Annotated in this window: 114 protein-coding genes, 4 tRNA genes and 4 pseudogenes (2 of these 122 running past the window's edge); 49 read left to right on the top strand and 73 right to left on the bottom strand. The window is 41.7% G+C overall.

The features are described from left to right. The 10 genes from NG55_RS11620 to NG55_RS11575 all read left to right on the top strand — a co-directional run. Nucleotides 1-1,409, top strand: the 3' portion of a protein-coding gene (locus tag NG55_RS11620; RefSeq protein ID WP_065343319.1) for a TonB-dependent receptor domain-containing protein. Its footprint begins 796 nt before the window's first position; 1,409 of the gene's 2,205 nt are visible here — the last part of the coding sequence; its start codon lies off the left edge, out of view; its stop codon occupies nt 1,407-1,409. Nucleotides 1,410-1,854: 445 nt separating this feature from the next. After that, the gene (locus NG55_RS11615; protein ID WP_065343318.1) at nt 1,855-4,143 is read left to right on the top strand and encodes a catecholate siderophore receptor Fiu; all 2,289 of its coding nucleotides are present in this window, start codon (nt 1,855-1,857) and stop codon (nt 4,141-4,143) included. Nucleotides 4,144-4,240: 97 nt separating this feature from the next. After that, complete coding sequence (locus NG55_RS11610; protein WP_065343317.1) at nt 4,241-4,924, top strand: Fe2+-dependent dioxygenase; 684 nt, start codon at nt 4,241-4,243, stop codon at nt 4,922-4,924. After that, complete coding sequence (locus NG55_RS11605; protein ID WP_141669899.1) at nt 4,924-6,015, top strand: alpha-hydroxy acid oxidase; 1,092 nt, start codon at nt 4,924-4,926, stop codon at nt 6,013-6,015. The genes NG55_RS11610 and NG55_RS11605 overlap by 1 nt, the downstream gene beginning before the upstream one ends. Nucleotides 6,016-6,342: 327 nt before the next feature. Continuing rightward, nucleotides 6,343-8,637 carry a TonB-dependent receptor gene (locus NG55_RS11600; protein ID WP_065343315.1) on the top strand — a complete coding sequence of 765 codons (2,295 nt, stop codon included), beginning with the start codon at nt 6,343-6,345 and terminating at the stop codon, nt 8,635-8,637. A 105-nt stretch (nt 8,638-8,742) separates the two neighbouring features. Further along, nucleotides 8,743-9,426, top strand: coding sequence for a Fe2+-dependent dioxygenase (locus NG55_RS11595; protein ID WP_023271299.1), 684 nt, complete (start codon nt 8,743-8,745; stop codon nt 9,424-9,426). A gap of 458 nt (nt 9,427-9,884) precedes the next feature. Beyond that, nucleotides 9,885-11,582: a 2-isopropylmalate synthase gene (gene leuA / locus NG55_RS11590; protein WP_065343314.1), complete on the top strand. Its 1,698-nt coding sequence runs from the start codon at nt 9,885-9,887 to the stop codon at nt 11,580-11,582. 126 nt (nt 11,583-11,708) lie between these two features. Next, complete coding sequence (gene metX / locus NG55_RS11585) at nt 11,709-12,869, top strand: homoserine O-succinyltransferase MetX (protein WP_065343313.1); 1,161 nt, start codon at nt 11,709-11,711, stop codon at nt 12,867-12,869. After that, nucleotides 12,869-13,462: a methionine biosynthesis protein MetW gene (gene metW / locus NG55_RS11580; RefSeq protein ID WP_016651551.1), complete on the top strand. Its 594-nt coding sequence runs from the start codon at nt 12,869-12,871 to the stop codon at nt 13,460-13,462. The genes metX and metW overlap by 1 nt, the downstream gene beginning before the upstream one ends. Further along, entirely contained in the window at nt 13,459-14,046 is a 588-nt protein-coding gene (locus tag NG55_RS11575; protein ID WP_004657807.1) for a tetratricopeptide repeat protein, read from the top strand. Before metW ends, NG55_RS11575 begins: the two co-directional genes overlap by 4 nt. 110 nt (nt 14,047-14,156) lie before the next feature. Here NG55_RS11575 and NG55_RS11570 read toward each other — a convergent pair whose 3' ends face one another. The 5 genes and pseudogenes from NG55_RS11570 to NG55_RS11550 all read right to left on the bottom strand — a co-directional run bounded on the left by NG55_RS11570 (nt 14,157) and on the right by NG55_RS11550 (nt 17,439). Further along, nucleotides 14,157-14,525: a hypothetical protein gene (locus tag NG55_RS11570; RefSeq protein ID WP_228704181.1), complete on the bottom strand. Its 369-nt coding sequence runs from the start codon at nt 14,523-14,525 to the stop codon at nt 14,157-14,159. A 151-nt stretch (nt 14,526-14,676) separates the two neighbouring features. After that, entirely contained in the window at nt 14,677-14,895 is a 219-nt protein-coding gene (locus NG55_RS11565) for a hypothetical protein (RefSeq protein WP_065343312.1), read from the bottom strand. A 241-nt stretch (nt 14,896-15,136) separates the two neighbouring features. Further along, nucleotides 15,137-15,565 (bottom strand): hypothetical protein, encoded by a 429-nt coding sequence (locus tag NG55_RS11560; protein ID WP_065343311.1) that lies wholly within the window; start codon nt 15,563-15,565, stop codon nt 15,137-15,139. 1,153 nt (nt 15,566-16,718) lie between these two features. After that, nucleotides 16,719-16,992 (bottom strand): annotated as a pseudogene (locus tag NG55_RS21280) (PAAR domain-containing protein); the annotation flags it as partial. Between the two features lie 3 nt (nt 16,993-16,995). Then, nucleotides 16,996-17,439 (bottom strand): PAAR domain-containing protein, encoded by a 444-nt coding sequence (locus NG55_RS11550; protein WP_065343310.1) that lies wholly within the window; start codon nt 17,437-17,439, stop codon nt 16,996-16,998. Nucleotides 17,440-17,573: 134 nt separating this feature from the next. On the opposite strand from NG55_RS11550, the gene rdgB reads away from it, so the two are divergent. Further along, entirely contained in the window at nt 17,574-18,197 is a 624-nt protein-coding gene (gene rdgB / locus NG55_RS11545; protein WP_065343309.1) for an RdgB/HAM1 family non-canonical purine NTP pyrophosphatase, read from the top strand. 17 nt (nt 18,198-18,214) lie between these two features. On the opposite strand, the gene NG55_RS11540 is transcribed toward rdgB, so the two are convergent. After that, the gene (locus NG55_RS11540; protein WP_065343308.1) at nt 18,215-19,102 is read right to left on the bottom strand and encodes an AEC family transporter; all 888 of its coding nucleotides are present in this window, start codon (nt 19,100-19,102) and stop codon (nt 18,215-18,217) included. A gap of 152 nt (nt 19,103-19,254) precedes the next feature. On the opposite strand from NG55_RS11540, the gene tatA reads away from it, so the two are divergent. The 4 genes from tatA to NG55_RS11520 all read left to right on the top strand — a co-directional run bounded on the left by tatA (nt 19,255) and on the right by NG55_RS11520 (nt 22,853). Next, nucleotides 19,255-19,470, top strand: coding sequence for a Sec-independent protein translocase subunit TatA (gene tatA / locus NG55_RS11535; protein WP_004678519.1), 216 nt, complete (start codon nt 19,255-19,257; stop codon nt 19,468-19,470). A gap of 12 nt (nt 19,471-19,482) precedes the next feature. After that, the gene (tatB, locus tag NG55_RS11530) at nt 19,483-19,923 is read left to right on the top strand and encodes a Sec-independent protein translocase protein TatB (protein WP_065343307.1); all 441 of its coding nucleotides are present in this window, start codon (nt 19,483-19,485) and stop codon (nt 19,921-19,923) included. Next, entirely contained in the window at nt 19,920-20,684 is a 765-nt protein-coding gene (tatC, locus tag NG55_RS11525) for a twin-arginine translocase subunit TatC (protein WP_023271292.1), read from the top strand. The genes tatB and tatC overlap by 4 nt, the downstream gene beginning before the upstream one ends. A 183-nt stretch (nt 20,685-20,867) precedes the next feature. Next, nucleotides 20,868-22,853, top strand: a complete 1,986-nt coding sequence (locus NG55_RS11520; RefSeq protein WP_065343306.1) for a PhoX family protein — start codon at nt 20,868-20,870, stop codon at nt 22,851-22,853. Nucleotides 22,854-23,085: 232 nt separating this feature from the next. Here the strand turns inward: NG55_RS11520 and NG55_RS11515 are convergent, their stop codons facing one another. The 4 genes from NG55_RS11515 to NG55_RS11500 all read right to left on the bottom strand — a co-directional run bounded on the left by NG55_RS11515 (nt 23,086) and on the right by NG55_RS11500 (nt 28,008). Next, nucleotides 23,086-23,736 carry a hypothetical protein gene (locus tag NG55_RS11515; RefSeq protein WP_065343305.1) on the bottom strand — a complete coding sequence of 217 codons (651 nt, stop codon included), beginning with the start codon at nt 23,734-23,736 and terminating at the stop codon, nt 23,086-23,088. 198 nt (nt 23,737-23,934) lie between these two features. Next, entirely contained in the window at nt 23,935-25,470 is a 1,536-nt protein-coding gene (locus NG55_RS11510; RefSeq protein WP_065343304.1) for an alkaline phosphatase, read from the bottom strand. Nucleotides 25,471-25,490: 20 nt separating this feature from the next. Then, nucleotides 25,491-27,083, bottom strand: coding sequence for an alkaline phosphatase (locus tag NG55_RS11505; protein ID WP_065343303.1), 1,593 nt, complete (start codon nt 27,081-27,083; stop codon nt 25,491-25,493). A 142-nt stretch (nt 27,084-27,225) separates the two neighbouring features. Beyond that, nucleotides 27,226-28,008: an NRDE family protein gene (locus NG55_RS11500; RefSeq protein ID WP_065343302.1), complete on the bottom strand. Its 783-nt coding sequence runs from the start codon at nt 28,006-28,008 to the stop codon at nt 27,226-27,228. 110 nt (nt 28,009-28,118) lie between these two features. On the opposite strand from NG55_RS11500, the gene lgt reads away from it, so the two are divergent. Further along, nucleotides 28,119-28,931: a prolipoprotein diacylglyceryl transferase gene (lgt, locus tag NG55_RS11495; protein ID WP_016541531.1), complete on the top strand. Its 813-nt coding sequence runs from the start codon at nt 28,119-28,121 to the stop codon at nt 28,929-28,931. Nucleotides 28,932-29,036: 105 nt separating this feature from the next. Then, entirely contained in the window at nt 29,037-29,411 is a 375-nt protein-coding gene (locus NG55_RS11490) for a hypothetical protein (RefSeq protein WP_065343301.1), read from the top strand. Here the strand turns inward: NG55_RS11490 and wrbA are convergent. Further along, complete coding sequence (gene wrbA, locus NG55_RS11485; protein ID WP_065343300.1) at nt 29,408-30,007, bottom strand: NAD(P)H:quinone oxidoreductase; 600 nt, start codon at nt 30,005-30,007, stop codon at nt 29,408-29,410. The two genes, NG55_RS11490 and wrbA, sit on opposite strands and share 4 nt — an antisense overlap. Before the next feature lie 113 nt (nt 30,008-30,120). Between wrbA and NG55_RS11480 the strand changes: the two genes are divergently transcribed. Next, nucleotides 30,121-31,371 (top strand): YihY family inner membrane protein, encoded by a 1,251-nt coding sequence (locus tag NG55_RS11480; protein ID WP_016541534.1) that lies wholly within the window; start codon nt 30,121-30,123, stop codon nt 31,369-31,371. A gap of 28 nt (nt 31,372-31,399) precedes the next feature. On the opposite strand, the gene NG55_RS11475 is transcribed toward NG55_RS11480, so the two are convergent. Then, nucleotides 31,400-32,305 (bottom strand): DMT family transporter, encoded by a 906-nt coding sequence (locus tag NG55_RS11475; protein ID WP_065343299.1) that lies wholly within the window; start codon nt 32,303-32,305, stop codon nt 31,400-31,402. Nucleotides 32,306-32,412: 107 nt separating this feature from the next. Here NG55_RS11475 and NG55_RS11470 point away from each other — a divergent pair, with 107 nt between their 5' ends. Next, nucleotides 32,413-33,213, top strand: coding sequence for an AraC family transcriptional regulator (locus tag NG55_RS11470; protein WP_065343298.1), 801 nt, complete (start codon nt 32,413-32,415; stop codon nt 33,211-33,213). Nucleotides 33,214-33,320: 107 nt separating this feature from the next. On the opposite strand, the gene NG55_RS11465 is transcribed toward NG55_RS11470, so the two are convergent. Together NG55_RS11465 and NG55_RS11460 are read right to left on the bottom strand one after the other, a co-directional pair. After that, a complete protein-coding gene (locus NG55_RS11465) occupies nt 33,321-33,962 on the bottom strand; it encodes a fumarylacetoacetate hydrolase family protein (protein ID WP_065343297.1) in 642 nt (213 codons plus the stop codon). Nucleotides 33,963-33,995: 33 nt separating this feature from the next. After that, entirely contained in the window at nt 33,996-34,493 is a 498-nt protein-coding gene (locus tag NG55_RS11460; RefSeq protein WP_023271287.1) for a YcxB family protein, read from the bottom strand. 168 nt (nt 34,494-34,661) lie between these two features. Here NG55_RS11460 and NG55_RS11455 point away from each other — a divergent pair, with 168 nt between their 5' ends. After that, a complete protein-coding gene (locus NG55_RS11455; RefSeq protein ID WP_081408997.1) occupies nt 34,662-35,444 on the top strand; it encodes a hypothetical protein in 783 nt (260 codons plus the stop codon). A 156-nt stretch (nt 35,445-35,600) separates the two neighbouring features. After that, entirely contained in the window at nt 35,601-36,899 is a 1,299-nt protein-coding gene (locus tag NG55_RS11450) for an SRPBCC family protein (RefSeq protein WP_065343296.1), read from the top strand. A gap of 42 nt (nt 36,900-36,941) precedes the next feature. On the opposite strand, the gene NG55_RS11445 is transcribed toward NG55_RS11450, so the two are convergent. Beyond that, a tRNA-Arg gene (locus NG55_RS11445) sits at nt 36,942-37,018 on the bottom strand. Between the two features lie 692 nt (nt 37,019-37,710). On the opposite strand from NG55_RS11445, the gene NG55_RS21005 reads away from it, so the two are divergent. Beyond that, on the top strand, nt 37,711-40,110 hold the full coding sequence (locus NG55_RS21005; protein WP_228704179.1) for a hypothetical protein: 2,400 nt from the start codon (nt 37,711-37,713) through the stop codon (nt 40,108-40,110). Then, complete coding sequence (locus NG55_RS21275; RefSeq protein ID WP_228704178.1) at nt 40,083-40,937, top strand: hypothetical protein; 855 nt, start codon at nt 40,083-40,085, stop codon at nt 40,935-40,937. Before NG55_RS21005 ends, NG55_RS21275 begins: the two co-directional genes overlap by 28 nt. Before the next feature lie 240 nt (nt 40,938-41,177). On the opposite strand, the pseudogene NG55_RS11435 reads toward NG55_RS21275, so the two are convergent. Further along, nucleotides 41,178-41,411: pseudogene (locus tag NG55_RS11435) on the bottom strand (transposase); the annotation flags it as partial. Between the two features lie 108 nt (nt 41,412-41,519). Beyond that, nucleotides 41,520-43,217 (bottom strand): ATP-binding cassette domain-containing protein, encoded by a 1,698-nt coding sequence (locus NG55_RS11430; protein WP_065343294.1) that lies wholly within the window; start codon nt 43,215-43,217, stop codon nt 41,520-41,522. 384 nt (nt 43,218-43,601) lie between these two features. Here NG55_RS11430 and NG55_RS21375 point away from each other — a divergent pair, with 384 nt between their 5' ends. The 4 genes from NG55_RS21375 to NG55_RS11415 all read left to right on the top strand — a co-directional run bounded on the left by NG55_RS21375 (nt 43,602) and on the right by NG55_RS11415 (nt 46,737). Then, nucleotides 43,602-43,736: a hypothetical protein gene (locus NG55_RS21375; RefSeq protein WP_267284001.1), complete on the top strand. Its 135-nt coding sequence runs from the start codon at nt 43,602-43,604 to the stop codon at nt 43,734-43,736. Between the two features lie 93 nt (nt 43,737-43,829). Continuing rightward, nucleotides 43,830-45,191, top strand: a complete 1,362-nt coding sequence (locus NG55_RS11425) for an asparagine synthase-related protein (RefSeq protein WP_141669897.1) — start codon at nt 43,830-43,832, stop codon at nt 45,189-45,191. A 13-nt stretch (nt 45,192-45,204) separates the two neighbouring features. Then, nucleotides 45,205-45,861, top strand: a complete 657-nt coding sequence (locus NG55_RS11420; RefSeq protein WP_171257959.1) for a lasso peptide biosynthesis B2 protein — start codon at nt 45,205-45,207, stop codon at nt 45,859-45,861. Between the two features lie 462 nt (nt 45,862-46,323). After that, nucleotides 46,324-46,737, top strand: coding sequence for a hypothetical protein (locus NG55_RS11415; protein WP_228704177.1), 414 nt, complete (start codon nt 46,324-46,326; stop codon nt 46,735-46,737). 47 nt (nt 46,738-46,784) lie between these two features. On the opposite strand, the gene NG55_RS11410 is transcribed toward NG55_RS11415, so the two are convergent. The 3 genes from NG55_RS11410 to NG55_RS11400 form a co-directional block, all read right to left on the bottom strand. Then, nucleotides 46,785-46,861, bottom strand: a tRNA-Arg gene (locus NG55_RS11410). Between the two features lie 45 nt (nt 46,862-46,906). Beyond that, a tRNA-Arg gene (locus NG55_RS11405) sits at nt 46,907-46,983 on the bottom strand. 11 nt (nt 46,984-46,994) lie between these two features. Beyond that, nucleotides 46,995-47,084: transfer RNA gene (locus NG55_RS11400), tRNA-Ser, on the bottom strand. Between the two features lie 260 nt (nt 47,085-47,344). Here NG55_RS11400 and rnr point away from each other — a divergent pair. The 5 genes from rnr to NG55_RS11375 all read left to right on the top strand — a co-directional run bounded on the left by rnr (nt 47,345) and on the right by NG55_RS11375 (nt 53,525). Further along, nucleotides 47,345-49,780 (top strand): ribonuclease R, encoded by a 2,436-nt coding sequence (gene rnr, locus NG55_RS11395; RefSeq protein WP_065343291.1) that lies wholly within the window; start codon nt 47,345-47,347, stop codon nt 49,778-49,780. Between the two features lie 45 nt (nt 49,781-49,825). Next, nucleotides 49,826-50,683 (top strand): VanW family protein, encoded by an 858-nt coding sequence (locus tag NG55_RS11390; RefSeq protein ID WP_065343290.1) that lies wholly within the window; start codon nt 49,826-49,828, stop codon nt 50,681-50,683. Between the two features lie 91 nt (nt 50,684-50,774). Next, the gene (locus tag NG55_RS11385) at nt 50,775-52,814 is read left to right on the top strand and encodes a M3 family metallopeptidase (protein ID WP_065343351.1); all 2,040 of its coding nucleotides are present in this window, start codon (nt 50,775-50,777) and stop codon (nt 52,812-52,814) included. Nucleotides 52,815-52,852: 38 nt separating this feature from the next. Next, entirely contained in the window at nt 52,853-53,059 is a 207-nt protein-coding gene (locus NG55_RS11380) for a YheV family putative metal-binding protein (RefSeq protein ID WP_016542854.1), read from the top strand. 10 nt (nt 53,060-53,069) lie between these two features. After that, on the top strand, nt 53,070-53,525 hold the full coding sequence (locus NG55_RS11375; protein WP_065343289.1) for a hypothetical protein: 456 nt from the start codon (nt 53,070-53,072) through the stop codon (nt 53,523-53,525). A gap of 47 nt (nt 53,526-53,572) precedes the next feature. On the opposite strand, the gene NG55_RS11370 is transcribed toward NG55_RS11375, so the two are convergent. Next, nucleotides 53,573-54,487 (bottom strand): DMT family transporter, encoded by a 915-nt coding sequence (locus NG55_RS11370; protein WP_065343288.1) that lies wholly within the window; start codon nt 54,485-54,487, stop codon nt 53,573-53,575. Nucleotides 54,488-54,604: 117 nt separating this feature from the next. Here NG55_RS11370 and NG55_RS11365 point away from each other — a divergent pair, with 117 nt between their 5' ends. From NG55_RS11365 to NG55_RS11355, 3 genes are all read left to right on the top strand, one after another. After that, on the top strand, nt 54,605-55,384 hold the full coding sequence (locus NG55_RS11365; protein WP_065343287.1) for an AraC family transcriptional regulator: 780 nt from the start codon (nt 54,605-54,607) through the stop codon (nt 55,382-55,384). A 91-nt stretch (nt 55,385-55,475) separates the two neighbouring features. Further along, on the top strand, nt 55,476-56,363 hold the full coding sequence (locus tag NG55_RS11360) for a DMT family transporter (RefSeq protein ID WP_016542850.1): 888 nt from the start codon (nt 55,476-55,478) through the stop codon (nt 56,361-56,363). 58 nt (nt 56,364-56,421) lie between these two features. Next, nucleotides 56,422-57,177: a YegJ family protein gene (locus NG55_RS11355; protein ID WP_016660142.1), complete on the top strand. Its 756-nt coding sequence runs from the start codon at nt 56,422-56,424 to the stop codon at nt 57,175-57,177. Nucleotides 57,178-57,257: 80 nt separating this feature from the next. On the opposite strand, the gene NG55_RS11350 is transcribed toward NG55_RS11355, so the two are convergent. The 7 genes from NG55_RS11350 to NG55_RS11320 form a co-directional block, all read right to left on the bottom strand. Further along, nucleotides 57,258-59,462: a TRAP transporter large permease subunit gene (locus NG55_RS11350; protein WP_016542848.1), complete on the bottom strand. Its 2,205-nt coding sequence runs from the start codon at nt 59,460-59,462 to the stop codon at nt 57,258-57,260. Nucleotides 59,463-59,952: 490 nt separating this feature from the next. Continuing rightward, nucleotides 59,953-62,163 (bottom strand): TRAP transporter large permease subunit, encoded by a 2,211-nt coding sequence (locus NG55_RS11345; protein ID WP_065343286.1) that lies wholly within the window; start codon nt 62,161-62,163, stop codon nt 59,953-59,955. Nucleotides 62,164-62,308: 145 nt separating this feature from the next. Beyond that, the gene (gene rrtA / locus NG55_RS11340; protein ID WP_016542846.1) at nt 62,309-62,887 is read right to left on the bottom strand and encodes a rhombosortase; all 579 of its coding nucleotides are present in this window, start codon (nt 62,885-62,887) and stop codon (nt 62,309-62,311) included. A 76-nt stretch (nt 62,888-62,963) separates the two neighbouring features. Beyond that, nucleotides 62,964-64,079 carry a hypothetical protein gene (locus tag NG55_RS11335; protein ID WP_065343285.1) on the bottom strand — a complete coding sequence of 372 codons (1,116 nt, stop codon included), beginning with the start codon at nt 64,077-64,079 and terminating at the stop codon, nt 62,964-62,966. 359 nt (nt 64,080-64,438) lie between these two features. Then, the gene (locus NG55_RS11330) at nt 64,439-64,645 is read right to left on the bottom strand and encodes a hypothetical protein (protein WP_016660141.1); all 207 of its coding nucleotides are present in this window, start codon (nt 64,643-64,645) and stop codon (nt 64,439-64,441) included. Between the two features lie 207 nt (nt 64,646-64,852). Then, nucleotides 64,853-65,242 carry a hypothetical protein gene (locus NG55_RS11325; protein WP_065343284.1) on the bottom strand — a complete coding sequence of 130 codons (390 nt, stop codon included), beginning with the start codon at nt 65,240-65,242 and terminating at the stop codon, nt 64,853-64,855. Next, nucleotides 65,235-65,492, bottom strand: a complete 258-nt coding sequence (locus NG55_RS11320) for an FAD assembly factor SdhE (protein ID WP_065343283.1) — start codon at nt 65,490-65,492, stop codon at nt 65,235-65,237. The genes NG55_RS11325 and NG55_RS11320 overlap by 8 nt, the downstream gene beginning before the upstream one ends. Before the next feature lie 188 nt (nt 65,493-65,680). Here NG55_RS11320 and NG55_RS11315 point away from each other — a divergent pair, with 188 nt between their 5' ends. Next, nucleotides 65,681-66,853, top strand: a complete 1,173-nt coding sequence (locus tag NG55_RS11315; protein ID WP_016542843.1) for an acyl-CoA dehydrogenase family protein — start codon at nt 65,681-65,683, stop codon at nt 66,851-66,853. 50 nt (nt 66,854-66,903) lie between these two features. Here NG55_RS11315 and NG55_RS11310 read toward each other — a convergent pair whose 3' ends face one another. The 32 genes and pseudogenes from NG55_RS11310 to NG55_RS11160 all read right to left on the bottom strand — a co-directional run bounded on the left by NG55_RS11310 (nt 66,904) and on the right by NG55_RS11160 (nt 84,472). Beyond that, complete coding sequence (locus NG55_RS11310) at nt 66,904-67,398, bottom strand: DUF2059 domain-containing protein (protein ID WP_065343282.1); 495 nt, start codon at nt 67,396-67,398, stop codon at nt 66,904-66,906. Between the two features lie 124 nt (nt 67,399-67,522). Further along, nucleotides 67,523-69,013 (bottom strand): flavin-containing monooxygenase, encoded by a 1,491-nt coding sequence (locus tag NG55_RS11305; RefSeq protein WP_016542841.1) that lies wholly within the window; start codon nt 69,011-69,013, stop codon nt 67,523-67,525. A gap of 254 nt (nt 69,014-69,267) precedes the next feature. After that, nucleotides 69,268-69,765 (bottom strand): GNAT family N-acetyltransferase, encoded by a 498-nt coding sequence (locus NG55_RS11300; protein ID WP_016542840.1) that lies wholly within the window; start codon nt 69,763-69,765, stop codon nt 69,268-69,270. Between the two features lie 194 nt (nt 69,766-69,959). Further along, nucleotides 69,960-70,325 carry a 50S ribosomal protein L17 gene (gene rplQ / locus NG55_RS11295; protein ID WP_004641032.1) on the bottom strand — a complete coding sequence of 122 codons (366 nt, stop codon included), beginning with the start codon at nt 70,323-70,325 and terminating at the stop codon, nt 69,960-69,962. A gap of 18 nt (nt 70,326-70,343) precedes the next feature. Continuing rightward, the gene (locus tag NG55_RS11290; RefSeq protein ID WP_004657700.1) at nt 70,344-71,351 is read right to left on the bottom strand and encodes a DNA-directed RNA polymerase subunit alpha; all 1,008 of its coding nucleotides are present in this window, start codon (nt 71,349-71,351) and stop codon (nt 70,344-70,346) included. Nucleotides 71,352-71,369: 18 nt separating this feature from the next. Beyond that, nucleotides 71,370-71,996 (bottom strand): 30S ribosomal protein S4, encoded by a 627-nt coding sequence (rpsD, locus tag NG55_RS11285; protein ID WP_004657698.1) that lies wholly within the window; start codon nt 71,994-71,996, stop codon nt 71,370-71,372. A gap of 12 nt (nt 71,997-72,008) precedes the next feature. Further along, on the bottom strand, nt 72,009-72,395 hold the full coding sequence (gene rpsK / locus NG55_RS11280; RefSeq protein ID WP_004281491.1) for a 30S ribosomal protein S11: 387 nt from the start codon (nt 72,393-72,395) through the stop codon (nt 72,009-72,011). A 19-nt stretch (nt 72,396-72,414) separates the two neighbouring features. Next, nucleotides 72,415-72,771, bottom strand: coding sequence for a 30S ribosomal protein S13 (rpsM, locus tag NG55_RS11275; protein ID WP_004657696.1), 357 nt, complete (start codon nt 72,769-72,771; stop codon nt 72,415-72,417). A gap of 107 nt (nt 72,772-72,878) precedes the next feature. Beyond that, on the bottom strand, nt 72,879-72,995 hold the full coding sequence (gene rpmJ, locus NG55_RS20595; protein ID WP_000867907.1) for a 50S ribosomal protein L36: 117 nt from the start codon (nt 72,993-72,995) through the stop codon (nt 72,879-72,881). Between the two features lie 21 nt (nt 72,996-73,016). Continuing rightward, entirely contained in the window at nt 73,017-74,336 is a 1,320-nt protein-coding gene (secY, locus tag NG55_RS11270; RefSeq protein ID WP_171061115.1) for a preprotein translocase subunit SecY, read from the bottom strand. Nucleotides 74,337-74,381: 45 nt separating this feature from the next. Beyond that, a complete protein-coding gene (gene rplO, locus NG55_RS11265) occupies nt 74,382-74,822 on the bottom strand; it encodes a 50S ribosomal protein L15 (protein WP_016542839.1) in 441 nt (146 codons plus the stop codon). A 3-nt stretch (nt 74,823-74,825) separates the two neighbouring features. Continuing rightward, nucleotides 74,826-75,002 (bottom strand): 50S ribosomal protein L30, encoded by a 177-nt coding sequence (rpmD, locus tag NG55_RS11260; RefSeq protein WP_003653652.1) that lies wholly within the window; start codon nt 75,000-75,002, stop codon nt 74,826-74,828. Between the two features lie 6 nt (nt 75,003-75,008). Beyond that, complete coding sequence (gene rpsE / locus NG55_RS11255; RefSeq protein ID WP_004657688.1) at nt 75,009-75,506, bottom strand: 30S ribosomal protein S5; 498 nt, start codon at nt 75,504-75,506, stop codon at nt 75,009-75,011. Between the two features lie 2 nt (nt 75,507-75,508). Beyond that, complete coding sequence (gene rplR / locus NG55_RS11250) at nt 75,509-75,859, bottom strand: 50S ribosomal protein L18 (RefSeq protein ID WP_004641044.1); 351 nt, start codon at nt 75,857-75,859, stop codon at nt 75,509-75,511. Nucleotides 75,860-75,873: 14 nt separating this feature from the next. Further along, nucleotides 75,874-76,407: a 50S ribosomal protein L6 gene (rplF, locus tag NG55_RS11245; protein WP_016542838.1), complete on the bottom strand. Its 534-nt coding sequence runs from the start codon at nt 76,405-76,407 to the stop codon at nt 75,874-75,876. A 13-nt stretch (nt 76,408-76,420) separates the two neighbouring features. Then, nucleotides 76,421-76,816: a 30S ribosomal protein S8 gene (rpsH, locus tag NG55_RS11240; RefSeq protein WP_004775883.1), complete on the bottom strand. Its 396-nt coding sequence runs from the start codon at nt 76,814-76,816 to the stop codon at nt 76,421-76,423. Nucleotides 76,817-76,827: 11 nt separating this feature from the next. Next, the gene (gene rpsN / locus NG55_RS11235) at nt 76,828-77,133 is read right to left on the bottom strand and encodes a 30S ribosomal protein S14 (RefSeq protein ID WP_004641050.1); all 306 of its coding nucleotides are present in this window, start codon (nt 77,131-77,133) and stop codon (nt 76,828-76,830) included. A gap of 9 nt (nt 77,134-77,142) precedes the next feature. Further along, complete coding sequence (rplE, locus tag NG55_RS11230; RefSeq protein WP_004657683.1) at nt 77,143-77,679, bottom strand: 50S ribosomal protein L5; 537 nt, start codon at nt 77,677-77,679, stop codon at nt 77,143-77,145. A 15-nt stretch (nt 77,680-77,694) separates the two neighbouring features. Next, nucleotides 77,695-78,012 carry a 50S ribosomal protein L24 gene (rplX, locus tag NG55_RS11225; RefSeq protein ID WP_004804115.1) on the bottom strand — a complete coding sequence of 106 codons (318 nt, stop codon included), beginning with the start codon at nt 78,010-78,012 and terminating at the stop codon, nt 77,695-77,697. Between the two features lie 9 nt (nt 78,013-78,021). Next, nucleotides 78,022-78,390 (bottom strand): 50S ribosomal protein L14, encoded by a 369-nt coding sequence (rplN, locus tag NG55_RS11220; RefSeq protein WP_004657680.1) that lies wholly within the window; start codon nt 78,388-78,390, stop codon nt 78,022-78,024. 92 nt (nt 78,391-78,482) lie between these two features. Beyond that, on the bottom strand, nt 78,483-78,740 hold the full coding sequence (gene rpsQ / locus NG55_RS11215; protein WP_004657679.1) for a 30S ribosomal protein S17: 258 nt from the start codon (nt 78,738-78,740) through the stop codon (nt 78,483-78,485). After that, nucleotides 78,737-78,934: a 50S ribosomal protein L29 gene (gene rpmC / locus NG55_RS11210; protein WP_000849927.1), complete on the bottom strand. Its 198-nt coding sequence runs from the start codon at nt 78,932-78,934 to the stop codon at nt 78,737-78,739. The genes rpsQ and rpmC overlap by 4 nt, the downstream gene beginning before the upstream one ends. Further along, nucleotides 78,934-79,347 carry a 50S ribosomal protein L16 gene (gene rplP, locus NG55_RS11205; RefSeq protein ID WP_004657678.1) on the bottom strand — a complete coding sequence of 138 codons (414 nt, stop codon included), beginning with the start codon at nt 79,345-79,347 and terminating at the stop codon, nt 78,934-78,936. The genes rpmC and rplP overlap by 1 nt, the downstream gene beginning before the upstream one ends. After that, a pseudogene (gene rpsC, locus NG55_RS11200) lies at nt 79,287-80,103 on the bottom strand (30S ribosomal protein S3). Before rpsC ends, rplP begins: the two are co-directional and overlap by 61 nt. Nucleotide 80,104: 1 nt before the next feature. Continuing rightward, the gene (rplV, locus tag NG55_RS11195; RefSeq protein WP_004657676.1) at nt 80,105-80,434 is read right to left on the bottom strand and encodes a 50S ribosomal protein L22; all 330 of its coding nucleotides are present in this window, start codon (nt 80,432-80,434) and stop codon (nt 80,105-80,107) included. 11 nt (nt 80,435-80,445) lie between these two features. Continuing rightward, nucleotides 80,446-80,721 (bottom strand): 30S ribosomal protein S19, encoded by a 276-nt coding sequence (gene rpsS, locus NG55_RS11190; protein WP_004641066.1) that lies wholly within the window; start codon nt 80,719-80,721, stop codon nt 80,446-80,448. A gap of 13 nt (nt 80,722-80,734) precedes the next feature. Next, a complete protein-coding gene (gene rplB, locus NG55_RS11185; RefSeq protein ID WP_004657675.1) occupies nt 80,735-81,559 on the bottom strand; it encodes a 50S ribosomal protein L2 in 825 nt (274 codons plus the stop codon). An 11-nt stretch (nt 81,560-81,570) separates the two neighbouring features. Then, entirely contained in the window at nt 81,571-81,891 is a 321-nt protein-coding gene (gene rplW, locus NG55_RS11180; RefSeq protein WP_004641070.1) for a 50S ribosomal protein L23, read from the bottom strand. Then, on the bottom strand, nt 81,888-82,490 hold the full coding sequence (gene rplD / locus NG55_RS11175) for a 50S ribosomal protein L4 (RefSeq protein ID WP_004804113.1): 603 nt from the start codon (nt 82,488-82,490) through the stop codon (nt 81,888-81,890). The genes rplW and rplD overlap by 4 nt, the downstream gene beginning before the upstream one ends. A gap of 11 nt (nt 82,491-82,501) precedes the next feature. After that, a complete protein-coding gene (gene rplC / locus NG55_RS11170) occupies nt 82,502-83,140 on the bottom strand; it encodes a 50S ribosomal protein L3 (RefSeq protein ID WP_004657674.1) in 639 nt (212 codons plus the stop codon). A gap of 63 nt (nt 83,141-83,203) precedes the next feature. After that, nucleotides 83,204-83,515, bottom strand: coding sequence for a 30S ribosomal protein S10 (rpsJ, locus tag NG55_RS11165; protein ID WP_000070912.1), 312 nt, complete (start codon nt 83,513-83,515; stop codon nt 83,204-83,206). A gap of 228 nt (nt 83,516-83,743) precedes the next feature. Further along, entirely contained in the window at nt 83,744-84,472 is a 729-nt protein-coding gene (locus NG55_RS11160) for a type 1 glutamine amidotransferase (protein WP_016542834.1), read from the bottom strand. 167 nt (nt 84,473-84,639) lie between these two features. On the opposite strand from NG55_RS11160, the gene NG55_RS11155 reads away from it, so the two are divergent. From NG55_RS11155 to NG55_RS11130, 6 genes are all read left to right on the top strand, one after another. Further along, the gene (locus NG55_RS11155; protein WP_065343281.1) at nt 84,640-85,833 is read left to right on the top strand and encodes a PLP-dependent transferase; all 1,194 of its coding nucleotides are present in this window, start codon (nt 84,640-84,642) and stop codon (nt 85,831-85,833) included. A 19-nt stretch (nt 85,834-85,852) separates the two neighbouring features. After that, nucleotides 85,853-87,400: a helicase HerA-like domain-containing protein gene (locus tag NG55_RS11150; RefSeq protein WP_023271268.1), complete on the top strand. Its 1,548-nt coding sequence runs from the start codon at nt 85,853-85,855 to the stop codon at nt 87,398-87,400. 144 nt (nt 87,401-87,544) lie between these two features. After that, a complete protein-coding gene (hmpA, locus tag NG55_RS11145) occupies nt 87,545-88,756 on the top strand; it encodes an NO-inducible flavohemoprotein (protein ID WP_065343280.1) in 1,212 nt (403 codons plus the stop codon). Nucleotides 88,757-88,835: 79 nt separating this feature from the next. Further along, nucleotides 88,836-89,288: an RrF2 family transcriptional regulator gene (locus NG55_RS11140; protein WP_016542830.1), complete on the top strand. Its 453-nt coding sequence runs from the start codon at nt 88,836-88,838 to the stop codon at nt 89,286-89,288. Nucleotides 89,289-89,372: 84 nt separating this feature from the next. Further along, a complete protein-coding gene (yihA, locus tag NG55_RS11135) occupies nt 89,373-90,149 on the top strand; it encodes a ribosome biogenesis GTP-binding protein YihA/YsxC (RefSeq protein WP_023271266.1) in 777 nt (258 codons plus the stop codon). Between the two features lie 129 nt (nt 90,150-90,278). Next, entirely contained in the window at nt 90,279-91,223 is a 945-nt protein-coding gene (locus tag NG55_RS11130) for a metal-dependent hydrolase (protein ID WP_023271265.1), read from the top strand. Between the two features lie 53 nt (nt 91,224-91,276). Here NG55_RS11130 and NG55_RS11125 read toward each other — a convergent pair whose 3' ends face one another. Then, complete coding sequence (locus tag NG55_RS11125; RefSeq protein WP_065343279.1) at nt 91,277-92,518, bottom strand: dicarboxylate/amino acid:cation symporter; 1,242 nt, start codon at nt 92,516-92,518, stop codon at nt 91,277-91,279. A gap of 127 nt (nt 92,519-92,645) precedes the next feature. Further along, entirely contained in the window at nt 92,646-93,518 is an 873-nt protein-coding gene (locus tag NG55_RS11120; RefSeq protein ID WP_016660138.1) for an acyl-CoA thioesterase, read from the bottom strand. Between the two features lie 277 nt (nt 93,519-93,795). On the opposite strand from NG55_RS11120, the gene plsB reads away from it, so the two are divergent. Continuing rightward, nucleotides 93,796-96,342 (top strand): glycerol-3-phosphate 1-O-acyltransferase PlsB, encoded by a 2,547-nt coding sequence (plsB, locus tag NG55_RS11115; RefSeq protein WP_065343278.1) that lies wholly within the window; start codon nt 93,796-93,798, stop codon nt 96,340-96,342. 40 nt (nt 96,343-96,382) lie between these two features. Here the strand turns inward: plsB and NG55_RS11110 are convergent, their stop codons facing one another. After that, entirely contained in the window at nt 96,383-97,360 is a 978-nt protein-coding gene (locus NG55_RS11110; protein WP_023271262.1) for a putative solute-binding protein, read from the bottom strand. 126 nt (nt 97,361-97,486) lie between these two features. After that, nucleotides 97,487-98,305 (bottom strand): NAD-dependent epimerase/dehydratase family protein, encoded by an 819-nt coding sequence (locus tag NG55_RS11105; protein WP_065343277.1) that lies wholly within the window; start codon nt 98,303-98,305, stop codon nt 97,487-97,489. A gap of 182 nt (nt 98,306-98,487) precedes the next feature. Here NG55_RS11105 and NG55_RS11100 point away from each other — a divergent pair, with 182 nt between their 5' ends. Both NG55_RS11100 and NG55_RS11095 read left to right on the top strand, forming a co-directional pair. After that, a complete protein-coding gene (locus NG55_RS11100; RefSeq protein ID WP_065343276.1) occupies nt 98,488-99,459 on the top strand; it encodes a formylglycine-generating enzyme family protein in 972 nt (323 codons plus the stop codon). Between the two features lie 155 nt (nt 99,460-99,614). Further along, a complete protein-coding gene (locus NG55_RS11095; RefSeq protein ID WP_171257958.1) occupies nt 99,615-100,592 on the top strand; it encodes a formylglycine-generating enzyme family protein in 978 nt (325 codons plus the stop codon). A gap of 57 nt (nt 100,593-100,649) precedes the next feature. Here NG55_RS11095 and NG55_RS11090 read toward each other — a convergent pair whose 3' ends face one another. The 4 genes and pseudogenes from NG55_RS11090 to NG55_RS21000 form a co-directional block, all read right to left on the bottom strand. Beyond that, the gene (locus tag NG55_RS11090; RefSeq protein WP_065343274.1) at nt 100,650-103,592 is read right to left on the bottom strand and encodes a hypothetical protein; all 2,943 of its coding nucleotides are present in this window, start codon (nt 103,590-103,592) and stop codon (nt 100,650-100,652) included. Nucleotides 103,593-103,598: 6 nt separating this feature from the next. Further along, a complete protein-coding gene (locus NG55_RS11085; protein WP_065343273.1) occupies nt 103,599-106,376 on the bottom strand; it encodes a type VI secretion system Vgr family protein in 2,778 nt (925 codons plus the stop codon). Nucleotides 106,377-106,438: 62 nt separating this feature from the next. Then, on the bottom strand, nt 106,439-108,076 hold the full coding sequence (locus tag NG55_RS11080) for a hypothetical protein (protein ID WP_065343272.1): 1,638 nt from the start codon (nt 108,074-108,076) through the stop codon (nt 106,439-106,441). Nucleotides 108,077-108,432: 356 nt separating this feature from the next. Next, nucleotides 108,433-108,528: pseudogene (locus tag NG55_RS21000) on the bottom strand (SDR family NAD(P)-dependent oxidoreductase); the annotation flags it as partial. An 18-nt stretch (nt 108,529-108,546) separates the two neighbouring features. Between NG55_RS21000 and recG the strand changes: the two are divergent. Both recG and NG55_RS11070 read left to right on the top strand, forming a co-directional pair. Continuing rightward, nucleotides 108,547-110,592 carry an ATP-dependent DNA helicase RecG gene (gene recG / locus NG55_RS11075; protein ID WP_065343271.1) on the top strand — a complete coding sequence of 682 codons (2,046 nt, stop codon included), beginning with the start codon at nt 108,547-108,549 and terminating at the stop codon, nt 110,590-110,592. Next, entirely contained in the window at nt 110,585-111,268 is a 684-nt protein-coding gene (locus NG55_RS11070; protein ID WP_065343270.1) for a ComF family protein, read from the top strand. Before recG ends, NG55_RS11070 begins: the two co-directional genes overlap by 8 nt. Here NG55_RS11070 and NG55_RS11065 read toward each other — a convergent pair. Both NG55_RS11065 and NG55_RS11060 read right to left on the bottom strand, forming a co-directional pair. Further along, a complete protein-coding gene (locus NG55_RS11065; RefSeq protein WP_065343269.1) occupies nt 111,222-111,617 on the bottom strand; it encodes an NUDIX hydrolase in 396 nt (131 codons plus the stop codon). The two genes, NG55_RS11070 and NG55_RS11065, sit on opposite strands and share 47 nt — an antisense overlap. Nucleotides 111,618-111,627: 10 nt before the next feature. Next, on the bottom strand, nt 111,628-112,212 hold the full coding sequence (locus tag NG55_RS11060; RefSeq protein ID WP_065343268.1) for an LOG family protein: 585 nt from the start codon (nt 112,210-112,212) through the stop codon (nt 111,628-111,630). A gap of 172 nt (nt 112,213-112,384) precedes the next feature. Between NG55_RS11060 and NG55_RS11055 the strand changes: the two genes are divergently transcribed. Together NG55_RS11055 and NG55_RS11050 are read left to right on the top strand one after the other, a co-directional pair. Continuing rightward, complete coding sequence (locus tag NG55_RS11055) at nt 112,385-113,398, top strand: magnesium and cobalt transport protein CorA (RefSeq protein WP_004657647.1); 1,014 nt, start codon at nt 112,385-112,387, stop codon at nt 113,396-113,398. Then, nucleotides 113,389-113,934, top strand: coding sequence for a hypothetical protein (locus NG55_RS11050; protein ID WP_065343267.1), 546 nt, complete (start codon nt 113,389-113,391; stop codon nt 113,932-113,934). The genes NG55_RS11055 and NG55_RS11050 overlap by 10 nt, the downstream gene beginning before the upstream one ends. Nucleotides 113,935-113,988: 54 nt before the next feature. Here the strand turns inward: NG55_RS11050 and NG55_RS11045 are convergent, their stop codons facing one another. The 3 genes in view from NG55_RS11045 to mlaD are tightly spaced (at most 19 nt apart) and all read right to left on the bottom strand, a layout consistent with a single transcriptional unit that may run on beyond the window. Then, the gene (locus NG55_RS11045) at nt 113,989-114,276 is read right to left on the bottom strand and encodes an STAS domain-containing protein (RefSeq protein ID WP_023271257.1); all 288 of its coding nucleotides are present in this window, start codon (nt 114,274-114,276) and stop codon (nt 113,989-113,991) included. 9 nt (nt 114,277-114,285) lie between these two features. Then, nucleotides 114,286-114,918: an MlaC/ttg2D family ABC transporter substrate-binding protein gene (locus NG55_RS11040; protein ID WP_016542816.1), complete on the bottom strand. Its 633-nt coding sequence runs from the start codon at nt 114,916-114,918 to the stop codon at nt 114,286-114,288. 19 nt (nt 114,919-114,937) lie between these two features. Further along, nucleotides 114,938-115,343, bottom strand: the 3' portion of a protein-coding gene (gene mlaD / locus NG55_RS11035; RefSeq protein WP_023271256.1) for an outer membrane lipid asymmetry maintenance protein MlaD. It continues 269 nt past the right edge of the window; only the last 406 of its 675 coding nucleotides appear in the window; its start codon lies beyond the right edge, outside the window; it ends in the stop codon at nt 114,938-114,940.

Raw genomic sequence — 115,343 nt, 5'->3', positions numbered from 1 at the left:
ACTCCAGCCAAACCTATAAAAATGATGATAATCGTTTAGGTACAGAAGACTGGACTACAATACCGCGAGGTGCTTCAAGACTTGCTGCTACAGGCTATAAAGATAAATTAGAATTTAAACGTGACCAAATAGCCATTGGTCATGACGGTGATTATAATTTTGGTCAGTGGTCATCTTATATTAGTAAAACGAAAACAGAGACTATCGGACGTACTGTTCCATTTAGAACCTTTCCAAATAATGCCTCAGAAGGTGCTGATCGTAAACTAGAGAATACCGATTTCGTCGCTGACTCACATGTTGTGATGCCAATTGCAGATCATAAACTCACTGTTGGTGCTGAATATAAAGAAGCTAAAATTGCAGATGATATTGCAGGCATTGGCGCGACATTCAAGAAAGACTCGTTCTCTATCTATGCAGAAGATGAATGGCGTATTCTCGACAACCTCGGTTTTACCCTTGGAGGTCGTTATGAAGATCACTCGGGTTTTGGTGGTCAATTTAGTCCACGCGCCTACTTAGTTTGGAATGCAAATGACGAACTTACATTTAAAGGTGGCGTGAGCACAGGTTATAAAGCCCCTTCAGCAAAAGATCTTCACAATGGCATTATCAGTATTAGTGGGCAAGGTACATCTTTTAACATTGGCTCACCGAACCTAAAACCTGAAGAGTCAACCAACTATGAACTTGGCTTCAATTATAACAATGGTAATCTCGATCTGACCACCACAGCATTCTTTAATAAAATTAAGAATCTGATTACTGACGGGCCTGAATTACTAAACTGTTTTTATGGAGAAACCCCAAACCGTCCTGGTTGTGTAAGTTATGGATCACATATCACCCAACAAGATACTTTTGCACAAAAAATTAATGCAGACGAAGCCGAAACCAAAGGTGTTGAACTCAGCTTAAAATACAGCATTATTCCTGAATGGGATATCAAAGCGGCATATACCTATATGGAAACCGAAATTACCAAAGGTAAGAATAAAGGTTCATATCTGAGCAACGTCCCTAAAAATGCATTTAATATGACCTCAACTTGGCATATTAACGATGCATTTGATCTATGGTTACAACATGAGTATAAATCTGAGCGTAAACGCTACGACAGCGTACAAACTACAGGTGATGCCGCTATTATTTACAATGCAACCAACAACAAGTTAAAGGGTTATAACTTATTCAACCTAGGCGCAAGCTATAGTGTGAATGATCAATTACGCTTTAATGGAGCAGTGAATAATTTGCTCGACAAAGACTTCACCAGCAATGGTTCATATACTGATTCAAACGGAAATCCAGCCTCTTATTATGACTATATGATGATTGGCTCAGGAATGTCGGGCACTTATCTTGCAGGTCGTAACTTCTGGTTATCAGTGTCGTATGACTTCTAATTGAATATTGATTAAGCTTCAAAAAAACCTGCATATGCAGGTTTTTTTATACGCCCCCAAAATAACAATGAACTCAAAAGTTCCTTTAAAACTTTTCCAAGAACATAATTTTGATATACCTTCTCTATACAGCACAATTTTTTATAAAAACTTATGTAAAATCAAATATATCAATAGATTAAATATAACCATCACTACATTATCATTTCGTCCAATTATTAATCAAAAATACCAATCTCATTAAATATCAATATATTTCAATAAATTAAATATATACAGCTCTTTATACAATATTAAAAGCTATTGATAACGATAATAATTATCAATAGACTTCACACAAATTGTTACATAGCTTAACAATTCATTCGCTTTTACTTCTTTTTTGTAAAAGTTTTATAAGGTTGAAAGTTCTGTCATTCACACTTCAATTTCAGGGGTTCTCTCAATGGCAAAAATCAAAAGTCGTAAACATCTTCGTGCTACACCTTTAGTTGCGCTTGCAGCAAGTCTTCCTTTAGCAGCGCATGCCGCCCCTAAAGAAGAAAGTGTGGCAAAGCTTCCAACAATCGAAGTGAATGCAGAAAACACCTATAAAGTAGATGCAGTAAGCTCTCCAAAATATACACAACCATTACTCGATACACCTCAAACTGTACAAGTCATCAAAAAAGAACTGTTACAGGAACAAGGTGCTGCATCATTAATGGAGGCACTACGCAATACCCCAGGTATCACCCTACAAATGGGTGAGAATGGTAATACCAGCGCAGGTGACACCTTCCAAATGCGTGGCTTCTCTACCCAGACATCGACCTATGTCGATGGTATTCGTGATTTGGGTGCGGTTAGCCGTGATGTATTTAACTTAGAACAAATTGAAGTTGTAAAAGGCCCTTCTGGCTCTGAAGCAGGTCGTGGTGCAGCATCAGGTTATATCAACTTAGTCACAAAGTTACCGAAAGCTGAAAGTAGCCGTGAAGTTTCCGCACGTTATAATACCGCTGAAAATGCACGCTTAACTGCAGACATCAATCAAGCCATTAACGAAAGCACGGCTGTTCGTTTAAATGTCATGGGGCAAGACGGCGGCGTTGAAGGACGAGATGTTTTAGAAAATAATGGCTGGGCAATTGCTCCCTCGATTGCTTTCGGTCTCAATACAGATACGCGTTTCTATCTCTATTCTCAGCATGTTCGCCAAAATAATATTCCTGATGGTGGTATTCCTACAGTCGGAATGAAAGGCTTCTACAATGCTGATGCAAAGTTAAATAGTGCAAAAGAAGTTGATCGCTCAAATTACTATGGCAGTGTCAACGACTATGAAGACATTAGCTCAGATATGGTCACTGCTAAAATTGAGAGTGATTTTGGCGATAAAATCAGATTTACCAATACCTCGCGTTATGGTAAGTCACAAATGAATCGTGCCTTAACTGGTATTAATGGCCTAAGCCGAACAATCCCAAATACCACCCCTGCACAGCAATCAGATAATCCAAATGACTGGACTGTTTCCCGTTCGCATCAAGGGGTCGATCAAGAAAATAAAATTCTTGCCAATACCTCATCACTCAACCTAAATTTTAAAACTGGTGTTATAGAGCATGATTTGGTTGCTGGCTTAGAATTCTTACAAGAACAGCAAATTTCACGCACCTTATCAACTCAGGCACCAGGACAAATTCCTGCTCCATCAACAAAACCGGCAAACCTATACAATCCAAATCATTATGATGTTATGCCTAAACTTGTTTATACAGGTGCATATACGGATGGTGAAACCAATACAGCCGCAGCTTATTTATTTGACACGATTAAATTATTAAACAACCGCTTGCAATTTAATGGTGGCGTCCGTGTAGATTACTATCATACAGACTATGAAGCACTAACAGTTGCAACCAACTCATCGACTGGCGTTGTAACAAAAACACCAACAGATTTAAAAGCACATGACACTCTAGTGAGCTGGAAATTGGGCAGCTTATTTAAACCAACAGAAAACAGTAGCGTTTATGCCTCTTATGCTAAATCGCTTACACCTCCTGGCAGTGCTAATTTTGGTTTATCTGCAGCTACTTCAGGTACTCAAGCTGCCAATAATTCACGTTCAAAACCACAAGAAACTCACCACTATGAAGTAGGTGCAAAATGGGATGTGTTAAAAAATAAATTGGCATTAACTGGTGCAGTCTATCGCACAGAAAACGAAAACCAGTTTACGCAAGACCCAATTACCAAAGAATCAATTCAAGAAGGTAAAACACAAGTTAATGGTGTTGAGCTAGGAGTCGTGGGTCAAATTACCGATGCATGGAACATTTCTGCGGGCGTTGCCCACATGAAAGTAAAGCAAAAGGAGCAAATTAGCTTCAATGATGCTGGAGATAAAACCGTAACCGACTCTGTGCGCTGGTCACCTGAATGGACTGCTTCATTATGGACCACTTATGACATTGCTGGCTTTAAAGTAGGTCTTGGTACACGTTATGTAGATGAACAAAAACGTGTCATTACCGACAGCACTGCGCCAGCCAATATGCCAAAAGTCCCATCTTATGTGGTCTTTGATGCCATGGCAGGTTATAGCTTTAACAAGAATGCATCGCTTAATCTCAATGTCTACAACTTGGCAGATAAGGACTACATCAGCGCATTGAACAATGGTGGTAGCCGTTTTGTGCTCGGTCAACCTCGTTCAGCAGCGTTAACGTTCAACTATAAGTTCTAAATAATTCAATCAAATTTGAAGATTGAATAGATGAACTCAGCCTGTCAGAAAAGCTATACTTTTTCGACAGGCTGTACTTTTTTGAAAGGTTTTAAATATGATGTTGCACATCCCTGAGCTGCTCAGTAAACAACAAGTGTTAGAACTACGCCAACAAATGCAGTCAAACTCAGCATGGGTCAATGGCGCTCAAAGTGCTGGGGTGCAAGCGCAGAAAACTAAACAGAATTTACAAATTGACGTACAAAGTGATGTGTATCAACCCCTAAGTCAGTTTGTTCTAAATGCTTTACAACACAATTTACTGTTACGTTCAGCGGCCCTGCCCCAACATATTTTATCGCCAATGTTTAATTGCTATCAAAATCAGGGCAATTATGGCAACCACGTCGATAGTGCTGTTCAGGCTTCTGCACAAACAGGACAAATGATTCGCACCGATGTTTCCATTACGGTTTTTTTATCTGAACCCGATGAATACCAAGGGGGTGAACTGATTGTTGAGGATACCTATGGCAGCCACGAAGTGAAACTGGATGCCGGTGATGCGATTTTATATCCGTCAACAAGTCTGCATCGCGTTGAACCCGTCACTCAAGGCAGTCGAATTGCTGCTTTCACTTGGATTCAAAGTATGGTGAAAGATGACTGGCAACGAACCATGCTGTTTAATTTAGATATGACTATTCTAAAACTAAGACAACAGCTTGGCGACACCGAGGAAGTGGTTGCCTTAACCAGTCATTATCACAACCTATTAAGACAATGGGGAGTCTTCTGATGTCAGCTCTTCCCCCATTGACCACAATCCCAGCGCATCTACAAACCGTAGCGGATTATGAACAACAAGCTTCGCAACATTTGGCAGAAGCAACTTGGCATTATTTACAAGGCGGTGCCATGCATGAACTGAGCGTGCAAGAGAATCAGCTTCAATTTCAAGATGTTCATCTTGTTCCACGTCATTTAAATGATTTTTCACAGGGCAATACTCAGCTCAACTTATTTGGCATGGATTACCCTCATCCAATTTTTCTTGCCCCCATTGGGCATCAGGCACTTTTCCACCCTCAAGCTGAACACGCCACAGCACTCGCAGCCGAATTGATGCAAAGTAACTTTGTCCTGAGTACGCTGACTAATACCAATATGAGGGATCTGAATAAAGAAAATCCTTACAAATGGTTTCAACTGTATTGGCAAGGTGATCGAGAACAATCTTTAGCATTAATTCAGCTTGCAGAACAACACAATTACAAAGCAATCGTCCTTACAATCGACGCACCACATACAGGCATCCGTGATCGAGAGCGTAAAACCTTCTTTCAACTTCCCAATGAGATGCCACATCCACATGCACTGACCAATGTAGAAATTGGTAATTTGGCTGCAGACGAACACCCTATTTTTCAAGGTCTCATGAAAAAGGCACCCAAATGGGAAGATATTGAGTGGTTGATTAAAAATACCAAACTGCCCGTAATCCTCAAAGGTGTATTGCACCCTGCCGATGCCAAGAAAGCGGTCAAATACGGTATTTCAGGTTTAATTATCTCTAATCATGGAGGTCGAGTACTGGATACCACGATTTCGCCATTAATTGCGCTGCAAAAAATCAGAGCCGTTGTTCCTGCCAATTATCCTCTACTTTTAGATGGTGGAATTCGTCGTGGTGCAGATGTGTTTAAAGCAATCGCGCTTGGGGCATCCGCGGTACTGATTGGCCGTCCTTATATCTATGGCTTAGCGACTGCTGGGGCCTTAGGTGTGGCGCATGTGCTTAAAATCATCAAGGAAGAATTCGAAATCACTATGGCATTGATGGGAACACCCTGTTTAAACGACATCAATCAAGACTATATTTATCAATGATCAAATTTTTAATTATTTTGACTTTAACAAATTGATATTCAGAAACTTTCAACATTTCGAAGACAAATCATATAAATAAAACTTCAGTAAAATGATAAAAACCATAACATCAAAATTTATAGTTAATATTTAAAACACAATCGTTTTTATAGATTAAGTAAAAAAATCAACAAATTAACAACAATATTAAACAATAAGGGTCAGAAATTTATTAAACTTTCCATTGTAATAATTAGAAACAATTGAAAAAACCAATTCTAAACAAATGAATATAAAAATAAGAATGATTATTCTTTGCATAAATTTTTACACTCTTAGGCGTGCCCCATGTCTTTTATTAAATCACGGAAGAAGCTCGTTTCTTCTGCAATTGCATCATCACTTTCAGTCATTGCAGTACCAGCGATTGCTCAGGATCAGGCAGTTCAACTTCCAACCATTCATGCGCATGCTGCTCAAGAAGAGTCTTTAAAAGTAGATCAATCTGCAAATGCAAAATTTGTTGCTCCACTGAAAGACACGCCAAAATCAGTTTCAATTCTGTCGCAAAAATTAATTAAAGATACCAACTCAAATACCTTGCTTGAAGCACTTCGTTATGAACCAGGGATCACTTTAGGTGCCGGTGAAGGTGGTACACCATTTACGGATATGCCTTATATTCGCGGTTATAGCGGCCAATCTTCTATTTATGTAGACGGCGTCCGTAACACCACTTCACAAAGCCGCGACATGTTTGCGATTGAACAAGTTGAAGTCATTAAAGGCTCTTCTTCTACCCTCGGTGGTGGCGGTAGTGTGGGTGGTAGTATCAACCTCGTGCCTAAAGTGGCGCATCAAGGTGATGTCTATCAGGGCAGTATCCAAGGCGGTACCGATAACTATCGCCATATCCAACTTGATGCCAATAAAGATTTTGGCAATGGTGTTGCAGGTCGTGTCGTAGTGATGGGACATGAAAATGAAAAACCAGGCCAACACAATGGTGCAGAGTTTGCCCGTGCAGGTCTCGCATCAAGCCTTGCTTTTGGTCTAGATACAGCAACTCGTGGCACATTAAGTTATTACTACCTGCGTAGCAATGACGAACCAGATGCAGGAATTCCATTCAATAATCCAACCCGCGCCCCTGCTGGTGTGACGCTTAATCCAGGTGATGGCCGCCCTGTGAGTGTCAAAGCTGGGACTTACTATGGTTGGAAAGATCGTGATTTTGACAAACGTGAAAACCATATTGGTACATTTAAGTTAGAACATGATTTTAATGAAAATCTAACTGTGTCAAACGTGGCAACTTACAACAAGTCAAAGTCAGACTATGTGTATACCAATGCTGATGACTCAAATGGGAATATTTACCGTGGTACAGTTGCACGTCGTGCTTTAAGCCGTATCTTGGATACCGATGCTTATAGCGACCAGTTGTCTTTAAGAGGTAAATTCAATACTGGTGCATTCAAACATTCATTTAATGTGGGTACTGAGTGGAGCTATCAAAATACTGACCAAGGTATGCATACGTTTACCAATGCTGCGGGTCAAACCACATCAACTATTTTGGCATCTAATGTCAGTGGTTGTAATTCAACTGCTGCAATGGCAAACGGTTGGTGTACCAGTTTAAATAACCCTGGTAATGGTCTGTTTAACGACACAATGGGAAGTATCAAAGGGCAATCAACTACACGTAGCCGTACTGCTTCTGTATACGCCTTGGATAGCATTGAATTTAATCCACAGTGGTTACTTAACTTAGGTGTACGTTGGGATAAATTTGAAACCGAGAAGAAATACAATAAAGACGTCTACGGTGCAACTGGTGGAGCTTATAACTCAACCATTACCATTCCGAAAGGAACAAAATACGAAAGCGATTCAGATTTCTTCACTTACCAAGCAGGTTTAGTGTTTAAGCCAACTGAAGCAGGTAGCATCTATGCAAGTTATGCAACCTCTGCAAACCCAGTGGGTGTTTTAGCTGAAGGCGATAGCAGCGATAACGCTTTAGGTACAACGGATATTGTGAATAACCTGAAACCTGAAGAAGCACGTACTTTTGAAATCGGAACCAAATGGGACTTGTTCAATGACCGTGCAAATTTAACGGCGGCAATTTTCCGTACTGAAAAGCAAAATACACGTATTCAAATTGATCCGACAACCACAACCAATGCTGGTGAAAGTAAAGTGGATGGATTTGAAGTCAGCTTAAACGGCAAAGTTACCAACAAATGGGATATCTCTGCGGGCTATAGCTACTTAGACAGTGAAATCACTAAAGCAGCCTATAATGCTGTTGCTCAAGAAGGGAAACCACTGCCATTCGTTGCCAAAAACAGCGCAACGTTGTGGTCAACTTATCGCGTTTTACCGAACTTAACTTTAGGCGCTGGCGCAGAATATCGTGATCAAGTTTTTGTAAACACTACTGCACCAAAATATTTACCGACTTATACCATCTATAACGCGATGGCAAAATATGATGTAAATAAAAACGTGAATGTTCAGCTCAATGTAAACAACATTGGTGATAAACGTTACTTCACCAGCGCACATGCAGCACATTATGCCTTTGAAGGTAATGGTCGTAATGCTGTCTTGGCGATTAACTTTAAATACTAAGTCAATATCCATAAAATATTTATGGAATTAAACTCAGTTCGTATAAAATAGCCTCGACATGAGGCTATTTTTACATATGAAGCAAATACTCAAAAGGTGTCCACAGTGATTCATCATATTCCCAATGTATTAACGAAAGAACAAGTTGCAGAATTCCGTCGCTTGATGGCAGATGCAAATTGGGTGGGTGGAAAAATCACTGCAGGAACTCTTTCCGCTTCCGTGAAAAAAAACCAGCAACTCTCAGAACAAGATCCACTCACTCATGCACTTAGTGATATCGTGATTAAAGCGATTTGGCAAAATCCATTATTCCAAGCTGCTGCATTACCACATAAAATCATCCCGCCATTATTTAATCGTTACGATGAATCTGAAAATTTTGGCTTTCATGTCGACAACTCGATTCGCCTGATTCGAGGAACTTCTGAGCAAATTCGTACCGACCTCTCCTGTACCTTATTCTTAAGTGAACCAGAAGAATATGAGGGTGGTGAATTGGTGATTGAAGACACTTATGGCTATCATGAGATTAAACTTCCTGCTGGTGATGTGGTGCTTTACCCATCAACCAGTTTGCATGAAGTCAGCAGCATTAGTACTGGAAGCCGTTTCGCGTCATTCTTTTGGGTACAAAGCCTGATTCGAGATGACAGTAAACGCCATTTGCTATTCACTTTAGATGAAAGTATCCGTGCATTACGTACAGCTCATGGCGATGCCTATCCAGAAGTGATGAAACTCACCAATATTTACCATAACCTGATTCGCATGTGGTCTGAGCTCTAAATCGTACACTTTTCACATTAAAGAGATAAAATTAATTTTTTTATCTCCAATTAATAAAATTGTGGGAATTTTTTCTCACCAAATATAAAATAGCGCAAAAATTAGGGAAATATTTTCCATTCATTCAAATTAAAATGTTTTATAGACCTTTGCAGTCGTCTGTATTTTCGCCTAGACTGAGTATCGTTAGATGATTAATATAACTGCAAAATTAAATACCCCATATGAATGGTAGATGATGAAAACAAATCGCGGCTTTACCCACCCGTCTCATACAAAACATCTCGCTGCTCTTCTTCTGATGCTGCGCCTCGCGCGCGTATAAATTTTTTCGCCTACATTTTTAGGCGCTCGATCCCCGAATTCGCTTTAAATTAATTCTTATAGACACCATATATATCTGTAGCACGTTGCTTTTAATTTGACTCAGCAACCATGCTACGACAAGGAGTTATCTCATGATGTTGGCTGACCCAAGCAAAAAATACCGCCGTATGTACCAGCGAGTGGATTTACCAGATCGCCAATGGCCGAACAATGAAATCAATCAAGCGCCGATTTGGATGAGTACCGACCTTCGTGACGGTAACCAAGCGATTTTTGAACCGATGGATATGGATCAAAAATTAAAAATGTTCCACATGTTGGTTAAAATTGGCTTCAAACATATTGAAATTGGTTTCCCTTCTGCCTCTCAAATTGACTTCGACTTTACTCGTAAATTGATCGAAGAGGATTTGATTCCTGAAGATGTTTATATCGAGGTTTTGGTTCAAGCACGCGATCACTTGATTGAACGTACTTTTGAAGCATTAATCGGTGCAGAACGTGCCATTGTGCATATCTATAATTCAAACTCTCCAACTTTCCGCCAGAAAGTATTAAATGTCGATGCCAATGGCTCAAAACAACTTGCCATGAATGCGGCAAGCAAAGTCAAAGAATATGCAGCGCAATACCCTGCAACAGACTGGATTTTCCAGTACAGCCCAGAATGTTTCTCTGCAACTGAATTAGAAGTGGCCAAAGAGGTCTGTGATGCGGTCACTGAAATCTGGGAAGCGTCAGCGACCAATAAAGTGATCTTGAACTTGCCTGCAACTGTGGAAGTATCTACGCCGAATGTCTATGCCGATCAAATCGAATGGATGCACCGTAACTTAGCACGTCGTGATGGCGTGATTATCTCTGTGCATTGTCATAATGACCGTGGTTGTGGTATCGCTGCCTCTGAATTGGCGATTATGGCGGGTGCTGACCGTGTTGAAGGTTGTGTATTTGGTAATGGTGAACGTACGGGTAATGTGGACGTTGCTGCGATTGCCTTGAACATGTACACCCAAGGTGTTGCACCAAACTTGGACTTCTCAAATATCAATGAAATCATTGCAACAGTTGAAGAATGTACAGGTTTACCAGTTCATCCTCGTCATCCATATGCAGGTGATTTAGTCTTTACTGCATTCTCTGGTTCACACCAAGATGCGATTAAAAAAGGCTTCGAATTCCAGAAAAACGAAGAAATATGGGATATGCCATACTTGCCAATCGATCCGAAAGACTTAGGCCGTGACTACGATGCAGTGATTCGTGTCAATAGCCAATCAGGTAAAGGTGGTATCGCATACTTATTGGAATCAAACTACAACGTTGCCTTGCCACGTCGTGTTCAAATCGAATTCAGTCAGATCGTACAACAACATACCGATGAAAATGGTACAGAAATCAGTGCACATGAAATCTGGAGCTTATTTGAAAATACCTATGTGCATGTGAAGAATAGCCATTATCAAACCAAGCATTATCAATTGTCAGATATCAATGGTACACAAATCATTGAATTAGATATTGAAATTGACGGTGAAATTCAACGTCTCCGTGGTGAAGGAAATGGCCCAATTTCAGCCATGTTGAATGCCTTACAGTTACCAATTGATGTGGTGAACTATGAAGAGCGCAGTATCAGTTCAGGTGCCAATGCCAAAGCACTTGCTTTGATTGAGCTTCAAGTGAAGGGCACAGGTAAGAGCGCATTTGGTGCGGGTGTACATGACAACATCGTGACCTCATCCATTGAAGCCATTATTGCATGTACCAATCGTTTAATTGAACAAGGGGTATTAACCACCGATCAAGTGGCTGCTGCAGCCGTTTAGATAGGTGAAATATCACATAATCGTCAGTAAAGCTGAGTTGTAATATCAGAAAAAATGACTTTTGAAAGGATACCTGAATTGGTATCCTTTTATTATTAATGATTTATTATAGGGCGAATCATTCCAGTGTCTTTTCCATCGGATTCAGTGGGCGTAGTCACACCACAAAAGTTTCAGTTTGAACAACCCTTAGAACTTGAATGTGGCCGCGTATTGCCGCGTTTTGATTTAATGGTTGAAACCTATGGAACACTCAATGCAGATCAATCCAATGCCATTCTGATTTGCCATGCGCTGTCAGGACATCACCATGCGGCAGGCTATCATCATGAAGATGATAAGAAAGCTGGCTGGTGGGACAGCTGTATTGGCCCAGGAAAAGCCATTGATACCAATCACTTCTTTGTTGTTTCCTTAAATAATATCGGTGGATGCAGTGGTTCAACTGGCCCTACTTCACCGAATCCTGAAAATGAAAATCGTCCCTATGGTCCAGACTTTCCACTCGTTACCGTTCGTGACTGGGTGAAAACCCAAGCCATGTTGTCTGACCGTTTAGGCGTTAAAGTTTGGTATTCTGTCATTGGTGGCTCACTGGGCGGCATGCAAGCCTTACAATGGTCTTTGGATTATCCAGACCGATTACAAAAATGCGCCATCATCGCCAGTGCACCAAAATTATCAGCCCAAAATATTGCCTTTAACGAAGTCGCGCGCCAATCAATTCTTTCTGATCCTGATTTCCATCATGGTCGTTATCTGGAAAATGACAGTTATCCAAAACGCGGCTTGATTTTGGCGCGTATGGTCGGTCATATCACCTACTTGTCTGAAGAAGCCATGAAACAGAAATTTGGTCGCGATTTAAAATCGGGAAAATTTATGTATGGTTTTGATGTCGAATTCCAAGTGGAAAGCTATTTACGTTACCAAGGCGAACAATTTAGCCGCAATTTCGATGCAAATACTTACTTGATTATGACCAAGGCCTTGGATTATTTTGACCCTTCGCGTGAATATGAACATTCTTTGACGAAGGCCATGAGTCAACCGAAGTGCCAATTTTTGGTGATTTCATTTACCACAGACTGGCGTTTTAGCCCAAGTCGTTCTCAGGAACTGGTGGATGCTTTGATTGATAATCATAAGCCTGTCAGCTACTTAGATATTGATGCTGAACAAGGCCATGACTCGTTCTTATTCCCTATTCCACTGTATGTAAAAACGCTACGCGCATTTTTAGGTGGAGAACAACAGTTGCAATCGACATCGCAGGAGCAGCACTAATGCGTATAGATCAACGACTCGCCGAAAAATGGATTAACCCGAACTCTAGCGTGTTAGACTTAGGTTGTGGTGATGGTGAATTGCTGGCTCATATGAGCAAACAGCACAATATTCGTGCCTATGGGCTAGAAATTGATCAAGAAAAGATTGCAATTGCCATCAGTCGGGGGTTAAATATTATCCAACAGGACTTAAACCTAGGTTTAAGCCGTTTTGCCGACCAGTCTTTTGACTCTGTGGTCATGGCACAAGCTTTGCAAGCTGTAGATGCACCCGATGTATTACTTCGTGATATGGTGCGTGTCGGCAAACAGGCCATTATTACTTTTCCAAACTTTGCGCATTGGAAGACACGTTCTTTTCTTGCCTTGAAAGGGAAAATGCCTGTTTCGGAAGCTTTACCCTATATGTGGTATAACACCCCGAATATTCATTTATGTACTTTCCGTGACTTTGAAGCCTTATGTGCTGAGAATCGGATTAAAATTATTAATCGACTTGCCGTTAATGGTGACCAACAAGGTAGTATGCTCAGTAAGCATATGCCGAACCTATTTGGTGAAGTCGCAATTTATCGAGTGAGCGCTCTATGAAAAAGACATTAATCAGCACATTTTTATTTGGTCTGATCAGTATACAAGCGCACGCTGACTATGTTGCTCAACCTCAATCGGTTGCAACGCAGGCAGCGCGATATTCAGTGATGGGTATCAATGAATTGCAAAGCGCAGCAAAATCTGGTCAAGCTGGGGCACAGTTTTACTTAGCAACCCGTTACCAGTTTGGTAAAGAAGTGGCTAAAGATGAAAAACAAGCTTTCACTTTATTCAAGGCAGCAGCAGATCAAGGTTTATCTGCGGCGCAATTGAATGTTGGCCGCATGTATGCAGATGGCATCGGTGTAAAGAAAGACGAAGCTTTAGCTCGTAAATATTTTGAGAAAGCAGCAAGCAATGGTGACAACCGTGCCAGCTTTAATCTCGCAATGATGGAAGAGCAGAAGAAAAACTTTGTTGGTGCTTATCAGTGGTATGAGCTTTCAACCCGTGATGGCATGTTGGATACTAAAGTGATCAGTCTTTCTGAAGGTAAGAAAACCGCATTGGCTGCAAACTTAACTCAAGATCAGATTCGTACTGCACGTGACCGTGCTGATAAATGGATTCAAGCGCAATAATCTTATTTAGATCTATTGAGTGATATAAAAAACCGACTTGTGAAAGTCGGTTTTTTATTTGCTTAGATCTAATTTCCAGTTTCGTGTTAAACGCTTCGATCAAAGTCCTTTTACTTTTCTGGTTCCAAATAGATGATACCGACATCTATCTTTTCCAAAATTCTCGCCCCAGGATTCTCTTTAATAGCGTCAAGAGGTTTCCCGTTTGAATAATCATATGTTTTTGTTAGATACCCTTTAAAATTAATATAAATTTGTGGGGCGCTAGCGGACATTTTTTTTAAATTCGGCCTAAAAAAATAATAAGACTCAGCCTTAGGGGTAATCTTAAATCGACCATGCTCATCTGTCTTAATACTTGTATCATCGTTAAGGCTATACCCGATATATCCTTCTCTACTAGAAATAGGATTTTTTATTTTAATATCAAAAACTTGCCCATATATCTCTGGTTTTAAATAATAGTTTTCGGTGTACAAGCAATTAGCCCTGTAATGCAAAATACAAAAAAAATTATCTTCATAGTCGTATACACAAAAATTAATTGTTTAGATGTGAAGATAAAATTCCAAATAGCATTCATCATAGATACCCACACCAACTATACCCATATTAAAATCAACAACTCAACTAATTTAATTTATAATTTATCAGATTTATAAAACTCCATACACTTTTGGAAAAAAGTATTACTTTTCCTGAGCTAGACTCAATATAAATTGGTAAATTTTCTTTATAAAAATATTTTGTATTTGATTTAACAAAGTCTGAAAGAGCAAGTTGTTGTTCAGGTGTCCCCACATTAAATGAAGAATAGCCCCTTAAATTTTCTTTTTGATAGGCTTTCATTTTCTAATAATTATCATCCAGACAAACTTTCAAAGCAAAATCATTTGGTTTTAATTGAACTGAGTTCGCTTCTACTTAAAAAAAGAACTCAAAAATACAACCAACAGAAAACTTATCGCTTTCATTTACATTAACTCCCAAAATGATATTTTTTGTCGTTTGAACTACCTTTACCTTACAAAATCGCCTTTTGTATAATATACATAAAAATCATAATTCGATATAACAATAAAATTAAAGTCTATTTCTCAGGATCCAAATATACTTTACCTACTTCAACTTTATTATAAGAATCAAAACCTATTTTTTCTTTCGGAACTTGCCTCCAAAAGAATTTTGAATAATCCAGTATTTCCCCTTCATAACCGTCTATATATATATATATCTGCAAAGGAACATCCTTGTAAGAGCTTATATCTGGCTTAAAAATATAATATTCTTTTTTAAGTGGGTATATTACAAACTTACCTGATGATTTTAATGATTGTTTTGGAGTTTTTCCAGTAGGTAATGAAAAGCTTATATAACCTTTTTTGTTACCTAAAGGCTCTTTAGAATTAATATCATAGATATACCCCGTAACTTCCGGGGTCAGATAAATTGTTTTCTTTGAACAAGAAACGCTTGAAAAAATCACTATTAATAAAATAACAATTATACTTTTTCTCATTTTCTAGCAATTCCTGATATGAATAAAAGTCCTATAACATCATTTTCATTTGCTATCATTCGAGTATCCCAATAAGGTGTCCGACTAAGAGATGTCTCAGCATATTTCATTAGGTCAATTTCTCCAGATTGAGGATAAGTAGTTCCAGATTTTGGATTTTGGTTATAACCTGACGAACCATGATGTGTAATAGATTCTTTGAACCCAGCATACGTTTCTACTATCGCGTGCCCAATCTCATGGGCAATTGTTTCTTTAAACTTTTTATCTGAATATTCATGCTTATAAAAATACCAATCATTCTCTAGTTTTAAATATCCTGTTGCGTATGCTGTTTTTCTTGACAAAGCCCAATTAGAACTTCTAAACATAAAGTCATTAGGATTAACATTTGTAATATATGTTAACTTCATCTCAGGCATAGCCTTAGAATCAGATAAAGAAGGTTTCAGGAAAACCTCATATTTTTTACTGTTAATAGAAATAAATTTCCCTGTAGGATGACTACTATTACGGCTCCAATAATACTTAATACCATCCAAAGATAGTTGTTGCAATTGTAAAAAAGACCGCGTTCTTAAAGAGTATGGTTTAATTTTATTCAACTTAGTTGTAATTTCTGGTACTGACCTCTCATTAAACAGTCCACTTGCTCCACCATCAGTTAAATTTACCCTTAAGTTAATTAAAATGTGATTACTTTTCTTATTAATAACTACATCCATCCAGTCTTTACTAATATATTTAAATTGAAATATTTTCTCATCAGAACATTGACAAGAACCACAAGAGTAACCTTTCAGCTTAAATTTAACTCCTAAAGATTTTAAAAAGAACTTACTATCATATAAATTATTTAAGAAACCATCCCAGTCAATATTTACCTTTTGGCCAGCCGTGAATATTTTTTCTATTTTTTTTACTTCTACAAATGTTCCCTCATGTTCAACCTCTAAACTAATAGCATCATAAGTCCCCTTTTTAATATTTACAAAAAAAGTAAAATCTTTAAATTTAGAAACACCCAATGGAATAAAGGGAGAGCTTCTCATATCAGTAAGCTCAATCTCAAATTTTTTTATATTGTCAACAAAACTATCCTTAGTATTTTGCTTATTATTTACAAAAGATGATGTTGCTGTACTTATAGTACTTCCAGAGCCACTGCTCCCAACAACATGTGTTTGTTGAGGCATGATGGTTGCACCACACGTTAGCTTATCACCGACATAAGCGACAGGTTTACCATCAAAAATGACATGATCATGGCTTTTTATCACTGTAGACCAGCATCTACATTTAGGACAAAGATGCCCATCTCCCGCCCTTACAAATAAATTTCCCTGCTGAGAACTCATCATTTGAGTTGCTGGAATCATGCCACCATGATCTGTAAATGCATTATGAATCGCAAAACCCTTTGCCATAATTTAGTCCTTTATAGATTTATCAGAACTTAGAAAGTTATCAATTTTTGGTTGATCTTTAAAAATACGAATCGCAACGGATGTATTTGGACTATCAATAATCTCATCACCATTTTCTAAATGACTCCCTACCAAAGCAACTGGCACGCCATCAAGCACACATGCTTGCCCTGCACCTGCAATAATTTTGGACGTTGTGCCATCTATATAAATGACATCATCACCCACACGGGCAATCGACATCCCTGCAATTTTGTAATAATGATAAGAAGCTCTAACCAAGCCACCATTTTTTGTTTTAGCTCCATTTACAGCAAGATAGTAAAGCGTCTGAGGCTTATTCTCCCAATACAATTGTTCAGCTTTTAACGTCTGTTCAATATCCTCCTGAGACATATGCTGCAATTGCTCTATAGCCAATTCATGTAAAAAGGTTGGACTCATCATTTCCCCTCTATTCTTGTTCTTTCAAGCCTAAGCATAACAAATTCTCTAGAATAGACATACCTGTATGTATAAGGTATCTATTTTCATAAAATTTGCCTAAAATCCTCTTTAATTTTTATTGATCTGAAACTGATATGTCTACCCAATCATGGCTCAACCAAGGCAGCCTTGTCCTTGCAAGTAATAACAAAGGCAAAGTGCTCGAATTTGAACATCTCTTTCAACAACTCAATCTTCCTACTGAAATCATTCCTCAAGGCAAACTCGATATTGAAGATGCAATTGAAGACGGTCTCAGCTTTGTTGAAAATGCCATTATCAAAGCCCGCCATGCCTCTAAACTTTCAGGTAAACCTGCGCTAGCAGATGACTCTGGACTATGTGTCCCGATCTTAGGTGGTGCGCCTGGCATCTACTCGGCACGCTATGCGGGTGAACACGGTCATGATGCTGCCAATAACCAAAAATTGTTGGCTGATCTTGCACCTTTGCGTAAAGAGGGTGAAGCGATTGAAGGGATGTTTGTTTGTGTCTTGGCATTGGTCACCCATGCAGAAGACCCACTTCCACAAATTTTCCAAGGTATCTGGAAAGGTGAGATTTTAGCGGCAGCACGTGGTGAAAACGGTTTTGGTTATGACCCGCTGTTTTGGCTGCCTGAACTCAATGTTTCAAGTGCTGAACTGAGCAAAGCTGAGAAAAATAAAATCAGCCATCGTGGTCAAGCCATGCAGCTGTTTAAAGCAAGTTTAGTTTAAAACCCTAAAGTGCCCTCCTATATGAGGGCATTTTTTATATGTAGCAATAGACCATAGATTACAATCACCACACAGCTCACAACCGTTCCCGCAGCAATATAGCGAGCTGACACCCCCGTACCTTGATAATGGGTTTCCAAAGCGACAATATTGGCGGCGGGTGGTAAACAAAATAGGAAAAACAAAACTGGGAGCAATGATTCAATCTGCGGAATCGCAATAAAATAATAGCTCAACGTACAAATTATGATGCCACACAAGATTTTGAACATTAAAGTTCGAGTACTCAGCCACAAATCAGCCCTATGCACCCGAGTATGTCTCAGCCACATACCTAAAATACACATGCCCGCAAAGCTCATCCCAAATTTGGCAATATCATACAGCCCCTCTAGAACAAAATTATCCTGCAAACGATGAATACCCACCAGCCATAGAATCAGGGCTGCAAACAAGGCCAATACTGGTGGCGACTTAAGAACTTTTTGCAATGTCGATAAATAATTCGTTGGTGCTTCAGAAACAGCAGACACTGCCCATATATTGCCAAACAGCGCCCCCCCAATATACAGCGCGATCATGGCACCGCTGACCTGCTCACCAAATAAGGCGATGGCAAATGGAAAACCCAGCCAGCCAATATTGCTATAACTTACACAGAGCGCTTGTAAGCGATCCTTTGAGAAGTAGAAAAAACCATAAAATAGAAGAATCGATGTAATAAAACTAAATCCCATCAGTGCAAAGCTACCCGCCTGATAAAATACCATGTTGTAGATGATCACCACAGGAATGAATAACCGTGCCAATAAGGAAGCTAAGATTTTCTTCGCCTGTTCCGCGACTTTGAATTGAGCAAGCAACAGCCCGAAGATAAAGGCACTGATGGGGAGAATAAAGGTCATGTCGATCTGTTTTTATCATGTCTTGATATGTTGCTTATGCTAGCACTATTTACCATTGGGTAAATGCGTTGTCTTAAAACTGCAATATAAATGTCACATCGTTGTCATGCCAAGCTGTTGAGATATATCCAAAGTTTTATAGGAATAGAAAGATGGCTGGTTTATCAATTTGGCACGTACTGATTTTTGCAATTGTAGTGATTCTACTGTTCGGTACATCGAAGCTAAAAAACCTCGGTAAAGATGTTGGCGGTGCAGTCAAAGATTTCAAAAAATCAATGAAAGAAGAAGAAGCTGCGACACCTTTAAATGAACCTCGCACCATTGATGCTCAAGTAAAAAATACTGAAAGCTCAGTAAAAAGCTAAGCGAGCACGACTATGCTGAATTTGGGAATGACCGAAATCTTTTGCTTTGCTGTGATTGCATTGCTGGTGCTCGGTCCTGATAAATTGCCAGAAGCTGCGCGGTTCGTAGCGAAATGGTATGGAAAAATTAAAAAGTTTATCAACAATATTCAGAACGAAATTGATCGAGAGTTACGCCTTTCTGAGTTCCGCGAAGAAATGCAAAAAGAAATTGATAAGATCACTGAACTTGAACGCAGGATGCAACAACAGCTGGACGCGCTTAAAAATACACAAACGCCTTCTGAAGCTGAGGAAGTAAAAACTGAGACTAAAGCCCCGATCAGCTATACCCTTTTTTCTCAGCCAGCGATCATCCCTTTCAGTCTTGAATATCAAAAGCAGTTACCTTTCAAATTTGAGCCGAGTTTATCGACTCAACAGTTTGATTCAGAATTAAAGATTGCCGTATGAGCCAATTACCCTCAACTTCAGTCAGCACTGAAGAAACCCTACAACAAATGCCTGTGATGCAGCATTTGATTGTGCTGAGACAATATCTATTTAAAATTGTTGGGGTCACGATTTTTCTTTTCTTCTGCTTATTGCCCTTTAGAAATACCACTTATCAATGGCTGTCTGAGCCTTTGAGACAACAGTTGCCTGCAACCTCCACCATGATTGCCACCGATGTCACGGCAACATTTATGGCACCGTTTAAGCTGAATCTATTTGTCGCATTCATGTTGGCCATGCCTTATATCATTTATCAGATCTGGTCCTTCATCAAACCGGCACTGTATGAAAAAGAACGTCATTTGGCCATTCCCCTATTATTAGGCAGTATCGTACTGTTCTATTTAGGTGTGGCATTTGCTTATTTCATTACCTTGCCTGCAATTTTGCATTTCTTTATCAGCGTTTCCCCAGAAACAGTTGCACCAATGACAGACATCAACAGTTATTTAAGCTTCTGTCTAAAATTATTCTTGGTGTTTGGTTTTACCTTTGAAATCCCAATCATTACCTTAGTACTAATTTTAATTGGTGTAGTCAGTACCCAAAGTCTGGTTGAAAAACGTCGCTTCATTGTTGTTGGCTGTTTTTTTGTGGCGATGTTTGTCACACCACCCGATGCCTTGTCGATGATTATGCTGGCCGTGCCAATGTGGATGTTATTCGAGCTGGGTTTGTTCCTCGGGAAAATACTGGAAAAAAGAAAAGCATCAGCTTAATTCAAATATGTGAAAAATCCTCGAAAACATTTCGGGGATTATTTTTTATAATTTAATATTTATTAATTATTTATAAAATAAAAATTGTCTTCAAACTGCCTTAAAACTGTCAGAAAACTGTCATCTCCGCTTCATAGAATCGATCAGGATTTATTTACCATATATTACAGATACGGATTTACTATGACAGCCAATACTAATCAGCCAAGTCGTCGTGATATTTTAAAATGGTTCGCGGGTGTTCCGTTTTTACCACTAGGGGCAATGGGCACAGCAGCAGCTTTAACAGGTTGCAATGATGACAACGATAATAACGTTGTTACACCACCAGCAAAACTGGTTAAATTTAAAAATGCCAAATTTACGCCAATGGCGGCTCCAACCACCACTGCAGAAATGGCAACAACTTCTGTTAAATCAAGTTTAACAGTGACTTGGGAAGACAATACTACAACCGAATATAAATTAGGTTATCAAGAATTTTTCCGCACTGGTATGGAAGTTGATAATATCAATGGTGGCAAAATTATCGCAGGTAGCTATTACGACATTAACAACAAAGCGATCAAAGATACATCAGTTGCAGGTCAAGAACGTCAATTCTTCTCTGACTGTCCAGATGGCTCTTCAATGATCCATCTCAAAGATGCAAAAGTTGACGGCGTCAACAACCCTGTGTTCCATGTGGTTCAGTTCGAATACACCACACAAAACTTGGCCAAACAAAGTATGTATGGTCAGTTACCGTCTCCAATTGCCGTATTGACCTTAGACCAAGATCAAAAAACAGGACATCTTGCATTGAAAAAATACTTCAATGTCGATATGTCTAAAGTCCATGGTCTATGGATTACTTGTGGAGCTAGCCTTTCACCTTGGAATACACACCTTTCAAGTGAAGAATATGAGCCAGATGCTTTTGATCAAATTGGTAGTACCTTAGCCACATTAAGAGCCTACAGTAAAAATCTGTATGGCAATGAAAATACAGCCAATGCCTATAACTATGGTCATTTACCAGAAATCATTCTAGATGGTAAAGGTCGTGGTACTGCAGTTAAGCACTACTGCTTAGGCCGTATTTCACATGAGTTGATTCAAGTGATGCCAGACAACCGTACCGTGATCATGGGTGATGACTATACCAACGGCGGCTTCTTTATGTTTATTGCAGATAAAGAAAAAGATTTATCTGCTGGGACGCTCTACGTTGCCAAGTACACGGCTGAGCTGAATGAAACCTCTACAGCACCGATCAAATGGATCAAACTGGGTCATACCGACAGTAAAACCATTGAAGACTTGGTCAATGTTCGTGGTATTAAAGCTGACAATATTATGGAGAGCTTAACCACCGCACCTGCAGACTTAAGCGGTTATACGCAGATTGTATTGGATAAGAAAACACTCTGGATCAAGTTAAAAGAAGCCAATAACGGTTTCAGTAAAGCAGAAATCGAATTAGCGGCTGCCTTCCTCGAAACGCACCGTTATGCAGCCCTCAAAGGCGGTAGTATGGCCTTCACCAAAATGGAAGGAACCACCGTGAATATCAAAGATAAAGTGGCTTATTCTGCACTTGCCAATATTCAAGACTCGATGATCGAAGGTAAATCGAGCTGGGTTGCTGCACACAATGTTAAATTCAAGAGCACATTAAAAGCTGGTGGTGTACTTGCCCATGACCTGAAAGGCAGCCAAGTTGACCACTTAAATAATGTGATCAATAGTGAATGGACACCATATCAAAGCCATATGATTCTCATGGGCAAAGATATTCCAGCAGACAGCTTGGGCAATACCGCTGATCCAAATAACATTGCTAGCCCAGACAACTTAAAATTCTCTGAAACATTACGTACTTTGTTCATTGGTGAAGATAGTGGTAACCATACCAATAACTTCCTTTGGGCTTATAACGTTGAGACTAAATCTTTAGATCGAATTCTTTCAACACCAGCAGGTGCAGAGTCAACAGGTCTACATGCGGTTGACTCAGTCAATGGCTGGACCTATATCATGAGCAACTTCCAACATGCAGGTGATAGTTCAAGTCTTCCTGCTGATTTAAAAGCAAAAGTTTTGGCTAACTACAATGGTGGTTATAGTGCAAGTGTTGGCTATATCACCGCTGATCCAGTTGCGCCATCAATTGAGAAAAAAGCTTAATTTAAGCAATCCACTCAAAAAAAAATGCCGACATCATGTCGGCATTTGTTTATCTCAATCCATCACAATCCAATCATTCAGCTCGTACTCGTGCTTATATGAAATGAATCGAACAGTAAGCTCATTTCATTTAAAGATTGAAATGATAGCGGTCACCGAACAGATCAATTTCTATGATAAAAAAAGCCCCTTTAAATAAGGAGCTCAATTCAGTTAATTCAGCTTTATGCGGTTAATCACCAAAGTCTGAATAATCTTTGCTGCTGAATTTACTATAGCTTTTCCACGGTTCTACAATATTCACCTGTTGGATATTGGCTTTTAAAATGTCGTAGCGCAAACCATCTAAACTGCGTACTTCCACCCGTTTGGCAATATTATTGCGATTGTCCCATTCGATGCTCATTTTATTTTTCTTATTCTGACTTTCATACCAAGTGCTATTGCTGTCTTTTTTCTTAACGGTCATTCCCTTTAAGCTTTTAGGGTCAATCAATGAATACACACAGCTCCAACAGCTACTCAGTCCTAACATATCGACATCGGCATCTTGTAAATGCACAACGGTTTTATCTTCCATCAGCACCAAATTGAGTTTGGGCTGTTTCTTCTGATCAATAAAATAATGCTGGGCCGCTTCTGCTAAATCCAAATGTTTATGCCCGCCCTTTTCATGTCCATGTTGGTGATGTTTAGGTAGTACACGTTCAATCCAAATATTCTGAGTATTACGATACATACGCTCCTGAAACACACTGGTACGGGTCACACCATCATTGCCAATACTTTGGGTCTCACGGGTAATGCTGGCACTTAATAACGGCGCTGCATGCAATGACGTCATTCCCACGCTCAGTAATATTGCACTCATCACTAGACGCATGTTATTTCCTACATAAAAAAACCTCAGTCATAGTGACTGAGGTTGTTTGCAATATGATGAAAATCTTCAATAAAGTGTTGAGGGTCTGTTAACATTTCAACCATGCCCTGCGTTATTGGCTAAAACAACAGAAACAAGGCATGAAACGCAGACAATGGCTATCCTCTGTCGCCAGTATCTGTGAAATGTTAGCAGCCCCTATTTAAAACCAAACGCTTCTTTTAATTTACTGAATACCCATGCATTTTCACGTGTACCTTTAAATACTTGTGAACCCGCACCTTCAGCAAATAACAGCACATCACCACCACCATGTGTTTCAGAACCAGGATTGCCCAACTTTATCCCAACCTCTTGTAAATAATCATCGGCAGCTGCGTCATTGTCGGTAATGTCGATGCGTGAGGTTGGACGTGGCCCACCACCATTACCAAATACCAAAGTGGTTGAGGTTTTACCATTCACATCCAGATTCGGCGCATGCTTTTTACCATCCGCCAGCACCCGTGTGCGAGTATCTGTCGCTTTGGCTTCTTGATAGCTATAGCTCAAACCCAAAATACCTGGGTTAGTAGTTGTAGTTTTTCCCGTACGCGCGGTATAGCCATTAAAGGTCATGGTATGGTCATGGTCGGCCGTAACAACGATTAAAGTATTCTTTAACTCAGGGTCGGTTTTCTTGATTTTATCCAATGCCGTCTTAATCGCATTATCAAAAGCAATGGTGTCTTGCAATGCACGTTTGGCATTGGTGCCATGTAAAGCATGGTCAATACGTCCGCCTTCCACCATCAAGAAAAAGCCTTTGCCCGCAGTATCTTGTGCTTGTAGCAGGTCAATTGATTTCGCAGTCATTTCAGCCAAACTTGGTTGGTTTGGTGCTGTTCGTGCTCGGTCTAAATCGTATTCCAAATGTGAGGTTGCTGAATAAAGACCGATGTATTTTTTATTCAATGGTGCTGCATCCATCTCTGCTTTGGTCGCACCAACAGTGTAGTTTTTGGCTTTTAATTCATTCAGTAGGTTACGCCCATCAATACGCCCCTTCTTATTATCCGCCGCATTATAAGGGGTGAAATGATTGCGCCCGCCACCCATCAATACATCAACGCCATCTAACAGTTTAGTGTTATAACCTGCACCGCCAGGGATGACCTGACGTGCAATCTCAAACTGTGCATTACGATTACACACATGAGCAAATGTTGCAGCTGGCGTTGCATGGGTCAATTCCGTGGTGGTAATTGCGCCGACTTTTTTGCCATTGGCTTTGGCAAGTTCTAAAATCGTTTCCGCAGGGCTGCCCGCGGCCACACTTGAACCTGGGGTTGGACAATTATTGATGGCATTAGATACTTTGGTACCATCTGGTGCTGTACCCGCACTTGGTTCAACCGCGATCGTCCCAGGCGTCATTCCAATCACTTCATTACGGGTTTTCTTGCCCGTCATATAAGCAGCCATTGAAGGAGCACTGTCGGTGGTTTGACCATCTTCTGAATATGTCTTAATTCTTGCCGTACGGCGCAAGGTGTCCATGGTTAATTTGCCAGATTCACCGTAGCCATAAATACGGCTTGCCGTGACTGTGGTTGGCCCCATACCATCACCCAAGAAGAAAATGATATTCTTGGCTTCGCCCGCAGCTTGTGCACCAGTGCTTGCAGCAACTAATGCAACCGTTAAAACAGATGCTTTCATACCGAACTGACCTAATTTAAATTGTTTTAACATCATCGTTCTCCAGTCTGTTGTTATTTATCTAGGCCAATGGCTTTGCGAACTAGGTTAAAGACTTCGATATTTTCGAGGCTGCCATGGAAGTTGTCTGACCCTACACCAATTGCACCAAGGAACACATCAGTACCGCCATGCGTTTCACTATCAGCAAAACCAGTTTGCACCACAGCTTCTTGCTGGAAGTCATCTGCAGCGGTACCCGTACACCACCCTTCTTTATCAATATCCGTACCACGACTATCGGTAAATTTACCCGCTGGGCCCGTGACTGGATTACAGCTATCGTTATCAACTAAGCCACCACGTGCTTCGATACGATCATTGTCTAAACGCTTTTTACCTGTACCAAAGCCGATAATTGGATATGGGTTGCCATTCACATCGGTTGAGAAACCTGCCTTGTTATAGTTTTTGACTAAACCGAGGACACTGGTCTCACCACCTTTTACATATTTACCGGTACGTTTTGCATAGCCATTCAAGACCATGGTGTGGTCATGGTCAGCCGTGACCACGATCAAAGTATTCTTGAGCTCAGGATCGGTTTGTTTGACTTTATCAATCGCAGCTTTAATTGCATTATCAAATGCAACGGTGTCTTGTAAGGCGCGCTTGGCATTGGTGTCATGCAGTGCATGGTCAATACGTCCACCCTCAACCATCAAGAAGAAACTTTTATTTTTCGCTTGGAGGACATCAATCGCCTTGGTGGTCATATCGGCAAGGCTTGGCTCATCAATTTTCTTATTGGTACGATCCAAGTCATAGTTCATATGGCTGGCATTAAATAAGCCCAATAATTTTTTGGTTTTGCTTGGATCAATTTTGGTTAAATCACTTCCGCTTGAAACAAAGCTATAGCCTTGATCTTGCATTTCTTTGACCAGATCACGACCATCAGCCCGTTTACCGCCCGATACCGTCGTTGGTTTAAACTGGCGTAAGCCACCACCCAAGACCACATCTACACCATCGTTTAATTTAGTATTATACGCGCCCCATCCTGTACCTTTACCTGCAGGAACAAGCTGTGCCGCAATATCGTTCTCGGCATCACGATGGCACACATGCGCATAGGTCGTGGCAGGTGTTGCATGGGTAATACGGGTTGTGGTAACTAGCCCAGTGCCCATGCCTTGCGCTTTAGCAAGTTCAAGCAATGTTTCTGCTGGTTTCTTGCCTTTATTGGATGCAACATCGTCACAGGTACTGGTGCCGTCTGCTTTCGGTGGAGATGCGATGGTACCTGTCTGCATGGAAATGACTTCATTGTTCATTTTCACGCCCGTCATATAGGCAGCCATAGACGGTGCACTGTCTGTCACTTGACCATCTTCTGAAAAGGTACGAACAAATGCAGTTTCTGGCAGCGTATCAATGGTCAAATCGCCATCTTCCCCAACAGAATAAATACGCGATGCGGTTAAGGTGGTAATCCCCATACCATCGCCCAAGAAGAAAATTACATTTTTTGCAGTGGGTGTTTTTGGTACTTCTGTTTTTTCATTGTTATCACTATCGTTACAAGCAGTCAGTCCCGCTGACAAAACTGCCATTAAACTGACCGCCAATAGCTTTTTGGAAAAGCCCGTCTTTGATAAGAACATAGAATATCCCCAGATGTATTGTTTGGACGTAACTTGATTGGCTACACCATAACAATGCTGGGTGACCCTTTTATGTCATCGTGATGACAGTATTATTTCATCTTGTTGTTTTATATACATAATTATGTTATAACATATCAACCTAACGCTTCAGATCAACGTGCAAATCAACCACTTGTCCCTGCTGTTCACCCTGTTGAGATTTTTCTAGCCATTGCCATTTGGTATCAGTTAATCTTAAAAAATTAGAGCATCGTGTTCCATAAACTGGGCTTTGAATAAAGGTGGATGACAATAAGGCTTCCATCTCAGGATTAATTCCCGTATCAGGTAACAGATTAGCAATGACTTTACGCTCATCTTCCAAAATATCCCAAGCGGCAGCATCAATTACTGATTCAGTCATTTGTACTTGCTGCAACATCGGTAACAACTCTTGGGTAAAGCGCTGACGCAAATGTTTGGTTTTCTCCCAATCTTCCGACATCAGACCATTGGACACCACATAGACCCCATTGGCGAGCACTTGGGGAGCTTCGCCACGGTTACTCATATATACTGCTTGTGTTTGATCTCCGATAAATAAATTAAAGCCTGCATAATCCTGTTGCAGTTGTTCCAGTTGCTGGGCAAAACGAATCGGGGCTAAGTCACTTTCCAAGAAAGATTGAATCAAGTGCCCGCGAGAAGTCGTATAATTTTTTTGATCGCGACCATTGCGAAAATTGGTGACAATCGCCCAACGGCCTGATGCTGTCACGCCCATCCAAGTTCCTCCAGATTGCAAATCCTGCCCTGCCACAATGCTGCTGTTTTGCCATACATGCAAGGCAGCAGTGGGTCGATGATAAAACTCATCCCGATTTGAAATTAAACACAGCGGCATTTTATCCAACACCTGCCATGCAAAAGCAACAATACACATAAGTCCTTTTTCTCCCACGTTTTGGGACATTGATCTTTCACATTGAATGTACAACATTTTTCACATCATTCCGCTACAATCTGCTCAAAATATAAAATTGAGGAGCAGCGATGCTGACCTATCCAAATATTGATCCAGTTGCGCTGAGCTTAGGACCAGTCAAAGTGCACTGGTACGGGCTGATGTATCTTCTGGCTTTTCTATGTGCATGGGGTTTAGCATCGTATCGCGCTAAACAACGTGATGGCTGGACAGGCGACATGGTGTCAGATCTGGTCTTCTACGGAGCATTGGGTGTGGTACTCGGTGGCCGCGTCGGCTATGTGTTGTTCTATGAATTTGGTAAATTTTTAGAAAATCCATTATGGCTGTTCCAAGTCTGGACCGGCGGCATGAGCTTCCATGGCGGCTTCCTCGGTGTCATCATTGCGATGCTGTTTTGGTGTAAAAAGTACCAAAAAACATGGTTCCAAACCTTGGACTTTATTGCGCCCTGCGTACCAACAGGCTTGATGTTTGGCCGCTTTGGTAACTTTATTGGCGGGGAACTGTATGGCCGTCCAGTACAAGACCCGAGCTATCCATTCGGAATGATTTTCCCAACAGATCCACTCGGTTTGGTGCGCCATCCCTCACAAATCTATCAAGCCCTCTGTGAAGGTTTGATCCTCTTTATCGTATTGTGGTGGTTTAGCTCTAAGCCTCGTCCGCGTATGGCCGTTTCAGCTCTATTCCTTGTCGGCTATGGTGTGGCACGCTTCTTTATGGAATTCTTCCGTGAACCCGATGCAGACCAAGGCTACATTTTATTTGGCTGGATGACCAAAGGCCAGATTCTCAGCTTCCCAATGATTATTATTGGTCTGTGGATGATCTGGTACGCTTACCGTAAAAACATCTATGACTGGCAGTTAAAGAAATAATAAAAAAGGGAGCAAATGCTCCCTTTTTTAGGCCGATGATTTAAGCTATTTATCAATCATTCAGAAACAGCGTATATTGATACAATCCCGCGTAGGAGAGCATCAATGCAGCAACAACGTCAGTATCTCACCCACTTTAAAGTGCAGGAACTGGTGCTTTGCCTCTCTCCCTTACAGTTCAATCAGCAGTTGGTCAGCCAAATCGAAAAATCACTTGGACTCAATTTCATCAACGACAATGAGTCACATCGGGTGTGTTTCGCCAACCAAAATATCGAATTACAAGATGCGTATAAACAGGTGTTTAGCCCAGTTGATCTATTGGATTATCTCTATGCAAGTTTAATCGCAGACCAGCAAAGTGCAGAAAAAATACAGCTAGATCATCCAGCCTTAGCGCCAATTCCCTACCCAACGGATAATCTTACTTTCTGGAAAATGGTCGCAACTGGGCGGCAATATCGACTTTCGCTGAGTTAAAACTTTCCAACCAATGCTTTCACCACTTCACCTAAACGCTTGCCTTGTGCTTCACACAAGATTTTTTCATCATGACTTAAGCTTTGATCATGACGTGGTCCGCTGACATGACTGGCGCCATATGGCGTTCCACCCGTTTTGGTGTTGGATAAAGCAGGGATTGAGTTTGCTAAGCCCATAATCATCATACCGTGATGAAACAATGGCGGTAGCATGCTCAACAAAGTACTTTCCTGCCCACCATGCATCGAACCAGATGAAGTAAACACACAAGCAGGCTTATTATGCAAAGCACCATTCAGCCATAGACTAGTGGTTTGATCCCAAAAGTACTTCATCTCACTGGCCATATTGCCAAAACGCGTTGGCGAACCCAAGGCCAAACCCGAACAATGGCTGAGATCTTCTAAAGTGCAATAAATGTCACCATCGGCTGGAATACTCGCTGCCGCTTCGGTCACTACGGTGGTTAAATTCGGTACGGTTCGAATGCGCGCCGTCACACCCGCTGCTTCAATTCCATCGGCAATCAGATGCGCCATTTGCTTGGTTGAACCATATTTACTGTAATAAAGAACAAGAACGTAAGGTTGCATCACTTTCAAGAATTTTGTTAAAAAGGACACTATACGACATTTTTTACTTTTTGAGCTGTAGTAAATCCTGTGATTCCACTGGATTTTTATTAAAAATAACTAGGATAGAACCCATGATCTTAAATCGTTATCTAAAAAAACTGCCCTTTTTAGAGAAAACATGGTTTCAATTTATTGTGTTTGTGTTACGACGTTTTGAAGCGGATCGCTGTCGGGAACAAGCAGGAGGTTTGACCTATACCACCCTGTTTGCAGTGGTGCCGATGCTGACTGTTTTTTTAGTGATTATCTCTTCGATTAAAGCTTTAGAACCAGCTCGACAACAGTTACAACAATTGATTTATAGCAATTTTTTGCCGAAAAGCACCATTGCCTTTGATAAAGCCTTAAATGCCTTTACCGAAAAATCCAGTAACCTGACCATCATTGGTGTACTGTTCCTGTTTGTCACCACGGTACTGATGCTGACTTCGATTGAGAATGTATTTAATCGGATTTGGCGAGTAAAAGAGACACGCACAGGTTTAGTCGGATTTATGCGTTATTGGACCATTATTTCCTTAGGACCTATTGTTCTAGGCAGTGCCTTTGTACTTTCTTCGACCGTCGCCTCTATCAATGTACTCAGTAATAACTTTGCGGGTTATCAACTCGATGGCTCTTTTATTCTGTGGCTGATCTCATTTCTATTGACCATTGTCGGCTTCTTTATTTTATATTGGACCATACCCAACCGTATTGTCCCCGTCCTTTCAGCACTGATTGCGGCCTGCTTTAGTGCCACCATCTTTGAAGTGTTAAAACGTTTTTTTGGTTGGGTGATGAGCAATTTCACCAGCTATGAAATCGTCTATGGTGCTTTCGCTGCGGTGCCAATTTTCCTGCTATGGATTTATTTATCTTGGAACATCATCTTATTGGGTGTCGAGATCAGTTACGCTCTGACCGCATTTCATTCGGGTAAAGAACAAAAGCGCCATCCGATTCTGATGTTATTAGATATACTGGAACTGTTTTATAAGAAACAACAAATCGGTCAAAGTGTCAGTGAAAAAGAGCTGTTAAATATTATTGGTCGTGGTGAATTGGGTCGTTTACCTGCCTATATCATTCAACTGGAACAGCAGAATCTGATTATGCGAACCGATAAAGATGAATATGTCTTGGTCCGCAATCTGTCTCAGGTGGATTTTTGGAGCTTCTTCACCGCCCTACCTTATCCACTGCCATTACGTCCCGATGTAGAGCATATTCATCAAGATGATGAATGGATGGAACGGCTTGGTCCTTCCTTGGTTGAGAGTAATGATTATTTAGCCGCCAAACTTTCGATTCCACTGTCCACACTGTTTGAACAGAAGTAAGCAAAAAGGTCTCTTAGGAGGCCTTTTTTTATTTCCTTAACCAACCTTGTAAACTCACCACCACAATGCCGAGCAAAACCAAAGTAGAACCAATGATGAAATTTAGCTCAATTTTTTCGCCTAATAACCAGACACCGAAAGCCATTCCAAACAGTGGTGTAAGGAAGGAAAATACTCCCAAACGAGAAGCCAAATAGTTCCGTAACAACCAAAACCATGCCAAAAAACTGGCAAAAGAAACCACCAAGGTATGGAAGGCCAGACTGCCTATCACCAGAGGGCTAAAGTGAATCGTCGCTTGCCCCAAAACAAGCGCCACGCCAAACAACAATACAAAACTACCTGCCAATTGATAAAACAGCGTTTGAGTCACCGCTGCTTGTGCCAGTGACGATAAACGGACGGTAATGGTGGTCGCCGCCCAAGCAATCCCTCCAGCCAAAGCCAGTAAGTCACCCCACAACATCTGTTGATCCGCAATCGATGCACCTGAATTTGCACGTAAAAAAGTCACCACGATCCCTAAAAATGCAATCCCAATACCTGCCCATTGCAACAGACTGAGACGCTCCGAAGGAAGCTTCCAATGTAAGCCCAAGGCGACAAAAATCGGTGCGGTATACAGCAGCACCACGGCATGCGAAGCAGAGGTCAGCTGTAAGGCCTGTGCCAATAAAAAGAATTCCAAAGAAAATAGCAACGCAACCAGGACACCCGCTTTTAAATTCTGGCGATTGAAGAGTTGACTGCTTTTATCCAGATACAACAAGGGCAATAACAACACTGCAGCCAGTCCTGAACGCAACGCGATCTGCATTAAGGGAGAAATGTCAGGCGCTGCCATTTTTAAAATGACTTGTTGCAGTCCCCAAATCATACACAATACGATCATCAGACCCGATGCAGTTGCATCTAATGCTTTACGCTCATCCATTTCGCGTTCCTGATTTTATGGCTTGAGCATCAATATAAGGCTGTCGTATTTTCATGATATAGTGAAAATACGACAATAGATGCGTGTTTTCAGGCAATTCTCATGTTATGAAAAAATCAGCTCAAAGGATTCAAGATTTTCAGGCCATCCCGACCTACAATGATATTCCTGCCCCCTTATGGCTACAGATTCGAGATGCACCTGCGGAGACTTTTTATCCAAATCATGCTCATGCGTGGGGTGAATTTATCTATGCCTTCGATGGCGTTTTAGAAGTTAATATTGAGCAAATTCATTATTTAACTCCGCCACCTTATGGGATCTGGTTACCACCGAATTTACAGCATAGTGGCATCAATCGTAACGAGGTCACCCATTGCACCTTGTACGTGCATGAATCGCTCTGCCAAAACATGCCGCAACAGGCCGGTATCTTATTGTCTGCACCCTTAGTTTCTGCACTGCTTGAACATATCCGCAAACATCCCTTTGCTGAACAGGATCCAGAGTATTTACGCTTGCTGCAAGTTTTGCTCGACTCACTGACCCATGCCGAACTTGTCGGGAGTTATTTACCCACAACACAACATCCCGCGCTAGCGAAAATATTGACCCATTTACATGAACTCCCTGCGGATAACAGTACCTTGGAGCAGCTTGCACAAATGATCAATATGACTGAACGCACGCTTGCCCGTTATAGCCAAAAAGAATTGGGAATGTCTTTGCACGAATGGCGCCAACGTCTTAAAGTCATGAAAGCGATGTCGATGTTAAATCAGGGTAAGACCATTGAAAATATTGCTTTGGACTTAGGTTATGCCAGTTCATCAGCTTTTATTTATATGTTTAAACGCTGGATGCACTTTACCCCAGACCAGTTTCGTAAGCTGTATCAAGGCAGTTAAGTTTGCGATCAACACCTTAACGAAGATTGGACTCAGCAGAAAATCATGATTTTCAGATATAAAAAATGGCGCTACTCTTTAGAACAGCACCATCCTTTTATTTCAACTTAGGCTTTGACGAACGTATCCCAATCATATTCGCCTGACTGGGTAATCAATTTCATAGTCAATTGATCATTGGCACGTAATGCCCCCACGCCTGCGGGGGTGCCTGTCATAATCACATCACCAGCTTCTAGGCTAAAGGATTGATTAATTTCAACCAATAAAGTGCCGATATCAAAGATCATATCTTTGCTAAAGCCGTGCTGACGGTCTACCCCATTGATGTTCAGAATCAACTCCAACTCTTGCAGGTCGCCAATCTCATCCGCTTCAATCCAGTCAGCCAAAATACAGGCACCATCAAAGGCTTTGGCACGTTCCCACGGCTCACCCTTAGATTTTAAATCGCTCTGTAAATCACGTAGGGTCAAATCCAGACCTAAAGTGATGGCACCAATGGCTTCTAGGGCTTTGGCAGGATCGGTTTCTTGCGATAATGGATGGGCGATTTGCAAACAAATTTCGCATTCATAATGACACTCACCCAAAGCCTGATTCCAGCTGACACCTTGAGCTAAAGAGCCAATACTGCTCGGTGGCTTAATAAATAGCAGTGCGCGGTCAGGAACGGCATTGCCCAATTCCTTGGCATGTTCCGCATAATTTCGGCCGACACACACAATTTTTGAAGGACGTGTACTCATGAAAACTCCTTGTTATTTCAACCGTCGATAAATTTACTTTTTAAAACTATGTTCAAATTTTGTTTGATCTGCTGAATCGCTAAATGCACGTTTAGGCACGATCACCACGGTATGGCTTTTTAGCTCCAACATGTAGGTCAACTTGCCAACCGCAAATGATTGGACTTCGGCATATTGTGCACTTTGTTTTTTGCCTGCCGCATACAATTCAAAATGATCTTGGTAAAGGTCAATCCCTTGTTCACTTTTGCCAAATTGATAGCGTACAAATTGGCGCTTAAACAGCATCGGCAATAACCAGTAGCGCATGACCGCTTGCATCACCAGAAAAAAAGCACCCAGTGCAACGTAATAACGCCCAACACCAGAAAAGCCTAAATAAATTCCCCACAAAATAATCGCAATGCTGATCACAGGAGTTAAAAAGCGGCTAAAGGTTTTTTTGCCAAAAGTGACCAAAGCAAAACCATCTTGTGATTCTTCTAAATTCAAATAATAGCGCACCGATACACTTGGACGTTGTTCAGACATTTTTGATTTCTAACATTTGAAAAAAAACTGACCTATTAGAACATAAATGATTTAATGGGAAATCACATTTATCGCGATTTAATACAAAATTTAAATGTGATGTTTTTCTCTTTTGGGCTCGCCCTTTTATATCAATTTAATTTTATCGATGAATTTAACAGTATGAAAATGATGAAGATGCCACAACAGTTTAGATCTTTGCTGCTTCTTTTAGGTCTTTTGATCACACTCAGCGCCTGTAGCCAACAATCCTTTCTCGAAAAGATTGTACCGCCCCAAGAAAAGGCTTTTGCTGAGGATATGTTTAATCAACTCAGCAACAAAAACTATGCCGCGGTTGAGAAATATCTTAGTCCAGAACTGCAAGATGAATCCACCCAGAGCACTTTGATCCAAATGGCTGGCTTATTTCCGGCTGAACCCGTTAAAAATATCAAGTTAATTGCAGCCAATAAAAGCTTATTTAAAGATGTCGTCACTTATGACTTAACCTTTGAGTATGAATTTGCAGATCAGTGGCTAATGAATAAAATCGTACTCAGTAAACAGGCAGATCAAATCCGTATTATTGGCATTCATGTTCAACCGATTGAGCATTCTGTCCAAGCCCTGCATGGCTTTACATTTGCAGAAAAAAGTCTACTGCATTATGTCGTGTTTCTCCTTGCCATTGTGATTCCATTGTTCTGTATTTATGCCTTTATCTTGTGTATCAGAACCCCGATGGCAAAGAGAAAATGGGTATGGCTAATTTTTATTAGCTTTGGTTTTATGCAATTTTCACTCAATTGGACTGATGGCAGTTATGCTTTTCAAATGTTGAGCTTCTTGCTCTTAGGTGCGGGTTACTTCCAGCAAACCGTTTACAGTCCAATTATTTTGCAAATTGCACTGCCTCTGGGCGCCATCTTGTTTGTTTATCGTCGTAAAAGCTTAATGGCTGAACAATAAACTTTGCCTAGACCCGCTTCGGACAACGACTTAAGCGGGTTTTACACAATGCGACTATTTTTTATGCATAAAAAATTTTATTAATAAGCAGTATTGATCGCTCATGCGCGTATCAAGTCATTAGATGAAATCACGGATAAAAATCAAAGGAATGTGATGGCTTATTTAAATGGTCTAATCTTGCCCTGTCTTTTATTAGGACTCACACAAAGCTGTTTTGCCAAAATATTGCCTTGGACAGACAATATTCCAAGTGCCTTACAACCTTTTCAAAATAATCCTCAACTGTTGGCCAGTTATACCCAAAACAATATTTTTATTTATGGTCATCCTGCGACCAAAACAGCCGTACCCACACTGAAAAGTAATCCTCAGCCCAGTGTCAGTTTTAACTCAGCCGCAATCATTGTCCCCGTCAATGCCCAACAAGTGTCCAAAACACTGACCGATTTCAGCCACTATGTCGGATTATTCCCAACCCTCAAATCGGCGAAAACATTAGAGCAGTCTGGCAACATTGTTCAAATGAAATATCGAGTCTCGATTCCAACCCCAATTCCCGTACTTAACTTTAATGAAGACGTTACGCTGCAACATCAGATTAAGCCGAATAGTATTGCCAGTTTGGTGATTGATGCGCCAATTCCCTACGGCGTCGGTAAATTTGAATGGTACGCCTTGGACGATCACCGCACCTTAATCACGTTGACCCAATGGGGCGATTTGAATCAACCCAAAGGATTTATTGTTAAGAAAATTCTCAATGCCATTCCTGAAGTAAAACTCGGAATTCCAAGTAGTAGCAATGCGTTTATTTTAGAATCCTTAAGAACCCGTTTTATTCAGTCTAACCTGGCTCCCCTGAATGCAGGCCAAATACCGAATTCGCAGTTGAATGCAGCACAACTGAATAAAGTCACACAATTGATTCAATCTGCTCAGCAACCTGTCAGTATTCTGCATGCGCCGACCAGTATGCTGTATACCCATGGCCGAGAATCCATGCGGTTTACCACCACCTACCAATTTTATAAACAACCGACCCAGCCCTTGCAGAAATGGCTCAGTCCATCGGCCTATCAAGAGCTGTTTCCTCGACAAATTAAAAAAGTGGTGACCACTCCCATCCAAAATCAGGCACAGGATGCGGATATTCAAGTCAATGTCGGTCTGGGTGTTATCAATATTCCCTTTGCCTTTAAATTGCGCTTTAACTATCCGCAACTGGTTGAAAATAATTTTTATGCCAATGGTGGAGATTTGCGTTTTATTAAGGGAAAAATGCAGTTGAGTTCACTGAATCAAGGCACCTTATTGAGCATGACCAGCGCGATGAAAATTGATGAGAAAGCCCCATTCTTGTTAAGAGCCATGCGCAGTCTGCCTTATCATGATGTACTCCCCGCCGTTGGGGGTAATGCTGTGTTTGTACAAAAAATCAAAGCAAAAATATAAGACGTAAAAAAACCGCATTTAAGCGGTTTTCTTTGTTCAAATTGGTGCGCTCAGAGAGATTCGAACTCCCGACCCCTTAGTTCGTAGCCAAGTGCTCTATCCAGCTGAGCTATGAGCGCATATTTGATGGAGCGCATTATACGCACTTCTCCTAAAATGATAAGCCTTTTTTCACAAGATTGCACTCAACTGGCTATAGATTCGGCATTTCGCTGTTATTTGCACAAAATACCCCCATAACCACCTTAAAATGCTCCTTCACGCTCTCATTTCATCAAAATCACTTCACCTCCCCCTTTATAATATTCCTCGGATTGGTAAGTTTTTTTAAATAACCCACCAATAACAGCCGAAATACGATAACTTTTGATGGGTATTAATTTTAAAAAATGAATTAAGAAAAAATTTAAAATATTGATCTTTATTAATTAAATATCATTAAAAATTCTTGGAAATATTTTTTTGCAAAGCAGTAACAAATCTTAAAACTTTCTTATTTCGATACCCGTTTTAAGCTCAAATATGGCTTTAATTGTCTGATAAAACAGGCTAAATAAACTAAAAGCAAAATCACCCTTGTTTTTCAAATAAAATACAATTGTAAATTTAATTAAAACAAATAAGTCATAAATATATTAAAATTCAATATCTTAAACTCATATTTAACAATCTTTTTTTAAACGGTTACAGATTGACAAAACAATTGTCACATATAACACTAAATACGATTAATGTGACTTTAATCACAAAAGAATCATAGCCATTTAATAATTACTCAAAACAACACAACTTTAAAAATATAGGTATCGTTATGCTTTTCAAAACTCTTTTATCACCCATTAAAAGTATTACTTCTAGTTTAGTTGATAGTAATACCTCAACATCACACGTTGGCGGTTCAATCCTAGCACCCCTCTCCTTATCCACAATTACAAATACTGTGACCCATACGGTCAGCAATATCACAAGCGGATCAGCCAGTAATCCCGTCAGTGCAGTGACAGGGATTTTAGGAAACGTAACAGGCAGTGCCAGCCCACTTTCAACAGTTACAAATATCATTGGTGGTGTTACTGGCGGGACAAGTGGAAATCCACTTGGAGCTGTAACTGGTATTATCGGAGGAATTACAGGTGGTACTGATGGCGGCCCTCTTGGTGCAGTAACAGGCATCATCGGTGGAATTACAGGAGGGACCAATGGTGGTCCTCTTGGTGCAGTAACAGGCATCATCGGTGGCATTACTGGTGGAGCTGAAGGCGGTCCTCTGGGTGCTGTTACTGGAATTATTGGTGGCATCACAGGTGGAGCTGAAGGCGGTCCTCTGGGTGCTGTTACTGGAATTATTGGCGGCATCACAGGTGGAGCTGAAGGCGGCCCTCTTGGTGCCGTTACTGGAATTATTGGCGGAATCACAGGCGGAGCTGAAGGCGGTCCTCTGGGTGCTGTTACTGGAATTATTGGCGGCATTACTGGCGGAGCTGAAGGCGGTCCGCTTGGTGCCGTAACAGGTATCATTGGTGGTATTACAGGTGGAGATCTTGGCAATAATCCAGTCACAGGTGTGATTCAGGGCGGCATCGATGTCCTTCAAGGATTGGAGAGTTTAAAAACCGATATCATCAATACAGGCATTGATACTGTTGCAAGTACGATTATCGGTGCAGTTCACCAGTCTGAACATCCTATTGGGGACTTAGCCAATCTAGGTACCCTCACTTTTGAAACCTCTCGCGATACTGTTAACGGTACACTTGAAGCAATTTCTGACTTAGCAGGTGCTGATATCGGTGGTGCCGCAGGTTCGCTGACTGGTGTTGTCGGCACACTGATTAATAATGGTTCAACCGCTTCTGGTCTGGTTCAGCATATTGCTGGCGATCTGACTGATGTGGGTGGCATTATCGGTGGTGTAACTGGTGGTATTGGTGGCGGCGAAGGCGGTCCTCTGGGTGCAATCACTGGCATCATTGGTGGGATTACGGGCGGTGATCTGGGCAATAATCCTGTTACAGGAGTCATCCAAACAGGTATCGATGTGCTTCAAGGTGTTGAAAGCCTGAAAACCGATATTATCAACACAGGTATTACTACGGTAGGTGGTGCAATTAGCAGCGTACTTCCAAACGTGCATCCAATCACTGATTTGACTAATCTTGGTACCCTCACCTTTGAAACTTCTCGCGATACCGTTAACGGTACACTTGAGGCAATTTCTGACTTAGCAGGTGCTGATATCGGTGGTGCCGCAGGTTCGCTGACTGGTGTTGTCGGCACACTGATTAATAATGGTTCAACCGCTTCTGGTCTGGTTCAGCATATTGCTGGCGATCTGACTGATGTGGGTGGCATTATCGGTGGCGTAACTGGTGGTATTGGTGGCGGTGAAGGCGGTCCGCTTGGTGCAATTACTGGCATCATCGGTGGCATCACTGGCGGTGGTGAAGGTGGTCCGCTTGGCGCAATCACTGGCATCATCGGTGGAATCACTGGCGGTATTGGCGGCGGTGAAGGTGGTCCGCTTGGTGCAATCACTGGCATCATTGGTGGAATTACGGGCGGTGATCTGGGCAATAATCCTGTTACAGGAGTCATCCAAACGGGTATCGATGTGCTTCAAGGTGTTGAAAGCCTGAAAACCGATATTATCAACACAGGTATTACTACGGTAGGTGGTGCAATTAGCAGCGTGCTTCCGGGTGTTCATCCTGTTACAGACCTTACCAACCTTGGTACCCTCACTTTTGAAACCTCTCGCGATACCGTTAACGGTACACTTGAAGCAATTTCTGACTTAGCAGGTGCTGATATCGGTGGTGCCGCAGGTTCACTGACTGGTGTTGTCGGCACACTGATTAATAATGGCTCAACCGCTTCTGGTCTGGTTCAGCATATTGCTGGCGATCTGACTAATGTGGGTGGCATTATCGATGGTGTAACTGGTGGTATTGGTGGCGGCGAAGGTGGTCCTCTGGGTGCAATTACTGGCATCATCGGTGGCATCACTGGCGGTATCGACGGTGGTGAAGGCGGTCCGCTTGGTGCGATCACTGGTATCATTGGTGGAATCACTGGCGGTATTGGCGGTGGCGGTCCTCTGGGTGCAATCACAGATATCATTGGTGGGATTACTCTGAGCAATAACCCTGTTACAAGTGTGATTCAAACAGGAATTGATGTGCTTTGTGCTTTCAAGGTGTTGAAAGCCTGAAAACCGATATTATCAACACAGGTATTACTACGGTAGGTGGTGCAATTAGCAGCGTACTTCCGAACGTGCATCCAATCACTGATTTGACTAATCTTGGTACCCTCACCTTTGAAACTTCTCGTGATACCGTTAACGGCACACTTGAAGCAATTTCTGACCTAGCAGGTGCTGATATCAGTGGCGCTGCAGGTTCGCTGACTGGTGTTGTCGGCACATTGGTTAATAATGGTTCAACCGCTTCAGATCTGGTTCAGCATATTGCAGGCGATCTGGCTGATGTCGGTAGCACCCTTGGTGCTATTACTGGTGAAGGCAGTCTTTTAGGTACAATCGTTGGCGGTATTACGGGAGGTATCGGCGGTGGTGAAGGTGGTCCTTTAGGCGCAGTTACTGGCATTATCGGTGGTATCACAGGTGGTATTGGTGGCGGCGAAGGTGGCCTGAGTGTGATTACAGATATTCTTGGAACCATTAGCAATGGTGTGAACAGTGGAGATGTTCTTGCTGGAATCGCACAACCTATACAAACCGTTATCAGCAATGGCAATATCGCGGTGGATACCTTACAAGATCATGTCAGCAGTTTATTCAGCGATGCTTCACTAGATAGTATCAATAACCTAATCAGTGTCAGTGTTGGCAATGGAGATTACAGTCTTCATGGCAGCGTAGATGGAATTTTGGATGCGCTCACTGGCACAGTCACTTCTGGTATTGCAATCGGTGAACCAAATCCAAATGGCGGCTCTTTAACAGATCTCGTGTCTCTGCAAGCTCCTCTCAACAACCTGACAGATCAACTCTTCAGTTCCGTGAATCATTTCTAAATAGATCGATTCAAAAAGCCGCTGATATCAGCGGCTTTTTATTTTTAAAACATTTATGAATTCTATTTTTCAGTTAAATTTAGTACTTATATTTTTTCAACCCAACACATTATGTTTATAATTACGGCACAAAATGTTTATTAATTTAAAAATAAAAATTACTTAAAGCCATAGATTTAAATATTTATAAAATTACTAATCAAAATATCACAAAACAACCCTATGTATCATATTGTTTACAGACTTTAATCGCTCTTCCACATGCATCTTTTTAGGTTTGGTATTCTCGAATTCTAGTTCTTTAAGTCGTGTCATTAATGATGTAGCCATACCACCATATTTAGCACGCCATTTATAGAATGTAGCATTGCTTATGCCGTGTTCACGGCAAAGGTACCTACAGGTGTCAGATTCATATTTAGTTTGTATCAAAACTGGCATAATCTGGCTGTCAGTAAATTTAGGTGTTTTCATGTAGAATCTCCTACTCCTATCCTAAGAGAAAACTCCACTTTCGATTCCTATTATTTTAGGGGGGGGATTACCTAGTAAAACAATAACTACTCTTTTTACACTAGCACATTAGTATTCATTTTTTACTAGTTTCTGTGATTCTACAAGAGGGAAGTGCAATTGTGAATCAGCTAACTTAATAAGGGAGTCTGAATGAGAAATAACAATAAGTGTGGAAACACTTTTTCTAATGATGTTGAAAACCTTTTCTGCCATTAAAGAATCAAGAGCGGAAGTAGGCTCATCTAAAATAAGAACTTCCGGCTTAGCTAAAATTGCTCTCACTAGATTAAATCTTTGTACTTCGCCACCTGAGAAAAACTTGAAAAGCTCATCTATTGGATCATCTAAGGAAATATTGTTGCTTACTAAAATTTTATAGAGATTAAATTCCTTAAGTGCTGTGATAAGCTCTTCATTAGAGTATTTTAAATTATTGTTATATAATATATTTTCCCTAACAGTGCCAGAGAAAATAAAGCTTTTCTGCGGGACAAATGACATTGTGTCATAGATTTTTGAAGAAAATGAAGCAGATATGTCCAAATCTCCAAAAAATAACTTTCCACTATCTATCTTATTTATGCCAAGTAATAAATTAATGAAAGAGGATTTTCCAGATCCAGTTTCACCTTTGATAACCAAAAAAACACCCTTAGGTATTACAAAGTTAAAATTCCTTAATATGTCAATACCATTGATGCTGTAGTTAACATTTTGAAATTTATAGTAAAAGTTATCTACCAGATAGCTTTTTTCTACAACTACATCTTTAGGACTTTTATAATATTTTTCTAATTTTTCGATAGAGACAAAGTGACCATTCGTTTGCATTAAGTTCTGTGAGACAAGGACTAACGGAGCGCTAAGTTCAATAATATACGAACTAATTAAAACAAAATCACCTGCAGTAAATTGATTACTATTGAACATGTATACAGCATAAATCATAGATCCTGTAAGAAATATACCAACGGCAACTACTTGATAAATCATTAACATACCAATTTTCAAATTACCATGAAATACACGAGAAATATAGCTTTCGCAAATCAATCTAAATTTACTTGTCTCAAAATCCTCAGAGCCTTGTGATTTAATATTATAGACTGAGTTTACTTTTTCTAAGAAAAACTTAGATTGGCTGTTATCCGCATCATAAATTTCATTAAAATAATTCCCACTTTTTCTGATAAGCATTAATGTTAAAACAAATATAAAAATAGTTGCTGCTGTAAAGAACAAAGAAAAACTTAAGCTAATTTTGAAAGAAATTACAGAAATTATTAGTAAAAACTGGATAATTACAGGAAGAATAACTAAAAAAATCGTATAGATAATCTGTCCAAATGCAAGAGATCCACGTTGTACATCAGAGTTCAAAACACCTATATCAATCTTGTTTACAAAATCAATCTTGGATTTTATAAAATTAGAGAAAGAAGAAAAAATGATATTAGCTTCAATATTCACCATAAAGTAGGCGGAAAAAATATTTGTAGTCCAAGTTAAGACTTTGAGTGCTACCCAAGCGGTTGAAAAACTTATTGCAAGTAAAAATATTAAATTCCTTTTATCAATGATATCAGTTATTAATATATTATTTGATGAATCAACGATTAGTTTCATTAAATATGGTAAAAAGGTTGTGAGTGCCGAAACTAAAATTGTAATTAAAAGGAGAATTGTGGCATGAAAGTATATCTTGGCATACTTTTCTTTAATTAAATTTAAATAGAATAAAAAAAGTTCCAATTTACTTTTCATAATTTTAGCTCAGTTTTTATTACGGTGAACGAAGATGTTGGTACCAAACATACATAAGATGGTTCTAGCGTAGAATTTTATTCCTATAAACAAAATCACTGTTATTTTTTGCAAAAAGACCATAAGTAAGTTTAATTTCCAACAGATAATGCTGATTTTTGAAAATAAAATCAACTACTTCAGTGTTATTTTTTTAAAATATTATTTACTATATTAATTTTAAGTTATCTTTATTATTGCTAATCATAATTAATTTTTATAAAAATTTATTTCAACTATTACTTACATTAAATTAACATTAATTATACACTTTAATTAATTAAAGAATTTAGAGTGAAAAGCTCCAAAACAATCAAAGTACATTATGTGCTAAAGGAAATATCTATGAAAAATTTAATTAAGAAATTAATTCAAAAAAATCAATTAACAAAAATCCATGCAACTTCCAATATTAATGGTTTTGGAGTAGGTCCAATCATTGAACTCCGCATGGGGGTGTACAAAATGGGTGGTGTATAATCTCTTAAAAAGGATAAAGAAGTATTAATTTAATTGATACTTCTTTTATCGATTCAATTTAACAATAAAATATTAAAAATCAGAATTACAGCTATGATTAACAAGTTAAATACTCAAGAGTTGGCCGATGAAGTTGATTTTTTTGATGGAAATCTAAGAGTTAGTAAAAATGGTGATGTTCTAACCATTTACAACAAATACAATTCAAATATTTGTTTTTATATGGAATTTATTGCTGATCACCTGTATTTTTCAGAAAATTTTTATGAACTTCCATCATTCGATATAAATAATATTAATCAAAGAATTCTTTCAAAAAGCCTTGATGGAAATATATTTGGGCATGATGTATTTATTAACAATATTTATCCTCTTTATCATGGTTACAAGTTAATAAAGGACAAAGAATTAATTAAAATTCAATTAATTGAGAGAAACTGTTTCTATACTGATCCTGCCGAGTGTTTATTATCTGTTATGGATAGAATCAGTGACGAAAAAAATATCGCTGTAAGCTTTTCTGGAGGTTTGGATTCAACAGCTATACTTTATTCTGTTAGAAACAAATACCCTAATAAGAATATAATTGCATTCACATGGTACAACAAAGGGTCTTCAAATAATGACCTTAAATACTCGGAAAAAATTTGTAATGATCTGTCTATCGAATTATTAAAAATTGACTTGGATACAGGTTTTTTGTTAAATGAATTTAAAAAAGAAAATTCCACTTTCTCACCATTTCCCTTTACCTACCTAACAAGTCTCGGTTTTGTTAAGTACTATATTTCTGAATTAGATAAGTATTTTAAAAAAGAATCTTTTGTCATTCTTGATGGTCATGGTGGCGATCATTTATTTTTCCAATCTATTCCCTATGAATTAATTAATTATAATTTCATAGCAAAAATTAGAGAATATTCAAATTTATATTCGATAAATTATTACAAGATAATAAAAAAGATTATACTTCATACGCTCAATCCTTCAAGAAGGCTAAAAATAGACAATTTACGTGACCAGAATATTTTTGTAGCTCTCGTAGAATCTTCGGTAGCCTCTGTACGCCTGCCCAGCCATATTAAATTTTTCTTTCCTTTTGTTACACCTGAAATGATTGCTTGTTCAGAACGATTCGACATATCTGAAACTTTCAACCATAGCTTCACACGTTTACATTTCAGAGAATCTTTTAAAAAAAAGTATAATTCAGACTATTTTTTTAGAATAAATAAAGGCCATATGACAGGTGCATATCAACGAGAACTTAAAAGAAATTATGTATTTTTCTCTAATCTTTTGAGAGATGGATATTTAGCTCATAATAAAATCTTAAATTATGAATTATTAACTCAAAAGCTAAAACTTGCATCATTAGGGGTCGGTGGTTTTGATGTTAATTTAATGAACTCTATAATTTTTGAATTGATATACAAAGAATTAGATGGTAGATAAAATGTACAATACAATGAAAAACAATTATTATGCAGTCAACTTGGATGGTGAGATTGTAATATTAGATTTAAAAGCTAACTATTTTCATTTTTTAGATATTGAACAGTCATTAGAAATAGAAAAATATATGAATGGCTTAGTATCTGTTAATTCTAAATTAGATGACTATCTTTTCTTATTTGAAAAGAATTCTATTTTATCAAAAATTGTTAAGTACGATGATATTGAAGGAATTGACAACTACTCATGGTCCGATGTTAGCCATTTTGTCAAAAATAATAACCAAGATATCAACATACTTGATAAAGTTTCAATAATTATCCTTTACTGTATTCTATTCACAGGAAAAAACTACTTTTTTAAACAAAAAGTCAATCTGCTCAAGCTTTTAAAAAAAAATACTAAATATTTTAATAAAGATTTGGACTATGCTAATGCTGCTGCTAGCTTCATTCATAAAGTATCTTCAAAACTTCCTTTTGATTTAAAGTGTTTGGAGAACGCCTTAATACTTGCATATTTCTTAGCACTAAAAAAGCATGACTTTAATCTTAAAATTGGGATTCAAAAGTATGATTTTCTATCCCATGCTTGGATTGAAGTAGATGATGTTGTAGTTTCAGATATGCCAGATTTATCAGCAAGACTTGCTATCATCTTAAAAATTTAAATCTTCATGCTGAGTGCTAATGATTTTAAACCTAAATAATAAATTTTAACTAATAGATTTTCCTATGTCGAAGTGATGATAGCTTATATTATTTAGGTTGTACTTCAAACCAGTATCTTAGTATTTTTAGATCAGTACTTAACGATTGAAAAAGTCCCTTTATCTAAGTCAGAGATCGATTATCAATGCACTGTCACTAAACCTATATTGTGGGCTACTACCTATTGGATTAACCCTGAGTGGATAGTTTTCACACATTTACATTATCTTTATAACTTTAGCGATGCTGATGATATCTAGATAGGAGAGGTTTTATATGCCAATTTTTTAAAACAGTTATACGGTTACACTACAATTATGTCCTGGTGTAGATAGAGGTTGAAGCAAACTACCGATACACAAGTGGATGGGAAAAATGTGAAAGGGCGACCCTAGTAGGTTGGGGTGATTTGCCGAGGGGAAATGTATAGCTTCTCTATACATGACGATTTGATTGAAAATGCCTATTTTGAACAAGATGCAGATAAACAGCCCACACAAGCAATTCAAACTATCTATTATTATCAAACGATACCAATCGAAAACACCCTACCCGAATATCAACTCAAAGCCATTGACTATCTAGATCTAAAAGGAAATTTAATTCATTTAAATTACAATAAAATAGCACCCAATAATCCGATTGCAATGCAAAAACACAACTGGAAACTATGGATCATCACATTCATTGGCGCTTGGCTATGTTTGTTGATTGTTTTTATGATTTCTACTTTATTAAAGATATTTTCAAAAAAAATAAAAGTTACGCTGATTGCTTTACTTGGTCTGTATTATATTTCAAGCCTTTATGAAAGCTTGATGATTTATATCTCCTAAAATTCAGGCACAAAAAAACCGCAATTAAGCGGTTTCTTCTATTAAGTTGGTGCGCTCAGAGAGATTCGAACTCCCGACCCCTTAGTTCGTAGCCAAGTGCTCTATCCAGCTGAGCTATGAGCGCATTACTTATGTGCCTATTCAGGCGTGTGTTACATTAATCTTTACTTGGTGCGCTCAGAGAGATTCGAACTCCCGACCCCTTAGTTCGTAGCCAAGTGCTCTATCCAGCTGAGCTATGAGCGCTTTAAGTAAAGTGGCGGTGAGAGAGGGATTCGAACCCTCGATACAGTTACCCGTATGCATCCTTAGCAGGGATGTGGTTTCAGCCACTCACCCATCTCACCGTAACACGAGCGCAATAATACAAACTAAAACCGTATTACACAAGGGATGTTCCTGTTTTTTTCTTCTTTTTCAGTTCAATCAAATACTTTTTAATCAATTTTCGCATTTTTTCAGCATTTTTTAGCGCTACGCTTGTTAATATAGGCTTATCTCCTTTATTTAGATCGGCACAATAAACAGAATCTTGCAATCTTTGACGTGCAGTTAGAGTTTGAATGACTTATGCTAAACCGATCTGCCAGATGTGAAATGAAACGATATGACTAAAAATTGGGCCGATCCCGAAGCAAAAGCAGAAGCGCAACGTTACGATAATCCTATTCCTAGCCGAACTCTTATTCTAACTACACTAGAACAATTACAAACTGCACAATCTCATGCAGAACTGGTCGATCACTTTAATATCCCCGATCAAAAAAGTATTGATGCCTTGAACCATCGCTTAAGCGCCATGGTTCGCGACGGACAATTGATGAAAGATGGTTTTAAATACCAGCCTGCAACCGATTTACCGAGCCATGAAGCAACGGTCTATATCAATAGTAAGGGCCTAGGCACGGCTAATATCTCAGGTCAGGATGATATCTTGTTACCTGAACGTGAATTACGTCTGGTGTTTAATGGCGATCGCGTTAAAGTCCGTCAAACCTCTGTAGACCGTAAAGGTAAAGCTTGGGGCTTTATTACCGAGGTGGTACAACGTCGCGTCAAACAGATTATTGGTAAAGTAGCGGAACATGAAGGTGAATACTTTATTCAGCCGAGCAATCCGAATCAGCATCAACCGATTACCCTTGAAAAAGAATTGATTCAACACGCCAATGCCAAAGTCGGTGATATGCTGCGTGTTGCGATTGATGACTACCCGACCCGCGAAGAGCTGGCGACAGGTCACATCATTCAATCGATGGCAGACAAAGCCGATACCGAGATTATTATTCCGCAGACCATCTTAGAGTTTGGTCTACCTTATGAATTCCCTGAAGCCGTCATTAAAGAAGCTGAAAGCTTTAAAGAACCTTCAGCAAAAGACCTGAAAGGACGTGTCGATTTACGTGACTTGCCATTGGTCACTATTGATGGTGAAGATGCACGAGACTTTGACGATGCCGTCTTTGCAGAAAAACGCGCAGGTGGTGGTTACCGTGTTGTGGTGGCAATTGCAGACGTGAGCCATTATGTCCGTTTAGATTCGCCTTTAAATGAAGAAGCTGAAGAACGTGGTACATCGGTTTATTTCCCACACTTCGTTTTGCCAATGCTGCCAGAAGCGTTATCGAATGGGTTGTGTTCTCTGAACCCACATGTTGACCGTTTATGTATGGTCTGCGATTTAAAACTGTCACGTGCAGGTAAAGTCACAGGTTATGAGTTCTACCCTGCGGTGATGCATTCAAAGGCACGTTTGACTTATACCCAAGTCGGTCAATATTTTGAAGGCGCAACAGATGCGATTCCTGAAGATAAGAGCATTCATAAATCACTGAACACCTTATTCCAACTGTATCAAACGCTGAAAGAATTACGCGCCAAACGTCATGCCATGGAATTTGAAACCATTGAAACCTACATGACCTTTGATGAGTTGGGCGGCATCAAAGAAATCTTGCCACGTACTCGTAATGATGCGCATAAACTGATTGAAGAATGCATGTTGTTGGCCAACGTTGCCGCAGCTGAATACGCATTAGAACACGATATTCCGATGTTGTATCGTGTGCATGAGGCACCTGAATTCTCGCGTATTCAAAAAGTGCGTGATTTTGTCAAACTACTTGGTTTGCCATTCCCAGAACAACCAACCCAAGCTGATTACCAAGCGGTGATTGAAGCGACCAAAGATCGTTTAGATGCGCCAAGTATTCATGCGGTGCTGTTACGTTCAATGATGCAAGCCTATTATGGCGCGAACAATGCAGGACATTACGGTCTTGCTTATGAAGCTTATACGCATTTCACTTCACCAATTCGCCGCTACCCAGACTTATTGTTACACCGTGCCATTAAAGCCTATCTAGATAAGAAAGTTTACCCATTGTCTGGTGCCGCTTTAGATGATGCAGGTGAGCATTTCTCTCAAACTGAACGTCGTGCCGACGAAGCTTCACGCAGCGTGACCACTTGGTTGAAATGCCATTATATGCAACAGCATTTAGGCGATGAGTTTGTGGGTGTGATTAGTGCCGTAACAGAGTTTGGTCTATTCGTAACGCTCAAAGACCTGTACGTGGATGGTATGATTCATGTCAGCCAGCTCGGTGAAGACTTCTTCCTGTATGATCAAGCCAGCCAAAGTTTGATTGGTCAGAATCGTGGACAGTCATTTAGTCTCGGCGATGAAGTCAAAATTCAAGTGGCAGGCGTAAATCTGGAAGAACGTAAGATTGACTTCCAACTGGTACAACAGCTGACACATTTGGGGCGTGTAATTCGTCAGAAAGCACCACGTACTGCGAATCCTTCTAGTTCGAAGCGTGCTTCAACAACTGAAGAAGTATTTGGCAAACAGCCTTCTACTCAATCTAAAGTCAGTGAAGATGGTGAGAAGCCTGTACGCAAGAAAAAGGATAAGAACAAACCAAGTTCTTATAGCAAAAAGCCAGCTAAAAAAGCATCTGCTAAGCCTGATACGAAAGAAAAGGCCAAAAAGAAAGTGAAAAAGAAAAAGTCGAATGCGAAAGCAAAACAGGACTAATTCAGGTGAGGGCAAGTTCAGTCATGGACTTGCCCTGCTTTAACAATGCAATTCATTCGCCTTTTGTTTAAAAAACCAGTCAGCCAATATCACCCTGCCCTTTATTTCATCATGATTTGGATACGGCGAGGTCTTCGTTATGTGCAATGGAAAATGGATGGTCGCCAATATGCCCAAAGCTTTGACTCGAACCCATTAACATTTAGAGTGAAGAAACACCAATCTGTCCTGATTCGTAAACTTGGTGACAGCGAACAGCTTTGGCAGAAAAATAAAGTGATTAATTTAAAAATCGCAAGTAAAAAAATTTCTACTATTTTGATTAAACCCCAAGAAACCTTTTCTTTCTGTCAGCTCGTTGGTTTACCAACTATCCAACAAGGTTATGTTGAGGGTATGGAGCTTAGTTTTGGACAAGCTCGTGGCGGGATTGGTGGTGGAATCTGTCAAATTGCGAATTTAATTCATTGGCTGGTACTCCATAGTCCATTGCAGGTCATACAGCGTTCACAACATTCTTTTGATCCATTTCCAGATCAGGGGCGAGTTCTACCTTTTGGAAGTGGTGCTGCTATTTTTTATAACTATGTTGATTATCAGTTTTATAATCCAACAGAATATACGTTTCAGATCAATCTCTGGTTTTCCCAAAAATGCCTTGAGGGTGACTTACGTTGCTCAGATGATCTAGGTTATATTTATCATGTCTTTGAACAAAAACATCGTTTTATTAAGATAGGAGCAAACTACTATCGGCAAAATGAAATCTGGCGACATAAAAAAGAAAAATACAAAAGTGGTGAAATCCTTGAAACAGAATGCATGACTAAAAATTTTGCCAAGGTCATGTATGAACCAACCCACATTGATGCAATGTTTACCTCACTTGAGGAAATAGATTAATCCTATAAGATTTGCACAATCAGCCTTGATTTCTCCCCCGCTAAGCCCTACATCTATAACTATGTTTAAAGATGAATATGGCAAAAATACAATGACACTCCAACAAGCGACGCTTCCCGTTCCTCAATTTGATCAAATTCAACTTGCCGATTTAAAACAACAGATTGAACAGACCATTCAAAACGGTCAAAACTTCTTAAACCAACTCAATGAAGTTCCGCAAAGCCCTGAAGCCCAACTGGCAACCTTGGCAGAAGTCGACCAACTTGAAAATAACATGAGTGAATCGTGGGGCATTTTGTCGCATCTCAATGCCGTGATGAACAATGCGGAAACCCGTGAAGTGTATCAAGCGCTGTTACCGAGTTTAAGTGAATACTATACCCAGCTTGGCCAACATACGCCGCTGTACCAAACCTATCAACAGATTCATGACAGTGCCGTATTTCAAACGCTGAACGAAGCACAACAAAGTGCGATTAAACTGGCTTTACGTGACTTTAAACTGTCAGGTGTTGCGCTTCAGGGTGAAGCCAAAAAGCGTTATGCCGAAATCTCAGCACGTTTATCACAACTGTCTTCGGACTTCTCAAACCATGTACTCGATGCAACCCAAGCCTACTTTAAACCTTTAACGGAAGCGCAACTCAAAGGCCTGCCACAAAGCAGTGTTGAACTGTTAAAACAATACGGACAACAGCGTGAGCTTGAGCAAGCCGTTGCCACACTCGACTTCCCTGCTTATTTTGCGATTATGACCTATGCTGAAGATCGTGAGTTGAGAGAAGAGCTGTATAAGGCCTATGTCACTCGTGCCTCAGAACAATCTGATAAAACTGAATTTGACAATACCCCAGTGATGGAGGAAATCCTGAGCTTACGTCAAGAAATGGCGCAACTGCTTGGTTTCAACAACTTCGCTGAATATTCCCTTGCCAGCAAAATGGCACCTGATGTTGAAACCGTAGATAAATTCTTGGTTGATCTGGCAGAGCATGCGCGTACCCCAGCACTGGCTGAAATTGCAGAATTGAAAGCGATTGCACAACAAGAAGGTATTGATGAACTCAAACCTTGGGATGCAACCTACTATTCTGAAAAGTTGAAACAGCAACAGTTCAATCTTTCTCAAGAAGCGCTTAAACCGTATTTCCCTGCACCAAAAGTGGTACAAGGTTTATTCCAAATCGTACAACGCCTTTACGGTATCCAAATTATCGAACGCCAAGCCCCTGTGTGGCAGAATGATGTGCGCTATTTCGAAATTGAAGATCAAGGCCAAGTGGTTGGTGGTTTTTACTTTGATTTATATGCCCGTAACGGCAAACGTGGTGGTGCATGGATGAGCGGTTTCCGTTCTCGTGTACAAACGGCCACAGGTCTACAAAAACCAATTTGCTATATGGTGTGTAACTTTACCCCACCGATTGGTGATCAACCTGCGCTACTCACTCATGATGAAGTGATTACTTTATTCCATGAATTTGGTCACGGCCTACATCATATGCTGACTGAAGTAGATAACATCTCGGTTGCAGGTACGCACGGCGTGGCATGGGATGCGGTGGAATTACCAAGTCAATTTATGGAATTCTGGGCCTGGGACAATGAAAGTTTAGATGTACTCAGCGAGCACACTGAAACTAAACAGACCTTACCGCAAGAATTGCTATCTGCATTATTGAATGCACGTTTCTTCCAATCAGGCATGCAAACCTTGCGTCAGATTGAATTTGCGTTATTTGACCTGAGTATTCACCGTCAAGCACCGGCCTTAAACAGCCAGCAAATCCAAGCCACACTGGACGATATTCGCGATAAATTTGCCGTGGTTCCTGCTGTACCCTATAACCGTTTCCAACACAGCTTCAGCCACATTTTTGCAGGTGGTTATGCTGCTGGTTACTACTCTTATAAATGGGCAGAAGTTTTAGCCAGTGATGCTTTTGATCGTTTCGAAAGCGAAGGTATTTTTAATACCGAGACTGGAAAAGAGTTTAGAAAGTTTATTCTAGCAGTTGGCGGAAAAGATACAGCGCTTGATGCGTTTCGCAATTTCCGAAAAAGAGAACCAAAAATAGATGCATTATTACGTCATCAAGGTTGGACGAACACCGATAAAACCGCTTAAACTACGTCATTATTGTTCACAGGGTGTAATTAACTGACATGAAAAGACAGTTCATCGCGGGCGCAAAATGCCCGAAATGCGGGGCCTTAGATCGTGTCGTTAAAATCATCACTGTGGATGACGAGTGGATTGAATGTATCGAATGTGCTTATAGTGAAAAACGCCCAACCCACGTGGAACCGGCGCAACCTGCTGAGCCAGATGAAATTGGGGTGATACAATTCAAACCTCGTCATTTTGACTAGAAGGTTAAAAATGATGTCCACATACCAAACAGAAAATTCCAAATTATTATGGATGATAATTGGTGGAATAAGTGTTGTCGTGGTGCTGTTCCTTGCTGTGCAATGGTTTTTAGCTCAAAAAGATCAGCAAGCCACAATCTCTGTACCTGCTCAGCCTGTTGCTGAAAAAACCGTTGCTCCAGCATCCACTGAAGCAACGACTCCAGTAGATGAAGTGACGACGGCGAGCAGTGATGTCGCTGCGCCAATCCAATTGGTTGAAGAATCAATTGTAAAAGATCCACTACCGGCAAATGACAGCTTGGCAAAAGAAGAAATTGCCAAACTGGATGATATTCATCAACAACTGCAAGACCAGCAACATGATCTAAAACAGCAAAATAGCGATGTGGATACTTTGCTCAAGCTAAAAGAAGATCAAATTAAGCTCTTGGAAGCTCAGATTGCTGCCCAGAGTAAATCTTAATAAAAAAAGCTTTAACCTCGGTTAAAGCTTTTTTGTTAGGGGTCTGTTTAATCTAAAATTTGCTTTGATGCTGATTTGAATTGAATCGGTTTCTGAATAGTTTGTGCTATCAGAATTCCAATCAAGGTTAGGCCCCCACCAATATAGTGGAACATCTGCAAATGCTCGCCCAGCAAAGCCACCGCAATCAGCGCCGTAAATAAGGGCAATAGATTCATAAAAATACTGTTGCGATTCGGCCCTAAATGTCTCACCCCTTCTATCCATAAATACGACAACAATACCGAGGAAAAAATACTGGCGTAAACGATCAGTGGAATGGTCTGTTGGTTCAGTTGCATCTGCGAAGCGGGCAAAAATATAAAAAATGGCAGTACATAAACAATGGCAAAACAGGATTGTACAAAATTCGATTGCCAAGCAGGGATCGGCATTTTCCAACGTTTCAGCAACACACCATATAAGGCATAGCCTGCTGCCGCAATGAGCATCAAACCATCACCCAAATGTACGCCTTGCTTCCAGATATCGGTAATTGAACCATGGCTCAGCAAATACAAGATGCCATAAAAAGATAAAGCACCGCCAAACAACATGCCATAGCTCAGCCGATCTTTCAGCATCGCACTACTTAAAATCATCGTAAGCAAAGGAATCAGTGCGGTGACAATCGCCATATTGGTGGCTGTGGTGGTGGATGCTGCCTGATAAGACAAGAACTGGAATAGAGACACGGACAGAAAACCACCCAATGCCAACTGTTTCCAATACTGCTTGATGGTGTGTCGATTGTTCCAGACCGGAATCAGCACAAAGGTACTCATCACAGCGAGCGCCAACACCAGACGATAGAACGTAATCGCGACAGGCGAAATGGCATGGCTGGCCATTTTAGACACCACCACATTGCCCGCCCAGAACAAAATGGCAAATAAGGGATAAAAATAAGCTTTCTGAAACATGCGCTAGACCTATACTTTGCAAGATAGATCATGCTAAAAAATAATCAATTCGTTGTTTCTCGACAATAAGACGATTACTATCGAAAAAAAGACAATCTATACAGGATATGTTTCAAGATGGGAAAAAACTTTGAACATGGATTCTTAAATTATCCAGTCTATGCTTTTTCAGAAAACTATCCGCATGGACATATTGAAGATTGGCATAGCCACGATCGAATCCAGTTGATTCATACCCTATCAGGCGTGATTCGAGTACAAACCCATGAAGGGATCTGGATTACCCCACCTGGACGTGGCGTGTGGATTCCGGCGCATAAACCGCATGCCTTACTCAGCAGCGGTGATGTCAAAGCCCGAGGAATTTTTATAGAAACCTCATCACACACCTATCTCAATTCAGAATGCCGTGTTGTGGCCATTCCTGCTTTGCTACGGGAGCTGATGAGTAGTGCAATGCAAATCAAAACAGCCATCCAGTCTGAAAGTCGTGATGAAAGACTGCTGCAACTCATTCTGGATGAAGTGCGCTTATTACCTGCTTTGGCTTTTAATTTACCCGACCCTCAAAGCCCCAAGCTTTTGCAACTGTGCCAAAGGATTAAAGACAACTTGGCCTTGGACTGGGGACTCGAAGATACGGCGCAGCAACTGCATATCAGCAGTAAAACACTGGCACGGCATTTTCAGAAAGAGACAGGACTGCATTTTTCTCATTGGGTGCGTCAAGCCAAACTGATGCAAGCCATGATTGATTTATCCCTGAACAAACCCGTTTTAAATGTGGCCTTAGACTTGGGCTATGACAGTCCAAGTGCCTTTAGTGCCATGTTTAAGCGTGAAACCAGCATGACCCCAAGTGATTATCTTAAACAATTCTCTGACGCATTGAGTTGAGCGTCCTAAGCATAGATTGAGTGAAGAATCTCATTCCTTTCATCCTTACAGCAGCATAAAATAAGCGTAATCTTCCAATACCCGAATCGCTATGGATGCTCAACCCACCAATCGCAACCTGATGCTGGCGATTGGTTGCCTTACCCTTTCTGCGCTGCTTTTCTCCGTGATGGGCATTTGTATTCGTTATGCTTCACATACAGTTGATAACTACACCATTGTATTTTTCCGCAATGTAGTTGGGTTGATCCTGTTTTTGCCTTTTATCTTCAAGCAAGGAACCCGTTTTGTAAAAACAGAAAAACTGTGGATGCATACGTGGCGCAGTATTGTTGGATTGGCGGCCATGTATGGCTTTTTCTACGCGATTGCACATTTAAAACTCTCCAATGCGATGGTCTTTACCTACTCTTCCCCGATTTTTATTCCATTGATTGCTTGGCTATTTCTCAAAGAAAAAATCACCACGGCAATGCTCTGTGCTGCAGGCTTGGGTTTTATTGGGGTGTTCTGTGTCGCCAAGCCTGATCAAGGCTTGTTAAACTGGATTTCTATTGTCGGGATCAGTTCTAGCCTGTTGGCCTCGATGGCCTTTGTCACCGTGCGTGCCCTCACCCAAACTGAACCGCCTGAACGGATCGTGTTTTATTTCTGCTTGATTGGCTCTTTGTTGTCAGTGATTCCGATGTTTTGGGTATGGCGACCTTATCATTTACAGGAATTACTGTTTTTGATTGGTGCGGGCGTACTGGCCAATGTCAGCCAAATTTTTATGTCGCATGCCTACCGTCTTGCCCCTGCTGGGCAAATTGCCCCCGTCAATTATATTGCGATTATCTTCGCAGGCCTTTGGGGCTTTTTACTGTGGAATGAAGTGCCGGATCTATATAGTGTGATTGGTTTTGGCATTATTCTCTCAGCAATTTTATTATGTAGCCCTCTGACACAAAGAGATAAGAAATGGCGTTTCAAAGGTTAAGAATACGTCGCTCTTTTTGATAAACTCACAACAATCACAATGCAGAAAATTCAAATTGATGAAGATAACAAATACTATTTTTGCAAATGAATCCCCTGAAATGATCTTAGCCTTCGAAAAAGCTCAAGAGACCTTTAAATACTTTTGGCGGGAGTTATATTGGGAATATCGCAGAATCGTCCCTGCTTTTGATCTTGCTTATGTTAAATGTGCCTTTACACAAGAACAGATTGATGCGCCCGACTCAGCTCTAGTTGAGTATATGTGGATCGACCAAATTGATTTTGATGGAACGACTATTTCGGGTCAGTTGATGAATCAACCAAACCATATCAACAATGTGCAGGCAGGTGAAAATGTAGAATGCCCCTTTGAAGCTATCGTGGACTGGATGTTTCTAACTCAAGATCAAGTCTATGGCGGCTTTACAATTCAAGAATATCGTAAGCAATTAAATGACGCTGAGCGAAAAGAATATGATGATGCTTGGGGAATAAATTTTGGTGATCCCAATAAAATCTTATATGTCTATGATCAAGAGGCTCACCCAGAGAACTTAATTGAGCATCCCATGTGCGGAAAAATGTTGGAGAGCTTTTTAAACTTTATTCAAAGCAACCCAACCATGCTTCATGAAAAAGATGAAAGTGGTAATCAGCTATTCCACCGTGAAGCGATTGCAGGTAATTGCTTATTCATTCAAGCATTACTCGAACTCAAGCTAGATCAATCCACCCAAAATAATCAATCTATGACTGCCTTAGACCTAGCGCATAAAATGGGGTGGGAAAATATTGCACATGTATTAAAGTAGTTTTCATCTCCTTATAACAGTTCCTGTTCTATATACAGAAACTAAAAAAGCACCCGAAGGTGCTTTTTTAGTTTCAACTGTTAGTGCTTATACCAACCAAACATCTGGAAGATATATGGTGCATACGTCACCAACACCAACGATGAGAACAATACAATAATCGGTAAAATCCAACGTTCATAACGGAAGTAGAAACTGGTGTATTTCTCTTTCGCCTCCTTATCGGCGGCCGAAACCTCCTCATCCCCGACGGAGAGTCGCGTCAGCAAGTGGTTCAAGGCAACCGGCGGTGTGACATAACCGAACTCGAATGCCACCAATACGATCATCCAGAAGTGGATCGGATGGATACCATTCTCGTAGGCGACAGGCGCAACCGTTGCAGCAACCAGAATCACCGCTCCAAATGGATCGGTTGTCATCCCAATAATCGCAAGTAACAACGCAATGAAGGCAAGTGAAATATAGATATTGCCCAAGTGTGTCGGTAATAACTCAACCACTTCAGCACGTTCGATTAAACCACCCACGCTTGCAGACAAGGCCATCAACAGGATTAATGCACCGATGTGCCCCACTGTTTCTGAGGTTGCAAAACGAAGTGCTCCACCAAATCCAAAACTCTTGCTACCATGAGGATCATGGCTCTTCAAGAACTCAGATTTTTTCTCATGTTCACGAACCAAAGCTTCATGCTTCGCATCCACTACTGGCGCAGGTGCAAGTTTTGATGCAAACAACTTGTCAAACAAGATCATTGCAATCAACACCAACGGTAAAATCATTGGCGCAGTAAATTCGTTGATTGACGTATCTAAAGCAAGCTTATAGAACATCACCACAGCAAAACCAATGATCACATAAGGAATCACAGGTACGCAGGCACGTAACATACCCGGTACAGCGATTTTAGGTGAGTTCACACGGAATTTTTCTTCAGCAAGAATCAGAGAAACACCCAAGAAGATGAACGCTGTTAACCAGAAGACATAGATACCGTGATCAAATAATTCTGTCGATGTCACATGACGGCTGTCCAGCATCGAGATCAGGATGACGAGTAAACATGGACGAATCACCACACCTAAAGAACCTGACATAGCCGATACAGCTAATGCGTATTGACGACGTGCACCAGAGTTCCAGACTTCTTTATAGATGATTGCACCCGCTGCAATAACGAAAATCCCCGAAGCACCCGTATAGGCTGTTGGAATCGCAGCTGCAATCAAGATTAACCAGGTTAAGGTCTCAGGTGCCAAGTTCCATGGACGTAAGATATTTAAGAATAAATCCATGACACGGGTTTGGGTCAGCAACATACCTGCCCAGATGAACAATGCCAGATTTAAGAAAATACCCGAGAATTCAACCAAGATACCCAAGTAAATCCCTTGCCCCATTGGATAATCCATGAAGAAGGTAAATACAATCCCTGTCACCAAAGACATGAAGGCATACAGCGGCACGCTGAGTAAGGCTAGACCAAAGTTACCTTTCGGTTGTGCTGTTTTTGGAATAAAGATGAACTGGAAAATACTGATAATGGTCAGAGACACAAACAGTGTAATCCACAGCCAATATAAGACTGCTGTTTTACCTGCAACCTCAACCCCAGAATTCAAGACTGAATGATATTGACTGATGACGGAGTAGCTGAGTAAAGCATTACCCGCAACCATTAACGCCGAATAAACACGGAAGTCGATTTTGGTTTTTGGTGCACGCAAACCAATGTGGTGGTAACGTAAAGACGCTGTAATTGAAGCGAATAGTACCATCACCAACAAAATAACAGTTTGGTTTTCAGAACCGAGTTTAAAGATACCAAAGAAGGTGGTTTCAACTTTACGATACGTACGAATACTTGGATGCGCTTCCAAATGCTTCATTGCTTTATCGTAGAATTGGTATTTTTCTTCACACTGTTGTTGTGCTGCCAATAAAGACGCACGTACATCAGCTTCAGAAGCTGCACCAAACATGCTTGCAAATTCATCGGCAGCATTGGCTTTCATCTGCTCTTGAACTTGTGCATCAATGTTTGGATGTCGATCACAAGATGGTTTTTCAGGTTCAGCACGTAAAAACGAGTATTGCATCCCTGTTGTTTGATCACCGTATAAACGCTCCCCCATACGAAGCATCTGACCGTGAATCATTTCGCCTGTACCAATAAGCAAAGTCATTAGCAACAAAGCAAGAATAATGAAGGTTGATATCCAGTCATTCCAGATATAGCCTAACCGGGCTAATCCAGTCTTATTCTCTTGATCATTTTGCATGTCTATTCCAATTTATTGTTATCAACATCCATCCAAAGATGTTGAATCATGCGATGTCCATGGTTGATAGATAAATGAATTTACCCTTTGAATCACCAATCCCTTTTTAAACCGCTTAAATTTGCAGCAAACTTTTAGAAAAAAGAATGACTGCAATCACTTTTTTGTTGGTTGTTTTTATCAATTTGTATGTACTCTCGACTGCCCTCTATTTTCATCCTTATTTTAATGAACAATTTAGCGCACTAAATTGTCTTTTTTACCGCTCCTTCGATCATAAGATAAATTAGCGCTAAAGCAGGCTACTCCATCTTTTCCGTCTATTTATAGCATAACTATTTCGATCTCAAAATGTTATTTTAATCACATAATAGCCTTATCTGGCCTAAATTCATCTCTCGTTGTTCTTTCACCCTAAATTTATCTGCATAACTCCAACTACAAAAAATAAGCACCCAAAGGTGCTTATCTTGATCTTTAAAGTGCGTGGCTAGCTATACCAGCCAAACAATTTAAAGGTATAAGGAACATAGGCAATGATCAAAATTGCAGGCACCATCACCAGTAATGGTAAAATCCAGCGCTCATAGCGATAGAAGAAAGACAGATGACGCACTTCGGCATCCGCTTCAGCCACTTCAGCATCACCAATCGACTGTCGAGCCAATAAATGGTTCAGTGCAACTGGTGGTGTGACATAACCCAGCTCAAAGCCAATTAATGCAATCATCCAGAAGTGCACAGGATCAATCCCATACTGATAAGCCACTGGCGCAACGGTTGCAGTAATGAGAATCACCGCCCCAAATGGGTCCATAATCATCCCCACAAAAATCATCAACAGCACGATCAGCGTAATCACCATATAGGTGCTGTTAATATCTTGCGGGAACGTTTCCATGATATGGATCTGTTCAAGGAAACCACCGACACTCACTGAAAGTGCCATGAGGATCACCAAAGCCCCAATATGCCCCACCGTTTCACTGGTCGATGCATGTAATGCTTTACCAAAAGAAACACGGCGCACAGGATTACGTGGATCATCTGCGGGGTTGATTGGCGCAGCGGATTGGGAACCATCTGCCGGAATAGTGTAATTATTCAAGGTACTATCCCAATGTCCAACAGGTGCTAAAGGTGCAGGTTCTTTACGTAATTTATCAAACAACACCATCAGTAATAAAATCACTGGCATCATTACAGGTGCGGTAAATTCATTGAGATCTGTGGCCAAAGCATGCTTATAGAACAACCAGATCAGAATAAAGATCACGATATAAGGCGATACAGGTACAAATGCACGTAACGACTTTGGCAATGCAATTTTGAACGGTGCAATTCTAAATTTCTGTTCGGCAAAAAACAGCGCAATCACCAAGAATAAAGTTGAAGTTAACAAGAAGGTGTACATGCCATATTTATACAGCAGGTCAGTAGTCACTTCTTTATTTAAGGATGCCACAACCACAATCAATAGACATGGACGCAGTACCACCCCAAGCGAACCCGAAAGTGCCGTTGCAGCCAAAGCAAATTGACGGCGCCCCCCTGCATTCCAAACCTCTTTATAAATAATTGCACCCGCTGCAATAACGAAAATACCTGAAGCGCCAGTGTAGGCTGTCGGCAAAGCTGCAGCAATTAAGATCAACCAAGTTAATGTTTCAGGCGCTAAATTCCACGGACGTAAGATATTCAGGAATAAATCGACAATACGCGTCTGTTTTAATAGCATCCCCGCCCAAATAAACAGAGCCAGATTTAAGAAAATACTCGAAAACTCGACCAACTGACCTAAATAAATCCCTTGTCCCATTGGATAGGCCATAAAGAAAGTAAAGGCAACTCCAGTAATAATCGCCATATAGGCATAGAGTGGCACACTGAGGAAGGCTAAACCGACGCTACCGCCCTCTCGTGTCGGTGTTGGAGACTTGATCAACTGATACAGACTGATCAAGGTCAGTACCGCAAATAAAATCATCCATAACCAATAAATCAGCGTCATTTCTGGGCTGATCGGAACACCAGAGTTCATGACGGATCGATATTGACTCATTACCGATGAGGTCAATAAACCATTCCCGATCAACATCGCAATACTATAGATACGGAAATCAATTTTTGTTGCTGGACTGCGTAAACCAATATGATGGATCTTTAAGGTAGCACTGATTGCCGCAAACACCACCATAATCACCAAGAATAAAGCACGGTTCTCTGTACCAAATTTAAAGATACCAAAGAAACTGGTTTCTATCTGACGATAGGTCCGCACACTCGGATGAGCCTCGATATGCGTCATGGCCTTATCATAAAATTGGTATTTTTCTTCACATTGTTGCTGTGCTGCCATCAAGGAAGCGCGTACATCCGATTCTGAAGCTACGCCAAACATACTGGCAAATTCATCAGCAGCATTAATCCGCATCTGTTCCTGAACTTGCGCATCAATATTTGGGTTCCGGTCACAGGTGGGTTTTTCTGGTTCAGCACGCAGGAAAGAGTACTGCATTCCAATTGCAGGATCACCGTATAGGCGCTCCCCCATACGTAATAATTGACCATGGATCATTTCTCCAGTGCCAATAATCAATGTCATGAGTAATAAGAAAAGGATAACAAAAGTTGATATCCACTCGGTCCAAATATAACTCAGTAGACCTAATCCAGATTTTTTCTGTTGATCATGTTGCATATCTATTCCAGTTTATTGTGATCAACATCCCTCCGAAGATGCTGAATTTTCAATGTACATGGTTGATAGAGAACACATTTATTCTCACTATAACCAATCCCTCGTTGTACCCACTGAAATATTATTAAGCTGGTTTATCCAATGATCATGACGTTCTAATTTTTATGTTTTTTATCAATAAATAACTCAAACCACAGAGTAGACCACCAATAGCGCCAATCAAATGCGCCTCGGTCAATACTGGACTTCCAATTAACTGGGCTGTTCCCGTTTGCCCAAAGGTATTTTCCCAAATCAATTTTCCAGCAATTAATGCCAACACCAAGATTGCAAATTTTCGCTCGTTTTTATATTGCAAATACACCACACCAACCGCAGTATAAAGGCCGTGCAAAACGCCAGACAGACCTGCATAGGCATCAATATAAGGTAAATAAAAATAAAAAGTTAAACTAATGAATGGTGGCAGAATTAATAGTAATGCACCTAAATGCCAGTTACGTACATGCGGAAAAATAAAAGGTAAACAGGCAAAGGCCATCATATTCAGTAAAAAATGAATCCATCCCACATGCACCCAATGTGCAGTCCAGATACGCCAAAACTCTGTGAATAACGTTGGTCGCCAATAAATAAAATGATCCGCAAATACCTGTAGACAAGCAGATATGGAAATACATATCGCGATCAAAATGATTTTCCTTATCCATATTTGATCTTTCATCTAGCGCTTACCTCTTTAAAAAACGAACCTTTTACAAGTTTAGTTGTTTCACAGGTAAAAGGTCGTTTAATTCAGGTTACTCAGCAGGTGTTTCTTGTGCTGGGGCAGCTTGGTCTTGTGCTGGGGCAGCTTGATCCTGCGCTGGAGCGTCACCACCACCATCAAACAATGAGTCTAACTCTGCCGAGCTTTCTTGTTTGTCATCCCAGAATGTGGTTAAGCCTTCATCGCTGGCTCTGACACCCGTGTTCTCAGTCCAATAACGGTCTGCGATACCACGAACCATTAAGCCGGCCATTTTATCAATCAATCTGAACTGTGGATTTGCAGGTTTATCGTCCCCAGTCGCTGCGGCATATGAACGGAACGCGTCACGTAGTTTGGCATCATCACCACTGGCTTGCGCAGCAACCGCATAGAGTGCATGTGCTAAACGGACACCTTTCTTCTCACCAATGGCCATAGACTGCTTCATGGTGGCATAGGGTTCAGGTTTACCGTCACCTGCGCCTGGTAATAAGGTCCAGATCACAGCGCGGGTCGCCATTGGCGCACCCCAGAATTTTTCATTATCTAAACACGCCATACCACGCTCAACGATACCTGCAATATCCTTCGGCACATTGATCGCACCACCTGAATTAATATCGTTGGTCATGGCTTGCAAACCACTGACCATGCCGAGTAGATAAACAGTTTGGTCTAGATCATTCCGCATGGTTGGGCATGAGTCGCCTAACTTATATTTGTATTTAGTTTCCCAACGATTGGCAAAAAGTTGATAGCCTGCATATTGACGCTCAGCCGCAATCCCCGCCCAACGCTTTTGTTCAATACGCGCATCTTGTGCTTCTGAAACTTGACCGGCTTTAGAGGCACGTAAATAACGTAATTCAGCTTCCAAGGCTTGGTTCTCGGCACATACACCTGCTGCGGTATAAAGTAAGACCGCCATACGAGTCGGATCAGCACCCATATCTTTGGTGGACATCACTGCAGGGGTTAAGGCATTTCCTGAGTTACACACCATTTCAGCATCATCCATCGACAAAATCGGTGGAACAATATGCTTTTCACCAAAACCAAGTGCCACATTGGCACCTGTTTTAATCACATATGAACATCCTGATAGCATTGATGTCGTCAATACGGCAACCGCCACACCTTGTCCAATTTTCTGGAGTTTAGACATACTTCCTGTCCCTCTAATAATTTGTTTTTTCCTTTTAGCTGTACATTATCAGATGCAAAACCTGAATTAAAGAGTAATTGCTCTAATTTTAACCTGGACATTTTGACACAAATCACACAGGAATGAATTGACACTTGGGCGGGGTAACAGAAATTTCAGGCAAAAAAAAGTAGCATTGCGACGGTTCAGCACATGCTACTTATTAACTGGTAAAATCGTGAAACTCTTTATATTTTAGTTTTGTTGAAAATAATCCTTGAGTAATGTTCCAGCTCTTCCTACTACGATCGCCATAACGATTGCAATTACTAGAAACATCCACATTGAAATCTCCATAGAGACCTCCTACACTTGTGTATCTACTTTTGATAGATACTAGATTGGCGTTCATCATCGATATTCACGGGAGAGTGATATATTGACGACACTTTCAATCTCTTTCTCTTGATCACTGCAACTTGTGATTGACGTGATTCAAGAAATTCCCTGAGTAAAGTTCCTGCTCTTCCTACTACAATCGCAAAAATGATTGCGATCACCAGAAACGACCATGTTGGAATTTCCATTTAGGACCTCCACCACCCTTTACGTTGGTGTTTGTACTTTAACGAAAATAAATCTGACTTGATCGCCAGATTGTCTGACAATCATAATTTTCACGATTTTTTAGAGTATTTAATCTAACAATTTAAAAAAAACGATAACCAAAAAACAACAAGCTATTGAAATTTATATTTTTATTAATTTTATACAGTTGTAGAATTGTCAAACAATCAGCCTAGTTTTGCCTGAACTTTTAGCTTTTTCCATTGTGAATATGACAATTGATCCCACCAGATAATGCAGGGTTTATGCTTTTTATGAGAAAAATACAGCGCGATATAAAGCTGGTGATCCAATATTTTGACAATCTGCCTACGCTGAATTTTCAATGTCGGATCTGAAAATTCGAATGAACAGTCTTGATGATCTAAGTATTGAAAACGTCTAATTTGGGGTTGCTGCAAAAATAATAACCATGCGATGCTCATCATCACGACACTCAGTAACCACCACCAAAGGGGGAGTAAGGGGTAAAGTACACTAAGAATCAGAATAAACAGTAAGAGTTGCAGTACAAACGCAAAACGACTGTATTGCAACTCAAAAGCAGAATTAGCCATGCACATAATGTTTGAGTTTGAGAATAAACTCTTTTAACTCAATACGCGGTGGCTCACCCACTTCCATAAACCAATCCAATAAATCTGGGTCTTCTTGATCGACGAGCTCGGCAAATAAGGCTTTTTCATCAGCATCAGCAGTTAAATAGTAATTTTTAACGTACGGGTCGAAATACACATCGATTTCTTTTAAACCACGACGGGCACGATATACAACCTTACGCTCTTCCAGTGTCATTTCATCAGACATCATTGGTTCCATACTGGCTAACAATTTCATTGCTAGTGTACCCGATCCCCCTCTAAGTTCGCAGCGTTTTTTCTCAAGTGACCAAATACATCAAGCAAATTGAGCATTGATCACATTGTTCACTATTTTCAATTTCTTGTATGGTGATCAAGATGATTTAAATCCAACACACTAGGGAAAAATAACAAATGCAATCAGGTGCTATTCGTCCAGTTCCAAACATGCTCCCACGCAAGCTATTTACTTCAGATCATGAAGCCTTCCGCGAAACTGTGCGCAAATTCTATGAAAAGGAAGTGGTTCCCAATATTGAAAAATATGAGAAACAACAGCATGTTGATCGTGATTTATGGAATAAAGCAGGTGCACTTGGCTTGCTCTGTACCACCATGCCAGAGCAATATGGAGGATCAGGGGTGGATCGTCTTTATAGTATGATCCTGATTGAAGAACAAGCTTATGCCATGGACTCCAGTACCGGTTTCTCACTGCATTCAGACATAGTTGCCAATTACATCAATAACTTTGGCAATGAAGTACAGAAACAACATTGGTTACCAAAAATGGCCACAGGCGAAGCGGTTACGGCCATTGCCATGACTGAACCTGGCACAGGCTCAGACTTACAAGCTGTTCGGACGACTGCGGTACTAGATGGCGATGAATATGTCATCAATGGTTCAAAAATCTTTATTACCAATGGTTATCTCTGCGATATGGCGATTGTGGTCTGCAAGACAGGCAACAATGAAAAAGGTTCAGCCAATTTATCCTTATTGATTGTTGAAGCGGATCGTGCTGGTTTTAGCAAAGGTAAACCTTTGAATAAAATCGGGATGAAAGGCCAAGATACCTGCGAATTGTTCTTTGACAATGTGCGTGTACCCAAAGAAAACCTATTAGGTATGGAAGGCATGGGCTTTATCATGTTGATGAAAGAGCTCGCTTGGGAGCGTATGCTGGTCGCGATTATCTGTCAAGCAGGTGCTGAAGCAGCTTTTGCCCATACCGTGCAATACACCAAAGACCGTAAAGCATTCGGCAAAGCCATTAGCACCTTCCAAAATACTCGCTTTAAACTGGCGGAATTGCGTACTGAAATTGATTTCTGTCGCACCTATCTGGATCGTTGTATGGAACTACAGCTCGAAGAAAGCTTAGGCGTGGATGCCGCAGCTGCTGCGAAATACAAGATCTCAGATATGTTCTCAAAAGTGGTTGATGATTGCCTACAATTGCATGGAGGTTATGGTTATATGCTGGAATATCCAATTGCCCGTGCCTATATCGACAACCGTGCCAATCGTATCTATGCGGGCACCAATGAAATCATGAAAGAACTGATTTCACGTACGCTCTAATCTCTCCAACCATAAAAAAAGATCGTGCTAAATGCACGATTTTTTTATTTCTACTCTTTTTTTTCAACCGCAGGAACAGGCTGTGGATTCATTCTTGCCATCAGTTGTTTCACCGTTGGATGACCAAGATGTTGCTGCATGGTGGTATTCAACGCTGTACGGGCATTTTGGGTGGTGAAATGTGCGACTTCACTGCCGACATCACTGGCTTTCTTTGCCCACGCCTGACCTTCAGCAGATTGATAGAAATTCAACGCTGCCTGTAATTCTTTTTCACTAAAGCTCTCAGCATAACGTTGCACAATAAATTGCTTACGCTGTTCACTATTCAAATTCTTGCTTAAATCGGTATAGAAGCTTTCAGGCAGATCTTTGGGCAAACGCATACGCATTTGTTCTAAAATCATCTTATCCGTGTTTTGCAAACCTTGTTCAGTACCATCAACTGACACCAGCTTTTGTGCAATGATTTGTTTTTGTTTTAGCTCATCGGCACATGCTAATGTACTGAGCAACAAGGTCCCTAAGATGAATATTTGTTTCACCGGATTATCCTTAATCTACGTTTTATAATCTGCCCAATATACGCGATATTCATCAGATTAAAACCCAGCACCAATAAAAAAACCCTATGTATCTACATAGGGTTTTCATTATTTTAGTAGATCATTACGACACTAATTTTGGCTTACGATCTGCTTGTTCACCACGTTTATGGAATTGTAAAACCTCATCACTGAATGATGCATCTTTCAATTCCTTACGGTCAGCAAGATAGTTATTGGTAATTTTCCACGGTGCTTTTTTACCTTGCTTCGGCATCACATTCGCTGCACGTGCGATATAACCTGAAGACATTTTACCCATAATGGTATCGTGTTCACGCAATGCTGGATCGGCATGTGCAATCACTTCATCATAGCCATTTTTGTCCATGTGATTAAGTAAACGACAGATATAATCCGCTGCAATATCAACCTTTAAGGTCCAAGACGCATTGATATAGCCAATGATCATCGCCATATTCGGAACATCACTGACCATCACCCCTTGATAGAGCATATGCTGAGAAGTATCCATTGGCTTACCATCGATCGTACCTTTCACTCCACCCAGGATTTGAATTTCCAAGCCTGTCGCTGAAATCACGATATCTGCTTCAAGGTGTTTTCCTGATTTCAGCTGAATACCATTGGCAGTGAACTTTTCAATTTGATCTGTTTCTACATTGGCATGGCCTTCACGTAATGCCTTGAATAAATCACCATCTGGCACCACACATAAACGTTGATCCCAAGGATTATAGCTTGGCGTAAAGTGTTTCATATCCACTTTACCTTTCAACTGCAACTCAATACCTTTCAACAATAAGCGACGCACTGTTTTCGGATATTTCTGTGCCAATGCATAGATACCACGTTGCATACCAATATTACGTGCGCGGGTAAATTTATAGGCCGTTTCTTCAGACATAAATTTACGGGTTTTTTCATAAATAAAGTCAATTGAAGGAATTGTCGCAATATACGAAGGTGAACGCTGTAACATGGTGACATGTCCTGCTCCACCTTTCACCATAGAAGGTACGAGGGTAATTGCAGTTGCACCACTACCAATAATCACCACTTTCTTGCCTGTGTAATCTAAATTCTCTGGCCAATGTTGTGGATGGATCAATTGACCTTTAAAGTCTTCTTGTTTTGGAAATTTCGGTGCATAACCTTGGTCATAGTTATAGTAACCCGTACAACCCATCACAAAGTTTGCTGACCAAGTTTGCTTCTTCTTGTTACTGTCTTCAATTTCAACAGCCCATTTTTTCTTTGCAGAATCGTAGTTTGCAGAAAGGACACGATGACCAAAATGAATTTTATCTTTTAACTGATTTTCGCTGATCACATCACTTAAATAGCCCTTGATCTCAGCACCACTCGCCAATACTTTGTCTTTTGCCCATGGTTTAAAATTAAAACCAAAAGTTGACATATCTGAATCAGAACGAATACCAGGGTAACGGAATAAATCCCAAGTCCCACCAAAGCTATCACGACGTTCTAAGATTTCGAATTTACGTTGCGGACAGTTCTTAGATAGATGCACAGCTAACCCAATCCCAGAGATACCTGCACCAATAATTAATACATCAACTTGCTTTTCCATTTTTTTTATACCCTGTATAAACCATGACTTTATTAAAGCACAAATTTGACAATACGCAATGTCAAGTTTGGTCATTCATCGGTTTTTTCATATCACTTCGGGACATTTTAAAGAAATTGATGGGTAAAAAATCCTGAGTTTTTTGATCAGATCTCTTTAAACAAAGAGATGAATGAAAGGGCGAAATTTGTCGCGATGGACAAGTTAGCAATTTGAAAGAATAGATCCAACAACTGGTCAGCTGCAAATAAATGCTAGGGCAAGAAAAGCTTCATTAACAGCTCATCCGTATATTCTGTGTTATTTTTTAATGCTTTTGACTCTACCCCATAAGTTTGAAAACCTCGTTTTTGGTAGAAATCAATAGCTGGCTGATTATCATCAGCGACAACGAGTAAAATTTGTTCGACATAGTCTTTGCTATATTCAATGACCGCATCCAGCAATTTACTTGCTATCCCTTGCCTTTGAAATTCAGGTTCAATAAATACACTGGATAAATGAGCTTTATGACAAAGCTTTACTCCAATCTCTCGTGTCAAAGTCGCTAAACCGATAATGCTATTGTTGTGATAAACACCAAAGATGGTTGAATTTGATAAGCAGCTTTCAAAAAACGTCAGTGGTTTTAGCACTTCTACAGCATAAGAAGAACCAAACATTGCTGGGGCTTTTGCTAATGCTGAAAGTCTGATTACTCTAAAATCATTCAGCTCATTGACACTTAGAATTTTAATCTCAACATCAAACATATTGGTCTATTTTAATTTTTTATAGTAACACGGCTTAATTTAGCACATTAGCCTGATCCACAAACGACAATTGATCAGCGAATCATGCTTTAAAAGTCTTCTATTTCAAATGCTGATTAAAACCAGACAATAAAAAAGACCGGTTATTACACCGGTCTTTTTTGGAACAACTGACTGTTCTACACGTAGAAGTATTATTTTACTTCACGGTCAACGAGTTCAACGTAAGCCATCGGTGCAGCATCACCTGCACGGAAGCCCGCTTTAAGAACACGAAGATAACCGCCGTTACGTTCTTTGTAACGAGGGCCAAGAACGGTAAATAATTTACCAACAGTTGCTGCAGAACGAGTACGAGCAAACGCTAAACGACGGTTTGCTACTGTATCGTTTTTAGCTAAAGTGATTAAAGGCTCAGCAACGCGGCGAAGTTCTTTCGCTTTAGGTAAAGTTGTTTTAATTAACTCGTGCTCTACTAAAGCATTTGTTAAATTTTGGAACAACGCCTTACGATGGCTGCTTGTACGGCCTAATTTCACACCACTATTACGATGACGCATGGTGATAGTCCTACTTAATTAACGGCTACGATAGGCAAAACGGTCATCCATACGGAGACTAGCTGGTGGCCAGTTCTCTAAACGCATGCCGAGTTGTAAACCTTTCGATGCCAAAACATCTTTGATCTCTGTTAACGATTTTTTACCTAAGTTAGGAGTTTTTAACAACTCAACTTCAGTACGTTGAACAAGATCACCAATGTAGTAAATATTTTCTGCCTTCAAACAGTTAGCAGAACGAACAGTAAGCTCGAGATCATCTACTGGACGAAGCAAGATCGGGTCAACTTCTTCGCGAGGTTCTTGAGCAACTGGAGTTTGATCTTTCTGAAGATCAACAAAAATTGCAATTTGTTGTTGCAAGATTGTTGCCGCTTTGCGGATTGCTTCTTCTGGATCAACAGTTCCATTAGTCTCAAGATCGATCACTAACTTATCAAGATCGGTACGTTGTTCAACACGAGCATTTTCTACTGTGTATGAAACACGCTTGATTGGGCTATAAGAAGCATCTAACTGTAAACGACCTACTGGACGTGTTTCACCTTCAGGGAAACGTGAGTCAGATGTTTCATAACCACGACCTTGAGCAACTTTCAGGCGCATTTTCAATGAACCTGTAGAACTCAAAGTACCGATTAAATGATCAGGGTTAACCACTTCAACATTATGAGGTAAACGAAGGTCAGCTGCAGTTACATCACCCGCCCCTTGTTTCTCTAATGTCAAATATGCTTCATTTTGATCGAACAGCTTAATAGACAATCCTTTTAGGTTCAGCAAGAGCTCGACGATGTCCTGCTGCAAGCCTTCTAAAGTACTGTACTCGTGCTCGACACCTTCTATTTCTACTTCAACCACAGCAGCGCCAGGTAAAGAAGACAATAGAATGCGACGTAAAGCATTACCTAGAGTATGACCAAAGCCACGCTCTAAAGGTTCCAGAATCACTTTTGCCGAGGTCCCGCTCACCGCTTCGACCTTGATCGCTTGCGGAGTTAGAAACTCGTTTGCAGTACGCGTCATTTATTGCTACCTCAAGGATTATTTAGAATACAATTCTACAATCAAGCTTTCGTTGATTTCAGCAGGTAAATCAGAACGATCTGGCGCAGCTTTAAACGTACCTTCTAACTTAGAATGGTCAATTTCCATCCAAGCAGGGATACCACGTTGAGCAGCTAATTCAATTGCGTTTTTAATACGTAATTGTTGTTTAGCGCCTTCGTGTACTGCAATTACATCACCAGCTTTAACTTGGATAGATGCAATGTTAACACGACGACCGTTCAAAGTGATGCTACGGTGAGATACTAACTGACGAGCTTCTGCACGTGTAGAACCAAAACCCATGCGATAAACAACGTTATCAAGACGGCTTTCAAGCAATTTCAACAAGTTTTCACCTGTTGCGCCTTTCACACGAGCAGCTTCTTTGTAGTAGTTACTAAATTGACGCTCTAACACACCGTACATACGACGTACTTTTTGTTTTTCACGTAATTGTAGTGAGTACTCTGATTGTTTGCTACCACGAGCTCCGCCATGTTGGCCAGGAGCTTTAGCATGTTTTTTAGTCTTAACGTCAAACGGTTTAACGCCAGATTTTAATTGCAGGTCTGTCCCTTCGCGGCGAGAGAGTTTGCATTTTGGACCAATATAACGAGCCATGAATGTTTCTCCTTACACGCGACGTTTTTTAGGTGGACGGCAACCGTTGTGCGGAATTGGAGTCACATCGGTAATGCTGTTAATTTTATAACCCACTGCACCTAATGCACGAACCGCAGATTCACGACCAGGACCAGGACCTTTTACAAGGACGTCCAAGTTTTTCAAACCGTAATCTAAAGCAGCTTTACCAGCAACTTCAGCAGCTACCTGAGCAGCAAACGGTGTTGATTTACGTGATCCACGGAAGCCTTGTCCACCTGAGGTAGCCCAAGCCAATGCATTACCTTGACGATCGGTAATCGTAACAATGGTGTTATTAAAAGAAGCGTGAATGTGTGCGACACCTTCAGAGACGGTACGAGTGACCTTCTTGCGTGCGCGAGTATCTTTAGCCATCTTTTAGCTTCCAGAAATCTTATTTCTTAATCGGTTTGCGCGGACCTTTACGGGTACGTGCGTTAGTTTTGGTGCGTTGTCCGCGAACAGGCAAGCTGCGACGATGACGAAGACCGCGGTAGCAGCCTAAATCCATTAAACGTTTAATGTTCATGGAAATTTCGCGACGTAAATCACCTTCGGTCGGAACCTTAGCAACTTCTGCACGAATCGCATCAAGCTGAGCATCATCTAATTCACGGATTTTAGTAGTTTCAGTGATACCTACAGCAGCCAAGATGTTCTTAGCAGTGTGGCGACCTACACCAAAAATATACGTGAGAGAGATAACAGCATGCTTGTTATCCGGAATGTTTACACCGGCAATACGAGCCATTCAATTTTCTCCAAAAAGGCAGTCAAGATAATCAACCGCCCCACAAAAATCTTGAGGGGCGGATAATAACCTAATTAGCCTACTGAAATCAACAGGTCTTAATTAAATTAACCTTGACGCTGCTTATGACGAGGTTCTGCGCTACAAATTACGCGAATAACCCCATTACGACGGATAACTTTACAGCTACCACAAATTTTCTTTACAGAAGCTTGTACTTTCATGATGAAACCTTCTAAGTGCGCTTATCCCTTAGGATGAGCAGTCGTTTTTCTCATTAACGTTTGATTATCATATTGATGCGAAGTAAGGTGCGCTTGGAGTTGCGCCATAAAGTCCATTACCACTACCACTACAATCAGTAAAGATGTTCCACCCAAATGGAATGGAATACCAAACGAACTTTGTAGCACCATAGGCATTAAACATACCACGGTAATGTAGATTGCACCGATGAAGGTCAAACGGTTAAGGATGTGATCTAAATAACGAGCCGTTTGCTCACCTGGACGGATACCAGGTACATATGCCCCGCTACGTTTTAAATTCTCTGAGACTTCTTTCGGGCTAAATACAAGCGCCGTATAGAAATAACAGAAGAAGATAATTAACGCGCCAAAGAGCATTAGATACAACGGCTGTCCAGGCGATAACACCAATGCCAGATCTTGTAGGCTGCGCTTCACAATCCCTGCATTTGGATCAGCACTTCCTAACCATTGTCCCAAGCTCGCTGGAAATAATAACAATGAGCTTGCAAAAATCGCTGGAATAACACCTGCCATGTTAATTTTTAACGGCAAATGTGTTTGCTGTGCAGTAAATACACGACGACCTTGCTGTTTTTGTGCGTAGTTCACTGGAATACGACGTTGTGCTTTTTCAATAAACACAATCGCAGCTAAAACGGCTAATGAGAGTAAACCGAATACAGCTAAACCAATTAAACTACCCTGACCATTCTGTACAGACGTAAACGACTGAATCACAAGATTTGGCAAACCTGCCACGATCCCTGCGAAAATGATCATCGAGATACCATTACCAACACCACGTTCGGTAATTTGCTCGCCCAACCACATCAAGAACATTGTTCCTGCAACTAACGAAGTTACTGCTGGAACGTAGAATGCCAAGCCTGAAGTTAAGGTAATACCTTGACTGATCAAGCCAGCACACATCCCTACGCCTTGCACGAGTGCAAGAAATAAGGTGCCGTAACGCGTATATTGATTGATCTTACGTTTGCCTTGCTCGCCTTCTTTTTTCAAAGCTTCTAGCGAAGGAACGACGGTCGACATTAACTGCACGATAATCGATGCAGAAATGTACGGCATAATCCCTAACGCTAGAATCGACATGCGTTCTAACGCACCACCAGAGAACATGTTAAATAAACCTAAGAAGGTACCTTCATTAGCTTTAAAAAACTGTGCTAGCGCTACGTTATCAATCCCCGGCAACGGAATATGCGCTCCTAGTCGAAAGACCAATAACGCGCCAATCAAGAACATTAATCGACGAATAATTTCACGGTATTTCACATGAAACGGTTGGCCTTTCATCATGTTGACATGACCTGAAGAACTAGGAGTCATAGACACTCGAGATTACTCCTCGACTTTACCGCCAGCAGCTTCAACAGCAGCTTTAGCGCCTTTAGTCAACACAACACCTTTAACAGTGAATGCGCGAGTGATTTCACCAGAAAGAACGATGCGAGCACGAATTTGGTCACGACGAACAACATTCGCAGCTTTTAAAGTTTCAAGGCTAACAACATCACCTTCAACTTTATTGAGCTCAGACAAACGTACTTCAGCAGTTTTCAAAGCGATTTGGCTAGTGAAACCGAATTTAGGCAAACGACGATATAACGCAGTTTGACCGCCTTCAAAGCCTGGACGAGTACCACCACTTTTACGTGAGTTTTGACCTTTGACACCACGGCCACCAGTCTTACCAACGCCAGAACCGATACCACGGCCTAAACGACGGTGTTCACGCTTAGCACCTTCTGCAGGTGCAAGTTCATTTAAACGCAGAGTCATGGCTTATTCCTCTACACTAACCATATAGTAAACTTTGTTGACCATACCACGGTTAGAAGGCGTATCTTGCACTTCTACAGTATGACCAATACGACGCAGACCTAAACCTTGAAGGCAAAGTTTATGATTTTTTAAACGATGCGATGAAGATTTAGTCTGGGTAACTTTAATCGTTTTCATGATTGATTACCCTTGAATTTGTTCTACTGAAAGACCACGTTTCGCAGCGACTTTCTCAGGAGAAGTCATATCACGCAAACCTTTGAAAGTTGCGTTTACTACGTTAGCAGCATTTGTAGAACCATAACATTTAGCAAGTACGTTATGTACACCTGCAGCTTCAAGAACAGCACGCATAGCGCCACCAGCAATTACGCCAGTACCTTCTGAAGCAGGTTGCATGTATACACGGCTTGCGCCATGACGAGCATTCACAGGGTGTTGTAAAGTAGTACCAGCAAGGTCTACAGTGATCATGTTACGACGAGCAGCTTCAAGTGCTTTAGAAATAGCAGCTGGAACTTCACGTGCTTTACCACGACCAAAACCTACACGACCATTACCATCGCCCACAACAGTTAATGCTGTGAAAGAGAAGATACGACCACCTTTAACAACCTTGGCTACACGATCAACGGCAACCAGCTTTTCAACGAGACCTTCGTTTTGTTCAACTTTCGCCATGATTAGAACTCCAAGCCGCCTTCACGAGCAGCATCAGCCAAGGCTTTGATACGACCATGATATTTAAAACCAGAACGGTCAAATGCAACTTTGGTAACACCAGCTGCTTTAGCACGTTCTGCGATCAAAGCACCAACTTTCGTAGCCGCTTCCACGTTACCAGTAGTACCACTACGCAAAGATGCATCTAAAGTTGAAGCTTGCGCTAAAACTTTGCCACCATCTGCTGAAATAACTTGCGCATAGATGTGACGCGGCGTGCGGTTTACACACAAACGAGTCGCACCCAATGCACGAATGTGCAAGCGTGTGCTTTTCGCACGACGCAAACGGGTTTGTTTCTTTTCGTTCATAAGAACCTCGCGCCTTATTTCTTCTTAGCTTCTTTACGAAGAATAACTTCATCCGAATAACGAACACCTTTACCTTTATATGGTTCAGGAGCACGGTATGCACGGATTTCCGCTGCCACTTGACCTAACAACTGCTTGTTTGCTGATTTCAAAATGATTTCAGTAGCAGTTGGAGTTTCCGCTGTTACACCTTCAGGTAAAGCGTAGTCAATCGGGTGTGAGTAACCAAGGTTAAGGTTTACAGAAGTACCCTTAACCGCAGCTTTATAACCAACACCAACAAGCTGTAACTTACGTTCGAAGCCTTCGCTAACACCTTTTACAAGGTTGTTCAATACAGCGCGAGCAGTACCAGCCTGCATCCAAGCGTCTTTCGACTCTTTAGCTGGAGCAAGTTGAAGTTTACCTTCTTCCTGTTTTAGCTCGACCAGCGCATGCAGGTTGAAAGACAATGTACCTTTGCTGCCTTTCACTTCGACCTGCCGGCCGTTCTGAGTAACTGTTACACCGTTAGGTACAGCTACTGGGGCTTTAGCCACACGAGACATGAGGAATCACCTATTAAGAAACAAAAGCAATAACTTCACCACCGATGCCCGCAGCACGTGCAGCGCGATCAGTCATGATGCCTTTGCTTGTAGAAACAATTGCAATACCTAAACCTTGCTTAACGCTAGGAATTTTATCTTTACCGCGATATTGACGTAAACCTGGACGGCTTACGCGCTTAACGGTTTCGATAACAGGCTTGCCTTCGAAATATTTTAAAGTAATTGTCAGAGTAGCTTTTGTCTCTTCTTGAGCAACTGCTACATCTGAAATATAACCTTCTTGTTGAAGTACGTTTGCAATTGCAACTTTCAACTTAGAAGAAGGCATAGAAACAGTTTGTTTCTTCGCCATTTGTGCGTTACGAACACGTGTTAACATGTCGGCAACGGTATCTTGCATACTCATTTAGTCGCTCCTTACCAGCTTGCCTTAACAACGCCTGGTACATCACCCTGCATTACTGTGTCACGTAATTTGTTACGGCTTAAACCGAACTTACGGAAGTAACCATGAGGACGACCAGTTAAACCACAACGGTTACGAAGACGTACTGGAGATGCGTTACGTGGCAATGCCTGTAACTTTAATGTCGCTTCGAAACGTTCTTCGTCACTTGCGTTTACATTTGCAATCGTTGCTTTTAATTCAGCACGTTTTGCAGCGTATTTAGCAACTGTCTTTTCGCGTTTCAATTCGCGATTAATCATACCTTTCTTAGCCATATCGACCTCTTATTTGAACGGGAAGCCGAATGCACGCATAAGCGCACGGCCTTCGTCATCGCTACGAGCAGTTGTCGTAATCGTGATGTCTAAACCACGGATACGATCAATCTTGTCAAAATCGATTTCAGGGAAAACGATTTGCTCTTTTAAACCCATAGAGTAGTTACCACGACCATCAAATGATTTCGCAGAGAAACCACGGAAGTCACGGATACGAGGGATTGCGATCGAGATCAAACGATCCAAGAATTCGTACATTTGGTCGCCGCGTAAAGTAACTTTACAACCAATCGGCCAACCATCACGGATTTTGAAACCAGCGATTGATTTACGAGCAAGGGTCACAACTGGTTTTTGACCAGCAATGAGTTGCATATCAGCAACAGCGCCATCTAATAATTTCTTATCAGTTGCAGCTGCGCCTACACCCATGTTAAGAGTGATTTTTGTGATGCGAGGAATATCCATCACATTCTTAACGCTAAGTTCTTCTTGTAACTTTGCTTTAAGTTCGTCGTTGTAACGTGCTTTAAGTCTGGCCATTGCCTATTCAACCTATTACTTCGCTACCGCCACTGATTCACCATTTGATTTATAAACACGAGTTTTCGCGCCATCAATCACTTGGTAACCAATACGGTCAGCCTTTTGGGTTGTAGCATTAAAAATTGCCACGTTTGAAATATGAAGCGTAGCCTCTTGAGTAACGATGCCGCCTTCAGCGCCAGTTACACGGTTTGGCTTTTGATGCTTCTTCACTAAGTTAAGGCCTTCGACCTTAACTCGATCTTCAGAAACAGACAAAACGATACCTTGTTTGCCTTTTTCTTTACCTGCGATCACAATTACTTGATCGCCTTTTTTAATCTTAGCCATGATTGCCTCTTATAGAACTTCAGGAGCCAATGAAATGATTTTCATGAACTGTTCAGTACGAAGTTCACGAGTCACTGGTCCGAAGATACGAGTCGCAATCGGAGCTTTGTTGTTGTTCAAAATAACAGCTGCGTTATCGTCGAAACGAATAACTGAACCGTCTGGACGACGGATGCCGAATTTTGTACGAACAACTACAGCATTCATCACGTCACCTTTTTTAACACGTGCGCGTGGAATTGCTTCTTTTACAGTAACTTTAATAATATCGCCAACTGAAGCATAACGACGGTGTGAACCACCAAGTACTTTAATACATTGTACGCGGCGTGCACCACTGTTGTCTGCTACGTCGAGCATACTTTCGGTTTGAATCATTGCCCTACTCCAAAACCGAGCATCACCGGTCACAATTTCGAAAGGCTCAAAGAGTACTCGAAATTGTCCGATGATGCAACAAGAACGTCTAATTACTCAGCAGCAGCTTCAACTACTTCCACTAAAGTCCAAGCTTTAGTTTTAGAAATTGGGCGGCTTTCTTTGATGGTTACCAAGTCGCCTAATTTAGCAACATTGTTCTCATCATGAGCGTGTAATTTAGTTGAACGGCGGATTGATTTGCCATACAACGGGTGTTGAACGCGGCGTTCAATAAGCACAACAATAGACTTGTCCATTTTGTCGCTTACGACTTTGCCGGTTAACGTGCGGACTGTTTTTTCACTCATTGTCCGTTCCCCTGTTTTTCGGTAAGGAGTGTCTTAATACGAGCAATTGTCTTACGAGCAATTTGCACTTCATGCGATTTGCCTAATTGACCAGTTGCTTTCGCCATACGAAGACGGAATTGGTTAAGCTGTTGCTCATCAAGCAAAGCTTTCAACTCTTCTACCGACTTTTCACGTAGATCTTTAGTTTTCATTACATCACCGTCCGAGTCACGATAGTGGTTTTAAACGGGAGTTTAGCAGCAGCTAAAGCAAAAGCTTCACGCGCTAACTCATCGCTAACACCTTCAATTTCGTACAGGATCTTACCTGGCTGGATCTGACAAACCCAGTATTCCACGCTACCCTTACCTTTACCCATACGAACTTCTAATGGCTTTTCGGTAATTGGTTTGTCTGGGAATACGCGGATGAAGATTTTACCACCACGTTTGATACGACGGCTAATGGTACGACGTGCAGCTTCAATCTGACGCGCAGTCATACGACCACGTTCAGTTGCTTTAATTGCAATCGAACCAAATGATACTGTACTACCACGATGCGCTAGACCAGTGTTACGGCCTTTGTGCACTTTACGGAATTTGGTACGTTTAGGTTGCAACATGGATTATTCTCCCTTGTCAGCAGCACGGTCACCGCGACGACCACGACGCTCTTGACCTTCACCACGACCACGACCGCGTTTAGCTGGACGCTCTTCAGCAGGAGCAGGGTTCATGACTTGTTTCATGCCACCTAAGATCTCGCCACGGAAAATCCAAACTTTAACACCGATCGTACCGTATGTTGTTTCTGCACGCATAGTAGCATAGTCGATGTCAGCACGAAGTGTATGCAAAGGCACACGACCTTCACGATACCACTCAGTACGAGCGATCTCTGCACCACCTAAACGGCCAGAAACTTCAACTTTGATACCTTTAGCGCCAGCACGCATTGTGTTTTGAACCGCACGCTTCATAGCACGACGGAACATAACACGCTTTTCTAATTGAGAAGCAATTGCTTCAGCAACTAAACGTGCGTCCAAGTCAGGGCGATCAATTTCATTGATGCTAACTTGAGCTGGAACACCCATAATATTGGTGAGTTCGCGCTGTAATTTCTCAATATCTTCGCCTTTTTTACCGATAACGATACCAGGACGAGCAGTGCTAATTGTTACTTTAGCAGCGCCTGTAGGACGTTCGATAAGAATATTGCTGATCATCGCGTTTTTAAGTTTTTTGATTAAAAACTCACGAACTTGAAGATCTTTAAGCAAGTATTCAGCGTATTGTTTCGGACTCGCATACCAGTTAGCGTTATGGCGTTTCACAACACCTAGGCGGATACCGATTGGATGAACCTTCTGACCCATATCAAACCCCTACCTTAACGGTGATGTGACAAGTACGCTTAGTAATACGATCTGCACGGCCTTTAGCACGTGGCATGATACGTTTAAGGCTCATGCCTTCATCAACGTAAATCGTAGTTACTTTAAGGTCATCAACATCTAAGCTGTTGTTGTGTTCAGCATTCGCGATTGCAGATTCAAGTGCTTTTTTAACAAGCACAGCTGCTTTCTTGTTGCTGAAGTTTAAAATGTCTATCGCACGTGCAACCGACTTACCACGGATCAAATCAGCAACTAAACGTGCTTTTTGTGCCGAGATAGCGGCACCGCGTAATTTAGCAGTTACTTCCATCATAGCACCTATTAACGTTTAGACTTCTTATCAACACCGTGACCACGATAGGTACGAGTTGGCGCGAATTCACCCAATTTATGACCAACCATGTGTTCAGTAACAATTACTGGAACGTGGTTACGGCCATTGTGAACAGAAATTGTTAAACCAACAAAGTCTGGAAGGATCATTGAACGACGTGACCATGTTTTGATCGGCTTACGGTTGTTAGCAGCAATCGCAGCTTCAACCTTAGCGAACAAATGCGCGTCGACGAATGGACCTTTTTTTAATGAACGAGGCATTATTCAGATTCCCTTACTTGACGCGACGGTCGCGAATAATCATCTTAGTCGTACGCTTATTGGTACGTGTCTTGTACCCTTTAGCTTTTTGACCCCATGGGCTTACAGGTTGAATACCTTTGCTACGCCCTTCACCACCACCATGCGGGTGATCTACTGGGTTCATCGCCATACCACGAACGGTAGGACGAACACCACGCCAGCGCGCAGCACCAGCTTTACCCAATGAACGAAGGTTGCTTTCTTGGTTAGAAACTTCACCAATTACAGCGCGACATTCAACATGGACTTTACGCATTTCACCAGAACGTAAACGAACGATAGCGTAAGAACCATCACGACCCAATAACTGAACTGAAGTACCAGCAGAACGTGCTAATTGAGCACCTTTACCGATTTTAAGTTCAAGGTTATGAAGGGTAGAACCGATTGGCATGTTGCGAAGTGGCAAGCAGTTACCTGGACGAATTGGAGCATCGTTACCAGATTGAACTTTATCACCAGCGCGTAAGCCTTTAGGTGCAATGATGTAACGACGTTCACCGTCAGCATATTTCAATAAAGCAATATGAGCTGTACGGTTAGGATCGTATTCGATGCGCTCTACAGTCGCTGGAATACCATCTTTATTACGTTTAAAGTCAACAATACGGTAGTTTTGCTTATGACCACCACCCACGTGACGTGTAGTGATGTGACCATTGTTATTACGACCACCAGTACGTTTTTTAGCTTCTACCAACGGTGCATAAGGCGCGCCTTTGTGAAGATGGTCATGAACCACTTTCTCTACAAAGCGACGTCCTGGAGACGTTGGCTTACATTTTTGAATTGGCATAATTCTCGTCCTTATTCCGCTGCGTTTTCAGCGGTATCGCCCAAGTCAGCCATTTCTACATCTTGGCCAGCTTTCAGGGTGACGTATGCTTTTTTCACATCAGAACGACGTCCTAATGTTTTACCAAAGCGTTTTGTTTTACCTTTAGTGATCGTTGTATTGATTTTTACAACTTCAACACCGAAGAGTTGCTCAACTGCTTTTTTGATTTCAAGTTTGTTTGCATTTAATGCAACTTTGAACACTTGAACACCAGCAGTATCACCTAAAACTTGTGCTTTTTCTGAGAATACTGGTCCTAATAGGACTTGATAGATACGTTCGTTGTTCATCCGAGTTCTACCTCAATTTTCTTAGCAGCAGCTACAGACATTACAACTTTATCAAATGCGATCAAGCTAACAGGATCAATAGCAGTAGCATCAACCACATCAACGTGTGGAAGGTTGCGAGCTGCGAGATACAAGTTCTCATCTACAGCATCTGTAATGATCAATGCGCGAGTTGCATTCAAGTCTGTAAGTTTTGCAAGCAAGTCTTTAGTTTTTGGAGCTGCAACAGCAAACTCTTCAACTAATACAAGACGATCTTGGCGAACAAGTTCAGCTAAGATACATTGCATTGCACCGCGATACATCTTACGGTTTACTTTTTGAGACCAATCTTGTGGACGAGCAGCAAAAGTTTTACCACCACCAACCCAGATCGGGCTACGAATAGAACCCGCACGAGCGCGACCAGTACCTTTTTGACGGAATGGCTTTTTACCACCGCCAGAAACATCTGCACGTGATTTGTGAGCACGAGTACCTTGACGACCACCAGCTAAGTAAGCTGTAACAACTTGGTGTACAAGAGCTTCGTTAAATTCACGTCCGAAAGCAACTTCAGACAATTCAACAGCAGAGCCGGAAACAGTTTTTAAATTCACAGTATTTCCCCTCAGGCCTTGATGGTAGGACGTACGATAACGTCACCGCCAGTTGAACCAGGAATAGCACCCTTAACAACTAAAACAGAACGTTCAGCGTCAATAGATACGATTTCAAGACCTTGAACTGTTACGCGTTCGTCACCTAAGTGACCAGCCATTTTCTTGCCTTTGAACACGCGACCAGGAGTCTGGTTTTGACCTGTAGAACCTAATACACGGTGAGATACAGAGTTACCATGAGTAGCATCTTGCGTACGGAAATTCCAACGCTTAACACCACCTTGGAAGCCTTTACCTTTTGATTGACCAGTTACGTCAACAATTTGACCAACTGTGAACAAATCAACACCGATAGAAGCACCAACTTCACGGCCTTCAAGCTCAGCTTCAGTAACACGGAACTCTTTAACTAAACGACCAGCAGCAACACCCGCTTTCGCGAAGTGACCTTTCTGAGCGTTAGTTACGCGCGATTCGCGACGTTCACCAGTAGTTACTTGAATTGCTTGATAACCATCAGTTTCAAGTGTTTTGATTTGCGTAATGCGGTTTGGATCGACTTCGATAACTGTAACAGGTACAGATACACCAGCATCCGTAAAGACGCGAGTCATACCACATTTGCGACCGACTAAACCAATAGCCATGTGCATAAACCTCTAATAAAGCGGCCTAATTAACTTATAAATTAAGCTAATTAACCGAAAGCCTTAACCCAAAGCGATCTGAACATCTACACCAGCAGCAAGATCTAACTTCATCAATGCATCAACAGTTTTATCTGTTGGTTGAACGATGTCGATCAAACGTTTATAAGTGCGGATTTCATACTGGTCACGAGCGTCTTTGTTGACGTGTGGTGAAGTAAGAACGTTGAAGCGTTCGATGCGAGTAGGCATCGGGATTGGACCACACACTTGTGCGCCAGTACGCTTAGCGGTTTCTACGATCTCTTGAGCAGATTGATCAATCAGACGATGATCAAAAGACTTCAAACGGATACGAATTCTCTGGTTAGACATACCAGTAAACTCCAAGCCAAATATATAAAGAATCACCCATGACGCACCTCACCTTTTGGTAAGTGTCAAGGGCAGTGAAAATCACTATGGTCGTGATCGATGCCACGACTGTAATGCGTTGACTACTTTCTTCGTAGTGAACGCCCTCCATTTGAGGGTCGCCCATTATAACGATTGTTTAAGTCTTATGCAATTCTTCTTTTCTTTTTTTAATAAAATTCCTGTTTACTAAGCGCTCACCACATAATCAATTGCCTGATTGAGCAAACGATTTCCTTGTTCAAATTTACTCTTTAAGGTTCTTTTTAATTCGGACATCGGCTGGACGTACTCTCCCTTGAATACTGCCATATCCTCTTCATTTTCAATCAGCAGGGCTAGTGCATGCGGTGTCATTTCAGGATGAAATTGAAATCCTAAAACATTACGTCCAATTTGATACATCTGATTCCGACATACCTTATTCTCAGCCAAACGAATCCCACCTTTCGGGATTTCAAAGGTCTCACTATGCCATTGTAAAATATTTAACTGCTCAGGGATCTGAAAATACTCTTCAGGTACATGCGAAGCACGCCCAACATCCATCCACCCCAACTCCTGATACTGATTGCGACTCACAGCAGCCCCCAAGGCATTGGCAATCAACTGTCCACCTAAACATAGACCAATCGCAGGTTTTCCAGCAGCCAGATAACGGCGTAACCATCTTTTTTCCAGCCTTAACCAAGGATAATTTGCCTCATCATTGACACTCATGGTGCCCCCCATAATGATCAGTAGATCAACCTCATCTACACGTGGTAGGGCTTCTAATTCCAAAGGTAAATCAACAGGCAAGGCAAAAAACTCCGTTGCGGTAATTTTTGCTTTGTGTGCTTTCAAATAATCATAGCAACTGCCAAAACCTTCACCAGCAATATGCTGAAAATAATGTACTCTTAAATGCGACTTCATGCGCTAAAACCTATTATCGTTAGAATGATACTTAGTCTTAGCAAAAATAAAGCCAGTTTTGACCAATGACTTTAATCTGTACCGATTCTGTACAAAAACAGCAAAGCGCTAGCAGCTTTCGCGCTTTTCTCTTAACCTAACTTATTATATTGATTTGATTTTGCCCTATGACAACACACAATAAAGCACAGACCAATCTGATTCATGCACCACGACAAGCCCCTCAATATATTGAAACCATCCAACCTCCCTTATTTCGTGCATCGACGATTATTTTTAAAAGCACAGCGCACCTTTTTGATCGCCATTGGAGCGATGCTTACGATTATAGCTATGGCACGCATGGTACGCCGACCACCTTTACCTTAGGCGATAATATTGCCCAAATTGAAGGCGGCCGTTATTGCCTGCTTGCACCAAGCGGCTTATCTGCGATTAATCTCGTGAATAGTGCACTTTTAAGCTCTGGTGATGAGGTCTGGGTCGCCGATAATATTTATGGTCCCAATCTGGAACACTTAAACAATCTACAAGATCGCTATGGCATTACCGTTAAAATTTATAATCCAATTGATGCCAACAGCTTTCAGCCCACTGAAAAAGCCAAACTGATCTGGCTCGAAGCAGCAGGGTCAGTCACGCTAGAATTCCCTGATCTCAAGAATTTGGTTAAAAAAGCCCAGCAAGCCAACGTACTCACTGCACTGGATAACACCTGGGGTGCTGGCTTGGCGTTTAATGCCTTTGATTTTTCAGATGAACATTTGGCCGTCGACATCACGGTACATGCACTCACCAAATACCCAAGCGGTGGTGGTGATATCCTCATGGGGTCAGTGGTGACCCGCGAGCAAGCCTTACATCACAAATTGTTCCGTATGCATGCGATTCAAGGCATTGCAATTTCAGGTGATGATGCGGCGCAGATTCAACGTAGTTTGGCGCATATGTCTTTACGTTATGAGCAACAAGCACAAAGCGCCCTGACCTTACTCGACTGGCTCAAACAACAACCTCAATTTAACCAAGTTCTGCATCCAAGCGATCCTGATGCAGCAGGTCATTCATTTTGGTCAGAAATTTGTAGCACAGGAAAAAGTGCAGGCTTAGTCAGCGTTATTTTCAAACCTGAATATGATCTCAATACGGTTCGCAAATTCTGCGACAGCCTGAGTCTATTTAAACTGGGATTTAGTTGGGGCGGTCCCGTCAGCTTGGTCATGCTGTATGACCTCAAACAAATGCGTGTACTGGAAAATACACATTTACAACAAGGTTTATTGGTTCGCTTCTGTATAGGACTAGAACATCCAGAAGATTTAATTCAAGATATCCAAAACGGATTAAAACAGCTCGATTGAGATTAAAAACAGGTGAAGAATGAGTACGCCAATCGTTATTGCTAAAAAAACCACAGATACAACACAAGAGATTGTTTTACATTCTAAATTTGCCAACCGACACGGCTTGATTGCCGGTGCAACTGGAACAGGTAAAACCGTCACCCTCAAAGTGATGGCCGAGAGTTTTTCCCGTATTGGTGTACCTGTGTTTCTTGCCGATGCCAAAGGTGATGTTTCCAGTTTGGCCAAAGCTGGTAGCAGTAATCCAAAATTTGATGAGCGCCTGAAAAGCTTACAACTGGATGCGGTTCCTTTTGCCGCATCCCCTGTTATTTTCTGGGATTTATTTGGGCAACAAGGCCACCCGATTCGTACCACCATTTCAGAAATTGGCCCATTATTATTAGCACAAATGCTGAATCTGAATGACACCCAAGAAGGTGTGCTATCCGCGGTGTTTCGTGTTGCCGATGATCAAGGTCTGCTCCTGATTGATTTTAAAGACCTAAAAGCAATGCTGACCTATGTCAGTGAAAATGCAGCCAGTCTCAAGGCTGAATACGGCAATCTTTCTCCTGCCAGTCTGGGTGCAATACAACGTAACTTGCTAGCATTAGGTGATCAAGGTGGCGAACAGTTTTTTGGCGAACCAAGCCTGAATATTCTCGATTTCATCCAAACTGACAGCAATGGTCATGGCTATATCAATATCCTAGCCGCTGATAAGTTGATGAACACACCAAAGCTTTATGCAACCTTCCTGCTCTGGATGATGTCTGAACTATTTGAACAGTTGCCTGAAGTCGGCGATATGGACAAGCCAAAATTGGTATTCTTCTTCGATGAAGCGCATTTACTGTTTGATAATGCTAGTCCCGCTTTACAACAAAAAATTGAGCAAGTGGTCCGTTTGATCCGTTCTAAAGGCGTGGGGATTTATTTCATTACCCAAAACCCTCTGGATTTACCCGAAAGCGTATTAGGGCAATTGGGGAACCGTGTGCAACATGCCTTACGTGCATTTACCCCTAAAGATCAAAAGGCAGTCAAAACCGCAGCAGATACTTTCCGTGCCAATCCTGAGTTTAAAGTCGATCAAGCGATTACCGAACTTGCCGTCGGTGAAGCATTGATTAGTTGCCTAGATGAACAAGGAACGCCACAGATTGTGGAACGTGGTTGGGTAATGCCCCCTTATTCTTCCTTTACCCCAATCACCCCTGAAGAGCGCCAAGTCATTATTGGGCAAAGTATTGTCGCAGGCGTCTATGACCAAGCGGTGGATCGGGACAGTGCCTATGAAATGCTGCAGAAAAAAGTACTGCAACAGTCTCAGCAAAAACAAGCCGATGAGTTAGCCAAACAACAAACAAAAGAACAAGATGCTTTAGCCAAGCAACAAGCCAAAGAGCAAGAACGCTTCGCCCGTGAGCAGCAAAAAGCCGCAGAAAAATCCCAACGTGATCGCGAAAAACTCACCCAAGATATCGTCGGAACCTTTGCCAAAAGCGCAGCACGTAGCTTAGGTGGCAGCACAGGACAGAAAATTGTCCGCGGCTTATTGGGTTCACTCTTCGGGAAATAATAAAAGTATAACGAATTGTAAATTAAGGGATAATCAATTATCCCTTAATTTTTTTATGGCTTTTATTTAAATATGCATTGCAAATACACCTTATAAGATGTATTTTAAATACATCTTATAAACAATCGCCAAGAGAGATCACTTATGACTCCGCAGCAAATTGACCTAGTAAAAGCCACTGTTCCTGTTCTACGTGAAAATGGCGTTGCACTGACTGGATACTTTTATAACCGTATGTTGGGCAATCATCCCGATTTAAAAGAAACCTTTAATATGGGACATCAACGCAGTGGTGCACAGGCGCAGGCCTTAGCAGGTGCTGTGTTGGCTTATGCAGAAAACATTGAAGATCCATCGGTACTTCTACCTGTAGTCGAAATGATTGCACATAAACACGTGAGCTTGAATATTCAATCTCCTGATTACGGCATTGTTGGTGAAAACCTCTTACACTCAATTAGTGAAGTACTCAGCATCTCGATGGAAGACCCTTTAATCGCAGCATGGGCTGCGGCTTATGGTCAATTGGCTGATTTATTCATTAGCACTGAAAAAGCGATTTATGATCAACATCAACAAACACAAGGCAGCTGGTTAGGCTGGCGTAATTTTAAAATTGCCAAAAAAGTCGTGGAAAGCGATGAAATCACCTCGTTCTATTTAGCACCTGTTGATGGCGGCGCATTACCGCACTATGAAGCAGGTCAATACATTTCAGTCCGTGTGTTTGTCCCTGAACTCAACTTAAGACAACCGCGTCAGTACACGCTTTCGACTAGCCCACAGGCAGATTATTTACGTATCTCGGTCAAACGTGAAGATGAAAAAGGTGAACTTGCAGGTGGCTGGGTGTCTAGCACCTTACATGGTTTAGCTGAAGGCTCAGAAATTGAAGTATCTGCACCAACAGGTAATTTCTATCTCATCGATAGCAGCAAGCGCAATGTCTTTATCAGTGGTGGTGTCGGTCTCACCCCAATGATTGCAATGTTGAACCAATTGGTGACTTTAGATATGCCGCAACCCGTGAATTTCATTCATGCTTGTCGTAGCAGCCAAGTGCATGCGATGAAGAAACATATTGAAGAAGTAAAAATCAAATACCCACGTTTGAGTACCTTCACAGCCTATGAATTCCCACATACAGAAGATGTCTTAGGTCAAGATTATGATGCTGCTGGTCGTCTTGATTTAAGCACGATGGATGCAGCCTTATTGCCAAGTAATGCTGACTATTATTTATGTGGTCCAATGCCGTTTATGGCAGCACAACATCAGGCGCTGGTTGCTCGAGGTATTCCTGCTGCCAATATTCACAGCGAAGCCTTTGGTACAGGTGGTGTGAAACTCAGCTAATTCACGCTACGTTTTGCACAGGGCTAGTCTATGTTAGACTGGCCCTTTCTATTTTAAGCAATCAATTGAGTGAAATCCCATGCAACTCAATAAATTTACTGATTATGCACTCAGGATTCTGATGTATGTTGCTCGCCCGAGTGATGTACCGTACACGATTGCAGATATCGCCGAAGACTTGCATGTGTCGCAAAATCACTTGGTTAAAGTGGTGCACTTCATGGGTAAACAACACTGGATTGTTACCATTCGTGGTAAAGGCGGTGGTTTGCGCTTAAATCCAGAAGCCAAGAATTTGAAACTCGGCGAAATTGTTCGAACCTTACAAGGTAATCATCAAATTGTTGAGTGCAATACTCCTCCTTGCGTCCTGCGAGCCAACTGCGGACTGAAAGGTATTTTGGATCAAGCACTTGAATGTTTTTATCAAAGCCTAGATCAATATACACTCGGCGAAGTGGTTCAACAGGGTATTATTCCCTCTTCCACACGCTCAAGCATCGACTTTTTAGAGCTTATTCAGAAAGCTTAAAGATCATGTACAGATGAGGATTCGCACGAACGCCTCACATCCTTTATAATGGTCGTTGCTATTCCTATTCAAAAGTAAGCTTCTATGCGTCGTAGTGAAAAATCGAAAGACACCAAAGCCAAACTCGCACCGAAACAAAAAATCAGTTATGAAAAAAAGGCTGACCCTGCAATCACTGAATATGCAGTACAGTCTTTGACATGGTTACGCCAAGCTGAATTTTTGATGAGTGCGCCGAAACTGGCTTTATGCGTAGAAGATACCGGTTATGAAATCGCATTTGCAGGCCGTTCCAATGCAGGTAAGTCAAGTGCAATCAATACATTAACTAATCAAAAGCAATTGGCACGTGCCTCTAAAAAACCTGGTCGTACTCAAATGATCAACTTTTTTAGCTTGGGCAATCCAGATCAACGCTTGGTCGATTTACCAGGTTATGGTTATGCAGCGGTTCCTGAAGCCATGAAAATCGTCTGGCAGAAAGAACTGGAAAACTATTTAATTCATCGTAAGAGTTTACAAGGCTTAGTGCTGTTAATGGATATTCGTCATCCTTTACAACACTTTGACTTGATGATGTTGGAATGGGCACATTCACGCCATTTGTTTGTGCATATCCTGCTCACCAAAGCGGATAAGCTCAATCGTGGCCCAGCCAACAAAGTGTTGCTCGAAGTGAAACAGCAATTGAAGAAGATAAAACTGGATTTCTCGATCCAATTATTCTCTTCACTCAATCGTATTGGCCTAGAGGAACTTGCCAGTGTAATGGCTGGCCGCCTGAACTTCACGCTGGATCAACCCGTTGAATTTGACCTGAGTCAGATCCCAGAAGCCTCAGAAACCGACATCCAAGAATAAAAAGTGCATTTTATGCAACTTGATGCATAAAATAATTTTTAATTGTCCCGAATTGCTAAACACAAACACTAGGTAGTTTTCATATACTGCTTAGTGTTGGTTCATTGCACTATCGATTAGGACTAAACGATGAAATTACTATCATTTGTGAAGAACAAAGTTCTTGGTTCTTCGATTGACTATAAAATCCTCCCACGCAAAGTAAAGTTTGACTGGGAAAATACGCCAGTGGATTGGATTCCAAACCAACCTTTCGCCAGCTATTTTATTAATGAAATTAACAATATTTTACCTGCTGGTGAGTTTTGGTTTTGCCGTTTATATAACAAAGTCCTTCCAAAAATTACCGATGAAAAATTAAAGCAAGACGTTCAAGCCTTTATTCGCCAAGAAGCAATGCATGCCGTTGCACATACCTCTGCCAATAAAGAATATTTGACGCAGCGTAATATTGATATCCAGCGTAATCTCGACATCATGGATTTCTTATTTACCAAGGTCTTGGCTGACAAGCCCTTCGATAAGGAAATTCCGAAAGCACTTGAGCATCAGTGGGATTTATTCCGTCTAGGTGTGATTGCAACTGTTGAACACATGACCTGTGTACTCGGCAAATATGCTCTGTATAACAAGCGTTGGGAAGAACTCGGTGCAGATCCAGAAATGATTGATCTGATTAAATGGCATGGCTCTGAAGAAATTGAACACCGTACCGTTGCATTTGATCTCTATCGTCATTTGGGCGGTGGTTATATCGCACGTTACTACATGAGTGTTGCTGTGATTATTGGTGTGCTTGGCCTTTGGGTCGATGGTGCAGCACATATCATGAGCCAAGATCCTCGTTTTGCCGACAAGAAACCAAGTCTGTTTAAACCATGGATCTGGATCGAATGGTCGAAGATCGCATTAAAAGACGCGAAAATCTTGCCGGGCCCTGCATGGTTGGTTGCACAACAAATTGATTACCTGATGCCGTGGTATGACCCTGTCAAAGAAGGCAACACCCAAGACGCTGTGAATTATCTGAACAATTCACCTGCTGCAAAACGCGCTTTACAGCAAGCCGCTTAACTCTTAAATATAAAAAAAGCAGGAATGATTTCCTGCTTTTTTATTTCATCCAATCAACTGGACTCTGCTTCAGCTTTCTTGGCATAACGATCAACCACCACACTGATCATCATATCGCCTTGTACATTGACCACGGTGCGTACTGTATCGAGCACACGATCAATCGGCAATAAAATTGCAATTGCTTCGGCGGGTAAACCAACTGACTGTAGTACCATGATCATGGTGACCATCCCTGCACTTGGAATCCCTGGTGCACCTAAGGATGCAATCATGGCAGTTAAGCAGACAATCAGCTGTTGAGTCAGACTCAAATCCAAACCCATCAAATTGGCAATAAATAAAGCTGCTGCCGCTTCATAGAGTGCCGTACCATCCATATTCAGCTGCGTACCCAATGGAATAACAAAGCCAGCCGTTTGTGGTCGCACCCCCAAATTTTCCTGTGCACATTTCATACTCAATGGCATAGTGGCAGAACTGGAACTGGTGGCAAATGCCGTAACCAAAGCGGTTCTCGCCCCTCTAAAAAAGGTGATTGGATTCATCCGCCCAAAAATCCACAACAAGGCAGGCAATACCACCACACCATGGAAAATGGTCGTCCCTGTCACCACCGCAGCAAACTCAACCAAACGGCTAAGTACAGATAGATCTTCGGTCGCAATCAACTTTGCCAAGAGTGCAAAAATCCCGATCGGCGCCAGTTTCATGACCCAACCCACTAACATCATCATAATGTCAAAGAATTGCTGACTGATGTTACGCACCAAGGCGAAACGCTCGCCGCCTTTGACCAAAGCCACACCCAGAAATAAGGCAAACACCACCACTGCCAACACATTGCCTTCACTAAAAGCCTTGAATGGATTGATCAATGTATTCTGAATAAAGGTCGTAAAGAAACTTGATGGGGTTAAGGTATCTGGGGTTTGATGGCTATCCATTGCGGCTTGGAATAATTGAATATCCACCCCTTTACCAACTTCAAACAGATGCGCACAGCTAATTCCTAGAATTAAAGCCAAGGTCGTGGTGGTCAAGCAACTTAATGCGGTAATTTTCCAGACCCGACCAAATTGTCCGCCTGCCTGCAAATTAGAAACACCAACCACAATCGAGCTAAAAATCAGTGGGATCAGCAACATTTTCAGCAAACCAATGAAAATGCTACTTAAAATACCTAAGCCATAAAGACTGTAGTCAACAAAGATCGTCTGTGGGTAGGCCAGCAATAAAAAACCAAAGGCCACACCAAGTACAGCTGCAATTAAAATTTGTGTATTTAGATTCATTGTGAAGGGATAAAATTTTAACTTAGCCGTACTATGGCATGCTCATGTGGAAGAATCGAGCAATTTTTTGTCACATCCTTATGATAAAAAAAGCCATCAGAATGATGGCTTTAGGGTTGATTCATTTTTACTGGGTTTCGATTTCTCTGAGCCGAATCAAACCTTCTTGCACCGTACTACACACCAACTGTCCATTTTGCCACATACGACCAAAGTTCAGCCCACGTGAACTGGCACTAATGGTCGCTTCCATATCGTAAAGCATCCACTCATCTGCACGCAGTGGGCGATGAAAATAAATGGTATGGTCAATACTGGCACATTGTAAATTCGGTGAAATCCAAGACAGGCCATGTGGACGCAATGCTGTGGTCATCAAGGTAAAGTCTGAATAGAACGCCACAATTGCCTGATGCAGCGAGATTTCATCCAAATCGGCTGGAATTACATCATGGGTCCGAATGTAATGCGCATAAAACGGCGCTTCTGGCTGCGGCTGAAACGGATTAATTAACTGAGTCGGCCTAATTTCCACATGACGTTCACGCATAAAACTGGCACGCACATTTTCAGGGACAAAATTAATCAGACTTTCTTTTAGTTCATTCTCAGATTTTAATGTGTCTGGCTCAGGGTATTCAGGTTCTTTATGTTGATAATTCAGCCCTTCTTCCGGATTGGCAAAAGAGACCATCGCCGAGAAAATAGTACGACCATGTTGGATCGCCCGAACTTGACGACTGGCAAAACTTTTACCATCTCTTAAAGGATCAACTTCATAAATGATCGGTGCATTCACATCACCGCCATACAAGAAATAAGCATGTAAAGAATGTGCAGGACGATCTGTGGTATATGACGCTGCTCTTAATGCTTGTCCAAGCACTTGCCCACCGAACACTCGCTTGCCTACCAAATTGCGGCTATTGCCTCGGAAAATATGCTCTTCTAACTTTTCCAGAGTCAGCAGTTCTACCAATTCTTGAGTTAACGCATTCATGTAATAGCCTTCCAACATCAATGAGGAGAGATCAACCAATCCATTCAGGGTTGATAATTTTGATTGTGCCACAAATTCAAATGACAATGGTCAGGATAAAATGATTCATCCGTCACGTTAATTGTATTTATACCCGCTAAAAATACGATTTTTAACGATAAAATCTACCAAATACGCTATATTTTGTCAGAAAATAACATATCGTTTCATGTAAGAATATCGCAGAATGTCGGGTTCATCATGACTCGATGTCAGGATTATTATTTAGGAGTTTGTAATGTCCAAGACTGGATTTGGTCAAATGTATCGCCAACTTTCGAGTAAGTTACTTGACCTTGTGGTAACCCCACATGTTCTTGGTGAAGTTCCTACAGAATCCACCACAGCAGAGCCAAATACAACTGAATCAAATAAGTTGGTCTGCTACGTATTACAAAATTATTCACGTAGTAATGCATTGGTAGTGGATGGTGAAACCCGTCGTCTAAATTTAAAACCAGCCCTAGATCCTTTGAGTTTTGGTACATATCAAGAAAAAAACTCGGTTCTGTTTTTACACCACAACGAAAATAATATTTTTAATACCCAGACTTTCCCGCCGCGCCTTTTACAATTGGTTGAAGCGCTTGAACAACAACCTGATGTTGATATTCAACTGGTTCCAGTAACAGTACTCTGGGGCCGCTCACCAGATAAAGAAGATTCTTGGTTCAAATTATTATTCTCAGATACTTGGGCAACACCAGGTACCGTCAAACAATTGATGAATATCGGCTTACATGGTCGTCAGTCTTTTTTAGAATTTCATGAACCACAATCTTTACGTGAGTTGGTAGATTATGCCAAGAGCAATCACCCCAATGTGTCGCCAGCCACCTATATTGCCAGCTCTTTAGATACCTATTTAGACCAGCAACGTGAAGTCGTGCTTGGTCCTGACCTATCAGACCGCCGTAATGTGATGCAATCGGTGGTCAAGTCAGCTGAGGTACAAGATGCCATTCGTCGTGAAAGTATTCAGCATAAAATCAGTATGCTTGAAGCTGAACGCCGCGCCATTGGTTATGTCAATGAAATCGTCTCGGACTACTCAGCTTCAGCAGTCCGTTTTGCCGACATGGCCTTAACCCGATTATGGACGCAACTCTATGACGGCGTAGAAGTACATAATTTCAGTACCGTACGTGAGTTGGCTAAAGATTACGAGATTGTCTACACCCCTTGCCACCGTAGCCATATTGATTACTTATTATTGTCTTATGTGATTTATAAGCGTGGTTTGATGATTCCTTATATCGCTGCGGGTGATAACCTCAATCTACCATTTGTAGGTCAATTATTACGGGGTGGTGGCGCCTTCTTTATTCGCCGTTCTTTCCGTGGCAATGCACTTTACACCTCTGTATTTAAAGAATATTTACATAGCATCCTATCGCGCAACACCCCGATTGAATACTTTATTGAAGGGGGCCGCTCACGTACAGGTCGTTTATTGCCGCCCAAAACAGGGATGTTGGCTATGACCATTCAGGGTCATCTACGCGCCCCAGCCAAACCGATCGTGTTTGTTCCAACCTATATTGGTTATGAACGTCTGATGGAAGGCTCAACCTATGTCGGTGAAATGCAAGGTAAACCGAAAGAAGCCGAGTCGATTTTTGGGATTGTAAAAACCTTACGGAAGATTGAACGTATTTTCGGCAAAGTACACGTGAACTTTGGTGAACCTGTGTTCCTAAATGATATTTTGAAGCAACAAGGTGCTGAAAATATTCAAACCGAGACCGCAAGTACCACTGAGATTTCTAACGTTGTGGCAAGTTCAGCCAATCTGATTCTAGAAAACATCAACCGCGCTGTGGTGATTAACCCAGTGTCCTTGCTTTCCTTGATTTTATTGGCGACCCCAAAACACACCTTAGACGAAGAAATTTGCGCCAAGCAACTGGATATCTATCGCGATTTGGCGACTCAACAACCCTATGACGAACGCACTCAAGTTACGTCATTGTCGGGTAAAGAAATCATTGCTTATGGTCTCAAGCTTAAGTTGATCAAACGTGTACAGCATGTGTTAGGCGATATTATTGCGATTGAAGATAATCAAGCAGTACTGCTGACCTACTTCCGTAACAATATTTTGCATGCCTTTGTATTACCTTCATTGGTGGCTTCGCTAGTTGAGCACAATGGTAAAATTCATAAGGCTGATTTAAGTAACGTGATTCGTACCTTATATCCGTTCTTAAAAGCTGAATTATTCATGAAATGGGAAGCTGCCGAATTGCAAAAGCAAATTGATAGTTATATCAATGCTTTGGTTCAGATTGGTATTATTTTCCAAGATCATGAAGACAACCTGTTCAGCCCAACGCCAAACAGTGAAGAACACCAAAAACTTGTGACCTTGGCGATGCCAGTGAAACAGAGTTTAGAGCGTTACTACATGACCCTTGCACTAATTACTCAACGTGGTTCAGGTAATATTTCAACCAAGCAAGTGGAAGAGTTGAGTCATTTATTGGGGCAACGCCTATCCGTCCTGTATGAATTCAACTCACCTGAGTTCTTCGATAAAGCCTTATTCCAAAGTTTTATTAAAGTCCTGACGCAACAGAATTATATTCGTAACAATGAGCAAGGTTTCATTGAATACGATGATAATTTCAGTGAGATGGCCGCAGGTGCACAGTTGGTCTTAGATGAGACGACGCTACAAATGTTGCAGCATATCACTACATTTAGCGATGAAGAATTGGCTGAAGCATTAGAGGCTATGGCATCTCAACAAGCCAAACGTCGCTTAAAACGCAAGAAAGCTTAAATACAAAAAAAGGCAACTTCGGTTGCCTTTTTTTAATGCGCTAACGACACTCTAAATACTTCGGATCATCCAAGCATCGCAGTCGTTTAATGAGCGATACAAAATACGCATCATAATAACCAGAGTCGACATAACGATTTCGAATCTTTACCACCATCGCGTCGTAGCCCTGTTTTTCATAACCTGAAATATCCGCCCAGTAATAAGCTGGTAAATGGTTTTCCCATTGAATGGCTTGTGCAGCAAGCACATTGCTGTTGCGTACAAACCAAGAGCGTATTTGATGACCGAAGCCTGTTGGGTAAGCTTGTGGCCGAATCACGATATTCATCGCAAAATACGCCATCGGGAAGTTGACGACCTGTGTGTCTGCACCAAATTCCTTTTTCAAGTTATACGGCAATATCCCATAAGCAGGTGCAGCCAAAATATCAATTTTTTTCTGCTTAAAAGATTCCACTGCATTGGAAAAATCAACATAGACGGGTTTAGCACCGACACTTTGCACCAAAGCCTGTTGTGGTGGATTATTTTCTAAAATTCCAATGCTTTTATTCTTTAACTGAGACACTTTATTAATCTGTTGGGTATTCATGATCATATAGGCTGTCCCAATCGGGATCATGCCCAACACTTCATAATCTCCACTCAGCATACGTTTTTCGACATTTGAATTATTCAGCAGTTGTAAAAATGTCCGAGCCACACGATTATTCGGAATCAGTCCAATCCCCCCACTTGTGCCCATAAAACGGTTATAGCGATAGGTATTAAAATTGGATGCCACCAAGCCTGAACATTTACGCTGATCAAAAGCTTGTATCGCCTTCTTTTCATTTTTAAAGGTTTGAAAGCTTAACTGAACTTGATTTTGTTGCGCATACAGACGGATGTCTTGTAAACGACGGCTGATATCACCCTGTGTACTTAAAGGATCAAATACGCACCAAGACTGCTCTACAGCCCAACTTGCGGTTGTAATCAATCCGAATAAGATCATGCAAATTATTTTTCTCATGTATCACCCTTTACGCCTCACAGCAAACCTCGTGCTCAATTTAGGCGGTTCCTTTCAGGAATCTATTGGTATTTATAATTCAAAATACATACCAACTCTTTAAACTTTCTTTACAGTCTAATCGAATTATTTTTCATTACTATGTGCCAATAAAGCGGCAGCATAGTCATTAAAGCAAATCAAATGGTCAAATCGAAATCCAGTATCGGACAATCGGGTGGCATAGATCCGCTTACCTGTCTGTTGTTGTGTCAATAGTTTTAAGGTGGGTAGCTTTAGTTGTTGTTGAAACCAGAGTAGAATTTCGTGCATAGGTAAAGGTATATTATTGCTAACAATATAGCTTGATTCAAGTTTAGCTAAATTAATTAATTCGGCTAAAAATTTTGCTAAATCATCGATATGAATACGATTACTAAAATGCACTGCAGGATAAGTCGATGTTTGCTCAGCCAACTTTTTTAGCCGAGCGATTGAAGTTCCATAGATTCCGGTAGGACGAACAATAATACTTTGCTGCGGATAATTTTTTTGCCACAGCAATTCCATCTCGCGCAGCAGATGTCCTTGCGCATCAGCAGGTCGAATCTCGGTCTCATCATCAATCCGCTCACCTGCATTTTCACCATAGACCCGAGTGGAAGACACCACAACAATACGTTGTACTGGATGTGTTTTTAGTGCATCAACCATTGGTGCGATACTCTCCACATAGGTGTGTTGATAAGCTGCTATGCCACTTTGTGCGGGCGCAAGCAGTACATACACCATATCAATAGGTGGTAAGCGAGTTAAATCAAGTTGGTGAATATCCTGAAGATAATGGGTCGCGTAACAATCTGTTTTTTCACTGCGACTTATTGTGCTAATGTGGTGTCCTTGCTCAAATAAGTGTTTAGCGACACGCTGAGATGTTTTACCATAACCAATAAATAAAATATGCATACACACCTTTGACCAGAGATGACATCAGTTCAGCAATTACAAGGCGTTGGTGCTGCCGCAGCGACCCTCACTAAGCAAATTCAACCTGATTCACTATTAAATTAACATTTCATCACTTTCTCGGAAACAGTAAGCATTTTATTCTGTTCGGCTAAGAGAATGATTTCACCACTTAAAACAAGATGATGATGAATAAACTATTGGGTCTGCTGCTGCTCTGTACTGCACTGACCGCCTGTGCCAAGGAAGCCCCTGCGACTCAGTCTGCCACAAAACCCACCCTCGATGCTGAAACTCAGCGGCAGCTACAGCAACTGTTGGATCAAACCCGCAAAAACATGATTTTTGTTCAGGGCGGCAGTTATATGATGGGAAATTTCACCAAACAGCTGTCCCCTGAAGTGCTGAAAACATTCAGCTTTGACACTTCAGGAGATATCGACCCGCTGCATAAGGTCACTCTGGACAGCTTCAGCATGAGTGCCCATAAAGCCACCTTTGCCGAACTGGACATTTACAGCAAGGTCACTGGCAAGCCTCGGGTTTCCAATTCTGAGGATGTAATGAGATACCGCTTACCGCAGTCAGCAGCAGGCATGACCTGGCAGCAAGCCCAGGACTACTGTCAGTGGCTGGGTACTCAGCTAAAACTGCCAATGGGTCTACCCACCGAAGCCCAGTGGGAATATGTGGCACGTAACCGTGGCCAGAATGTTCTCTATGCCACCGACAATGGTAAATTCGATGAAGCGACTAACATTCCAACATTCGAACGAAGAAGCGTTTTTTCCGCTAAATATCTAACTTCCAGAACGCTGTCCAATCCAGGCCAGTTTAAACCAACACCACTGGGTTTCTATGACCTAATTTCTGAAAACTATGAATGGATGCAGGACTGGTATGACCGCAACTACTATGCACATTCACCAGAACATAACCCTCAGGGCCCGGCCAGCGGCAGCAAGAAGGTCCTGCGCAGTGCTCATGTAGAAGATGAATTCTATTTTAAATATACCTCCAGCTTCAGCATTAACCGTTATGCAAAAGATCCGGTCATTGATCCAGAATCAAAGTCTGATGGTATGACACCAGACTATACCAATTTTAATAACTCTGCCCGCTGTGTGGTTAATTCAACACAGCCGTTAAAATAAATTCACACGCGCCTCAAAAAGGGCTCATTTAGAGCCCTCGTTCAGATTCAACCTGATTCGCTAGTAAATTAACATTTCATCACTTTGCTGCAAATCCTAAGCCCTTTACACTATTGGGCTAAGAGAATGATTTCCGAACTTAAAACAAGATGATGATGAATAAACTATTCGGTTTGCTGCTGCTCTGTACTGCACTGACCGCCTGTGCCAAGGAAGCCCCCGCTACGCAAACTTCTGGTCAGTCTGCCACAAAACCCACCCTCGATGCTGAAACTCAGCAGCAGCTCCAGCAACTGTTGGATCAGACCCGCAAGAATATGATTTTTGTTCAGGGTGGCAGTTATATGATGGGAAATTTCACCAAACAGCTGTCCCCTGAAGTGCTGAAAACATTCAGCTTTGACACCTCTGGGGATATCGACCCACTACATAAGGTCACTCTGGACAGCTTCAGCATGAGTGCCCATAAAGCCACCTTTGCCGAACTGGACATTTACAGCAAGATCACTGGCAAACCTCGGGTTTCCAATTCTGAAAGCCTTAAAGATGACCGCTTACCGCAGTCAGCAGCAGGCATGACCTGGCAGCAAGCCCAGGACTACTGTCAGTGGTTGGGGACTCAGTTGAAACTGCCAATGGGCCTACCCACCGAAGCCCAATGGGAATATGTGGCACGTAACCGTGGCCAGAATGTCCTCTATGCCACGGACAATGGCAAGTTTGAACTCGGCATTAATGCACCCTCATATGAACAACAAAGAGCTTTTGCACGTAACTATAAAACTCCGAGAACCTTGTCCAATCCAGGCCAGTTTAAACCAACACCACTGGGTTTCTATGACCTGATTTCTGAAAACTATGAATGGATGCAGGACTGGTATGACCGCAACTACTATGCACATTCACCAGAACATAACCCTCAGGGCCCGGCCAGCGGCAGCAAGAAGGTCCTGCGCAGTGCCCATGCTCAGGATGACTTCTATTTTAAATATACTTCCAGCTTTAGCATTAACCGTTATGCAGACGATCCTGTCATTGATGCAGAATCAAAGTCTGATGGGATGACACCAGACTATACCAATTTTAATCATTCTGCCCGCTGTGTAGTCAATTCAGCGCAGCCGTTAAAATAAATTCACACGCAGCTAAAAAAGGGCTCATTCAGAGCCCTCATTCAGATTCCATACGGTTTAGACCATCCAGCTATCATCTTTTCCTGAGCGGCCAGAGCCATCCCGTCTGCCATAGTCATCGCCAAACTGCGGTATGTCATTGGCCACTGCCAGATATAGCTGTTCATCACTGTTGGCATAGCCCTGCATCATTTTCACCTGTTTAAATACCGGATCATCCTGATTCAGGGCAATCTGATGCAGTGGCCAGTCCACCACACCTTCCAGTTCCCGACGCGCTTTAATAAAATCCACAATCCATTTATTGGTCGGCCCAGTATAGGGTCTGCCTGTGTTCAGCGCATCCACCACCTGCTGCACATTAAAGGTTTCCATACTGCCGGTTTTCCAGCTCAGACCATAAGCCAAAAAGTTAATAATATGCCGCTCTATTTCACCAGGCGTTTTGCCTACGGTATTACATTTTTCCCCAAGAGCCGTGGTATGCTGAATCACATTACGCCATTCCTCGACCTTGAGTACCGATTTAAAAATATTCACAATCGCGGTCTTACGCTGGTCCATAAAATGCACCCCATCCATATCCACCGCAGGCAGGTCATCTACATGTGCCAAGCGGGTATTCCAGTGACACAAGCTATGTACTAGTATGCCCTTGGCGTTCGGGGTCAGCCGTGCCAACATAGCTAAGTTATTGTTAATATTCTGGGCACATTTGAGTTTCTCTTCTTCCTTTTCTACAGTTTTGAGCCATTGAGCAAATTTTTCCTGCCCATTTTGCATATATCGTGCTGCATCCTTTAACCAGCCGATATCGGTGGTCGCGGCCAGCATGGCCAATACCTGTGACAGCAGCATAAAGGCATTCTCTGCAATATAGGTCAGTAATTTAAACCCAGTCTTCAGCAACTGAAAGTATATAAACCCGGCAAATTCCAATAACTCCGCCGAGTTTACGGTAAAGTCCAGCTTGCCCTTGGCCCCTGCGCCCCAGCACAGATGCGCTGCAACCTTTAACCTGATTTTCCCCTCATGCAAATACACATATAAGTTAAAACCGGCTGCGGCACCAATACTGGCACCGAGGGTAAAGGAGGCTTTGGCCAAGGTACTGTATTTAAAATTAATACCATCCTTTTCCTTTGCATTACTGTCCACATTAAACCATTGTAGCTCAAGTTTAGGCGTTGCAGACACCTGCGCCCCGGCAAAAGCATCCACCGTCACCGAGGCCTGATTACCAACATCGTCTCCCGGCTTTTTATCGGTCACTTCCATACTGGAAATTGCCCCTCTACCGCGTCTTACTGCATTCTGCATGGTTGTGGCAGGGTCATTGCGGATGGCTCTGAGCACCTGCTTACCATCTTCCTGCCCGACTTCCACCGCAACCTGCCCGTTCAGGGCAATATTCGCACCTGCAAAACCATTCAATTCAATACCAGCAATAAAGCGAATCCGGCAGACATCTTCCTGCTCTAAAAACTGCATGCCCCAACCGTATTTTGACGGGAAGAAAAAATTCCAGTCGGCCTGACCTTCAAACAATACAAATTTGGCCGCGGCCTGTGCTTTGGCCTTGCCAGAAATATGTTTTTTTGAAATGCTGAGTGACGCCTCTGCCCCATTGGTCCCGACCAAACGTAACCATTGCGCTTCAACTGTGAGCAGATCATCTTCACCCATAACACTGTACTGATTGGCATATTCTCCGCCAAGCCGTCCCAGCACAGGTAAATACAGGTCATAAATCGCCTTGGACGGCGGTTTTTTTGCCTTAGCCAGTTCCAGATTAAAGTCTTCTGTAAACTTCTTTAAGCTGTCTTTAAATTCCTGTGGCGTTGCTGAAGATATTTTTTCTGCCCCCTGACGCGAAGAAACTGGACCCGTCATTTTTAGCGAGGTTGCAAATTTATTAATCTTTTTCCCCCTGAGGTCTTCCGCCCGTTGCACACTGATATAACGCCTTAACAGATTCGGCTGACCATTGGAACCAGAAGCCTCAATCACAAATACTTCACGGATATCAGCTGGTTTACTAAATTCACCATTCAGCTTTTGCAATGCCTCTTTCTGTGCAATCCCCAACTTCTCTTCAATTTTTTTAATATCTGTGGGATCTTTCGCTTCCAGTTTTAACTTTAACTCTTCCCGAGCACTATAAATCTTACTGATTGAACGCTCAAAATCTTTTGACAGTTTATCAAAAGGCTCAAACACCTCCTGTGGCAGTACATAAATTTCGTTGGTATGTGGACTGATCACAATCGGCAGGATTTCCTTACTCCCTAAGCTGGCTGTATAGGTTTCCTTAGGATGTGTCGATGTGCTGCTGAATGGCAGGGCAAATACGTGATATGTGCCAGGTGAAGAGGTCGCCAGTGGCAAATTCAATGGCGATTTAAATTTCTGTCCAAAATAGTTCACTTCAACATAATTGGATGAGTCTACATATGGAAATCCAGTCATTCCCTTGGCAGTGGTCTTATCTGATAGTATTTTCTTATTGTCTTTGTCATAAATGCTATAACTGACACCAACCAGTGGCTTGTTATGCAACATAATCTGGTAGCCAGTAAATGCCTTTAGTCGGACTTCAATTTTTTTGCTGTGATAACTGTACTTCTTACCGCCTTTCTCTTCAAAGACCACACCTGAAAAGCTGCCGTCTTCGCTATAACTGTATTTCCCCTTTTTGCCGTCACGTGCCTCAATTGTTCGGCCATTAATCTTTAATAAAAAATCCTGATCCTTATCTTCCAGCGTAATTTCAACTGTTTCACCATTGGCTCTGGTTTTATTACTGAAGCGCTGACTGGCGGTTGCCTTACCTGATCCATCTTTCGGCTTTACAGAGATTTCATAGGACAAGTTTGCCAATGGGCTATCCACATTATTTTTAATAACAAAAATAATCCTGAACTTCTGAATAACGTCACTTACACCCCACTGTTTTTTTAGTCGGGCCAAACCCGCAGGATTCTGATCAAAAAATGTCATTATTATTTATCCTTCAATATCCAGCGTAAACCCTTTAACATTCGGGTCATCTATATACACAGAAACTTTTTGTGGACCCTCAGTCTGAATCCTTTGTGTTTTGCCTTGATTATCCGTCACACCTTTTATCACGCTGCCGTCTTCCAGCAGCATCACATATTTTTTATTTGCAATTGGCTGACCAGATAAGTCATTCGCCTTATAAGTCAGATAGCAGGGCGAGGTATTAAACGTTCTTTGCGACATATCTACCTTCGCCCCACCCTTAAAGATATGCTGCCCGGCATTGACTACAAATGGAAAGGGAGTGGTTACAGAAACCCCTGAGCCATTTAGCCTTAATTCCGCACCCTCTGTTTTAAGCACAATCTCTTTCGGACTGGTGATATAAACTGTGTCTTCTGTGGAAATAATCTGTAACTGTTTGCGGGCAATCACATCCAGTACATCATTCTGTGCCACCATCTCCACCTTGCCCTGACCAGCAATGGCGCTGATGCCGCCCTGAGCTGCAAAGGCACTGATTTTCTCACGGGCATGACCAATCAGCGACTTCTGGGTACTTAGGTTAATGCTGTCTCCAGCGGTCTGGCTGATCTGCCCCTGTGCTGAAACATGAATGTCTTCATTGCTGCTTAAAGCGATGCTATTTGGGGAGGTCAGAATCATCAGCGCCTGTTTAAAAGCTTTGGCCTTGCCTTGATCTTGCTGTTCAATTTGTTCCAGAAAAGCTTTCAAATTATCTAGCACCTCCAACGGATCGGTCTGCTGGTTCTTAGCTACCTCACTTAAGGCTTTGGCACTGTTCAGACTGGCATCCAGTTGAGACTTCGCTTCAGCCGCATCCAGATGATGACCCTGTGCCCGTGCCTGTGGATGGCTACTGATCAATAAGCCTTCTCCAGCCCGCACCGCACCCCACTGATCCGTCCTCAGTTCAAAGCCTTCACCCCGTCCTCCGCTTTCCTCGGTTTCCTTTGGATGACTCAGATTCCCCAGATTGAGCTGAGTCGCTGCATGACTGCTTTGCAGTTGTGCTGATATCTGCCCAGGGGTGTCATCCAACCGTAACTGGTTGTATCCTTCAGCACCAATTTCACGGGAACGAATCCCCGACAGCCTACGGGTTTCTGGTAACTGGCCTTTGTTATCAAACTTCGACGGCGAACGCTGCCCTTGATGCAGACGTCCCATTATGAAAGGTCGGTCTGGGTCCCCGCCGAAAAAGTCTATTGCGATCAACTCTCCAACCCGCGGCAGAAAGCGTGCTCCATAGCCTTCACCCGCCCACGGGGTCAGCACATCCACCCACGCTGAGTCAGTATCATTGTCATTAGCGCCCGCACCACCATCATGTGCGTGGTCCTCATCACGGGTAAACAGGAAACGTACCTTGACCCGCCCCCATTCATCTGTGTAAATTTCCTCACCAGTTGGCCCCACCACACGTCCAATCATCGCATGGGTCTGTGGCCGATGTCGTAGTGGATTGTATTCAGGTTGCAATGGGATACTGCGCCGCTGCAAAGTCAGACGATTGCCCTGACGTTGCTCAGTTGCCTCAAGCTGTGGTATCTGCCAGTTACTGCGCATAAGCAACTGATTCAACTGATCACTCAAGTCCTTCGGTAAGTTATTCTGATTAAAGTAATGCTTGCTGGTAATCAGCAGTTCGCAGTCACTCCCAGCACTTTCATTGATTTCTGGATGATCCATCAGCACAAAATAATAGCCCACCTGAGCATTACGGACTGTAGAGTCGGCACTAAAGTTTTTGGCCTCTTGATTGTGATAAGCCTTTAATTGATCATTCAGGCGTTCAATCTGAGCATTGCCAGACGCTGTTGTACCATCCTCAGCGTTTAGATCGCTGATCCAGGCAGGAGAAACACCCCATGCATCCTCAAGCCCGAGTGAGGCTGTATCATACTGACTGGAATGCTGATGCGGACTTAACACTGAGCCTGCGCCTTCTTCCTGTTGCAGTACATCTGCCTGCCAGCGCTGGATATGCACAGCGGTGGATTGTAACCTACGTGCTGAAATCAAAGAAGTAATGCTATCTGCGGCCTGTACCGCACTGCTCTCAGGATGGTAACGAATACTGCGGCGTGGCAGGGATTGATACTGTGAATTATCATCAATCAGCCTGAATCTCTGTGGCTGAAGCGGGTCTCTGAAACCGCTCACATTTGGCTGGACTTCATCAATCAGCCAGTTAATTCCCTCACTTCTCAGCAATCGGGTTAAAAATTCATGATCATTTTCAGAAACCTGCATTATAAATGGGCGTACATCATAATCGCGGCTTAAGCCGCTCTTATCCAGTGTCAGGCTGGCGGCAAACAACGGACTGCGCTGTTGCCACTCCTTAAACAGCACTTCCAGTATCTGCGGAACAGATTTATTTAAGAACACCCGGGAGTTCCTGCGTTTTGACCATAAAGCTGTGGCATCCTGCATGGTTAACTTATAGACGGTCAGTGCACCATCTGAAGCCCCTACGCTGGCAGCGGTAATCAGCCCTGTAGTCCTGAATATTCCCGTGTCCGAGAGTTGGTCTACGGCGACCCGCAGGCCAATGAAATTCTTCAACGCAATGGAATGACTGGTAGACAAACAAATGAGCTCTGCACGACTTTCACCATTTATTTCATGGCTGCCATCGATCCTTTGCAGCAACACCTGTGCACCAATTATTGGATTCGAAAACTGTATATGTAGAGCGCGTTTCTGTGCAGTTAGACCCAGCCGTTCCAAGGCGGTATAAATATTATTCAGCATAGATTATTATTTATTTTCCAATATTAAGATTGACTATACAGTATATTCTGCTGGCATTAGCCTTAAGGATTGTCACCACTTTGTAACATGATTTGTTGTTCCTGCTGGAACTGTTTCAGTAATTGACGCCGATATCTGACCTGATCATAGCTGAGATGGTATTTCTGCTGCAGTTGCCCAATGCTTAAATCCATCAGGTCCTGCTGATGTTCCAAAACCCATTTCCTGCCTTGGTTCCTTACAGGAGGCAGATGGAGCGCCTTCCTTAAGATATTCCGGGTTTTCACAATGTATGCTGTGCTACGGTTCAATTGCTTTGCAATTTCTGTAATGCTCAGATCAGTACTCAGCAATATCTCCTGATGCTGTAAACGCCATGCAGCAAGCTCTTCACGATCACCAGACTGACCCAATAACTGTTGCAACAGCGCTCTATTGCGGGTGACCTGTAGCTGAGTCATATTCAGTTGTACCGCCTTTTCTGCCCTGCTCAAGTCTGGATCAAGCAAAATATGCTGATGATCACACAGCCATTGTCGACGCTGCTGCATTCTCAGTTTTTCCTGCTCAACCAAAGTCGGTAACTGATTTTCCTTGCATATTCGTTGATATGCTTTCTGTGCAATCTGTGGTGAAACATCATAAACCTGCCGTATCTCTTTCAGACTCATCTGCAGCATTGCATGCTTATTTTCCTGATACCACTGTTCACGGACAATATCTGTCTGGCTAGAGCGTGTAGCCTTTTTCCTGATCACACCAGCCGCCTTGACTAGGTATTCTGCATAAGCTGTAACCTGATATTGGGTGAATCCATATTTCTGCTGCAGTTCTGAGAAACTTTCATACAGTATTTCGTCCTGATGTTCGACCAACCATGCCCGATGTTCCTCAGTCCATTTTCGCATTATAGGTAAACACTTCGTTTGAGGCAGCTTATGCTTTTTGCGCAATGAATAACGGATATGTACAACCTGTTTTTCGTTCAGCTGTAGTTTCTGGGCAATCTCTCTAACTGAAAGCACTGGACTGAGCAGCAGGTCCTGATGATCTGACAGCCACTTTTGACGCTCCTTTGCCTTTTCCTGCATCCGTTCATTAATGGTTGGCAGCCCAAGTTCTTTACAAGCCCGTTCGTGAAACCTCCCAGCCACATAATAATCTGATGTTAAAACAACGGCCATAACTTGCTCAAATGTCTGACATCTGGCTATTTTTTCTTTATTTTTATGAAAATTCTGTTCTTTTTCATAATCCGTTATGCGTTTTCTGTTACGCTTTATACCAAACTCACTTCTCAGAATAGCAACACAGGCATTTACTTCGTGCTGTCGTAAACTATATTTTTCAAATAACTCCTGAAAACTGTTATACAGTATGTCTTCCTTGTGCTTCAGCACCCAAGCATAATCATATTTTGTATGTGCTTGCTGGAAACTGAACATATGTCTCATTTTGCTGACTGCTGAACCAGATATACCTAAATCCCGTATCGCATCACTCCGTTTAGTTTTTTCAATAAATTCCACTAATTCCTGAGTAATAATGAAGGACTTAGCACCTCCCTGTCTGTTCGATCCATATAACCATCCACTGTACAGATTAATTCCTGCTGCTGTTTTACGCTCCTCATACACATCCCAGTCTTCACCTTGCCAGTCTTTAATAGTTCTTATCCAATATAATTTGTATTTTCCCATACCTTATAACTTCACTGAATCAATTTAATTCTGTTAAATTTTATCGAGAGGGTCCAGAGAATCCTGAAAGAAATCGAGACCCTTCAACTGAAAATTACGGGCCGCCATTGCTGTTGCAGAAATCCGTTTCCCTGAAAATATGTCACTTTGCAAAATAAACTCTGATAAATTGAATCACTACTGAAACCTTAAACTCATTAGATACATTAATTAATAAAACTAAAAAATTGCGAAGTCATCAAGATAAATCTGGTTACTAAAATTAACCGTTGGATACACCTAGCTCTACTGTGATAACGTGGTTAATCGCACAATTGAACTACCATAAATACCACTTAGGCGAATAATAACGCTCTGTTGTGACTTATTGTGCTAATGTGGTGACCTTGCTCAAATAAGTGTTTAGCGACACGCTGAGATGTTTTACCATAACCAATAAATAAAATATGCATACACACCTTTGAGCAGAGATGACATCAGTTCAGCAATTACAAGGCGTTGGTGCTGCCGCAGCGACCCTTTTAGAAAAGCTTCATATTTTTAGCACGGATGATTTGTTATTCCATCTTCCCCGTGACTATGAAGATCGTAGCACTATTATTCCAATGAATCAGCTGATCGTTGGACGAAGTTACTTGCTTGAAGGTGAAGTCCGTTCCGTCGATTTCCCTCCGGGGAAAAAGAAATCGCTCGCAGCCCTGTTACAAGATGATTTTGGCAAGGTGACCTTACGCTTTTATCATATTTATAAAGGTCTGACTGATCGCATCCAAATGGGACAACGCCTACGGATTTTTGGTGAAGTCCGTGTCGGTGCACGGGGTTTGGAGCTATACCACCCTGAAATTCAAGTGATTCAACAACATACTGCTTTACCGAAAACGCAACTCACTGCGATTTACCCGAGTACCGAAGGTCTGACCCAACCCAAGCTACGTGAATATGTTCGCCAAGCCTTGCAGCATCATAGCGATGACTTAGCTGAATTATTACCAAGCAAATACAGCAATGGATATGAACTAAAACAGGCCCTACATTACATCCATGAACCACCGATTGATGCCAATATGTTGCAACTCAATCAGGGTTCACATCCAGCACAACAACGCTTGATTTTTGAAGAACTGGTTGCTCATCAAATCAGTTTACTCACCCGTCGTGCTTATATTCGGCAAATTGCTGCCCCGCGCTTTAGCAGCAGTAAAGTACTTGCCAAGAAGCTGTTAGAGGGTCTGCCCTTCCAAATGACCAATGCACAAAAACGGGTTTCTAAAGAAATTTTGCAGGATCTTAAACAAGATCAACCGATGTTACGTTTGGTGCAAGGCGATGTCGGTGCAGGTAAAACCCTTGTGGCTGCCGTGGCTGCCTGTCATGCGCTGGAAGCCGATTGGCAAGTGGCGCTTATGGCACCGACTGAGATTCTAGCTGAACAGCATTATTTAAACTTTAAGCGCTGGTTTGAGCCTTTGGATATTCAAGTCGCATGGCTGTCTGGCAAACAAAAAGGCAAAGCCAGAACCCAAGCTGAACAACAGATTAAAGAAGGTCATGCCCAGCTGATCGTGGGCACGCATGCCCTGTTTCAAGATACAGTCGGTTTCTCAAAGCTTGGTTTGGTGATTATTGATGAGCAGCATCGTTTCGGTGTTGATCAACGTCTTGCCTTACGCAATAAAGGTGCGGACCAGTTTACACCACATCAATTGGTCATGACTGCTACACCAATTCCTCGTACACTCGCCATGAGTGCTTATGGGGATTTAGATACCTCGATTATTGACGAACTTCCTCCTGGACGTACCCCGATTCAAACCGTAACCATTCCATTAGAACGGCGTGAACAGGTATTACAACGCATCGCCACAAATTGTCGTGAAGGTAAACAAGCTTATTGGGTCTGTACTTTGGTAGAGCAATCCGAAACGCTGGATGCCCAAGCGGCTGAAGCCACTTATCAAGAAATTAAAGAGCGCTTTCCAGACATCAACATTGGTCTGGTACACGGCAAGATGAAGGCCGATGAAAAGCAAAGTGTCATGCAAGCCTTTAAAGACAATCAGTCTCAGCTGTTAATTGCCACTACGGTGATCGAAGTCGGGGTCGATGTCCCGAATGCGTCGATCATGGTGATTGAAAATGCCGAGCGCTTGGGTCTATCCCAATTGCATCAATTGCGTGGTCGAGTGGGTCGTGGCGCAACCGCCAGTTTTTGTGCCCTACTATATAAAACCCCATTATCGCAGAATGGTCAGGAACGCCTTTCGATTTTACGTGAAAGCAATGATGGCTTTGTGATCGCAGAAAAGGATTTGGAAATTCGCGGGCCAGGAGAATTACTCGGCACCAAACAAACCGGAGATATGGGCTTTCGTGTCGCACGTTTAGAACGCGATGATCATCTGCTGACCCAAGCACATTATGTAGCTGAGCAAATCCTGAAAGAGTATCCACAGCATGCGGATGGACTACTCAAACGCTGGCTACCTGAAGCCCCAAGATATGCCTATGTTTAAACGACTTGGCACATCAGCACAGCAGCTTTTTGATTATTTTACGCCTTGTAATCTCTGTGATATCGGCATGAAACGTCAATTTGGTGTATGCCACAGTTGCTGGCAACAACTGCCGTGGCTAAAGCAAAGTATTGAACGCAACCAACAACAGGTCTTGGTCGCCTGTGATTATGCTTATCCGATTGATCGGATCATTCAACAGTTTAAATATGAGCAAAAACTGCATCATCAAAGAATATTAGATGGCCTACTATTACAACTCAAACTTCCGAAAGTACAGGCAATTGTGCCGATGCCCATCTCAGCTGATCGTCTAGCAGAACGTGGCTTTAATCAGGCTCTTCTACTCGCCAAGGCATTGAGCAAAAGCTTGAATGTCCCCGTCTGGCAACCCGTACAACGCTTGGCTCAGCACTCACAAAAAGGGCTATCCCGTTTAGAACGTCTTGAAAATATTGAGCAACAATTTGTGGTTGCACCACCCAACTCAATACGTTATCGCAAAGTCCTCATTGTCGATGATGTGTTGACCACAGGCAGCTCAATCAGCGCCTTATCCCAAGTCCTTAACCAACTCGGCTGCCAACACATCTATAGTGCATGCGTAGCCGCTGCACAACCACGACAGACTAAGTTACTTGATTTTGCTGACACCACGGAATCACAATCTCTTTAGTTAAAGGCGCCAACACAGTGGCTTGATCATCCAATTCAATCCATTTCATTTCAGCAATTTCAGCAGCAATTTGAGGGGCCTGTTTTAATTCAACCGCATAAACATAACTCACCAGCATATGATCTGGTTCATTGGCTGCAGCCGTTTCAAAACGACCAATGAATTGTTTCAATTCACATTCACAGCCAATTTCCTCCAAAATCTCACGTTGCATCGTGATCTCTGGTGCTTCATTGATTTCGAGCTTTCCGCCGACTTGCATAAAAGCATGCGTATTTTGTTTACGCACTAACAGCAATTGATTTTGTTCATTCAAAATCACAGCAGCCGCCACAGTGATGATTTTCACAAGTTGCTCCTTAAGCTTGAATTTCGGTCGTGGACATCCATTTTGGTGTCACTGGCTGGTAAGCCGAGAATGCCGCCAGAATATCCTCAATCTGCTCTGCAACAATCAGTTTATCGACAAAGCGTTCTTGACTAAAACCACGCTCAACAGAACCTTGCAGCATTTTAAGCAGATCATCATAGAAGCCCACAACATTTAAAAAGGCACACGGTTTCTGATGAATCCCTAATTGGCTCCAGGTCCATTGTTCAAAAATTTCTTCCAGTGTTCCTGCACCACCAGGCAATGCCACAAAGGCATCAGACAGCTCCGCCATTTTGGTTTTACGCTCATGCATATTGTTGACGACATGCAACTCGGTAAGACCTGTATGTGCCAACTCGCGATCAACCAAAGCATGAGGAATTACCCCAATGACGCGACCGCCAGCCTGTATGGCACTATTGGCGACAACCCCCATTAAACCAGAACGGCCACCGCCATAGACCAAAGTTTGGCCTTGTGCAGCAATTGCCTGACCTGTTGCCTCTGCCATTTGCTGATAAATGGGATCATTACCGAGTGAAGAACCACAGAAAACACATATAGAATTCATACAATTAAAACCGTTTTATATAACTGTCATGCTGATAAAGTAGGCTATGTAACAAGATTTTTGAGAAAATAACGTTTAGGCAAGTGTTTTTCGTTTCATCCTTGTCTAAAATACACCCTGCTTTTCGGTAAACGACCGAAAACATTACACCGACTGCGCGAGGAAAAAAGACATGCTTGAAGCCTTTTATGCCACAGAGCGCGGTAGTCTAGAAGATGCAACCATCAACGGAGGTTTCGACCTCCACCCCGAACTGGTCTGGATTGATCTCATCGCCCCCTCCCAAGAAGAACAACAATGGGTTCTAGATGCGTATGACCGAAACTTACCGACCCTAAAGTCGCTTGAAGACATTTCATCATCGGCACGATTTTACCGTGATGATGATGGAATTTTGCATATCAGCACCTATTTTTTAACAAAGAATAAAAACTTTCAAGTCGATGGTGATACTGACGACTCCTTACCGATGCTCGCAATGGTACAAACGGTTGCATTTATTTTGCATAAAGATCGCTTATTTACCATGCGTGGTGAAAAGTTGGTTGCATTCCGTGCATTTCGTGCCCGCGCTCGTCGTAATGACTATGATATGGACTATAAAGACCCAACCTGGATCTTGCTCGGCCTACTTGAAGCGAAACTGGATGAGCTTGCGGATATCTTAGAAGATATCCACAAAGACCTAGAACGATATTCCACAGAAGTCCTGAATAACCACCATCGCGAAAAAATACTCGACTTAGATGACATGATTACACGCCTCGCCCAGCAAGAAGATATGCTAGGAAAGGCACAACTGTGTTTAATTGATTTACGCCGTGTATTGACCTTTTTAGCGCGGCCGCGTGCCTTAGGCAGTCATATTTATGATGCCGACATTCGCGAGTTGAGTGAAGATGTTCGCTCACTGGTCGAACATGATGCCTTCTTATTCCAAAAAGTACGCTTCTTACTGGATACCACCTCTGGATTCATTAATACCGAGCAGAATGACACGATTCGTCGATTCTCGATTTTACCCAGTATGCTTGCACCACCGATGCTAATTGCCAGTATTTATGGGATGAACACCGACGTACTGCCCTTTGCGCACGGTAGCCTCAGTTTTTGGATTGTGATTGGTATTCTGATGGCCTTCCTAGTCCTACCCATGTTTTACTTCCGTTGGAAAAAATGGATCTAGACAAGAAAGGATTATTTCTATTTTTGAATATAATCCTTTCAATCTCAACAGCGTTTGCATGTACACCACACTCCCCCAAAGATGTGTTTATCGCACGTGTCCAATCTATACAAAAGCAGTCTTCTGACACCCAAAATCAATTTGAATTTCAGCATGTTCGCTTTATATTTCAGCATTTTCTCACCAAGTTATTTACACCTAAACCCACCCAATGGCACAGTAATTTCCCTACCAAAACAATAAAAACCAATGATTTAGTGATTGGTCTTGCCTATCCCGCAGATTCTGCCGCCCCCAGCAATTACCAGATCAGCACTCTGGCATTATTAGATTGTGAGAAAAACATCATATCGATCGATCATCCCATTGCCCCCTTTACGGCATGGGATAGACAAGTTAAAAGCTGCAGTAATGCCCCATCTAGCATCAAATTATTGGATGGTTTTTTAGAATATGATCAAAATTATTATCTAGCAAAGTTACATCAAAAATATCCAAGCTGTGAGGCGCTATTTTCTGCTTTTCCCAAAAGTTAAGCATAAAAAAAAGAGAGCCAAAAATAGCTCTCTTTTTCCACGCTGCCAGATCAATCAAATCAATTTCAAATCGTCTTGTAAATGGCACGCTTGGATGATTTTCAGCATCTTCTCAGACACATTTTTAAAATGCAGCCCTTTATTCTCAGGGGTTTGACGCAACCATTGCACCAAAACCGCCAAAGATAAAGTATTACCTTGTTCAAGCTGGGCCAAATCCACAACCAAAGGAAAATTCTTGTGTTGCTGAATATGCTTTAAACCTGCCTGATAGATTTGCTCTGCATTTTCAAAATTAATCGTTTTAGAAACAATTAGTTGCTGATCAATATACTGAATCACACCACCACCTTATTTTTTGCTAACAGCAGCATCTGCATCTGGTTTAAATGTTGCAATCGCTTTATTGATGTCACCACCATTACGTTGAACCGTTGCAGCAAACTGGTTACGGAACTGTAAACCAAGGTCAATACCAGACACATTGATATTACGTACCTTCCATTGATTGCCCTTATCGGTTAACTGGAACGATACTGGAATTTTTTCGCCATTATGCAAGAAGTCTAAAGTCACCACAGGGTTTTTACTGTTGGTCGATTTAAACGGACGCATGGTGTAGCTTTCGTTGGTATATTTCGCGAAAGCGCCGCCATAGTTCTCAATAATAACCGCACGGAAATTCTGTTCAAACTGAGCACGCTGTGCAGCCGTGGTGTACTGATTATTTGCATAAGTACCCAACACAATGCGAGTAAACGCTTGTGAGTCTACATATGGGTCAAGGTTTTGACGAATAATGGTACGAACCAAAGCTGGATTATTCTGTAATTTTGCATTATCTGCTTTTAAACGTGTAATCAAGCCATCAGCCACACGCTTCACAAAATCAGGCGGGGTCTCTGTAGGTGCTGCAAATGCCGCACTTGCAAGCATAGTTGATAATACGCTTGCCGTTAGAGTTTGTTTCAATAATGTATTCACTTCAATCTCCTAACCTGAATTACTCAACAAAAGACGGTTCTGCTTCAGCAGCAGGCTGCGAAGCTGAACTTTCTGTCGCAGTTGAGCTTGATGTGGCTTTGCCAGCACCGCCAGTAATAAACTTACTGATTAAATCTTCTAAATCCATTGTTCCTTGGGTATTTGAAACCACATCACCACGTTTTAAGTAGTTCACACCACCACCGGGTACAACTTTCAAATATTTCTCACCCAAAAGACCATTGGTTGCAACCATAATATAAGCATCTTCATCCAAAGTTGTGATGGAGGTCATGTTTGCAATAAGTTGCTGTTCCATTTCTTTTTGTTTCGCAGCATCTGCCTGTTGATAATCAGCGCTATAACGCAATTCTTCAAGTGCATTCTTTTGCACTTCTTTTAATTGCTCTGGGTTAAAACTCGTC

The organism is Acinetobacter gyllenbergii (genome assembly GCF_001682515.1).
GTDB classification, from domain to species: Bacteria; Pseudomonadota; Gammaproteobacteria; order Pseudomonadales; family Moraxellaceae; genus Acinetobacter; species Acinetobacter gyllenbergii.
This window is presented reverse-complemented; position numbering and strand designations above follow the sequence as displayed.

Excerpts from the sequence above, each read along its gene's own strand:
- NG55_RS11490 (WP_065343301.1), top strand. The coding sequence starts at position 29,037 with ATGCAGCAACAACGTCAGTATCTCACCCACTTTAAAGTGCAGGAACTG.
- NG55_RS11050 (WP_065343267.1), top strand. The coding sequence starts at position 113,389 with ATGGATCTAGACAAGAAAGGATTATTTCTATTTTTGAATATAATCCTT.
- rpsS (WP_004641066.1), bottom strand. The coding sequence starts at position 80,721 with ATGCCTCGTTCATTAAAAAAAGGTCCATTCGTCGACGCGCATTTGTTC.
- NG55_RS11575 (WP_004657807.1), top strand. The coding sequence starts at position 13,459 with ATGAAAAAGACATTAATCAGCACATTTTTATTTGGTCTGATCAGTATA.
- NG55_RS11085 (WP_065343273.1), bottom strand. The coding sequence starts at position 106,376 with ATGCTGAATAATATTTATACCGCCTTGGAACGGCTGGGTCTAACTGCA.
- rpsH (WP_004775883.1), bottom strand. The coding sequence starts at position 76,816 with ATGAGTATGCAAGATACCGTTGCCGACATGTTAACACGTGTTCGTAAC.
- rpsM (WP_004657696.1), bottom strand. The coding sequence starts at position 72,771 with ATGGCTCGTATTGCCGGTGTAAACATTCCGGATAACAAGCATGCTGTT.
- rpsN (WP_004641050.1), bottom strand. The coding sequence starts at position 77,133 with ATGGCTAAGAAAGGTATGATTAATCGCGAATTGAAACGCGAAAAGACA.
- NG55_RS11380 (WP_016542854.1), top strand. The coding sequence starts at position 52,853 with ATGAAAAGACAGTTCATCGCGGGCGCAAAATGCCCGAAATGCGGGGCC.
- NG55_RS11305 (WP_016542841.1), bottom strand. The coding sequence starts at position 69,013 with ATGGAAAAGCAAGTTGATGTATTAATTATTGGTGCAGGTATCTCTGGG.
- rplP (WP_004657678.1), bottom strand. The coding sequence starts at position 79,347 with ATGTTGCAACCTAAACGTACCAAATTCCGTAAAGTGCACAAAGGCCGT.
- rpsD (WP_004657698.1), bottom strand. The coding sequence starts at position 71,996 with ATGGCTCGTTATATTGGTCCAAAATGCAAACTCTCTCGCCGCGAAGGG.
- rplW (WP_004641070.1), bottom strand. The coding sequence starts at position 81,891 with ATGAACAACGAACGTATCTATCAAGTCCTATTAGGACCAGTATTCTCA.
- rplV (WP_004657676.1), bottom strand. The coding sequence starts at position 80,434 with ATGGAAGTAACTGCTAAATTACGCGGTGCCGCTATCTCGGCACAAAAA.
- NG55_RS11330 (WP_016660141.1), bottom strand. The coding sequence starts at position 64,645 with ATGGAAATTCCAACATGGTCGTTTCTGGTGATCGCAATCATTTTTGCG.
- NG55_RS11565 (WP_065343312.1), bottom strand. The coding sequence starts at position 14,895 with ATGAAAGCCTATCAAAAAGAAAATTTAAGGGGCTATTCTTCATTTAAT.
- NG55_RS11515 (WP_065343305.1), bottom strand. The coding sequence starts at position 23,736 with ATGCGTCTAGTGATGAGTGCAATATTACTGAGCGTGGGAATGACGTCA.
- rplC (WP_004657674.1), bottom strand. The coding sequence starts at position 83,140 with ATGGCTATTGGTTTAGTCGGTCGCAAATGTGGTATGACTCGCGTCTTT.
- NG55_RS11540 (WP_065343308.1), bottom strand. The coding sequence starts at position 19,102 with ATGACCTTTATTCTCCCCATCAGTGCCTTTATCTTCGGGCTGTTGCTT.
- leuA (WP_065343314.1), top strand. The coding sequence starts at position 9,885 with ATGATGTTGGCTGACCCAAGCAAAAAATACCGCCGTATGTACCAGCGA.
- NG55_RS11510 (WP_065343304.1), bottom strand. The coding sequence starts at position 25,470 with ATGTTAAAACAATTTAAATTAGGTCAGTTCGGTATGAAAGCATCTGTT.
- NG55_RS11425 (WP_141669897.1), top strand. The coding sequence starts at position 43,830 with ATGATTAACAAGTTAAATACTCAAGAGTTGGCCGATGAAGTTGATTTT.
- rplF (WP_016542838.1), bottom strand. The coding sequence starts at position 76,407 with ATGTCTCGTGTGGCTAAAGCCCCAGTAGCTGTACCTAACGGTGTAACA.
- NG55_RS11375 (WP_065343289.1), top strand. The coding sequence starts at position 53,070 with ATGATGTCCACATACCAAACAGAAAATTCCAAATTATTATGGATGATA.
- NG55_RS11605 (WP_141669899.1), top strand. The coding sequence starts at position 4,924 with ATGTCAGCTCTTCCCCCATTGACCACAATCCCAGCGCATCTACAAACC.
- metW (WP_016651551.1), top strand. The coding sequence starts at position 12,869 with ATGCGTATAGATCAACGACTCGCCGAAAAATGGATTAACCCGAACTCT.
- NG55_RS11420 (WP_171257959.1), top strand. The coding sequence starts at position 45,205 with ATGAAAAACAATTATTATGCAGTCAACTTGGATGGTGAGATTGTAATA.
- NG55_RS11110 (WP_023271262.1), bottom strand. The coding sequence starts at position 97,360 with ATGAGAAAAATAATTTGCATGATCTTATTCGGATTGATTACAACCGCA.
- NG55_RS11480 (WP_016541534.1), top strand. The coding sequence starts at position 30,121 with ATGATCTTAAATCGTTATCTAAAAAAACTGCCCTTTTTAGAGAAAACA.
- NG55_RS11470 (WP_065343298.1), top strand. The coding sequence starts at position 32,413 with ATGAAAAAATCAGCTCAAAGGATTCAAGATTTTCAGGCCATCCCGACC.
- NG55_RS11465 (WP_065343297.1), bottom strand. The coding sequence starts at position 33,962 with ATGAGTACACGTCCTTCAAAAATTGTGTGTGTCGGCCGAAATTATGCG.
- rplR (WP_004641044.1), bottom strand. The coding sequence starts at position 75,859 with ATGAACGAAAAGAAACAAACCCGTTTGCGTCGTGCGAAAAGCACACGC.
- NG55_RS11390 (WP_065343290.1), top strand. The coding sequence starts at position 49,826 with ATGCAATTCATTCGCCTTTTGTTTAAAAAACCAGTCAGCCAATATCAC.
- rplN (WP_004657680.1), bottom strand. The coding sequence starts at position 78,390 with ATGATTCAAACCGAAAGTATGCTCGACGTAGCAGACAACAGTGGTGCA.
- NG55_RS11320 (WP_065343283.1), bottom strand. The coding sequence starts at position 65,492 with ATGTCTGATGAAATGACACTGGAAGAGCGTAAGGTTGTATATCGTGCC.
- NG55_RS11335 (WP_065343285.1), bottom strand. The coding sequence starts at position 64,079 with ATGTCTAAACTCCAGAAAATTGGACAAGGTGTGGCGGTTGCCGTATTG.
- recG (WP_065343271.1), top strand. The coding sequence starts at position 108,547 with ATGACATCAGTTCAGCAATTACAAGGCGTTGGTGCTGCCGCAGCGACC.
- tatA (WP_004678519.1), top strand. The coding sequence starts at position 19,255 with ATGGCTGGTTTATCAATTTGGCACGTACTGATTTTTGCAATTGTAGTG.
- NG55_RS11090 (WP_065343274.1), bottom strand. The coding sequence starts at position 103,592 with ATGACATTTTTTGATCAGAATCCTGCGGGTTTGGCCCGACTAAAAAAA.
- NG55_RS11095 (WP_171257958.1), top strand. The coding sequence starts at position 99,615 with ATGAATAAACTATTCGGTTTGCTGCTGCTCTGTACTGCACTGACCGCC.
- NG55_RS11100 (WP_065343276.1), top strand. The coding sequence starts at position 98,488 with ATGATGATGAATAAACTATTGGGTCTGCTGCTGCTCTGTACTGCACTG.
- rpsE (WP_004657688.1), bottom strand. The coding sequence starts at position 75,506 with ATGGCGAAAGTTGAACAAAACGAAGGTCTCGTTGAAAAGCTGGTTGCC.
- NG55_RS11290 (WP_004657700.1), bottom strand. The coding sequence starts at position 71,351 with ATGACGCGTACTGCAAACGAGTTTCTAACTCCGCAAGCGATCAAGGTC.
- NG55_RS11315 (WP_016542843.1), top strand. The coding sequence starts at position 65,681 with ATGCAATCAGGTGCTATTCGTCCAGTTCCAAACATGCTCCCACGCAAG.
- NG55_RS11455 (WP_081408997.1), top strand. The coding sequence starts at position 34,662 with ATGATGAAGATGCCACAACAGTTTAGATCTTTGCTGCTTCTTTTAGGT.
- NG55_RS11120 (WP_016660138.1), bottom strand. The coding sequence starts at position 93,518 with ATGAATGCGTTAACTCAAGAATTGGTAGAACTGCTGACTCTGGAAAAG.
- NG55_RS11080 (WP_065343272.1), bottom strand. The coding sequence starts at position 108,076 with ATGGGAAAATACAAATTATATTGGATAAGAACTATTAAAGACTGGCAA.
- NG55_RS11345 (WP_065343286.1), bottom strand. The coding sequence starts at position 62,163 with ATGCAACATGATCAACAGAAAAAATCTGGATTAGGTCTACTGAGTTAT.
- rpsQ (WP_004657679.1), bottom strand. The coding sequence starts at position 78,740 with ATGAGTGAAAAAACAGTCCGCACGTTAACCGGCAAAGTCGTAAGCGAC.
- rdgB (WP_065343309.1), top strand. The coding sequence starts at position 17,574 with ATGTCTACCCAATCATGGCTCAACCAAGGCAGCCTTGTCCTTGCAAGT.
- NG55_RS11415 (WP_228704177.1), top strand. The coding sequence starts at position 46,324 with ATGTATAGCTTCTCTATACATGACGATTTGATTGAAAATGCCTATTTT.
- NG55_RS21005 (WP_228704179.1), top strand. The coding sequence starts at position 37,711 with ATGCTTTTCAAAACTCTTTTATCACCCATTAAAAGTATTACTTCTAGT.
- NG55_RS11155 (WP_065343281.1), top strand. The coding sequence starts at position 84,640 with ATGACAACACACAATAAAGCACAGACCAATCTGATTCATGCACCACGA.
- NG55_RS11130 (WP_023271265.1), top strand. The coding sequence starts at position 90,279 with ATGAAATTACTATCATTTGTGAAGAACAAAGTTCTTGGTTCTTCGATT.
- NG55_RS11610 (WP_065343317.1), top strand. The coding sequence starts at position 4,241 with ATGATGTTGCACATCCCTGAGCTGCTCAGTAAACAACAAGTGTTAGAA.
- NG55_RS11070 (WP_065343270.1), top strand. The coding sequence starts at position 110,585 with ATGTTTAAACGACTTGGCACATCAGCACAGCAGCTTTTTGATTATTTT.
- NG55_RS11370 (WP_065343288.1), bottom strand. The coding sequence starts at position 54,487 with ATGTTTCAGAAAGCTTATTTTTATCCCTTATTTGCCATTTTGTTCTGG.
- secY (WP_171061115.1), bottom strand. The coding sequence starts at position 74,336 with ATGAAAGGCCAACCGTTTCATGTGAAATACCGTGAAATTATTCGTCGA.
- NG55_RS11125 (WP_065343279.1), bottom strand. The coding sequence starts at position 92,518 with ATGAATCTAAATACACAAATTTTAATTGCAGCTGTACTTGGTGTGGCC.
- NG55_RS11160 (WP_016542834.1), bottom strand. The coding sequence starts at position 84,472 with ATGAAGTCGCATTTAAGAGTACATTATTTTCAGCATATTGCTGGTGAA.
- NG55_RS11365 (WP_065343287.1), top strand. The coding sequence starts at position 54,605 with ATGGGAAAAAACTTTGAACATGGATTCTTAAATTATCCAGTCTATGCT.
- NG55_RS11355 (WP_016660142.1), top strand. The coding sequence starts at position 56,422 with ATGAAGATAACAAATACTATTTTTGCAAATGAATCCCCTGAAATGATC.
- NG55_RS11505 (WP_065343303.1), bottom strand. The coding sequence starts at position 27,083 with ATGTTCTTATCAAAGACGGGCTTTTCCAAAAAGCTATTGGCGGTCAGT.
- rplO (WP_016542839.1), bottom strand. The coding sequence starts at position 74,822 with ATGACTCTGCGTTTAAATGAACTTGCACCTGCAGAAGGTGCTAAGCGT.
- NG55_RS11460 (WP_023271287.1), bottom strand. The coding sequence starts at position 34,493 with ATGTCTGAACAACGTCCAAGTGTATCGGTGCGCTATTATTTGAATTTA.
- rpsK (WP_004281491.1), bottom strand. The coding sequence starts at position 72,395 with ATGGCTAAAGATACTCGCGCACGCAAGAAGGTCACTCGTACCGTCTCT.
- rpmC (WP_000849927.1), bottom strand. The coding sequence starts at position 78,934 with ATGAAAACTAAAGATCTACGTGAAAAGTCGGTAGAAGAGTTGAAAGCT.
- rpsJ (WP_000070912.1), bottom strand. The coding sequence starts at position 83,515 with ATGTCTAACCAGAGAATTCGTATCCGTTTGAAGTCTTTTGATCATCGT.
- NG55_RS11385 (WP_065343351.1), top strand. The coding sequence starts at position 50,775 with ATGACACTCCAACAAGCGACGCTTCCCGTTCCTCAATTTGATCAAATT.
- NG55_RS21375 (WP_267284001.1), top strand. The coding sequence starts at position 43,602 with ATGAAAAATTTAATTAAGAAATTAATTCAAAAAAATCAATTAACAAAA.
- rrtA (WP_016542846.1), bottom strand. The coding sequence starts at position 62,887 with ATGAAAGATCAAATATGGATAAGGAAAATCATTTTGATCGCGATATGT.
- NG55_RS11350 (WP_016542848.1), bottom strand. The coding sequence starts at position 59,462 with ATGCAAAATGATCAAGAGAATAAGACTGGATTAGCCCGGTTAGGCTAT.
- NG55_RS11360 (WP_016542850.1), top strand. The coding sequence starts at position 55,476 with ATGGATGCTCAACCCACCAATCGCAACCTGATGCTGGCGATTGGTTGC.
- NG55_RS11615 (WP_065343318.1), top strand. The coding sequence starts at position 1,855 with ATGGCAAAAATCAAAAGTCGTAAACATCTTCGTGCTACACCTTTAGTT.
- NG55_RS11450 (WP_065343296.1), top strand. The coding sequence starts at position 35,601 with ATGGCTTATTTAAATGGTCTAATCTTGCCCTGTCTTTTATTAGGACTC.
- plsB (WP_065343278.1), top strand. The coding sequence starts at position 93,796 with ATGTCCAAGACTGGATTTGGTCAAATGTATCGCCAACTTTCGAGTAAG.
- lgt (WP_016541531.1), top strand. The coding sequence starts at position 28,119 with ATGCTGACCTATCCAAATATTGATCCAGTTGCGCTGAGCTTAGGACCA.
- NG55_RS11055 (WP_004657647.1), top strand. The coding sequence starts at position 112,385 with ATGCTTGAAGCCTTTTATGCCACAGAGCGCGGTAGTCTAGAAGATGCA.
- NG55_RS11430 (WP_065343294.1), bottom strand. The coding sequence starts at position 43,217 with ATGAAAAGTAAATTGGAACTTTTTTTATTCTATTTAAATTTAATTAAA.
- NG55_RS11520 (WP_065343306.1), top strand. The coding sequence starts at position 20,868 with ATGACAGCCAATACTAATCAGCCAAGTCGTCGTGATATTTTAAAATGG.
- NG55_RS11550 (WP_065343310.1), bottom strand. The coding sequence starts at position 17,439 with ATGATGAGTCCAACCTTTTTACATGAATTGGCTATAGAGCAATTGCAG.
- NG55_RS11060 (WP_065343268.1), bottom strand. The coding sequence starts at position 112,212 with ATGAATTCTATATGTGTTTTCTGTGGTTCTTCACTCGGTAATGATCCC.
- rpmD (WP_003653652.1), bottom strand. The coding sequence starts at position 75,002 with ATGAAAACGATTAAAGTTACCCAGACTAAATCTTCATCGCATCGTTTA.
- rpmJ (WP_000867907.1), bottom strand. The coding sequence starts at position 72,995 with ATGAAAGTACAAGCTTCTGTAAAGAAAATTTGTGGTAGCTGTAAAGTT.
- NG55_RS11475 (WP_065343299.1), bottom strand. The coding sequence starts at position 32,305 with ATGGATGAGCGTAAAGCATTAGATGCAACTGCATCGGGTCTGATGATC.
- NG55_RS11600 (WP_065343315.1), top strand. The coding sequence starts at position 6,343 with ATGTCTTTTATTAAATCACGGAAGAAGCTCGTTTCTTCTGCAATTGCA.
- NG55_RS11560 (WP_065343311.1), bottom strand. The coding sequence starts at position 15,565 with ATGAGAAAAAGTATAATTGTTATTTTATTAATAGTGATTTTTTCAAGC.
- yihA (WP_023271266.1), top strand. The coding sequence starts at position 89,373 with ATGCGTCGTAGTGAAAAATCGAAAGACACCAAAGCCAAACTCGCACCG.
- rnr (WP_065343291.1), top strand. The coding sequence starts at position 47,345 with ATGACTAAAAATTGGGCCGATCCCGAAGCAAAAGCAGAAGCGCAACGT.
- NG55_RS11140 (WP_016542830.1), top strand. The coding sequence starts at position 88,836 with ATGCAACTCAATAAATTTACTGATTATGCACTCAGGATTCTGATGTAT.
- tatC (WP_023271292.1), top strand. The coding sequence starts at position 19,920 with ATGAGCCAATTACCCTCAACTTCAGTCAGCACTGAAGAAACCCTACAA.
- rplE (WP_004657683.1), bottom strand. The coding sequence starts at position 77,679 with ATGGCCAGACTTAAAGCACGTTACAACGACGAACTTAAAGCAAAGTTA.
- NG55_RS11325 (WP_065343284.1), bottom strand. The coding sequence starts at position 65,242 with ATGGCTAATTCTGCTTTTGAGTTGCAATACAGTCGTTTTGCGTTTGTA.
- rplQ (WP_004641032.1), bottom strand. The coding sequence starts at position 70,325 with ATGCGTCATCGTAATAGTGGTGTGAAATTAGGCCGTACAAGCAGCCAT.
- NG55_RS11105 (WP_065343277.1), bottom strand. The coding sequence starts at position 98,305 with ATGCATATTTTATTTATTGGTTATGGTAAAACATCTCAGCGTGTCGCT.
- rplX (WP_004804115.1), bottom strand. The coding sequence starts at position 78,012 with ATGGCTAAGATTAAAAAAGGCGATCAAGTAATTGTGATCGCAGGTAAA.
- tatB (WP_065343307.1), top strand. The coding sequence starts at position 19,483 with ATGCTGAATTTGGGAATGACCGAAATCTTTTGCTTTGCTGTGATTGCA.
- hmpA (WP_065343280.1), top strand. The coding sequence starts at position 87,545 with ATGACTCCGCAGCAAATTGACCTAGTAAAAGCCACTGTTCCTGTTCTA.
- NG55_RS11300 (WP_016542840.1), bottom strand. The coding sequence starts at position 69,765 with ATGTTTGATGTTGAGATTAAAATTCTAAGTGTCAATGAGCTGAATGAT.
- NG55_RS11150 (WP_023271268.1), top strand. The coding sequence starts at position 85,853 with ATGAGTACGCCAATCGTTATTGCTAAAAAAACCACAGATACAACACAA.
- rplB (WP_004657675.1), bottom strand. The coding sequence starts at position 81,559 with ATGCCAATTCAAAAATGTAAGCCAACGTCTCCAGGACGTCGCTTTGTA.
- NG55_RS11500 (WP_065343302.1), bottom strand. The coding sequence starts at position 28,008 with ATGTGTATTGTTGCTTTTGCATGGCAGGTGTTGGATAAAATGCCGCTG.
- wrbA (WP_065343300.1), bottom strand. The coding sequence starts at position 30,007 with ATGCAACCTTACGTTCTTGTTCTTTATTACAGTAAATATGGTTCAACC.